At 73.3% G+C, this 113,551-nt stretch carries 99 protein-coding genes and 6 pseudogenes (2 of these 105 running past the window's edge); 47 read left to right on the top strand and 58 right to left on the bottom strand.

Annotated features, from left to right (window positions below; translation table 11 throughout):
- The 4 genes from ASD33_RS22995 to ASD33_RS22980 form a co-directional block, all read right to left on the bottom strand.
- On the bottom strand, positions 1-3,252 hold the 5' portion of the coding sequence (locus tag ASD33_RS22995) for an aminotransferase class I/II-fold pyridoxal phosphate-dependent enzyme (RefSeq protein ID WP_242427230.1). The gene continues 1,374 nt to the left of window position 1, outside the view; 3,252 of the gene's 4,626 nt are visible here — the first part of the coding sequence; it begins with the start codon at positions 3,250-3,252; its stop codon lies off the left edge, out of view.
- A gap of 201 nt (positions 3,253-3,453) precedes the next feature.
- On the bottom strand, positions 3,454-4,488 hold the full coding sequence (locus ASD33_RS22990) for a LacI family DNA-binding transcriptional regulator (RefSeq protein ID WP_056563658.1): 1,035 nt from the start codon (positions 4,486-4,488) through the stop codon (positions 3,454-3,456).
- Between the two features lie 92 nt (positions 4,489-4,580).
- Complete coding sequence (locus ASD33_RS22985; protein ID WP_056563655.1) at positions 4,581-4,910, bottom strand: putative quinol monooxygenase; 330 nt, start codon at positions 4,908-4,910, stop codon at positions 4,581-4,583.
- A gap of 45 nt (positions 4,911-4,955) precedes the next feature.
- Positions 4,956-5,717, bottom strand: coding sequence for an IclR family transcriptional regulator C-terminal domain-containing protein (locus ASD33_RS22980; protein WP_056563653.1), 762 nt, complete (start codon positions 5,715-5,717; stop codon positions 4,956-4,958).
- Between the two features lie 286 nt (positions 5,718-6,003).
- On the opposite strand from ASD33_RS22980, the gene ASD33_RS22975 reads away from it, so the two are divergent.
- The 3 genes from ASD33_RS22975 (at position 6,004) to ASD33_RS22965 (ending at position 9,656) form a co-directional block, all read left to right on the top strand.
- Complete coding sequence (locus tag ASD33_RS22975) at positions 6,004-7,743, top strand: VanW family protein (RefSeq protein WP_079044960.1); 1,740 nt, start codon at positions 6,004-6,006, stop codon at positions 7,741-7,743.
- Positions 7,744-7,893: 150 nt separating this feature from the next.
- On the top strand, positions 7,894-8,925 hold the full coding sequence (locus tag ASD33_RS22970) for a serine hydrolase domain-containing protein (RefSeq protein ID WP_056563651.1): 1,032 nt from the start codon (positions 7,894-7,896) through the stop codon (positions 8,923-8,925).
- 104 nt (positions 8,926-9,029) lie between these two features.
- Positions 9,030-9,656, top strand: coding sequence for a GNAT family protein (locus ASD33_RS22965; protein ID WP_056563648.1), 627 nt, complete (start codon positions 9,030-9,032; stop codon positions 9,654-9,656).
- A 130-nt stretch (positions 9,657-9,786) separates the two neighbouring features.
- Here ASD33_RS22965 and ASD33_RS22960 read toward each other — a convergent pair whose 3' ends face one another.
- Positions 9,787-12,363 (bottom strand): BTAD domain-containing putative transcriptional regulator, encoded by a 2,577-nt coding sequence (locus ASD33_RS22960; protein ID WP_056563645.1) that lies wholly within the window; start codon positions 12,361-12,363, stop codon positions 9,787-9,789.
- A 157-nt stretch (positions 12,364-12,520) separates the two neighbouring features.
- Positions 12,521-12,739 (bottom strand): annotated as a pseudogene (locus ASD33_RS36490) (winged helix-turn-helix domain-containing protein); the annotation flags it as partial.
- 138 nt (positions 12,740-12,877) lie between these two features.
- Here ASD33_RS36490 and ASD33_RS22950 point away from each other — a divergent pair.
- The 5 genes from ASD33_RS22950 to ASD33_RS22930 all read left to right on the top strand — a co-directional run bounded on the left by ASD33_RS22950 (position 12,878) and on the right by ASD33_RS22930 (position 18,570).
- A complete protein-coding gene (locus ASD33_RS22950; protein WP_056563638.1) occupies positions 12,878-14,323 on the top strand; it encodes a glyceraldehyde-3-phosphate dehydrogenase in 1,446 nt (481 codons plus the stop codon).
- A 327-nt stretch (positions 14,324-14,650) separates the two neighbouring features.
- Complete coding sequence (locus ASD33_RS22945; protein WP_030218719.1) at positions 14,651-14,854, top strand: cold-shock protein; 204 nt, start codon at positions 14,651-14,653, stop codon at positions 14,852-14,854.
- 240 nt (positions 14,855-15,094) lie between these two features.
- A complete protein-coding gene (locus tag ASD33_RS22940; RefSeq protein ID WP_056563634.1) occupies positions 15,095-16,495 on the top strand; it encodes a DEAD/DEAH box helicase in 1,401 nt (466 codons plus the stop codon).
- A 171-nt stretch (positions 16,496-16,666) separates the two neighbouring features.
- Entirely contained in the window at positions 16,667-18,133 is a 1,467-nt protein-coding gene (locus ASD33_RS22935; RefSeq protein ID WP_056563631.1) for an APC family permease, read from the top strand.
- Positions 18,130-18,570: a hypothetical protein gene (locus ASD33_RS22930; protein ID WP_056563628.1), complete on the top strand. Its 441-nt coding sequence runs from the start codon at positions 18,130-18,132 to the stop codon at positions 18,568-18,570. The genes ASD33_RS22935 and ASD33_RS22930 overlap by 4 nt, the downstream gene beginning before the upstream one ends.
- A gap of 43 nt (positions 18,571-18,613) precedes the next feature.
- On the opposite strand, the gene ASD33_RS22925 is transcribed toward ASD33_RS22930, so the two are convergent.
- The gene (locus tag ASD33_RS22925) at positions 18,614-18,964 is read right to left on the bottom strand and encodes an ATP-binding protein (protein ID WP_056563625.1); all 351 of its coding nucleotides are present in this window, start codon (positions 18,962-18,964) and stop codon (positions 18,614-18,616) included.
- A 278-nt stretch (positions 18,965-19,242) separates the two neighbouring features.
- Here ASD33_RS22925 and ASD33_RS22920 point away from each other — a divergent pair, with 278 nt between their 5' ends.
- A complete protein-coding gene (locus ASD33_RS22920; RefSeq protein WP_079044959.1) occupies positions 19,243-20,259 on the top strand; it encodes a SigB/SigF/SigG family RNA polymerase sigma factor in 1,017 nt (338 codons plus the stop codon).
- Here the strand turns inward: ASD33_RS22920 and ASD33_RS22915 are convergent.
- Positions 20,203-20,754 carry an ATP-binding protein gene (locus ASD33_RS22915; protein WP_063992016.1) on the bottom strand — a complete coding sequence of 184 codons (552 nt, stop codon included), beginning with the start codon at positions 20,752-20,754 and terminating at the stop codon, positions 20,203-20,205. The genes ASD33_RS22920 and ASD33_RS22915 overlap by 57 nt on opposite strands.
- Before the next feature lie 219 nt (positions 20,755-20,973).
- Between ASD33_RS22915 and ASD33_RS22910 the strand changes: the two genes are divergently transcribed.
- Together ASD33_RS22910 and ASD33_RS22905 are read left to right on the top strand one after the other, a co-directional pair.
- On the top strand, positions 20,974-21,489 hold the full coding sequence (locus tag ASD33_RS22910) for a DUF6328 family protein (protein ID WP_056563622.1): 516 nt from the start codon (positions 20,974-20,976) through the stop codon (positions 21,487-21,489).
- Positions 21,490-21,561: 72 nt separating this feature from the next.
- Entirely contained in the window at positions 21,562-21,891 is a 330-nt protein-coding gene (locus ASD33_RS22905; RefSeq protein ID WP_056563619.1) for a hypothetical protein, read from the top strand.
- Between the two features lie 115 nt (positions 21,892-22,006).
- On the opposite strand, the gene ASD33_RS22900 is transcribed toward ASD33_RS22905, so the two are convergent.
- Positions 22,007-23,425: an amidase gene (locus ASD33_RS22900; RefSeq protein ID WP_056563616.1), complete on the bottom strand. Its 1,419-nt coding sequence runs from the start codon at positions 23,423-23,425 to the stop codon at positions 22,007-22,009.
- Between the two features lie 178 nt (positions 23,426-23,603).
- Between ASD33_RS22900 and ASD33_RS22895 the strand changes: the two genes are divergently transcribed.
- On the top strand, positions 23,604-24,275 hold the full coding sequence (locus ASD33_RS22895) for a DUF2278 family protein (RefSeq protein ID WP_056563613.1): 672 nt from the start codon (positions 23,604-23,606) through the stop codon (positions 24,273-24,275).
- Between the two features lie 27 nt (positions 24,276-24,302).
- Here ASD33_RS22895 and ASD33_RS22890 read toward each other — a convergent pair whose 3' ends face one another.
- Positions 24,303-25,784: a TerD family protein gene (locus ASD33_RS22890; RefSeq protein ID WP_242427229.1), complete on the bottom strand. Its 1,482-nt coding sequence runs from the start codon at positions 25,782-25,784 to the stop codon at positions 24,303-24,305.
- Positions 25,785-26,055: 271 nt separating this feature from the next.
- On the opposite strand from ASD33_RS22890, the gene ASD33_RS22885 reads away from it, so the two are divergent.
- Positions 26,056-27,090 (top strand): hypothetical protein, encoded by a 1,035-nt coding sequence (locus tag ASD33_RS22885; protein ID WP_056563607.1) that lies wholly within the window; start codon positions 26,056-26,058, stop codon positions 27,088-27,090.
- Positions 27,091-27,178: 88 nt separating this feature from the next.
- Here the strand turns inward: ASD33_RS22885 and ASD33_RS22880 are convergent, their stop codons facing one another.
- The 6 genes from ASD33_RS22880 to ASD33_RS22855 form a co-directional block, all read right to left on the bottom strand.
- Positions 27,179-28,621, bottom strand: a complete 1,443-nt coding sequence (locus tag ASD33_RS22880; protein ID WP_056563605.1) for a cytochrome P450 — start codon at positions 28,619-28,621, stop codon at positions 27,179-27,181.
- Positions 28,618-29,244, bottom strand: coding sequence for an ATP/GTP-binding protein (locus ASD33_RS22875; RefSeq protein ID WP_056563603.1), 627 nt, complete (start codon positions 29,242-29,244; stop codon positions 28,618-28,620). The genes ASD33_RS22880 and ASD33_RS22875 overlap by 4 nt, the downstream gene beginning before the upstream one ends.
- Positions 29,225-29,578 carry a DUF742 domain-containing protein gene (locus tag ASD33_RS22870; RefSeq protein ID WP_056563601.1) on the bottom strand — a complete coding sequence of 118 codons (354 nt, stop codon included), beginning with the start codon at positions 29,576-29,578 and terminating at the stop codon, positions 29,225-29,227. The genes ASD33_RS22875 and ASD33_RS22870 overlap by 20 nt, the downstream gene beginning before the upstream one ends.
- On the bottom strand, positions 29,575-29,982 hold the full coding sequence (locus ASD33_RS22865; RefSeq protein ID WP_242427228.1) for a roadblock/LC7 domain-containing protein: 408 nt from the start codon (positions 29,980-29,982) through the stop codon (positions 29,575-29,577). The genes ASD33_RS22870 and ASD33_RS22865 overlap by 4 nt, the downstream gene beginning before the upstream one ends.
- A gap of 1 nt (position 29,983) precedes the next feature.
- Positions 29,984-31,339, bottom strand: a complete 1,356-nt coding sequence (locus ASD33_RS22860) for an ATP-binding protein (protein WP_056563600.1) — start codon at positions 31,337-31,339, stop codon at positions 29,984-29,986.
- Between the two features lie 403 nt (positions 31,340-31,742).
- Positions 31,743-32,945 (bottom strand): Cmx/CmrA family chloramphenicol efflux MFS transporter, encoded by a 1,203-nt coding sequence (locus ASD33_RS22855; RefSeq protein ID WP_056563597.1) that lies wholly within the window; start codon positions 32,943-32,945, stop codon positions 31,743-31,745.
- Positions 32,946-33,433: 488 nt separating this feature from the next.
- On the opposite strand from ASD33_RS22855, the gene ASD33_RS22850 reads away from it, so the two are divergent.
- The 8 genes from ASD33_RS22850 to ASD33_RS22815 all read left to right on the top strand — a co-directional run bounded on the left by ASD33_RS22850 (position 33,434) and on the right by ASD33_RS22815 (position 40,653).
- Complete coding sequence (locus ASD33_RS22850) at positions 33,434-34,624, top strand: cytochrome P450 (protein WP_056563594.1); 1,191 nt, start codon at positions 33,434-33,436, stop codon at positions 34,622-34,624.
- Positions 34,625-34,638: 14 nt separating this feature from the next.
- Positions 34,639-34,875 carry a ferredoxin gene (locus ASD33_RS22845; protein WP_056563591.1) on the top strand — a complete coding sequence of 79 codons (237 nt, stop codon included), beginning with the start codon at positions 34,639-34,641 and terminating at the stop codon, positions 34,873-34,875.
- A 291-nt stretch (positions 34,876-35,166) separates the two neighbouring features.
- On the top strand, positions 35,167-36,828 hold the full coding sequence (locus ASD33_RS22840) for an ATP-binding protein (RefSeq protein WP_063992018.1): 1,662 nt from the start codon (positions 35,167-35,169) through the stop codon (positions 36,826-36,828).
- Positions 36,825-37,226, top strand: a complete 402-nt coding sequence (locus ASD33_RS22835; protein WP_056563589.1) for a roadblock/LC7 domain-containing protein — start codon at positions 36,825-36,827, stop codon at positions 37,224-37,226. The genes ASD33_RS22840 and ASD33_RS22835 overlap by 4 nt, the downstream gene beginning before the upstream one ends.
- A complete protein-coding gene (locus ASD33_RS22830) occupies positions 37,223-37,576 on the top strand; it encodes a DUF742 domain-containing protein (RefSeq protein ID WP_056563586.1) in 354 nt (117 codons plus the stop codon). Before ASD33_RS22835 ends, ASD33_RS22830 begins: the two co-directional genes overlap by 4 nt.
- Positions 37,557-38,186 (top strand): ATP/GTP-binding protein, encoded by a 630-nt coding sequence (locus tag ASD33_RS22825; RefSeq protein WP_056563582.1) that lies wholly within the window; start codon positions 37,557-37,559, stop codon positions 38,184-38,186. The genes ASD33_RS22830 and ASD33_RS22825 overlap by 20 nt, the downstream gene beginning before the upstream one ends.
- Positions 38,183-39,412: a cytochrome P450 gene (locus ASD33_RS22820; protein ID WP_056563579.1), complete on the top strand. Its 1,230-nt coding sequence runs from the start codon at positions 38,183-38,185 to the stop codon at positions 39,410-39,412. Before ASD33_RS22825 ends, ASD33_RS22820 begins: the two co-directional genes overlap by 4 nt.
- Positions 39,409-40,653 carry a cytochrome P450 gene (locus tag ASD33_RS22815; RefSeq protein ID WP_056563574.1) on the top strand — a complete coding sequence of 415 codons (1,245 nt, stop codon included), beginning with the start codon at positions 39,409-39,411 and terminating at the stop codon, positions 40,651-40,653. The genes ASD33_RS22820 and ASD33_RS22815 overlap by 4 nt, the downstream gene beginning before the upstream one ends.
- Positions 40,654-40,723: 70 nt before the next feature.
- On the opposite strand, the gene ASD33_RS22810 is transcribed toward ASD33_RS22815, so the two are convergent.
- Positions 40,724-42,727: an NAD-binding lipoprotein gene (locus ASD33_RS22810; RefSeq protein ID WP_242427227.1), complete on the bottom strand. Its 2,004-nt coding sequence runs from the start codon at positions 42,725-42,727 to the stop codon at positions 40,724-40,726.
- Positions 42,728-42,851: 124 nt separating this feature from the next.
- Here ASD33_RS22810 and ASD33_RS22805 point away from each other — a divergent pair, with 124 nt between their 5' ends.
- Positions 42,852-43,484, top strand: a complete 633-nt coding sequence (locus ASD33_RS22805) for a TetR family transcriptional regulator (protein WP_056563571.1) — start codon at positions 42,852-42,854, stop codon at positions 43,482-43,484.
- 124 nt (positions 43,485-43,608) lie between these two features.
- On the top strand, positions 43,609-45,291 hold the full coding sequence (locus ASD33_RS22800; protein WP_056563568.1) for an acyl-CoA dehydrogenase family protein: 1,683 nt from the start codon (positions 43,609-43,611) through the stop codon (positions 45,289-45,291).
- Between the two features lie 167 nt (positions 45,292-45,458).
- Here the strand turns inward: ASD33_RS22800 and ASD33_RS22795 are convergent, their stop codons facing one another.
- From ASD33_RS22795 to ASD33_RS22785, 3 genes are all read right to left on the bottom strand, one after another.
- On the bottom strand, positions 45,459-46,385 hold the full coding sequence (locus tag ASD33_RS22795) for a M56 family metallopeptidase (protein ID WP_056563565.1): 927 nt from the start codon (positions 46,383-46,385) through the stop codon (positions 45,459-45,461).
- Positions 46,382-46,750 (bottom strand): BlaI/MecI/CopY family transcriptional regulator, encoded by a 369-nt coding sequence (locus ASD33_RS22790; RefSeq protein WP_056563562.1) that lies wholly within the window; start codon positions 46,748-46,750, stop codon positions 46,382-46,384. The genes ASD33_RS22795 and ASD33_RS22790 overlap by 4 nt, the downstream gene beginning before the upstream one ends.
- A gap of 154 nt (positions 46,751-46,904) precedes the next feature.
- A complete protein-coding gene (locus ASD33_RS22785) occupies positions 46,905-47,945 on the bottom strand; it encodes a C40 family peptidase (RefSeq protein ID WP_056563560.1) in 1,041 nt (346 codons plus the stop codon).
- A gap of 313 nt (positions 47,946-48,258) precedes the next feature.
- On the opposite strand from ASD33_RS22785, the gene ASD33_RS22780 reads away from it, so the two are divergent.
- Positions 48,259-48,669 carry a VOC family protein gene (locus ASD33_RS22780; protein ID WP_056563558.1) on the top strand — a complete coding sequence of 137 codons (411 nt, stop codon included), beginning with the start codon at positions 48,259-48,261 and terminating at the stop codon, positions 48,667-48,669.
- 217 nt (positions 48,670-48,886) lie between these two features.
- The gene (locus ASD33_RS22775) at positions 48,887-50,059 is read left to right on the top strand and encodes an ABC transporter substrate-binding protein (RefSeq protein ID WP_056563555.1); all 1,173 of its coding nucleotides are present in this window, start codon (positions 48,887-48,889) and stop codon (positions 50,057-50,059) included.
- A 589-nt stretch (positions 50,060-50,648) separates the two neighbouring features.
- Here the strand turns inward: ASD33_RS22775 and ASD33_RS22770 are convergent.
- The 5 genes and pseudogenes from ASD33_RS22770 to ASD33_RS36485 form a co-directional block, all read right to left on the bottom strand.
- Positions 50,649-50,996: a YciI family protein gene (locus tag ASD33_RS22770; RefSeq protein WP_056563552.1), complete on the bottom strand. Its 348-nt coding sequence runs from the start codon at positions 50,994-50,996 to the stop codon at positions 50,649-50,651.
- Complete coding sequence (locus tag ASD33_RS22765) at positions 50,993-51,943, bottom strand: hypothetical protein (RefSeq protein WP_056563550.1); 951 nt, start codon at positions 51,941-51,943, stop codon at positions 50,993-50,995. The genes ASD33_RS22770 and ASD33_RS22765 overlap by 4 nt, the downstream gene beginning before the upstream one ends.
- Positions 51,940-52,596, bottom strand: coding sequence for a CatB-related O-acetyltransferase (locus ASD33_RS22760; protein ID WP_056563548.1), 657 nt, complete (start codon positions 52,594-52,596; stop codon positions 51,940-51,942). Before ASD33_RS22760 ends, ASD33_RS22765 begins: the two co-directional genes overlap by 4 nt.
- A 251-nt stretch (positions 52,597-52,847) precedes the next feature.
- The gene (locus ASD33_RS22755) at positions 52,848-53,744 is read right to left on the bottom strand and encodes a LysR family transcriptional regulator (protein ID WP_056563545.1); all 897 of its coding nucleotides are present in this window, start codon (positions 53,742-53,744) and stop codon (positions 52,848-52,850) included.
- A 213-nt stretch (positions 53,745-53,957) separates the two neighbouring features.
- Positions 53,958-54,056, bottom strand: a pseudogene (locus ASD33_RS36485) (type II toxin-antitoxin system PemK/MazF family toxin); the annotation flags it as partial.
- Between the two features lie 174 nt (positions 54,057-54,230).
- Between ASD33_RS36485 and ASD33_RS22750 the strand changes: the two are divergent.
- Complete coding sequence (locus ASD33_RS22750) at positions 54,231-54,569, top strand: thioredoxin family protein (RefSeq protein ID WP_056563542.1); 339 nt, start codon at positions 54,231-54,233, stop codon at positions 54,567-54,569.
- 42 nt (positions 54,570-54,611) lie between these two features.
- Here ASD33_RS22750 and ASD33_RS22745 read toward each other — a convergent pair whose 3' ends face one another.
- The 7 genes and pseudogenes from ASD33_RS22745 to ASD33_RS22720 all read right to left on the bottom strand — a co-directional run bounded on the left by ASD33_RS22745 (position 54,612) and on the right by ASD33_RS22720 (position 61,928).
- Positions 54,612-56,717 (bottom strand): SpoIIE family protein phosphatase, encoded by a 2,106-nt coding sequence (locus tag ASD33_RS22745; protein ID WP_063992019.1) that lies wholly within the window; start codon positions 56,715-56,717, stop codon positions 54,612-54,614.
- A 527-nt stretch (positions 56,718-57,244) separates the two neighbouring features.
- Positions 57,245-57,436 carry a hypothetical protein gene (locus ASD33_RS22740; RefSeq protein ID WP_157870071.1) on the bottom strand — a complete coding sequence of 64 codons (192 nt, stop codon included), beginning with the start codon at positions 57,434-57,436 and terminating at the stop codon, positions 57,245-57,247.
- Positions 57,437-57,602: 166 nt separating this feature from the next.
- Positions 57,603-58,826, bottom strand: coding sequence for a hypothetical protein (locus ASD33_RS22735; protein ID WP_056563533.1), 1,224 nt, complete (start codon positions 58,824-58,826; stop codon positions 57,603-57,605).
- Between the two features lie 130 nt (positions 58,827-58,956).
- Entirely contained in the window at positions 58,957-59,382 is a 426-nt protein-coding gene (locus ASD33_RS22730; protein ID WP_242427225.1) for an HIT domain-containing protein, read from the bottom strand.
- A gap of 103 nt (positions 59,383-59,485) precedes the next feature.
- Positions 59,486-59,989, bottom strand: a complete 504-nt coding sequence (locus ASD33_RS22725; RefSeq protein WP_056563527.1) for a hypothetical protein — start codon at positions 59,987-59,989, stop codon at positions 59,486-59,488.
- A 51-nt stretch (positions 59,990-60,040) separates the two neighbouring features.
- Positions 60,041-60,220: pseudogene (locus ASD33_RS34445) on the bottom strand (ATP-binding protein); the annotation flags it as partial.
- 1,093 nt (positions 60,221-61,313) lie between these two features.
- The gene (locus tag ASD33_RS22720; protein ID WP_056563519.1) at positions 61,314-61,928 is read right to left on the bottom strand and encodes a hypothetical protein; all 615 of its coding nucleotides are present in this window, start codon (positions 61,926-61,928) and stop codon (positions 61,314-61,316) included.
- A 681-nt stretch (positions 61,929-62,609) separates the two neighbouring features.
- On the opposite strand from ASD33_RS22720, the gene ASD33_RS22715 reads away from it, so the two are divergent.
- On the top strand, positions 62,610-63,977 hold the full coding sequence (locus tag ASD33_RS22715; RefSeq protein ID WP_056563516.1) for an MFS transporter: 1,368 nt from the start codon (positions 62,610-62,612) through the stop codon (positions 63,975-63,977).
- Positions 63,978-64,047: 70 nt separating this feature from the next.
- Here ASD33_RS22715 and ASD33_RS22710 read toward each other — a convergent pair whose 3' ends face one another.
- From ASD33_RS22710 to ASD33_RS22685, 6 genes are all read right to left on the bottom strand, one after another.
- Positions 64,048-65,949 (bottom strand): GAF domain-containing protein, encoded by a 1,902-nt coding sequence (locus ASD33_RS22710; RefSeq protein ID WP_056563513.1) that lies wholly within the window; start codon positions 65,947-65,949, stop codon positions 64,048-64,050.
- Between the two features lie 117 nt (positions 65,950-66,066).
- On the bottom strand, positions 66,067-66,888 hold the full coding sequence (locus ASD33_RS22705; protein WP_056563510.1) for a 3-hydroxybutyrate dehydrogenase: 822 nt from the start codon (positions 66,886-66,888) through the stop codon (positions 66,067-66,069).
- A 55-nt stretch (positions 66,889-66,943) separates the two neighbouring features.
- Positions 66,944-67,426: an NUDIX domain-containing protein gene (locus ASD33_RS22700; protein ID WP_056563507.1), complete on the bottom strand. Its 483-nt coding sequence runs from the start codon at positions 67,424-67,426 to the stop codon at positions 66,944-66,946.
- Between the two features lie 18 nt (positions 67,427-67,444).
- Complete coding sequence (gene lnt, locus ASD33_RS22695) at positions 67,445-69,043, bottom strand: apolipoprotein N-acyltransferase (RefSeq protein WP_056563504.1); 1,599 nt, start codon at positions 69,041-69,043, stop codon at positions 67,445-67,447.
- Between the two features lie 125 nt (positions 69,044-69,168).
- Complete coding sequence (locus ASD33_RS22690; protein ID WP_056563501.1) at positions 69,169-69,735, bottom strand: hypothetical protein; 567 nt, start codon at positions 69,733-69,735, stop codon at positions 69,169-69,171.
- A 130-nt stretch (positions 69,736-69,865) separates the two neighbouring features.
- On the bottom strand, positions 69,866-70,660 hold the full coding sequence (locus ASD33_RS22685; RefSeq protein ID WP_056563498.1) for an aspartate/glutamate racemase family protein: 795 nt from the start codon (positions 70,658-70,660) through the stop codon (positions 69,866-69,868).
- Between the two features lie 58 nt (positions 70,661-70,718).
- On the opposite strand from ASD33_RS22685, the gene ASD33_RS22680 reads away from it, so the two are divergent.
- The gene (locus ASD33_RS22680; protein WP_242427224.1) at positions 70,719-72,113 is read left to right on the top strand and encodes a glycosyltransferase; all 1,395 of its coding nucleotides are present in this window, start codon (positions 70,719-70,721) and stop codon (positions 72,111-72,113) included.
- 112 nt (positions 72,114-72,225) lie between these two features.
- Here the strand turns inward: ASD33_RS22680 and ASD33_RS22675 are convergent, their stop codons facing one another.
- Complete coding sequence (locus ASD33_RS22675) at positions 72,226-73,755, bottom strand: SDR family oxidoreductase (RefSeq protein WP_056564526.1); 1,530 nt, start codon at positions 73,753-73,755, stop codon at positions 72,226-72,228.
- Positions 73,756-73,922: 167 nt separating this feature from the next.
- Between ASD33_RS22675 and ASD33_RS22670 the strand changes: the two genes are divergently transcribed.
- Positions 73,923-74,900 (top strand): MerR family transcriptional regulator, encoded by a 978-nt coding sequence (locus ASD33_RS22670; protein ID WP_107103822.1) that lies wholly within the window; start codon positions 73,923-73,925, stop codon positions 74,898-74,900.
- Positions 74,901-74,909: 9 nt separating this feature from the next.
- On the opposite strand, the gene ASD33_RS22665 is transcribed toward ASD33_RS22670, so the two are convergent.
- From ASD33_RS22665 to ASD33_RS22640, 6 genes are all read right to left on the bottom strand, one after another.
- Entirely contained in the window at positions 74,910-75,776 is an 867-nt protein-coding gene (locus ASD33_RS22665) for a DUF1295 domain-containing protein (RefSeq protein WP_056563496.1), read from the bottom strand.
- Complete coding sequence (locus ASD33_RS22660) at positions 75,773-77,083, bottom strand: cyclopropane-fatty-acyl-phospholipid synthase family protein (protein ID WP_056563494.1); 1,311 nt, start codon at positions 77,081-77,083, stop codon at positions 75,773-75,775. Before ASD33_RS22660 ends, ASD33_RS22665 begins: the two co-directional genes overlap by 4 nt.
- On the bottom strand, positions 77,080-77,823 hold the full coding sequence (locus tag ASD33_RS22655; RefSeq protein WP_056563491.1) for a DUF1365 domain-containing protein: 744 nt from the start codon (positions 77,821-77,823) through the stop codon (positions 77,080-77,082). Before ASD33_RS22655 ends, ASD33_RS22660 begins: the two co-directional genes overlap by 4 nt.
- On the bottom strand, positions 77,820-79,079 hold the full coding sequence (locus ASD33_RS22650; RefSeq protein WP_056563488.1) for an FAD-dependent oxidoreductase: 1,260 nt from the start codon (positions 79,077-79,079) through the stop codon (positions 77,820-77,822). The genes ASD33_RS22655 and ASD33_RS22650 overlap by 4 nt, the downstream gene beginning before the upstream one ends.
- Positions 79,080-79,176: 97 nt before the next feature.
- Entirely contained in the window at positions 79,177-79,788 is a 612-nt protein-coding gene (locus tag ASD33_RS22645) for a sigma-70 family RNA polymerase sigma factor (RefSeq protein WP_056563485.1), read from the bottom strand.
- Positions 79,789-79,916: 128 nt separating this feature from the next.
- Entirely contained in the window at positions 79,917-81,290 is a 1,374-nt protein-coding gene (locus ASD33_RS22640) for a deoxyribodipyrimidine photo-lyase (RefSeq protein ID WP_056563483.1), read from the bottom strand.
- A 626-nt stretch (positions 81,291-81,916) separates the two neighbouring features.
- Between ASD33_RS22640 and ASD33_RS22635 the strand changes: the two genes are divergently transcribed.
- The 4 genes from ASD33_RS22635 (at position 81,917) to ASD33_RS22620 (ending at position 86,763) form a co-directional block, all read left to right on the top strand.
- Positions 81,917-82,411 (top strand): DUF6643 family protein, encoded by a 495-nt coding sequence (locus ASD33_RS22635; protein WP_056563480.1) that lies wholly within the window; start codon positions 81,917-81,919, stop codon positions 82,409-82,411.
- Positions 82,412-82,465: 54 nt separating this feature from the next.
- Positions 82,466-83,290, top strand: coding sequence for an MOSC N-terminal beta barrel domain-containing protein (locus tag ASD33_RS22630; RefSeq protein ID WP_056563477.1), 825 nt, complete (start codon positions 82,466-82,468; stop codon positions 83,288-83,290).
- Between the two features lie 138 nt (positions 83,291-83,428).
- A complete protein-coding gene (locus ASD33_RS22625) occupies positions 83,429-84,037 on the top strand; it encodes a hypothetical protein (protein ID WP_056563473.1) in 609 nt (202 codons plus the stop codon).
- Positions 84,038-84,348: 311 nt separating this feature from the next.
- Positions 84,349-86,763 carry a right-handed parallel beta-helix repeat-containing protein gene (locus ASD33_RS22620; protein ID WP_056563470.1) on the top strand — a complete coding sequence of 805 codons (2,415 nt, stop codon included), beginning with the start codon at positions 84,349-84,351 and terminating at the stop codon, positions 86,761-86,763.
- Here the strand turns inward: ASD33_RS22620 and ASD33_RS22615 are convergent.
- Complete coding sequence (locus ASD33_RS22615) at positions 86,733-89,252, bottom strand: hypothetical protein (protein WP_056563467.1); 2,520 nt, start codon at positions 89,250-89,252, stop codon at positions 86,733-86,735. The genes ASD33_RS22620 and ASD33_RS22615 overlap by 31 nt on opposite strands.
- A gap of 134 nt (positions 89,253-89,386) precedes the next feature.
- On the opposite strand from ASD33_RS22615, the gene ASD33_RS22610 reads away from it, so the two are divergent.
- The 3 genes from ASD33_RS22610 (at position 89,387) to ASD33_RS22600 (ending at position 91,371) form a co-directional block, all read left to right on the top strand.
- Positions 89,387-90,214: a DeoR/GlpR family DNA-binding transcription regulator gene (locus tag ASD33_RS22610; protein WP_056563463.1), complete on the top strand. Its 828-nt coding sequence runs from the start codon at positions 89,387-89,389 to the stop codon at positions 90,212-90,214.
- The gene (locus ASD33_RS22605; RefSeq protein WP_056563460.1) at positions 90,211-90,651 is read left to right on the top strand and encodes an SRPBCC family protein; all 441 of its coding nucleotides are present in this window, start codon (positions 90,211-90,213) and stop codon (positions 90,649-90,651) included. The genes ASD33_RS22610 and ASD33_RS22605 overlap by 4 nt, the downstream gene beginning before the upstream one ends.
- A 219-nt stretch (positions 90,652-90,870) precedes the next feature.
- The gene (locus tag ASD33_RS22600; protein ID WP_056563457.1) at positions 90,871-91,371 is read left to right on the top strand and encodes an SRPBCC family protein; all 501 of its coding nucleotides are present in this window, start codon (positions 90,871-90,873) and stop codon (positions 91,369-91,371) included.
- Here the strand turns inward: ASD33_RS22600 and ASD33_RS22595 are convergent.
- Entirely contained in the window at positions 91,331-92,473 is a 1,143-nt protein-coding gene (locus ASD33_RS22595) for a PLP-dependent cysteine synthase family protein (protein ID WP_056563453.1), read from the bottom strand. The genes ASD33_RS22600 and ASD33_RS22595 overlap by 41 nt on opposite strands.
- 175 nt (positions 92,474-92,648) lie before the next feature.
- Here ASD33_RS22595 and ASD33_RS22590 point away from each other — a divergent pair, with 175 nt between their 5' ends.
- Positions 92,649-92,981, top strand: a complete 333-nt coding sequence (locus ASD33_RS22590) for a hypothetical protein (RefSeq protein WP_056563449.1) — start codon at positions 92,649-92,651, stop codon at positions 92,979-92,981.
- Positions 92,982-93,226: 245 nt separating this feature from the next.
- Positions 93,227-93,853, top strand: a complete 627-nt coding sequence (locus ASD33_RS22585) for an ATP-binding protein (protein ID WP_056563446.1) — start codon at positions 93,227-93,229, stop codon at positions 93,851-93,853.
- 67 nt (positions 93,854-93,920) lie between these two features.
- On the opposite strand, the gene ASD33_RS22580 is transcribed toward ASD33_RS22585, so the two are convergent.
- Genes ASD33_RS22580 through ASD33_RS22570 form a run of 3 tightly spaced genes read right to left on the bottom strand, consistent with a single transcriptional unit; the run spans position 93,921 to position 97,671 of the window.
- The gene (locus ASD33_RS22580) at positions 93,921-96,479 is read right to left on the bottom strand and encodes an ABC transporter permease (RefSeq protein ID WP_056563443.1); all 2,559 of its coding nucleotides are present in this window, start codon (positions 96,477-96,479) and stop codon (positions 93,921-93,923) included.
- Complete coding sequence (locus ASD33_RS22575; protein ID WP_079044955.1) at positions 96,476-97,354, bottom strand: ABC transporter ATP-binding protein; 879 nt, start codon at positions 97,352-97,354, stop codon at positions 96,476-96,478. Before ASD33_RS22575 ends, ASD33_RS22580 begins: the two co-directional genes overlap by 4 nt.
- A complete protein-coding gene (locus tag ASD33_RS22570) occupies positions 97,351-97,671 on the bottom strand; it encodes an SHOCT domain-containing protein (RefSeq protein ID WP_056563440.1) in 321 nt (106 codons plus the stop codon). The genes ASD33_RS22575 and ASD33_RS22570 overlap by 4 nt, the downstream gene beginning before the upstream one ends.
- A gap of 155 nt (positions 97,672-97,826) precedes the next feature.
- Here ASD33_RS22570 and ASD33_RS22565 point away from each other — a divergent pair, with 155 nt between their 5' ends.
- Together ASD33_RS22565 and ASD33_RS34435 are read left to right on the top strand one after the other, a co-directional pair.
- Positions 97,827-98,441, top strand: coding sequence for a TetR/AcrR family transcriptional regulator (locus tag ASD33_RS22565; RefSeq protein ID WP_056563436.1), 615 nt, complete (start codon positions 97,827-97,829; stop codon positions 98,439-98,441).
- 68 nt (positions 98,442-98,509) lie between these two features.
- On the top strand, positions 98,510-99,094 hold the full coding sequence (locus tag ASD33_RS34435; protein WP_079044954.1) for a DUF4865 family protein: 585 nt from the start codon (positions 98,510-98,512) through the stop codon (positions 99,092-99,094).
- 182 nt (positions 99,095-99,276) lie between these two features.
- Here the strand turns inward: ASD33_RS34435 and ASD33_RS22560 are convergent.
- Positions 99,277-100,026 (bottom strand): annotated as a pseudogene (locus tag ASD33_RS22560) (class I SAM-dependent methyltransferase); the annotation flags it as partial.
- A 101-nt stretch (positions 100,027-100,127) separates the two neighbouring features.
- Between ASD33_RS22560 and ASD33_RS22555 the strand changes: the two are divergent.
- Positions 100,128-100,598 carry an SRPBCC family protein gene (locus ASD33_RS22555; protein WP_056563433.1) on the top strand — a complete coding sequence of 157 codons (471 nt, stop codon included), beginning with the start codon at positions 100,128-100,130 and terminating at the stop codon, positions 100,596-100,598.
- Positions 100,599-100,706: 108 nt separating this feature from the next.
- On the opposite strand, the gene ASD33_RS22550 is transcribed toward ASD33_RS22555, so the two are convergent.
- Positions 100,707-101,933 (bottom strand): ROK family protein, encoded by a 1,227-nt coding sequence (locus tag ASD33_RS22550; protein ID WP_056563430.1) that lies wholly within the window; start codon positions 101,931-101,933, stop codon positions 100,707-100,709.
- Between the two features lie 137 nt (positions 101,934-102,070).
- Between ASD33_RS22550 and ASD33_RS22545 the strand changes: the two genes are divergently transcribed.
- The gene (locus tag ASD33_RS22545; RefSeq protein WP_056563427.1) at positions 102,071-103,312 is read left to right on the top strand and encodes an MFS transporter; all 1,242 of its coding nucleotides are present in this window, start codon (positions 102,071-102,073) and stop codon (positions 103,310-103,312) included.
- 86 nt (positions 103,313-103,398) lie between these two features.
- Positions 103,399-104,163, top strand: a complete 765-nt coding sequence (locus ASD33_RS22540; RefSeq protein ID WP_056564520.1) for a maleylpyruvate isomerase family mycothiol-dependent enzyme — start codon at positions 103,399-103,401, stop codon at positions 104,161-104,163.
- 93 nt (positions 104,164-104,256) lie between these two features.
- Here ASD33_RS22540 and ASD33_RS22535 read toward each other — a convergent pair whose 3' ends face one another.
- From ASD33_RS22535 to ASD33_RS22525, 3 genes are all read right to left on the bottom strand, one after another.
- Positions 104,257-104,922: a response regulator transcription factor gene (locus ASD33_RS22535; protein WP_056563424.1), complete on the bottom strand. Its 666-nt coding sequence runs from the start codon at positions 104,920-104,922 to the stop codon at positions 104,257-104,259.
- On the bottom strand, positions 104,919-106,010 hold the full coding sequence (locus ASD33_RS22530) for a sensor histidine kinase (protein WP_079044991.1): 1,092 nt from the start codon (positions 106,008-106,010) through the stop codon (positions 104,919-104,921). The genes ASD33_RS22535 and ASD33_RS22530 overlap by 4 nt, the downstream gene beginning before the upstream one ends.
- A 378-nt stretch (positions 106,011-106,388) precedes the next feature.
- Positions 106,389-107,237 carry an aldo/keto reductase gene (locus ASD33_RS22525; RefSeq protein WP_056563421.1) on the bottom strand — a complete coding sequence of 283 codons (849 nt, stop codon included), beginning with the start codon at positions 107,235-107,237 and terminating at the stop codon, positions 106,389-106,391.
- 217 nt (positions 107,238-107,454) lie between these two features.
- On the opposite strand from ASD33_RS22525, the pseudogene ASD33_RS22520 reads away from it, so the two are divergent.
- A pseudogene (locus tag ASD33_RS22520) lies at positions 107,455-108,408 on the top strand (helix-turn-helix transcriptional regulator).
- A 28-nt stretch (positions 108,409-108,436) separates the two neighbouring features.
- On the opposite strand, the pseudogene ASD33_RS36480 reads toward ASD33_RS22520, so the two are convergent.
- Both ASD33_RS36480 and ASD33_RS22515 read right to left on the bottom strand, forming a co-directional pair.
- Positions 108,437-108,582 (bottom strand): annotated as a pseudogene (locus ASD33_RS36480) (glyoxalase/bleomycin resistance/dioxygenase family protein); the annotation flags it as partial.
- Positions 108,583-108,593: 11 nt separating this feature from the next.
- Positions 108,594-109,289: a TetR/AcrR family transcriptional regulator gene (locus ASD33_RS22515; RefSeq protein ID WP_056563418.1), complete on the bottom strand. Its 696-nt coding sequence runs from the start codon at positions 109,287-109,289 to the stop codon at positions 108,594-108,596.
- Positions 109,290-109,488: 199 nt separating this feature from the next.
- On the opposite strand from ASD33_RS22515, the gene ASD33_RS22510 reads away from it, so the two are divergent.
- On the top strand, positions 109,489-110,004 hold the full coding sequence (locus ASD33_RS22510) for a nitroreductase family deazaflavin-dependent oxidoreductase (RefSeq protein ID WP_056563415.1): 516 nt from the start codon (positions 109,489-109,491) through the stop codon (positions 110,002-110,004).
- A gap of 52 nt (positions 110,005-110,056) precedes the next feature.
- Here the strand turns inward: ASD33_RS22510 and ASD33_RS22505 are convergent, their stop codons facing one another.
- Entirely contained in the window at positions 110,057-111,778 is a 1,722-nt protein-coding gene (locus tag ASD33_RS22505; protein WP_079044952.1) for a geranylgeranyl reductase family protein, read from the bottom strand.
- 164 nt (positions 111,779-111,942) lie between these two features.
- On the opposite strand from ASD33_RS22505, the gene ASD33_RS22500 reads away from it, so the two are divergent.
- A complete protein-coding gene (locus tag ASD33_RS22500; RefSeq protein WP_056563411.1) occupies positions 111,943-113,307 on the top strand; it encodes a dipeptidase in 1,365 nt (454 codons plus the stop codon).
- A 114-nt stretch (positions 113,308-113,421) separates the two neighbouring features.
- Positions 113,422-113,551: the beginning of an MBL fold metallo-hydrolase gene (locus ASD33_RS22495; RefSeq protein WP_056564515.1), read on the top strand. 575 nt of this gene lie beyond the right edge of the window; 130 of the gene's 705 nt are visible here — the first part of the coding sequence; its start codon is at positions 113,422-113,424; its stop codon lies beyond the right edge, outside the window.

Below are 113,551 nucleotides of genomic sequence, written 5' to 3'. Positions count from 1 at the left end.
GCGCTCGGCACCGGACGGCGCGCGGTGCAGGTACGACTCCGCCTGGTGGGCGGTCATGGGCCGGGCGAAGAGATAGCCCTGCCCGTACCGGCAGCCCATCTCGGCCAGGAGCGCCCGCTGTTCCTCGTGCTCGATGCCCTCGGCGACGACCTGGAGTCCGAGTACGTCCGCGATGCGGACGATGCCCTCGACGAGCGCCACCTGCTGCGGGTCGGTGGTGATGTCGTCGATGAACGACTTGTCGACCTTGAGGACGTCGATGGGGAACTCGCGGAGGTAGCTCAGCGAGGAGAACCCGGTGCCGAAGTCGTCGATGGCGATGGAGACGCCGAGGTCCTTCAGGGCGGCCATGGTGGTCCGGATCTGGGCGTCCCTGCGCATGAGGACGGTCTCGGTGAGCTCCAGGACGAGCGAGCCCGGCGCGAGCCCCGAGGAGCGCAGGGTGCGCCGTACGCCCTCGAGGAAGCCGGGGTCGCGGAACTGGCGGGCGGAGACGTTGACGCTGGCGTACAGGGGGGCCCGGCCGGGGCGGGCGCGCTGCCAGCGGGCGATGTCGAGCGCGGCGTGTTCGAGGACCCAGGCGCCCAGCGGCATGATGTGGCCGCTCTCCTCGGCGAGGGCGATGAACTGGTCGGGCGGCACCAGGCCGCGCCGGGCGTGCGGCCAGCGGATCAGTGCTTCGAGACCGGCCGGGGCCCCGCCGCTGACCTCCACGATCGGCTGGTAGCGCAGGGCGAAGGCGTGGTCCGCGATGGCCGTGTCCATGCCCGCCTGGAGTTCGTGCCGGGCGACCAGCCGCGAGTGGAACTCCGGGTGGAAGAGCCGCCACCGCTTCTTGCCGGCGGCCTTGGCCGCGTACAGGGCGAGGTCGGCGTGGCCGAGGAGTTCCTCGGCGTGGGCGCTGTCGAGCACGGTCGCGATGCCGACGCTGGTCGAGACGGAGACCGCTCCGTCGGTCAGGTGGAACGGCTGGCTGAGGGTGTGCACGATCTCCGCCGCCAGTGCCTCGGCGTCGCGGGGTTCACGGGCGCCCTCGATGAGGACGGCGAACTCGTCGCCGCCGAGCCGGGCCGCGGTGTCGGTGAGCCGCAGCACGGAGGTGAGGCGGCGGGCGACGGCGACGAGGAGTTCGTCGCCGACGGAGTGCCCCATGGTGTCGTTGACGACCTTGAAGTCGTCGAGGTCGACGAAGAGCATGCAGGTCAGGGTGGATTCGCGGCGGCCCCGGAGCAGGGCGCGCTCGACCCGTTCGAGCAGGAGGACGCGGTTGGGGAGCCCGGTGAGGGAGTCGTGGAACGCCCGGTGGGTCAGTTCCCGTTCGAGTTTCCGCTGCTCGGTCACGTCCCGGAGGGTGAGGACGAGGCCGTGGACGGTGCGCTCGTCGCGCAGGTTGCTGCAGCGGACCTCGACCTCCAGATCGGCAGAGCCGCCGTGGAGCAGCTTCCAGTCGTCGCGGGCGTCGACGGCGCCCCGGGAGCGCGCGTCGGCGAGGACGCGGAGCGCGGCGGGTACGTCGGCGGGGGCGACGAGGTCGGTGAGCGGGGTGCCCTGGAGCAGGGAGCGGCCGAACATGCTCTCGGCGGAGGGGCTGGCGTAGCGGACGGTGTCGTCGTCGTCGACGATGAGGATGACGTCCGAGGTGTTGTGCACGAGGGTGCGGAAGTAGGCCTCGCTGGTACGGCGGTTGACCTCCTCGCTGAGCGCGAAGCGTTCGAGGGCCAGGGCCGCCTGGGAGGCGAGGGACTGGGCCGGTCCGGAGATCTCGGCGAGCTTCTTCTCGGGTCCCGCGAGGACCAGGACGCCGAGCAGCGGTTCGGCTCCCGCGGCGGCCTGGAGCCGCAGGGGGCAGAGCAGGGCGTACGGCTCGGGGGCGAGCTCCGCGGCGACGGCGGCGTCGAGCCGGGCCACGGGGACGAGCCGGGTGCCTCCGGCGACGGCCGCGGGCCAGGCGGGGCCGGGGGGCGGGGGCGGCCCGTCCGGCGGATCGAGGGGCGAGTCGCCGGCGGGTGCCCGGGGTGGTTCGGGCGTGGGCCTGGGCGGCTCGTCGGTGCCGTGGTGGGTCAGTTCCCCCGTACGGCAGCTCCAGGGGTGGCTCGCGGTGGCCACGGCGTTGAGGTCGCCCCGCCGGTCGCGGGTGAGGAGGAGGACCCGGTGGCCGGTGCCGGGGCCGAAGAGCGTCGCGGACGCCGTCTCCACGGCTCCGCCGACCTCGCGGGGGCTGAGGGCGGCGACGAGGGACGCGGCGGCGATCCGGAGACTGCGTTCGCGCGACTCGGACTTGCCGTGGTCGTTCATCATCCCCCAGAGCCGGGCGAGGACGAGGAGGAACATCAGCGCGGAGAAGATCGCGATGACGGCGATGTCCTCGTCCCGGTCCTGGTGCAGCGACTGGAGGAGGAGCAGGACGGGGGCGACGAGCGAGGCGCCGGCGAGCAGCGCGAGGCGCCGCTCGGCGACGCGCGGGGCGGGTTCGGGGGCGCGCTCGGTGAGCAGCGTCATCGAGGGGTGGAGGGCGGCCAGGCCCCAGGCGGTGAAGAAGACGACCCAGCCCAGGTCGAGGGGGGTGCCGACCTGCCAGGTGCCCTTGAGCTGGAGGGTGACGTAGATGACGTCCGAGGCGAGGATGCCGCAGGTGCCGAGGGTGAGGAGCTGTACGGACCGGGTTCTGAGGCCGCCGGGGACGAGGAGCCGGGCGAGCATCGCCAGCATCAGCACGTCGCCGAGCGGATAGGCGATGGAGATGGCCTTCTCGGTCCAGCTCATCTCCTCGCTCCGGGCGAGCGGGGTGATGAGGTAGACCCAGGAGAGGAGCGCGAGGCCCGAGGTGAGGATCAGCGCGTCGAGGACGACCCCGAGGTCACGGCCGACGGCCCGGTAGCGGATGAAGCCGAACAGGCCGACGGCGAAGAGGGGGTACGTCGCCAGGTACAGGGCGTCCGCGACGGAGGGGAAGGGCCGCGTCTGGCCGAAGAAGGCCTCCAGGGCGTTGTACGCGGTGTCGCCGCCGACGAAGGTGAGGTTGGCGGCGGCGAGCACGAGCCAGGGCCAGCGCCGGGACGGCTTGTGGAGGCGGATGCCGACGAGGATGGCGATGACGCCGCCGAGTCCGATGAGCGCCCACAGGGCGGTGTGGCGGGAGGGGTACCGCAGATAGGCGATCGTCAGGAGCACGACGGCCAGGACGTACAGCAGGGTCCACCGGCGCAGTGTCCCGGTCGCGGCGAGCGGCCGGTTCGGCTGGCGCAGCGGCATCGTCGACCCCCTTGCCGGGTCGGACGCCGTCGGGAGCGCCCTCGGTCGCGGACAGGGACCCCGTACGGTGTCCATTCTCCGGGGCCCCCGGGGCGGGTGCATCTCGGCGGCGATCTCGGGGACGTGCGCGGGGTGGTCCGGCGGCGGTCCCGTGCGCGGGGGTGGTCCCGTGGAGTCGTTCACCCGTCGGGCGAGGGGTCCTCAGGAGGAGGCGCGGACCACCAGTTCCGTCGGGAGCATCCGGCGGGGCTGCTCATCGGGGTCGCCGGGTGAGGCGATCTCCTGGAGCAGCAGCCGGGCCATGGTGCGGCCCATCTCCTCGATGGGCTGGCGGACGCTTGTCAGGGGCGGGTCCATGTGCCGGGCGACGGCCGAGTCGTCGACGCCGACGAGGGCCACGTCCTCGGGGACCCGGCGGCCCGCCTCGCGCAGCACTCCGCGCGCGCCCGCGGCCATCACGTCGGAGGCGGCGAAGACGGCGTCCAGGTCGGGCCTGCGGTCGAGGAGTTCGCGCATGGCGCGCCGGCCGCCCTCCTCGGTGAAGTCCCCGTCGGCGACGAGCCCGTCGTCGGGGACGAGTCCGGCTCCGGTCAGGCCTTCGCGGTAGCCGTCGAGGCGGCAGCGGGCCACGTACATGTCGAGGGGGCCGGTGATGGTGGCGATGGTGCGTCGGCCGCGCCCGGCGAGGTGGGCGACGGCGGTCCGGCCGGCGCCGGTGTTGTCGGAGTCGACGAAGGCGACGCGTTCGTCCTCGGTACGGCGGCCGTTGAGGACGGCGGGCAGGCCGAGGGCACGGACCTGGTCGGGCAGCGGGTCCTCGCCGTGCACGGAGACGAGGAGGACTCCGTCGACGCGCTGGGCGGCGAGGTACTGCTCGAAGCGCTGGCGCTCCTGCTCGCTGCGGATCAGGGTGAGCAGCAACTGCTTGTCGGCGTCGGCGAGTTCGCTGCTGACGCCACGGATGATGTCGAGGAAGTACGGCTCCGCGAAGAGCCGGGCCTCGGTCTCGGGGATCACCAGGGCGACGGCGTCGGTACGGCTGCCGGCCAGGGCGCGGGCGGCCCGGTTGGGGACGTAGCCGAGTTCGGCGACGGCCCGCTCGACGGCGGCCTTGGCCTGTTCGCTCACCCGGGGGGAGCCGTTGATGACCCGGGACACGGTGCCGCGACCGACTCCCGCCCTGGCCGCGACCTCCTCCAGGGTGGGCCTGCCGGTCTGCCGCCCGCTCGACGCCATGTGCCGCTTCTCCCCTCGGGCCGCCGCCCCGCCTGCGTGTGCGTGCGAACCTATCAGGCGGGACGGCGGGTCCAGGGGCCGTGGACGGTGGCTCAGACGCCGGTCGGGGCCAGCTCCGCCATGGCGCCCCAGCCCTGCTGCGGAACCTCGACGTTGATGATCTCGGGGGTGGTGGCGATGGCTCCGGCCATGGTCTCCAGACCGGCCTTGAAGTGTGCGGAGGCGACGTGGGCGGCGCCCGCCTCGGCGTCGGCGAAGGCCTCCAGGAGGACGAAGACGTTGGGGTCGTCGACGCTGCGGGACCAGTCGAAGAAGAGGTTGCCGGGCTCCTCGCGGGTGGCGCGGGTGAAGTCCCCGACCAGGTCGAGCCAGCGGTCGGCGTGGTCGGGGCGGGCGGTGAATCGGACGGCGATGAAGATCATGGGTCCAGCGTGCGGTTCTTCGGCGGGCGCCGCCAGCCGGTCCCCTCAGGATTCCGGCAGGGCCGGAAAGTCCGGTACGGCGCGGGCGAGGGCCGCCCGGACGGCGCCCTGCCGCCGGCCGAAGTCGGCGGTCGGCAGCGAGACGGAGAGCGCGTGCACGATGCCGTCGCCGCGCTCGGGCAGGGCCACGGCGAGACAGGTGTACGCGAGGTCGGCCTCGCCCACCGACACGGCGAAGCCCTGCCCGCGCACCCGCTCGGCCTCGGCCTCGAAGCGCTCGGCGCTGGTGATGGTGCGCTCGGTGAACCGTGCCATCCCGTGCTCCGCGAGATAGCGGCGGCGCAGCGGGCGCGGCAGGGCGGCGAGCAGGGCCTTGCCGTGGGCGGTGGCGTGCGCGCGGTCCTCGGGGCCGGGTACGAAGGGGTGGGCGGTGTCGGTGACCGGGGCGGTGGTGTCGACGACGGTGATCAGGCCGTCGCGGTACGCGGTGTGGTACGCCTCCGCGCCGGTGGCCCGGCGCAGCCGGCCGAGGAGTTCGCCGGTCCCGGCGCCGAGTCCGTGGTGCCGCTGGTGGGAGCGGTGCAGCGCCGGGACGCGGGGTCCCGGGGCGTACCCCTCGGCGGTGCGGACGAGGTAACCGCGGGCGAGGAGGGGTCCGGTGAGGTGGTACACGGTCGAGAGGGCGCAGCCGAGGTGCCGGGCCAGCGCCTTGGCCCCGACGGGCCGGTCGGCGTCGGCGACGGCGTCGAGGACGGCGAGGGCCCGGTCGACGGACCGGGGCCCGGAGCTCGGGGACGGATCAGGCACCGGTCCAGCTTAAGCGCGCGCCGCCGGGGCACCGGGCGGGAGCCCGCACGCGCGGCCGTCGGGCGCTCGCGGCCCGGCCGTAACGCCCTGAGGCCCGGCGCCCCGCGAGCGCACCCGCACCCCGGCGCATCCGCACACCCGCGCACCCGCACACCGCGTCGCACTCTCCGTGAGCCCGCCCTCCCCCTCCGTATCCCCGCAGGTCAAACCGGCCTTATGTGCATAAGACACTCTTTCGGCGTACCGTCGAGTGGTTCCCCCCATCCTCGACGCCACGGGAGAGCGTGTGCCCCGCTCCAGGACCGACCATGCCCCGACGCCCCGACAGGGGCGCCGTCCGCGTCTCCGGACGGCGGCCATCGCGACGGGTGTGGTCGCCGTCGCCGCGGGTGGCCTGTACGTCGCGGGGCTCTTCGCGACCGGCGACGACATATCCGCCGGCACCCGTGTCGACGGCGTGGACATCGGCGGCATGAGCCGGGCCGAGGCCCGGGCCAAGCTGGCCGCCGAGGCCCCGGCCTCCTGGAACGCCCCCATACCCGTGCGGGTCGGCGACAGCGCCACCAGCGTGGCGCCGGCCGCCGCCGGGCTCACCGTGGACCTGGCGAAGACCGCCGATCTGGCCGCCGATCCGGCCCGCGACCCGTTCACCGTCATCGGGCGGCTCTTCTCGTCCGGCGAGCGCGACATCCGGCCCGTCCTCGCGTACGACGCCGACAAGGCGAACGCCACCGTGTCGGCGCTGGCGAAGAAGAACGACCGGGCGGTACGCGAGGGGTCCGTCGCCTTCCGCGACGGCAAGGCCGTCGCGACGCACCCGGTGACGGGACAGAAGCTGGACACCGGGCAGGCCGTCGAGACGCTGCGCGCCGCCTACCCCGCCGCCGGCGCCGCCGCCGCGGTGAACCTGCCCGTCACGACGACCCAGCCGAAGCTGCCCGCGACCGAGGTGTCCCGCTTCCTCGACACGTACGCGAAGCCCGCCGTGTCCGGCCCGGTGACCCTCACCGCGGGCCAGGAGCGGCTGCGGATCTCCGCCGCGACCCTGAGCGACCACCTCACCGTGAAGACGGAGGACGGCCGGCTCACCCCCGCCCTCGACGCGGAGGCGCTGCTGCGCGACCCGGACGTGGCCCGGCCGCTCGCCTCGCTGACCGGCGCGCCCGTCGAGGCGAGCCTCGGGGTGCGGGACGGCAAGGTCGTGGTGGAGTCGGAGGGCCGGCCCGGGCACGAGGTGACCGCGAAGGCCCTCGGTGACGCCGTACGCCCGCTGCTCACCAAGTCCGGTGCCGCCGCGCGGACCGCGCCGGTGGCGACCACCGTCACCGAGCCCGAGCTGAGCGCGGACTCGCTGGCGCGGCTCGGCATCACCGAGCAGATGTCGACGTTCACGGTGAACTTCCCGAGCGCGCCGTACCGGACGACGAACATCGGCCGGGCGGCCGAGCTGATCAACGGCTCGATCGTGCAGCCGGGCGAGGTGTGGAGCTTCAACAGGACGGTCGGCGAGCGGACCGCGGACAACGGTTTCGTCGACGGCACGATGATCCTGGACGGCCAGTACCGGTCGGCGCCCGGCGGTGGCGTCTCGGCCATGGCCACCACCATGTTCAACGCCATGTTCTTCGCCGGGGTGAAGCCCGTGGAGTACGGCGCCCACTCCTTCTACATCGAGCGCTACCCGGCCGGCCGCGAGGCGACCGTCGCGTGGGGCTCGCTGGACCTGAAGTTCCGCAACGACACCGGCAAGCCCATCTACATCAAGGCGGGCGCGACCGACACCTCGGTCACGGTGAGCTTCCTGGGCACGAAGAAGTACGACTCCGTGGAGGCGGTCGCGGGACCGCGCACCAACCTCACGGAGCCCACGAAGCGCGAGGGCACCGGCGAGGCCTGTGTGCCGCAGCCGCCGCTCGAAGGCTTCGACATCTCGGTGGACCGGGTGTTCAAGAACGACGGCGCCGAGGTCAAGCGGGAGACCTTCAAGACCCACTACACGCCGCGCGACGAAGTGGTCTGCAAGTAACGCGGGCGCGTCCGCCGGGAGTACGGATCACGCCCGGCGGGGTCTTCCCGTGACGGAAGGGTGTCTTCCCGTACGGCCGGGGCATGACTCCGGAGCGCGGCCCGCCAGGCTCCCCGGGGCCCGCCCCCGCAGACCCGCCGGAGGCCCGCCTTGGCAGTGCGCAGCGATCCCTTCGAGCGGCTGCTCGGCGACGCGGCCCGCACGGGCGTGTATCCGGGCGCCGCGTGGGCCGTGGGTGACGCCCGGGGCATCCTGTCGGACGGAGCGGTCGGGCTCCTCGACCCGGCGCGCCCCGGGGAGCCGATGCGCCACGACACCCTGTTCGACGTCGCGAGCCTGACCAAGATCCTCGCCGTGTGGGCCGTGACGGGGACCCTCGTCGACGCCGGGAAGCTCGACCTCGCGGCCCCGCTCGGCTCCTACTGGCCCGAGGCGGCGGGGCGGCCCCTCGCCGGGGCCACGGCCCACCACCTCCTCACCCACACGGCGGGCATGCCGCTCCGCGCCAACCTCCGGCACCTGTACGGCTCGGACCCGCAGGACGTCAGGGACGGCGTCCTCGCGGAGCCGCTCCGGCACCGGCCGGGGGAAGCCGTCGCGTACACCGACCGGGCGGCGCTGGTCCTCGGCTACCTCGCCGAGCACCTCACCCGCACCCCGCTCCCCCGGCTCGCCGGGGAACGGGTCTGGGACCCGCTCACCATGCCGGAGACCCGGTACGGTCCGCTGCCCGCCGCGCTCGGGGAGCGCTGCGCCCCCACCGAGTACGACGAGGGGACCGGCGCGCCGCTCCGGGGCACCGTCCACGACTTCTCGGCCCGGCTCCTCGGCGGGGCCTGCGGGATCGCCGGGGTCTTCACCACCACCGCCGACATCGGCCGGTTCCTCCGCCATCTCCTCGCCCCGGCGCCCGGCACCTTCTCGGCGGACTGGACCGCCGTGTCGCTCCGCGTCCACACCGGCGAACTCGACCCGCCGCGCGGCCTGTTCTGGCATCCGGCGCCGGGCACGGTTCCGGCGGACGGCGTGTGGGCGCACTTCGGCTTCACGGGTACGGGGATGTGGGTGTCGCCGGCGCGCGGGCGCTGGGCGGTCCTGCTGACCAACCGGCTCCGCCTCACCCGGGACCCGGGTCCGCTGGCCCGGGTCAGGGACGCCTTCCGGGCGCTGGCCTTCCCGTGACCGCCGGGCGGAAACGAGGTGCCGTTCCCCGGCGACTCTGAGATTCTGCACACCGTTCGCACGGTCCCCGACCTACCCGACGCGTGATCACGGAGTACGGAAACATGGGCTTTCCCCCGGCAGGACCCGTTCTGGAAGGCGCCTCGGTGCGCCTGGAGCCGCTGGGGCGGCAGCACGCCCGGGGTCTCGCCGAGGCGGCGGAGGAGGACCGGGGGTCGTACCGCTACACCCGGGTCCCCGAGCGGGCGGAGATCGCCGCGTACGTCGACGGGCACCTGGCCCGCGCCGAAGCGGGCCTGCTGACCCCGTACGCCCAGGTGCACGTGCCGAGCGGGCGGGTGGTCGGCCACACCTCGTTCTGCGAGCCCCGGCCGTGGCCCTCCGGCGAGGGGCTGCGCGCGGTCGAGATCGGCTACACCTGGCTCGCCGCCTCCGCGCAGGGCACGGGCGTGAACACTGAGGCCAAGTACCTGCTCCTGCGGCACGCCTTCGACATCTGGGGCGTGGCGCGGGTCGACCTCATGACGGACGCCCGCAACGCCCGTTCGCGGGCGGCCGTGGAGCGGGTCGGCGCGAGCTTCGAGGGCGTCCTGCGGAACTGGGCCCCGTCCTGGGTCCCGGGCGAGGAGGGCCGTCTCCGGGACACCGCCGTCTTCTCGGTCGTCGTCGAGGAGTGGCCGGAGCGCCGTGCGGCACTGGAACGGCGCCTGGCCGCGTCCACCCGGAGCTGACGGCCCGACATCCCCGCTCGCCCACGCACCGACCGGCGCCGGTGCCGTCCCAGCCGTCTCCGGGACGTCCCGCAGATTCCCGCGTGCCGTCCGGGACGGCTGTGAGCGGCCGCCGTACGGGGCCGGGGCGCTACGTTTCCCCCGGCAGGGCCTCCAGTCCTTCGAGGCTCTCCGCGATCCGCTTGGTCAGGTTGTGCTCCCGGGCCAGCCGCAGGCAGTTCTCCCAGGTCTCACGGGCGGCGCCCCACTCCTCGAAGTGGTGGTGGGCGCGGGCCGTGAAGACCAGGCAGTCGGCGGTCCCGCCGACGTCGTTCATCCGGTGCCGGATGCCGAGCGCCTCCGCGAGGGCGGCGAAGGCCTCGTCGCGGCGCCCCAGACCCCGCAGGATGTCGCCGTACTTGGTGAGAGAGGTGGCGAGGAACAGCCAGTGTCCGTCCGTGCGCAGCAGCTCGATCACGCGCAGGAAGTCCGCCGCCGCCCCGTCGAGGTCGCCGAGCAGCTGCCGGGCGTCCGCGATCCTGCTGAGGACGAGGGCCTCGCCCCGGCTGCCGCCCGTCTCGCGGGAGAGGTCGGGCCCGGCCTTCAGATAGAGGTCGCGGGAGAGTTCGGCGTGGCTGAGCGCCCGTTCGGCGTCCTCGATCTGGGCGTAGAGGGAGGACATGTTGCCGAGGATGGAGGCCTGGGCCAGTACGTCCCCGCGCTCGGTGAACAGCTCCAGGGCGATGCGGAGGTGGTCGAGGCAGGCCTCGTTGCGGAAGGCCATGCCGTGGGCGACGGCCATGCGGCGGTGCAGCCAGGCCTGGCCCAGCGTGTCGCCGTGGGCGCGCGCGATGTCCATGGCCTGCCCCAGGCAGATGTCCCACTCGGCCGTCCACCAGTGCGTACCGGCGTAGCCGAAGAGTCCGACGGCGAGCCGCCAGGCCAGGTCGGAGCGGCCCAGTTCCCCGGCGCGGGTCAGGGCGTCCTGGATGGCGGGGAGTTCCTTGGCGGTCCAGCGGATCGCCTCGACGTCGTCGCTGAACTCGGGCAGGGCCGGGCGCGTCCCGGTGCCCCCGTCGAGGGGCGGCGGGGACTGCGTCTCGCGGGTGGCGACCCGCGAGGCCGTGGCGAGGGCGGTGGCGTACCAGGAGAGCAGGCGCAGCACGGCCGTGGTGCGCTCGGCCTCGGTGTCCTCCTCCTCGCCGCGCTGCCACGCGTACTCGCCGAGCAGGTCGTGGAGCACGTAACGGTCGGGGGCGGGGGTGAGGACGAGGTGGGCGTCGGCCAGGACGTCGAGCACGGCGGCGGCGCGGCTCTCGGTGACGTCCAGGAGCGCGGCGGTGGACTGGGGGGTGACCTGGTGGCCGGACCAGTTCCGGCCGAGGAGCCGGAAGGCGCGGGCGCCCTCGCGCTCCAGGGGCTGGTCGCTGTCCCGCATGGCCACGTAGCTCATGGCGAAGGTCCGCTGGACGTCGAAGTCGCCCATGGCGAGGGTCTCCAGCCGGCCCCGGTGCGGGGTGAGGCGCTTCGCGAGGAGGGCGAGGGGCCAGGAGGGGCGGGAGGCGAGCCGGCCGCCGACGATGCGGAGGGCGAGCGGCAGACCGCCGCAGGCGTCCATGATGTCGGCCAGCGCCTCGGGCTCCTGCCCCACGCGGTCGGCGCCCGCGAGCCGGGCGAGCAGCGCGTGCTGGTCCGGGGCGGCCAGCGGGGCGAGCGGGACCGTGACGGAGCCGGGCAGGTCGGCGAGCAGCTGACGGCTGGTGATCAGGGCGGCGCTGGGCCCGCCGGCGGGGAGCAGCGGAGCGACCTGGGCGGCGCTGCGGGCGTTGTCGAGGACGAGCAGGACCCGGCGCTCGGCGAGCGCGGAGCGGAAGAGGAGGGCGCGGTCGTCGGTGTCCTCGGGCAGGGTGCCGTGGCGCACCCCGAGGTCGGAGAGGAAGCGGGCGAGCAGCTCGTGGGCCGTCCGGGCGCCCTCGACGCAGTAGCCGCGCAGGTCGGCGTAGAGGGCGCCGTCGGGGAAGGCGTCACGGACGCGGTGGGCCACGTGGACGGCGAGGGCGGTCTTGCCGATGCCGCCCATGCCGGAGATGACGACGGGCCGGACGCGCGCGGGCCCCTCCCCGTCACCACCGGTCCCGTGCACGCCACCGGTGTCGTACGTGCTCCCGGCGCCGGTCCCGCTGCCGTGTCCCGTCCTGGTCCCGGGCACGTCCCCGGCGCCGAGCAGCGCCCGCACCCGCGCCACCTCGGCCGTACGGCCCGTGAACGCGTCGCCCTCCCAGGGCAGCTGGAAGGGCGGGCGCGGTGCGGCGGTGCCCGACCGGGTGCGCGGGCGGGGGCCGGGGTCCCCCGCGAGCACCTCCTCGTGGGCCCGCTGGACGGCCACGCTCGGTTCGGTGCCGAGTTCGTCGACGAGGCTGCGGCGCAGCCGGTGGTAGACGGAGAAGGCCTCGGCCTGGCGGCCGGACCGGTGCAGGGCGAGCATGAGCCGGCGGTGGAAGCCCTCGCGCAGCGGGTGCTCGGCGGCGAGGGTACTGAGCGGGGCGACGGCCTCGTGGTGCCGCCCCTGGCACAGCTCCGCGTCGAAGCTCCATTCCAGGGCCTGGAGGCGGGCCTCCGCGAGCTGGTGGACGCGGAGCGCGGGCCCCTCGGCCTCGGCGAAGGGAGCCAGGTCGGCGAGGGGCGTGCCGCGCCACAGGTCCATGGCGAGCGCGGCCTCGCGGCGCACGCCCTCCCAGTCCTCCCGCCGGTGCGCGAGCTGTACGGCCCTGACGCGGGGCCTCGAAGACGTCGGCGTCGAGTTCGCCCTCGTGGACGAGCAGCTGGTAGCCGGGGGCCACGGTGCGCAGGCGGTCCTCGGAACCGCGGTCGGCGGCGGCGAGGGTGCGGCGCAGCCGGGTGAGGTGGTTGGCGAGGGCGGCGTCGGCGCTGGCGGGGACGGAGGCCCCCCAGAGGGCCTCCTTGAGGGAGTCCCGGGAGACGGCGCGGTTGGCCTGGAGGAGGAGTGCGGCGAGGAGGACCCGGACCTTGGGGCCCGACACCGGCCGCAGCTCCGTCCCGTCGTGGACGACGAGCGATCCGAGCAGCCCGAACTTCACCACCATGCCCCCGCATCAAGGTAGGCGGGCCCGTCCGCCTACGACGGTTCCCGACGGGTCCCATCGTACGGTTCGGCACCCCTTGATTGATCAGACCGGCCCCGGGTTACCATATGAGCGCCGCCTAGCTCGAAAGATAATCTTGTGACTGTCAATGACGACTCGTTCACCAGTTGGAAGAACCGCGAGGAGATCGCGGAGTCGATGATCCCGATCATCGGGAAGCTGCACCGGGAGCAGGACGTCACCGTCCTGGTCCACAGCCGCTCCCTGGTGAACAAGTCGGTGGTCAGCATCCTCAAGACCCACCGGTTCGCCCGGCAGATCGACGGCGAGGAGCTCTCGGTCACCGAGACGCTCCCGTTCCTCCAGACGCTCACGACCCTCGACCTGGGCCCGTGCCAGATCGACATCGGTGTGCTGGCCGCCGACTACAAGACCGACAGCCGCGGTCTGACGGTGGAGGAGTTCACGGCCGAGGCCGTGGCCGGCGCCACCGGCGAGAACAAGATCGAGCGCCGTGACGGCCGCGACGTCGTCCTCTACGGCTTCGGCCGCATCGGCCGCCTCGTCGCCCGCCTCCTCATCGAGAAGGCCGGTTCGGGCAACGGCCTGCGCCTGCGCGCCATCGTCGTGCGCGGTGGCGGTGAGCAGGACCTGGTGAAGCGTGCCTCGCTGCTGCGCCGCGACTCGATCCACGGCCAGTTCCAGGGCACCATCACCGTCGACGAGGCGACCAGCACGATCGTCGCCAACGGCAACACGATCAAGGTGATCTACGCCAACGACCCCTCCGAGGTCGACTACACGGCGTACGGCATCGAGAACGCCATCCTCATCGACAACACCGGCAAGTGGCGTGACCGCGAGGGCCTGTCGAAGCACCTGCGCCCCGGCATCGACAAGGTCGTCCTGACCGCGCCCGGCAAGGGTGACGTGCCGAACATCGTGCACGGCGTCAACCACGACACGATCAAGCCGGACGAGCAGATCCTGTCCTGCGCCTCCTGCACCACCAACGCGATCGTCCCGCCGCTCAAGGCGATGGACGACGAGTACGGCGTGCTGCGCGGCCACGTGGAGACGGTCCACTCGTTCACGAACGACCAGAACCTCCTGGACAACTACCACAAGGCCGACCGCCGCGGCCGTTCCGCGCCGCTCAACATGGTGATCACCGAGACCGGTGCCGCCTCGGCCGTCGCGAAGGCCCTGCCGGACCTGAAGGCCCCGATCACCGGCAGCTCGATCCGCGTCCCCGTCCCGGACGTCTCGATCGCGATCCTGAGCCTGCGCCTGGGCCGCGAGACCACCCGCGACGAGGTCCTCGAGTACCTCCGCGACGTCTCGCTGCACTCGCCGCTGAAGCGTCAGATCGACTTCACCACCGCCCCCGACGCCGTCTCCATGGACTTCGTGGGCTCGCGTCACGCGTCGATCGTCGACGCCGGCGCGACCAAGGTCGACGGCGACAACGCGATCCTCTACCTGTGGTACGACAACGAGTTCGGCTACTCGTGCCAGGTGATCCGCGTGGTCCAGCACGTCTCCGGCGTGGAGTACCCGACCTTCCCGTCCCCGGCGGTCTGATCTCCACCCGTTCCACGGCACGGCGGCGCGCCGCACTCCTTCCCCGGGGTGCGGCGCGCCGCCGTTCCGCGTTCCGCTCCCCACGGGGCGCGGGCGTGAGAAACGGCGTGAGAAACGCCATTCCGTGCACCCCCGGCGACGACGTGCTACAGTCGACAGCAGTTGCAGTCGTGGTTCCCAAAGAAACTTACAAGTGCCTTTGACGATTCGACATCGTCAGGCACTTTCTGTGTTTTCGGTGCAGTTTTCCGGACGGGGCAATCATCACGGCGACGCCGGGAGTCGCACAGTGCGGCTTCCAGGGCTACGCCCCGAAGGAGATTTGACATGGCTAACGGCACCGTGAAGTGGTTCAACGCTGAAAAGGGCTTCGGCTTCATCGAGCAGGAGGGTGGCGGCCCGGACGTGTTCGCCCACTACTCCAACATCGCCACCTCTGGCTTCCGTGAGCTCCAGGAAGGCCAGAAGGTGACCTTCGACGTCACGCAGGGCCAGAAGGGCCCCCAGGCGGAGAACATCCTCCCCGCCTGACGTTGACACGTCCGACGCAGCCGGTGTCCTCACCCGTGTGGTGAGGGCGCCGGCTCGTCGCATTTCCCAGGCATTTTTCAGCACTTCCAGGCTCATTCACGGGCCGGGCACCCCTTCTTCACCCTCGGTGTGACCCGATCCGCACGCACCTGGCGTTCGGTACGTTCCAGAAATTCATGGGGCCGTCCGCGGCCCGTCGCGAATTCCTCGAAGCGCACCGTTTTCGAGGAAGGTCCCCCCATGAACACCACCCCCCGCACGCCCGGCGCCGCCGAGCCCACCCCCGCCCCGAGCACGCCGGCCGCCGGATTCGCCGCGCTCGGGCTGCCGGCCGAGGTCCTCGCCGAGCTCACCCGGCTCGGAGTCGACGAGCCGTTCCCGATCCAGTCCGCGACCGTCCCCGACGCCCTCGCGGGCCGTGACGTCCTGGGACGCGGCCGGACCGGTTCCGGCAAGACCCTCGCCTTCGGGCTCCCCCTGCTCGTCCGCACCGCCGGACGCCGCGCCGAGGCCCGTAAGCCCCTCGCCGTGATCCTCGTCCCCACCCGCGAACTCGCCCAGCAGGTCACGGACGCGCTCGACCCCTTCGCCCGGGCCCTGAAGGTGCGCCTGGCCACCGTCGTCGGCGGCATGTCGATCGGCCGGCAGGCCACCGCCCTGCGCGACGGCGCCGAGGTCGTGATCGCCACCCCCGGCCGGCTGATGGACCTGGTCGAGCGCAAGGACTGCCGGCTGGAGCGGGTGGCCGTCACCGTCCTCGACGAGGCGGACCAGATGGCCGACATGGGCTTCATGCCCCAGGTCACCGAGATCATGGACCTGACGCCCCCCGGAGGGCAGCGGCTGCTGTTCTCCGCCACCCTCGACCGCAACGTCGACCTGCTCGTCGAGCGGTACCTCACGGACTCGGTCGTCCACTCGGTCGATCCCTCGTCCGCCACCGTCACCACGATGGACCACCACGTCCTCCTCGTGCACGGCGCCGACAAGTTCGCCACCGCCACGGAGATCGCCGCCCGCGACGGGCGGGTCATCATGTTCCTGGCCACGAAGGCCTCGGTCGACCGCTTCACCAAGCACCTCCTCGGCAGCGGGATCCGCGCCGCCGCGCTCCACGGCGGCAAGTCCCAGCCGCTGCGGACCCGCACCCTGGACCGCTTCCGGTCCGGCAAGGTCCCCGTCCTCGTCGCCACCAACGTGGCGGCGCGCGGCATCCACGTCGACGAGCTCGACCTGGTCGTCAACGTCGACCCGCCGGCCGACCACAAGGACTACCTCCACCGCGGCGGTCGCACCGCCCGCGCCGGCGAGTCCGGTGTCGTCGTCACCCTGGTGACCCCCGAGGAGCGGCGCGAGGTGGCCCGCCTGATGGCGGACGCCGGCATCCGCCCCCAGGAGACCCGGGTCCGCTCCGGCGAGGCCGAGCTGAGCCGGATCACCGGCGCCCGGACCCCCTCGGGCGTGCCCGTGGACGGCAGCGCGCCCAGCAAGGAGGGCGCCAAGCGCGGCGGCGCGGCCTTCCGGGGCATCGGCACCGTCCCGGGCCGCCCCGGCCGCGCCAAGAACGAGTCCCGGCGGGCCGCCGAGGCCCGTAAGACCGCCGAGGCCCGGCAGGCCGCGCGGATCCGCCGCGGCGGCTGATCCCCCGGGCGGTCACGCCCCCGGTCCGGAGCCCGCGCGTGCCGTCCCGGGTCCGGACCGTTCTCGTGTCCGGAGGGCCGGGCGTCACCCCGACGGCGCACCCGCCGTGCGGGGTCGTCCGGCGTCGTGGAGGGTGGCGGCATTCCGTCCGTCCCACGCGAGGTGTGTCCGATGAGTTCCATGGACGTTCCGTCAGATCTGCCGAGACCGGAGGCACGCCCGGTGGCGAGGTCGGCGGCCACGCCGACCCTGACCTGGGTGACGCTGGCCCTGATGACCACGGCCTCGGTCGCCAGCCTGCGGGCGGCGCCGACCATGGCCGTCTACGGCCTGGCCTGCGTCTTCCTCTATCTCGTCCCGGCGATCGTGTTCCTGCTGCCGACCGCGCTGGTCTCGGCGGAGCTGGCGTCGGGGTGGTCGGGCGGTGTGTACCGCTGGGTCGCGGAGGGGCTTTCGAAGCCGCTCGGGTTCCTCGCGGTGTGGTGCCAGTTCGCGATGACGATCTTCTACTACCCGAGCCTGCTGGCGTTCGTGGCCAGCACGATCGCGTACGTCATCGATCCCTCGCTCGCCGACAACGGCCTCTACACGGCCATCGTCATCATGGTCCTGTACTGGACGGGCGTCTGGGTCTCGTCGCGCGGCACGAAGGCACTGGCCGGTCTTTCGAGCTGGGGCCTCGTCATCGGTACGCTCGTGCCCGGCACCGTCCTCGTCGTCCTCGGCATGGTCTTCCTCGGCCAGGGCAACCCGTCGGCGGCGCCGATGAACAGCAGCCATCTGCTCCCCCAGTGGACGGGCCTCGCGAGCCTCGTCCTCATCGTCAACAACTTCCTCTCCTACTCCGGGATGGAGATGAACGCCGTTCACGTCTCCTCGCTGAAGGACCCGGCGAAGGAGTACCCGAAGTCGATGTTCCTGGCGATGGGACTCGTCCTGCTGATCTTCATCCTTCCCGCGCTCGCGATCAGCTGGGTCGTCCCGGCGGACCAGCTCAGCCTCACCGCGGGCGTGATGCAGGCGTTCGACGCGTTCTTCTCCTACTTCGACGTCGGCTGGATGACCCCGATCGCCGCCGTCATGCTGATCTCCGCCTCGCTCGGCGGCATGCTGACCTGGCTGGCCGGGCCCTCCAAGGGCCTGCTGGAGATCTCGCGCAGTGAGGGCTATCTGCCGCCGTTCCTGCAGAAGCTCAACAAGTTCGGCATCCAGCAGAACATCCTCGTCACCCAGGGCATCGTCACCTCGGTCATCGCCCTGATGTACGCGCTGATCCCCAATGTGTCCAGCGTCTACTGGATCTTCTCGACCATCACCACGCAGGTGTACCTCATCGTCTACCTGCTGATGTTCGCCGCCGCCGTGCGGCTGCGGAAGAACCAGCCCGACCACCCGCGCGGCTACCGGGCACCCGCCCTGGGGCTGCTGTGCGCCGTCGGTCTGCTCTCCTCGCTCGCGGCGCTCGCCATCGGCTTCGTCCCGCCCTCGCAGTTCGGCAGCGGCAGCGTCTGGTCGTACATCGTCATCGTCGGCGGCGGTCTCGTCGTCCTCGGCCTGCTCATCCCGTGGGCCTTCCTCAGGTTCCGCAAGCCGAGCTGGCGCACCTCCGCCGCCCGGAGCGAGGCAGGCACCTCATGAGCCCCACCCGATTCGCCTCCGAGCACAAGTGGATCTACATCGGCGCGATCGTCATCCTCGTCGGCCTGGTCGTCACCGGTCTCATCCGGTACAGCACCTTCAAACGGACCGACGAGAGCGCCTCCAAGGCGAGCCGGCTCAGCGAGGAGCTGGTGAAGGCCGGCTACCCGGCCCCCGACCAGGAGAACACCCAGCGGCTGCTCGGCACGGACGGCGGCGAGGTCTGCCAGGCCCCCGGCGACGCCCTCAAGAAGGCGCTCTACCGCATCGAGCGGATCTCCAACGGCGCCACCGGCCCGGGCATGCGCCCGGTCATCGCCGACACCAGGGCGGTGCAGGCCGAGCGGATCGTGCTCCAGGTCTACTGCCCCGACAAGCTCGACGAGTTCGACGACGCGGTCGAGGACCTCAAGACGGACGACACGGTACGCCGGTAGGCGGGCGGGCCCGGCCCGCCCGGCAGCGGCCGGCGGCCTGCCGTCAGCGCAGCGGCAGCCGCACCTCGATGGTCTTGCCGCCCGCCGAGGGCAGGCTCAGCCTGACCTCCAGCGCGAGCAGCCTGATCATGGGCCACCCGAAGCCTCCCTCGGGCAGCCCGACGACCCGCTCGGGACCCGAGGGACCCGAGCGGTGCGGCAGCTCGTCGCTCGCGTCCGCGACGGAGATCTTCACCTCCGTCGGGTCGAGCTCCACGTCGAAGCCGGTGAGGCCGCCCCCGTGACGGAGCGCGTTCGTCACCAGTTCGGACGTCACGAGCAGCGCGTCCCCGAGTGCGACGGGCGACGGAACGCCCCCCTGCCCGGACGCCCCCACCGTCAGCGCCTTCGCCACACGGGCGCGCGCCTCGGCAGCGTCACGTGGGACCGGGAGTCCGTTCCCGTCCGTCGTGCGATGCCCTGCGGTCACTGTTCTTCCCACCCGATCTCTTCTCCTTGCCCTGTTCCCTCCAAGGGGCCCCTTCCCCGGCGAACGCTACGCATTCCCGTTCCTCACGATCCGTGCCCCTTCGCCGTACGATCCGTGCCCGCGCCGGATCGTCCGGGCCCGTTCCGCTTCCCCGGCGTGTGAGCGGGTAGGAGCACTGAGGGGCCTCTTCGAGGAGACTTTCCATGCCGAACCGCCGAATCACCGCAGGAACCGTCGACGACCTCACACCCGAGGTGACCGACGGCCTCCCCGAGATCGCGGATCCGCTGTCGGTCAGCACCGACGACGCCCGCGCCCTGTCGGCGACCCTGTTCCGGCGGCTCCGCTCACTGGAGGAGGGCACGGCCGACTACTCGTACGTACGCAACACCCTGGTGGAGCTGAACCTCAGCCTGGTGAAGTACGCGGCGACCCGGTTCCGCCGCTCCGGGGAGTCCTGGGAGGACGTCGTCCAGGTCGGCACCGTCGGCCTGATCAAGGCGATCAACCGGTTCGACCCCGGCCGCGGGTGCGAGTTCATGTCCTTCGCCCTGCCGACCGTGCTCGGCGAGATCAGACGCCACCTGCGGGACACCGGCTGGAGCGTCCACGTGCCCCGTCGCCTCCAGGAACTGCGGCTCGACCTGGCGAAGGCGAACGACGCCCTCGAACAGGAGCTGGGCAGGCCGCCGACGGACGCGCAGCTCAGCGAGCGCCTCCACGTCAGCGAGTCCGAGCTGCGCGAGGGCCGGATCGCCGCGAACGGCTTCTCCAGCCGTTCCCTCGACGTGCCCGTGGACGACGAGGACGGCGGTCCCGGCATGCTCGCCCGCCGGCTGGGCACCGACGACGAGGCCTACGAGAAGATCGAGAACCTGGAGGCGCTCAAGCCGCTCGTCGCCGCGCTCTGCGAACGGGACCGGACGATCCTGGCGCTGCGGTTCGGCGAGGAGCTGACCCAGGCGGAGATAGGCGAGCGCCTGGGACTCTCGCAGATGCACGTCTCCCGTCTCCTGAGCCGCATCATCGGCGAGCTGCGCACCGCGCTCGTCACGGACCGCCCGGACCGGCCGGGCAGGACTCCGAGGACGAGGCCCGCGAAGCCCACGGGACCGCGCGGACGTGCCCCCTCGGGAACGCCCGCCCGGGGCGCGCAGGCCCCGTCACGGCTCCGGGGCTTCCCCGTCGGGGCCGGCCGATTCAGCGGCGAGGAGGCCTGACGCACCGTCCGGCGGTTCCACCGACCCAGCCGGTGCCACGACGTCCATCCAGACGGACTTGCCCCCGTCCCTCGCGGCGACCCCCCAGGCGTGGGCGAGCCGGTCGATCACGATCAGCCCGTTGCCTCCCGGTCGCCCCGGCGCACCCCGCGGCCGCAGCCGAGGGACCCCGCTGCTCCGGTCGCTCACCTCGATCCGCACCCCGACGGCCGCGTCGGGCGTCCCCGGCTCCGCGGGGACCAGCCGGATCACGAGCTCCGTCGGGCCGCCGGCGTGGAGGCAGGCGTTGGTGACGGCCTCCGACACCAGCAGCAGGACGTCCTCGACGGCGATCTGCCGTTCCTCCACCGTGAGCACGGCCGACGGCGGCGCCGCCGGCCAGTCCCAGTCGGTGAGGGCCTCGCGGCAGAAGTCCCGGCAGCGCGCGACCACCGACTCCGCGCCCCGCAGTCCGAGGCGACGGGTCCGGCTGTTCGTCCCGGCTGGTTCGCTCATCGTCGGCTCCGCGCCTCGGTTCGGGGGCCTCTCTCCTTCGGCGGGTTCCCCCGGGGGCCCGTCGTACACGGTGAACCGTTCACGATTCCGGTGGCGGCGTACGCCCCGCGGGCCCGGCCGGGTGCGGTCCGGCCCGGCCGACGGGAGGTTCTCGTGTGATGCTGCCAGGACCGGGCGGAGCGGCCGGCGGGCCGCGGGGCGAGCCGAAAGGTGGGAAGGATGACCGGAGACGAGGGAGGCGGCCAGGCGGACACGGGCGGCCGGGGGCGGGTGGAGACCGCCGAGGAGCGCGCGGACCGGCAGTGGCAGGACCTCATGCAGGAGATCCGGGTGGCCCAGACGGGCGTACAGATCCTCCTCGGCTTCCTGCTGACCGTCGTCTTCACCCCCCGGTACGCGAGCCTGGGCTCGACCGACAAGGGGATCTACGTCCTGACCGTGGTCCTCGGCTCGCTGGCCACCGGCGCGCTCATCGGTCCGGTCTCCTTCCACCGGATCGTCTCCGGACGACGGATCAAACCCGAGGCGGTCGTCTGGGCGTCCCGGCTGATCCTCATCGGCATCGTGCTGCTGCTGGCCACCCTCACCAGCGCGCTCGTCCTCATCCTGCGTGTGGCCACCGACAACGCGATCGTGCCCTGGCTCGTGGGCGGGGTCCTGGCCTGGTACCTGCTGTGCTGGTTCGCGCTCCCGCTGTGGGCCCGGAGCCGGCACACGGCGAAGAAGGTGGAGTGACCGGCGGGACGGCGGGTAGCCGCCGGGGGACGGACGCCGGAAGCCTTCGTGTCACCCCGGAAGGAGCACGCCATGCCTCGCGGATCCAGCCCCAAGCGGGAGCGGCAGTACGAGCACGTCAAGGAGAGCGCGAAGCAGCGCGGCGAGAGCGAGAAGCGCGCCGAGGAGATCGCCGCCCGCACGGTGAACAAGGAACGGGCGCGGCACGGCGAGTCGAAGACCTCCAGCCGGTTGTCGCGGGAGGACATGTCCTCGGGCGAGCGCGGCGGCCGGCGCTCGCACAGCGGGGCCGAGGGGCGTACGTACGACCAGCTCTACGAGGAGGCCAAGCGCCGCAACATCGACGGCCGCTCGAAGATGAACAAGGAACAGCTCCGGCGCGCCCTGGGCGGCGGCAGCTGAGCCGGAGCCGACCGCCGGGGACACGCGGACGGCGACGCGGGAGCCGGGCGGGCGACCGCCCGGCTCCCGCACGTGGTTCCGTGCACGAGCACGAGGAGCGCGGTGCCTTCCCGGGTCAGACGCCCTGGATCCGTCGGAACGGGCGGTCCGCCTCCAGTTCGAAGGCGAGCTCCAGGAGGGTCCGCTCGGCGCCGGGACGGGCGGAGAACATCACGCCGATGGGCAGGCCCTCCTCCGTCGGCCGGACGGCCGGGAGGGAGAGCGACGGGGTGCCGACGACGTTGTTGACCGGGGTGAAGGCGACGTACGCGAGGATCCGGTCGATCAGGGTCCGGTAGGGGACGGTGGGGCTGAGGTGGCCGAGGCGTGGTGTCGTGTGGGCGAGGACCGGCGACAGCACCAGGTCGAGCCCGCGGAACGCGGCCGCGTACGCCTCCCTCGTACGCTTGAGCCGGTGCAGCACGCCCGGGGTGCTCCGCCAGCTCGTGAGGTAGTCCTCGCGCAGCCCTCGGCTGAGGCCGTCCATGCGGTGCCGGTCGAAGTCCGCGCCGAAGCCGCGGCCCGTGATGCCGAGCAGGAACGACAGCATCCCCCAGTACGTGAGGAAGTCCTCGGTGAACCGGGGATCGAGGGTCAGCTCCACCGGTTCCACGGTGTGGCCGAGCCGTTCGAGCGTGGCCACGGTCTCCGTGACGGCCTCGCGGGTGGCGGCGTCGGTGGGCACGCCGTTCGGCGAGTCGAGCAGGAAGCCGACGCGCAGCCGCCGCGCCGAGGGGCCCTCGACGAGGCCGAGGGGCGGCAGCTTCGGGTTGCGCCAGTGCTCCTCGGCCGCCGCGAGGAACGCGGCGGTGTCCCGAACGGACCGGCTCACGATGCCGTCGATGACGATGTCGAGGGGCAGCTGACGGCTCTGGGCGTTCGTCACGACCCGGCCCCGGGTCGGCTTGAGGCCGACGAGTCCGCAGCAGGCGGCGGGGATCCGGATCGAGCCGCCGCCGTCGTTGGCGTGGGCGAAGGGCACCGCACCGGCGGCCACCAGCGCCGCGCTGCCGCCGGACGAACCGCCCGCCGAGTGCCCCGTGTTCCACGGGTTGCGCACGGGCTCGGCGGCCTCGTACTCCGTGCTCGGGCTGAACCCGAACTCGGGCAGCCGTGTCTTGCCGAGCACCGTGGCGCCGGTGCTCAGGAGCTGCCGGGCGAAGGGCGCGTGCCGCCGCGCGGTCCTCGGGGTGAAGGCGGAGCTGCCGTGGCCCGTGGGCAGCCCGAGGTAGTCGGTGTTGTCCTTGACGAAGGTCGGCACCCCGGCCAGTGCCCCGCCGCCGGTCCCGGCGGCCGGCGCGGGGGCGGACACGCGCACCTGCACCGCGTGCAGCCGCCCTTCGACGGCCCGGACGCGCTCGGCCGCGTCCCTGGCGGCCTCGGCGGCGCTCACCTCGCCCCGCCGTATCGCCGCGGCGAGTCCCACGGCGTCGTGCTCCCCCAGGGAGTCGTCCCTGAAGGCGTGCACCGTGGTCAGTTCCTCGAATGTGGACACCGCTGTCTCAGCCCCCGGCCTCGCGATCGATGGACGACCAGCATGCCGTACCCGCGAGTAACTCGCGAGGGTTCGCTCCCGGAACGCTTCCGTGCGCATCCGAGGGCGGAGACGGGGTGACATCACGTACGGACACGTTACGGATGCTCTCCGTAGCCACCGGTGTTTCACTGGAGCCATGCCCTTCACGAGCTACGGCGTGCTCTCGGGAACGCTGCACCGCCACTACCGCGACCAGCCGGACGACCAGGGCCGCTGGTTCCACCTCCATCTGGAGGTGGACGCTCCCGACGGGCGGTACCAGTGCGCCGTGGACGTCGACAGCCACAAGTCCAACGTGGGCGTGCAGTGGAAGACGTTCACCCTGGACGCCGCCGCCGTCGGGCCCGCCGCGGCCCTCGCCCCGGGCTTCCACACCCTCGCCCCCTCGCCGGACTCGGGTGCCCTGGACCTGCTCCGTCACCCGGAGCTGGTGGACCACAGCGGCGTCCTGTTCGAGCGCCGCCCGCCGTCCTGGCTGCGGGACCTCCTCGATCTGCTCGGCTCCCGCCCCTGGCAAGCGGGCTCGAACGCCGACGCCGCCGCCGCGCTGGAGTCCGTCCTCGTGCCCGGCGGACGCGTCCTCGTCTTCGGCGAGCCCTTCGAGCACGACACCGAGGGAGACCTCGGCGTGCACAACATCCACCAGAACCAGGGCGACCCGGCCGACTCCCAGTGGTGGCCCGAGAACGGCATCTGGCAGGACGGCGCGACGCTCAGCCTCCGCCCGGACGGCCGCTACGACGTCTTCCTGAACAAGTTCTCCAGCCAGGCCGGACACACGGACGGCGCCGGGCACCCGACCACCTGAGCACGGTGGGGGCGCCCTGCGCCCGGATCACCCCCGGAGACGCTTCAGCCGGGCGCGCCAGGGACCGTCCGCCATCTCGAACTGCACCACGAGCGGCCCCTCGGGCAGCGGCACGGTCTCGCGCCGCCTGCCGATCTCGTTGAGCACGTTCTCGTCGTCGGGCAGGGCGGTGTGGTCGTGGTGGCCGGCGAGTTCGTAGATGTTGACGATCAGGTTCTCGTCACCGCGGTAGTGCACCGTCAGGTCGGCCGCACCGCCGGTGTGCAGCAGCACGTCGGGACCGCGGTAGTCCACCTCGTCCTCCGTCAGGTGACGGGCCATGGCCAGCGGGGAGACCTCGACCCTCCACGGCCCCTCGGCCTCCAGCTTGAGGCGCAGCGGCCCCTTCTTCGGCACCTGCGCGAGCACGCGCCCCCAGAAGTCGTCCTCCGTGCTGTTGACGAGGTTGTCCGCCTCCTTGTTGCGGCGGTCGAGGACGGTGAGCCCCGTGTAGCCGTCGCCGTCGATGTCCAGCTGGACGACGACCGGCCCCGGCGGGAGACCCTCGACGGTGATCACGTCGTTGTCGCGGCCGGTCCAGGTGAGGGGCTCGAAGACGGGGCCGTACGACCACGGGGCCCCGGGCGTCCGCAGGACGGGCGGAGGCGCCCACGCGGCGGGGGCTGCGGGCACGACCGGCGGGGCCGCCCACGGGGCGGGAGCGGCCGGCGGTGGCAGCGGTGTCGGCGCCGCCGGGGGCGGCGGAAGCGGCACCGGCGCGGGCATCGGCATCGGCATCGGCATCGGTGCATTTGGGGTCTTGAACTCCGGTGCTCCGCCCACCACTTGCCTTGCCACCGGCGCCGGCTGCGCAGGCGCGACCGGGGGAACCACCGACGCCCCGGCCGGTGCCGGCCCGGCCACGTCGACGCCGTGATCCGTCGCCAGGCCCGCGAGGCCGTTCGCGTAACCCTGGCCCACCGCACGGAACTTCCAGCCGCCCGCCCGCCGGTACAGCTCCGCCAGCACCATCGCGGTCTCCCCGGCGGCGTCCGTGACGTCGTACCGCGCCACCGACGTGCCGTCGGGGGCGAAGGCCTCCACGCACAGCCCGGCCACGTCCCGCATCGACCCGTTCTCCGTCGAGGCGACGACGAGCACCCGCTCGATCCGCGCCTCCAGGGTGGCGAGGCCGATCTCCAGCCACGCCGTGCCCGTCCCGCCGCCGGTCAGCCGGACCGCCCCGGAGGGGTGCGCGGGCGCCCCGTGGAAGACGACGTCCCCGTCGCCGCCGACCGTCCCGCCGTCCGTCAACAGCATTGCCATGGCGTCCAGTCCGGCGCCCCGCACCGCGACGTTCAGCGGCACGGTGGGAACGAAGCCGTTCCCGCCCTTGGCCATCGCGCTCATGACGCCCCGCCCGGTCTCCTCGTAGCAGCCGCCCTCATGTCCCGCCCCCCACTCCTCGGACCACAGGTCCGTCGTCGTCGCTCTCCCAGCGATCTTGCAGCGGGCCGGGCTCCCGGACAAGGCCCCTATGATGGGCCGCTGTGCGGGGAGTTGCGGAATGCGCCCCAGTCGGATCGTTCGCAGGACCGTTCCCCTCCGGTTAATTCTCCTTCTGATCACCGGTCCACGTCGGTGGAGGGGTTGCCGGTCGTTCGGGGCGGGCAGGTTTGGAGAGCCGTAGGGCGGGAATCGGCCGTCCTCGGTGCCGTGGTGACGTGAATCGTCCGTTGTTCGTGTGTGTGGGGCCCGTCCGCACACCGGGACGGGCCGAAAGAGGAGGGGGTCGGTCCCCATGACCGTGCACGCCGTCGAGATCCCCGAGTTGTGGATGCCCCACCCCCTGCGGGTGAACCCCTGCCTGCCCGCTCTGCGCCAGGAGAGCGAGACGTGGGCCCGTGCGATGGGCATGCTGGGCGGCGAAGGGAGGCCGTCGGCGCACCGGCCGATCTGGACCCCGGACCGCTTCCACGCGATGACCGTCGACCAGCTCACCGCCTGGACCCTGCCGGACGCGTCACTCGCCGACCTGCGGCTGAACCACCGGTTCAACATCTGGGCGCTGGCCTGGGACGACTACTTCGCCGCCGCCTTCAAGCAGACCGGCGACCTGCCCGCCGCGCGCGCGTTCACCACGCGCCTGCACGCCTTCCTGCGACCGGAGCCCGGAGCCCGGCTGCCGGAGCCGACGAACGCCGTCGAGCGGGGCATCGCCGACCTCCAGGGCCAGCTCTTCCCGCCCCGACTCGCCCACTGGCGCCATGAGTTCAACCGGGCCCTCGTGAGGTACGTGGACGCCGGCGTCGAGGAACTGGCCAACAGCCGGGGCGGCCGTGTCCCCCATCTGATCGAGTACGCGCCGTTCCGCCGGGAGAGCTTCGCCGCGCACACCGCCCCCTACTCCGTGGAGCTGGCCACCGGCGCGCGAATACCCGAGCAGATACGGCGCAGCCGGACCGTCCGCGCCCTCCTCGACGCCTTCATGGACTACATGGGGCTCGCCAACGACATCGCCTCCTACGACCGCGAGGTCAACGAGGAGCACGACGTCAACAACCTCGTCCTGGTCCTCGGCACCTCCCTGGGCATCCCGCTCCACGACGCCGTCCCCGCCGCCCTGAACCTGGTCAACTCCCGGATGCGGGACTTCGAGCACCTCCGGCGGACCGAGCTGCCGCCGGTCGTCGAGCGCGCCGGGCTCGACGAGGCCGAGCGCGCCGAGCTGGAGACCTGGCTCCGGGGCGCGTGCGGCTTCCTTTCGGGGATCCACGCCTGGTACACCGGTGCCCCCCGGTACGCCCCCACGGACGTCCCCGCCTTCCAGGAGTGAGGACACCGCACAGCCGTACGGGAGGGTACGGCCGTGCGGTGCGGTCCTCCGGAGCACGGGATCACCCGCGGAGTCCGGTCGTACGGCGCTACCGCCACCCCAGCATCCTCAGGACGCGCGTCCACCAGCTGCCCCGGGGCGCGGTCCCCCGGGCCGGCTCGGCCTGCGGCCGCGGCGGCGCCGGCGGACCCGTGTCGGTCCGGGCGGGCGGGGGCGGCAGCGGGGCGGGCTGGTCGTGGACCTGCGGCGCCCGGGAGACGAACTGCACCGGCAGAGCCGTGAGGTGCCGTGCCCACGTGGTGGAGCGCCAGGTGAGGCTCTCCTCGGGCACCGAGAGGGCGATGTCGGGGAGCCGGGTGAGGAGGATGTCGATGCCGGTGTCGGCGATGATGCGGCCGATGTCCTGACCGGGGCACTCGTGGTTGCCGGCGCTGAAGGACAGGTGCGCGCGGTTGTGGTGCACCGGGGTCGCGGGGTTCGGCCGGATCGCCTCGTCGACGTTTCCGGCGGCGAGGCCGAGCAGGAGCATGTCCCCCGCCTTGATCTGCTGCCCGCCGAGGGTGGTGTCGCCGTTGGCCCAGCGGCCCGGACACACCATCAGCGGCGGCTCGTCCCAGAGGACCTGCTCCACGGCTTCGGGCAGGGTCATCTGACCGCCCGCCAGGGAGCCCCTGAACCGCGGGTCGGTGACGACCATGCGCAGGACGTTGGACATCAGGTTGGCGGTCGTCTCGTACCCGGCGAGCAGGATCAGGCGCAGGTGGTGCTGCACCTCCTCGTCGGAGAGGCCCGCGGGGTGGGCGAGCAGCGCGGAGGCGATGTCGTGCCCCGGACGGGAGCGCTTGGTGACGACCAGCTTCTCCAGGCTCTCCAGGACGTACGCGTTGCTGGCGAGCGAGGTCTCGGTGGCCTTGAAGAGGTCACGGGCGGCGTGCACGAGCCCGGGTCCGGCCTCGTCCGACATGCCGAGCAGATGCGTGAGCGTGAGCATGGGCAGGTGCTCGGTGAACTGCTCGACGAGCTCCGCCTCGCCGTCCTCGCAGAAGGTGTCGATCAGCTCGTGGGCGAAGCGGGTGATGTGCCGGCGGAGCCCCCGGTGGTCGAACTGGTCGAGTCCCGCGGTGACCGCGCCGCGCAGCCGCTGGTGTTCCTCGCCGTCCGCGCACACGCAGTCGGGGCGCCAGCCGATCATCGGGACCAGCGGCGAGGTCGCCGGGTCGATCTCCCCGCTCGTCCAGCCGTGCCAGACGCGCGGGTCGCGGGAGAACTGGGTGGGGCGGCTGGCCACGTCGCGGTTCTCGAGGTAGCCGAGGACGAGCCAGGCGCGGACGTCGCCGTCGAGCAGGACGGGCGCCACCGGGCCGTGGGCGGCGCGCAGTTCCTCGTACAGGCCCATGGGGTCCGTCACGGCGGCGGGGCCGTAGAGCCGGCTCGCTCCGCCGGGTCCTGTGGTGGCCACGTGGGCCGGGCAGCCCGGGGGCGGGGTCTGTCCGGGCAGCGCGGTGGTGTGTTCGGCGGGTGGGACGGTCATGCGGTCTCCTGGGCGGCTGCGAGGGTGCACAGGTAGACCATCAGCGAGAGCAGGGCGTCACGGCAGGACGCCCGGTCGCGTGCGTCACAGGTGACGATGGGCACGGAATCGCTGAGGGCCAGAGCGGTGCGCAGTTCTTCTACGGGGTACTGCGGGGCTTCCGGGAAGCTGTTGACGGCCACGACGAAGGGGACGCGGCGGTCCTCCAGGCGGGTGACCACCTCGAAACAGACCTCGACGCGCCGGGTGTCGACGAGCACCACGGCGCCGAGGGCGCCTTCGAAGATGCCGTTCCACAGGAACCAGAAGCGTTCCTGTCCCGGGGTCCCGAACAGATAGAGGATCAGCTCCTCGTTGATGCTGATCCGGCCGAAGTCCAGGGCGACGGTCGTGGTGTTCTTGCCCTGGGCGCCGGGGTTGTGGTCGATCCCGACGCCCGCCTGCGTCATGGTCTCCTCGGTGGTCAGGGGCGGGATCTCGCTCACCGTCCCGACCATGGTCGTCTTGCCGACTCCGAAGCCGCCGACGACCACGATCTTGACGCCCCGGGCGCCGTACGGCAGCAGCATGTCGGTGCCGCGCGGTCCGATGACGGCGGGCGCGTCAGAGCTTGCGTAGTCCATGGATCACCGCCTCGAGTAGGCCTCGTTCGGGGAACGCCGCGACGGGGACGGGCGCGATGGCCTCGACCCTTTCCTCGTCGACGAGTTGGGACAGGAGCACGGTGACGACGCTGAACGGCAGGCTGAGGTAGGCCGACAGCTCGGCGACCGACAGCGGGTACGTGCACATGGTGAGGATGGCCGCCTGCTCCGGCTGCATCGCGGGGTCCGGTGTGGACCTCGCCGCGATGAGGGTGACCAGGTTGAAGGTCTCGGCCGAGAAACCCCCGCCGGTGATGACGTAGAGGGGGACGGGGTTGCCTTCCTCCCAGGGGTTCCGGTTCTCTGATGTCACATCGCCTGCCCGACGTCATCCCGGGGCGGGCTGGTCATGTGCTGGCCGATCCTGACCACCAGGGTCCGCATGCGGTCCCCCAGGAGGCCGGCGTCCACCTCCTGGTCGGCGAGGACCGCGAGGTACGCCCCCGGGCCCGCGGCCATCAGGGAGAAGTAGCCGCCGTCGGCCTCGATCCCGACCATCCGGGTCGTGCCGTTCCCTTCCGGGAACATCTGGGCGATGGCCCGCGCCAGGCTCTGGATGCCGGAACAGGCGGCGGCGATGGCGTCGGCGGCGTCGGGCTCCGTGTTCGCCTGCCCGATGCACAGCCCGTCCGACGACAGGACGACCACGTGGCGCACGTACGGGACGCTGCCCACGAGCTCCTTGAGCATCCAGTCCATGTTGGGCAGTGGCTGCATGTTACTCAACCTCATCTGACGGTTCGCTGGGGGAAGTGGAGGGTTCGGCAGCCGCTCGCTTGTCGCCGTTGAAGGCCTCCCACATCAGACCCGGGGGGCGGGTCGTGCCGGAGGAGTCCCCGGCGGGCGGGGGTGTCGGACCGGCCACGACGACGGGGGTCGGGACGGGCGACTCCCTGCGGCGCTGCGGGAGTCCGTTGGGGGTCTTCCTGACCTCGCCGGATTCCGTGGAGGCCTCCACCGGCGGCACCACCCTCGGCAGGACCGGACCGCTGACCGCGCGCTTCCGGACGGGTTCCGGGAAGCGCATGACGGGCTGCGGGACCGTGGTGATCAGATTCCTGGGCACGAGGACGACGGCCCGTACGCCTCCGTAGGCGGAGGTGCGCAGGTCGACCTCGCAGCCGTGCTCGCGGGCGAGCCGGCTGACGACCGGCAGGCCGAGCTGGGTCACTTCGCCCAGGCTCGCCAGCTGGATGCCCGACATCGACTGCTTCATGACGCGTTCGATGCGGTGCCGGACCTCTTCGGTGAGTCCGACGCCGCGGTCCTCGATCTCGATCGCGATGCCGGAGGGCACCTCGCTCGCGGTGACCTCCACCGGGGTGTGGGGCGGCGAGAACGTGGTGGCGTTGTCGAGGAGTTCGGCGAGGAGGTGGATCATCGGCTCGGAGCCGGGTCCGACCACGGCCACCTCGGCCACCGAGGTCAGCTTCACGCGGGGGTAGTCCACGATGCGGGACATGGCGCCGCGGAGCACGTCGTAGAGCGGGATCGCCTTCGACCACTGCCGTCCGGGGCGGGCGTCGCCGAGGACGGCGATGCTGGCCGCGAGCCGCCCGATCAGGGCGTTGCGGTGGTCGACGTCCTGGAGGCCCCGGGAGACCACGAGGTCGTTACCGTGGACGATCTGCATGGTGTGCAGGTCCTTGGCGAGCTGGTGCACGATCGCCTGGACCCGGCGCGCGACGGCGACCAGGGTGCGCTGGGAGGCGTCGCGGGTGTGCTCCTCGGCCTCCACCGCTTCCAGGAGTGCCCCGAGGGCGCCCCGGAGCGCTTCGGCGAAGTCCTCGTCGAGGTGGCTTCCGAAGGCGGCGGACCGCAGGACCTCCGAGGCGGGCGCGCCCCTGCGGAGCCGGGCGACGGCCGCGGGCAGCAGTTCCTCGGCGAGCCACACGGTGGCGGCCTGCTGGTCGGCGAGGCGGCCGAGCAGGGCCGCCTCGCGCTGCGCGTAGTACGCGCGCTCCTCGGCTCCCGCCCGGCTGGTGCGGGCCTCGTCGGCGGTGCGCAGCCGGCGCGCGGTCTCGGCGGAGGCGGCGAGCGCGAGGAGGATCGCGCCGAGCCCGTACCAGGCCACGGCCGTACGTATGTGTGCAGGCGAGAGGAGCAACGCTGCCATCAAGGCGCCGGCCAGCACTCCGGGGGTGAGGAGCCAGACCCGAGGGGGCGCGGGCGGGCGGGCTCTGGACATCGATCCTGCACGAACCATCAAGGGGTCCCTCAGCAGACTGGGAATGAGCGGACTGGGGTGAGGCGATGCGCCGACGGGGCGCTCCGAGAGCGCGTCGATGGTCGCTTCCCGCCGCCGCGTTCCGTCCGCGAGCACACAGCGTTCATGACTCGCTGTGACCGCATCGCAACACAGAGGGGAGCATAGTCAGTTCGGGTTCCCCATGTGCCCGAGCTGGAAGGGCTACCTCCACCGGTCATTCAGGGCGCATTAAATGACCATTCACCGCACCGAACACGCCATGAACCGATCACGAATTGACGTTCGCCCGCCCTGAACCCTGGGCTTCCGAACGCACGGCCGCGCCTTCCCTCCTCAGGGTGCGGCGGGCCGCGCCGGCGACCAGGAGGGCGACGGCCACGAGCGCGGCGCTCACGACCGGCGGCGCGCGGAAGCCGAGTCCCGTGCCGAGGGCGAGACCGCCCAGGACGGGGCCCGCCACCGCGCCGACGTTCAGCGCGGCGGTGGCGAAGCCGCCGGACAGGGTGGGCGCCCCGGAGGCCGCGTAGAGGGCCCGGGCGATCAGGGTGGAGCCGACGCCGAAGGACAGCGTCCCCTGGACGAGGACGAGGAGGAGCGCGGCCACCGGGTGGCCGGCCACGAGGGCGAGCAGCAGCCAGCCCGCCGCCAGTGCCGCGCCGCCGGCCACGAGGACCGGGCCGGGCCGGCGGTCCGCCAGCCGGCCGCCCAGGTTGACGCCGACGAAGGAGCCGATGCCGAAGAGCGCCAGCGTGGCGGGAACCCACCCGGCGCTCAGGCCCGTGACCTCGGTGACGACGGGGGCGAGATACGTGAAGGAGCAGAACGTCGCGCCGTTCACCAGCGCTCCGAGAGCGAGCGTGACGATCAGCCGGGGGGTGCGCAGCGCCCGCAGTTCATGGCGGACGCCGGGCGCCCCGGGGTCGACGGGCGTCGCCGGCACGGACCGCAGGATCGCGAGGACGGCGGGCGCGGAGACGAGGGCGACGCCCCAGAAGGCGGAGCGCCAGCCCCACACCTCGCCCACGACGGCACCGAGCGGAACTCCGGCGACGCACGCCAGGGTCACTCCGCTCAACAGGACCGAGGTCGCCCGGCCCTTGGCCTCCGGTCCCGCCATGGCGGCGGCGGTGGAGAGGCCGACGGCGAGGAAGCCGGCGTTGGCGAGGGCGGCGACCACCCGCGTGACGAAGAGGACGTCGAAGCTGTGGGTGAGGGCGCCGACGACGTGGGCGAGGAGGAAGGTGAGGAGGAAGGCCAGCAGCGCCCGGCGGCGGGGCCACCGCAGGCTGAGCACGGCGACCAGCGGCGCGCCGACGACCATGCCGACGGCGAAGGCGGAGGTGAGCGAGCCGACGGCCGCGAGGGACACCCCGAAGTCGGCGGCCATGTCGTGCACGAGACCGGACAGCATGAATTCCGACGTTCCCTGGGCGAAGACCGCGAGCCCGAGAACGTAGACGGCGAAGGGCATGGAGAAGCTCCGACTACATCGCAGAAACAGGGGGACGCGACGCGCGGACGGAAGGTCCGGGGGTCGCGTGGGAGCCGCCGCGGAGGGGACTCCGGGCGCGATCCCGCGATGCGGTTGATCCATGGCGGATCCGCGACGCACTGCTCGGCGAAGGGCCGAAGGAGGCAGGGTCGTCAGAGGGTTGCGCGATCAGCCACCGATCACCGGTGGCCGGCTTCTCTCCGCCTCAGGACTGGACATGCGGCTCAACATAGCAAGGGGAGAAGGACGGTGTCCCCCTCATTCGCCCCGGTCCCCCATCGGGGCCCTGCCCGGGTGAGCGCCCCCTGCGACACCCTCCGCGGCGCCGACCGGGCGGGTGGCCGAGACCCCGTGGGTCCGATCGGGTGGATTGGCCGAACTACGCGTAGACCAGATAGGTGCCTGAGGCATGTAGTGGAGACGGCACCCACGTCAGAGTCACCGATTCGCACCTAGCGAGGCCTCCCATGACGAAAGCCGTTGCGTTTCCGCAGTCCCGGACCTGCCCCTACCACCCGCCGACCGACTACCCCCGGCCCGCCGAGGAACGCCCGCTGTCACGGGTGACGCTCTGGGACGGGCGGCAGGTGTGGCTGGTCACCGGGCACGGGGCCGCCCGCGCGCTCCTCGCGGACCCGCGCCTGTCCACCGACTCCACCCGGCCCGACTTCCCGATGCCGACCGAGCGCGCGGGAACGCTGCGGCGGCGCCGCCGTGCCGCGCTGCTCGGCTGGGACGACCCCGAGCACAACGCCCAGCGCCGGCTGCTCATCCCGAGCTTCACCCTCAAGCGCACGGAAGGTCTGCGGCCCCGCATCCAGGAGACCGTCGACCGCCTGCTGGACGCCATGGAGGCCCAGGGGCCGCCCGCCGAGCTGGTGAGCGCCTTCGCCCTGCCGGTGCCGTCGATGGTCATCTGCGACCTGCTCGGTGTGCCGTACGAGGACCACGAGTTCTTCGAGGAACAGTCGCGGCGGCTGCTGCGCGGGCCGACCGGCGCGGACACCGAGGACGCCCTGGCCCAACTGGAGGAGTACCTCGGCGACCTGATCGACCGCAAGCGGGCGAAGCCGGGCGAAGGCGTCATCGACGACCTCGTGGCCCAGGGCGCCGGGAACGGCGGCCCGGACCGGCAGGAGCTGGTGCAGCTCGCCACGATCCTGCTGATCGCCGGACACGAGACCACGGCGAACATGATCTCCCTCGGTACGTACACGCTGCTCGACCATCCCGAGCGGATGGCGGAGCTGCGGGCCGATCCCGCGCTCGTCCCCACCGCCGTCGAGGAGTTGCTGCGGTTCCTGTCGATCGCGGACGGACTGCTGCGGGTCGCGCGCGAGGACATCGACGTCTCCGGGACGGTCATCCGCGCGGGCGAGGGCGTGGCGTTCTCGACCTCGGTGATCAACCGGGACGCCGCCGCCTACAGCGATCCGGACAGCCTGGACTGGACCCGATCGGCCCGCCACCACGTGGCGTTCGGCTTCGGCATCCACCAGTGCCTGGGGCAGAACCTGGCCCGCGCCGAGCTGGAGATCGCGCTCGGGACGCTGCTGCGCCGGCTGCCGGGGCTGCGGCTCGACGCACCCGCCGAGGAGATCCCGTTCAAGCCGGGCGACACGATCCAGGGGATGCTCGCCCTCCCCGTCAACTGGTGAGAGGAGTGCCGCGGATGCGCGTCACGATCGACGGAGACCTGTGCATCGGCGCCGGACAGTGCGCCCTGACCTCACCGGGGTTCTTCACCCAGGACGACGACGGATTCGGGATGGTCGTGCCCGGCCGGGAGGACGGCGGTCCCGAGGCCGGCCCCGACGGGGACGACACGCTGCTGGACGAGGCCGCCCGCGCCTGCCCCGTACAGGCGATCACGATCCACGACCCGGCCGAAGCTTCCGGGTCCGCCTGACCCCGGCGCCGGCGCCGGCCTCGAACCCCGTCGACCCCGTCCGACGCACCGGTGCCGGCACCGGTGCGTCGCCCCCGGGGGACGTGGGCCCACAGAGGGTCAGGCCCCCTCCCCCACCCGCCACTTCGGCGCAGAACGAACAACGTCGGACTTTCTTGGGCACATAAGCGATACATGTGCCATGTAAAGAATGACGATCCGGTCGACTGAGTTCCGTATTGATCAACAACAGATCTATAGTGCCGACGTTACGACTCCCTTCCCCGTGTGCCTGTCCCGAGAGTCTGGTTGATGTCGGCGTCACCCACCCCCTTCCGCCCTGCCCTGATCGCCTCGTCGCTGACAGCCGCAGCGGGTGGCGCGGTCGCCGCCGCCGCGGCCACCGCGGCGCCGGACGGCGTCCGCACCGCGCTCGCCTGGTTCGCCGCCTGCGGCGTCCTGCTGCTCTCCGCGGCGGCCTTCGCCGTCACCTGGTACGGCCGCACCTCGCGGACGCTGAGCCGCCGGGTCGAGACCCTCTCCGCCGAGCTCGCCTCGCGGGAGACCTACGCCGCCCAGTCGCGGGCGTCCGCCGCGCGCGAGACCGCCACCCTCAAGGAGCGGTACGAGGCGCGGGCCGCGGCGGCCGAGGCCGCCCACGCGGCGCGTACCGAGGAACTCGTCAGCTCCCACACCGCCCGGACGACGGCGCTCGTCCGTGAACGGGCCGCCGACGTCGAGCGGCTCGAAGCCCGGCTGCGCCGCGCCGAATCCGGCCGCTCCGCCGCCATGGCCGCCTCGGCCAACGCGGCGGGCCGGATGCAGGCCCTCGCCACCAGCATGCTCGCGGACCTGCGCGAGATGGAGCACCGGCACGCGGACGAGGACGTCCTCACCGACCTCCTCCACCTCGACCACCGCACCGCCCAGGCGGGCAGGCTCGCCGACTCCGTCGCCGTGCTCACCGGAGCGCGCTCCGGCCGCCGCTGGGCCCGCCCGATCGGCATGGAGTCGATCCTGCGCGGCGCCATGGGCCGGATCGGCGGCTACCAGCGGGTGCGTCTGCACTCCAGCAGCGACGCGGCCGTCGCCGGCCACGCGGCCGAGGGCGTCATGCACGCCCTCGCCGAACTCATGGACAACGCCGCCAACTTCTCCCCGCCCACCGCCGAGGTCCACATCTACGTGGAAGAGGTCCCGGCCGGCATCATGATCGCCGTCGAGGACAGCGGTCTGGTGATGAGCGACGTGCAGCTGCGGCGCGCCGAGGCCGCCGTGGGCTCGGCCGCGCAGGACCTGGCCGGCCTGTCCGGCACCCGGCTGGGTCTGGCCGTCGTCGGCCGGCTGGCCCGCAAGCACGGCCTGACCGTGTCGTTCCGCCCCTCGGCGCGCGGCGGCACCGGCGCCCTGCTGATGCTGCCCCAGGAACTGATCAGCCGTACCCCCATGGAGCCCCAGGCCGCGCCCACGCCCCCGCCGGCTCCCCCGGCCGGCCGCGGGGTGTCCGTACCCGCGCAGGCCACCGGCGAGGCACCGGACCGGACCACCGCCCCCGCGCCGGCCGTCGCTCCGGCTCCCGAGCCGGAGGCCGTGCACGACAGCGCGGCCGAAGGCACCGGCGAGCACCCGCGGTTCGGCGAGAGCGGTCTCCCGCGCCGCCGCCGCGGCCGGGCCCTGGCGGCGGCCCACCCCGAGGGGCCGGACGCCGCCGCCAAACCCCGTACCGCGAGCCCGCGCACGGGCGCCGCGGCCGGGGCGGCGAGCCGCTTCGGCACCTTCCGCCAGGCCGTCCGCGCCGCCTCCCAGACGGAAGCCCCGCTGCCCGAGCCCGCCCAGCCGGAATCCGCCCCGCTCGATTCCCCCCGGCCGGACTCCGCCCCCCAGGAGACCGCGCGCCCGGCCGTGACCGGGCCGGACGCCTCCGAGCCCCGAAACACCCCGAACTCCCCGTCCCCGGAAGGCACCCCGCAATGACCGGCACCACCACCGACGAGAAGCTCAGCTGGCTCCTTGAGGGCCTCCTGGAACGCACCCCGGGCACCCGTCACGCCCTGGTGCTCTCCCGCGACGGCCTCAAGCTCTGCCGTACCGCCGGGCTCACCGTCGACCAGGCGGACCAGCTCGCCGCCATCGCCGCGGGCATCCAGAGCCTCTCGCACGGTGCCTCCGTGGAGTTCGGTGACGGCACGGGCGGGGTCCGCTCGGCGATGGCCGAGTTCTACGGCGGCATCCTGTTCATCGTCGAGGCCGGCGAGGGCGCCCACCTCGCTCTCGTCGCCGACGAGGACGCCGACGCCGGGCTCGTCGGCCACAACATGTCGGAGCTGGTCGAGCAGTTGGGCGAGCACCTGGTAGCGAGGCCCCGGGGATGAGTCGCGGCAGGCCGGGACGGGACGACTCCCCCGACCGGCTCTACACCCTCACCGGCGGGCGCAGCCGCGCCGGTTCCGACGCCTTCGACCTGGTGACGCTCATCGTCACCGAGAGCGATCCGGTTCCGGGCATGCAGTCCGAGCACGCCGCGATCCTCCGGATGTGCCGTTTCCCCACGGCGGTGGTGGAAGTCGCCGCCGGACTCGGCCTGCCCGTGTCGATCACCCGGATCCTCCTGGCAGACCTGCACGACACGGGCCGGATCCACGTGCGGCATCCCCGCTCGTCGTACCGCCTTCCCGATCACGACATCCTGGAGCAGGTGCTCGTTGGACTCCGTAACCTCTGAACAGCGCCAGACCCTGCAGAGCACCGCCGACAACGGACTGAAGATCGTCGTCGTCGGCGGATTCGGCGTCGGCAAGACCACCCTGGTCCGCTCGGTCAGCGAGATCCGTCCGCTGAACACCGAGGAGACGATGACGCAGGCCGGCGAAGGCGTCGACGACACCGTCGGCGTCAGCTCGAAGACGGCCACCACCGTGGCCTTCGACTTCGGCCGGATCTCGCTGGACGCCCACAACATCCTGTACCTGTTCGGGGCGCCCGGACAGGAACGGTTCTGGTTCCTCTGGGACCGGCTGTTCTCCGGGACGCTGGGCGCCGTCGTGCTCGTCGACACGCGCCGGCTCGCCGATTCCTGGTACGCGATCGACCGCCTGGAACACCACGGCACGCCGTTCGTCGTCGCCTGCAACGACTTCGGCGGACCCTCCCACTCCCCCGCCCAGATCCGCGAGGCCCTCGACCTCGCCGACGAGGTCCCGCTGGTCCTCTGCGACGCCCGTTCGCGGGAGTCCAGCAAGCAGGTCCTCATCTCGCTCGTCGAACACCTGCGCACCGTCGTCGCCTCGGCCCCGCGGCCGACGTCCCAGCCGATCCCGGAGCACACCCCGTGACCCACCCCGAACCCCAGCCCGTCCCCCTGAGCGGGCCCAGGTTCCAGACCGACCCCACGGAGCTGTACCGGCAGATCCGGCGCGAACACGGGGCGGTCGCGCCGGTCGTCCTGGACGGCGGCATCCCGGCGTGGCTGGTCGTCGGCTACCGCGAGCTGCACCAGGTCACCAGCGACCCGGTGCTCTTCTCCCGCGACTCCGACCTGTGGAACCAGTGGGACGCCATCCCGGCGGACTGGCCGCTGCTGCCCATGATCGGCCGCAAGCAGCCGTCCATCCTCTACACCGTGGGCGAGCGGCACCGCGAGCGCGCCGCCGTCGTCTCCGGGGCGCTGGAGGCGATCGACCCGTTCGTGCTGCGGCAGCGGGCCGAGCGCTTCGCCGACGAACTCATCGACGCGCTGTGCGCCAAGGGCTCCTGCGACATCATCGCCGAGTACGCGATGCTCCTGCCGGTACGGGTCCTCGCCAGCGTCTACGGCTTCGCCGACGAGCAGGGCCCGGCCCTCGTCACCGCCATGAACGACATGATCAACGGCCAGGAGGGGGCCCTGGAGGGCCAGCGCCACCTGGGCGAGTCCATGTTCGCGCTGCTCGCCGCCAAGTCGGCTGAGCCCGGCGACGACGTGGCCTCCCGGATGCTCGGCAACACCGCCGGGTTCTCCCTGGAGGAGGTCGCCCAGGACCTCATGGTGATGATGGCCGCGGGCCACCAGCCCACCGCCGACTGGATCGGCAACTCGCTGCGTCTGATGCTCACCGACGACCGCTTCGCGGCCTCGCTCGCGGGCGGCCGGCACAGCGTCGGCGAGGCCATGAACGAGGTCCTGTGGGAGGACACCCCCACCCAGAACGTCGCCGGCCGTTGGGCCTCGCGCGACACCCACCTCGGCGGGCGCGTGATCGGCCAGGGCGATCTGCTGCTGCTCGGGCTGGCCGCCGCCAACTCCGACCCGCACGTGCGCACCGACTCGGGCGCGTTCACCGGCGGCAACAACGCCCACCTGTCCTTCGGGCACGGTGAGCACCGCTGCCCGTTCCCGGCCCAGGAAGTGGCCGAGACCATCGCCCGGACGGGCATCGAGGTGCTGCTCGACCGGCTGCCCGACGTGGACCTCGCCGTGACCGCGGGCGACCTCGCCCGTCGCCCCTCCCCCTGGCTGCGCGGTCTGTCCGCGCTCCCCGTGACCTACACCCCGACACCCGCACTTGGAGCCATCGGATGAGCTGCCCGTACGACCACACCGCCGCGAACGGCGCCGAGGTCATCGCCCTGGACCCGTTCGTCGGCGACCTGGACGGCGAGAGCGCCCGGCTGCGCGCCGCCGGTCCGCTCGCCCGTGTCGTGCTGCCCGGTGGGGTGCCGTGCTGGGCCGTCACGCACCACGCCGAGGCCCGGCGGCTGCTGACCGACTCCCGGCTCGTCAAGGACATCGACGTCTGGGGTGCCTGGCAGCGCGGCGAGATACCGATGGACTGGCCGCTGATCGGCCTGGCCAACCCGGGCAGGTCGATGCTGACGGTGGACGGCGAGGAGCACCGGCGGCTGCGCACCCTGGTCGCGCAGGCGCTGACCGCGCGCCGGGTGGAGCGGCTGCGCGAGGGCATCGAGGCCCTCACCGAGGGCATGCTGGACCGGCTGGCCGAGCGTCCGGCCGGTGAGGTCGTGGACCTGAAGGCCGGGTTCGCGTTCCCGCTGCCGATGAACGTGGTCTGCGAGCTGATGGGTGTCGACGCGGCCGACCAGCCCCGGCTGAAGGCGCTGTTCGACAAGTTCTTCTCGACGCAGACGCCTCCGGAGGAGGTGCCGCAGATGATGGCGGACCTGGGCGCCCTCTTCGCCGGGATCGTGGCGGCGAAGACGGAGCAGCCCGGCGACGACCTCACCAGCGCGCTGATCGAGGCCTCGGAGGGCGGCGACCGGCTCAGCACGGAGGAGATCACCAACACCCTCCAGCTGATGGTGGCGGCCGGGCACGAGACGACGATCAGCCTGATCGTCAACGCTGTCGTCGCCCTGGAGACCCACCCCGAGCAGCGCGCCCGGGTCCTCAAGGGCGAGGTGCCGTGGGAGAACGTCATCGAGGAGACGCTGCGCTGGTCGACGCCGACCTCGCACGTGCTCATCCGCTTCGCCGCCGAGGACATCGAGATCGGCGACCGCGTCCTGCCGAAGGGCGAGGCCCTCATCGTCTCCTTCGGCGCGATCGGCCGGGACGAGGCGCAGTTCGGCCCGACGGCGGGCGACTTCGACGTGACCCGTACGCCGAACCGTCACATCTCCTTCGGTCACGGCCCGCACGTCTGCCCCGGCGCGGCGCTGTCCCGTCTGGAGGCGTCGGTGGCGCTGCCCGCGCTGTACGCGAGGTTCCCTGAGCTGCGGCTCGCGGTGCCGCGCGAGGAGCTGCGCAACAAGCCGGTCGTCACGCAGAACGACCTGTTCGACCTGCCGGTCGTACTGGGCTGACGGTCCGCCGCCGGCCGGCCGGACCGAGCCGGCCGGTTGTGTGCCGTCCGGCTCCGGACGGCGGGCGGGGTCATTCCTCCGGCGCCAGGACCACGATCTCGTCGTCCTGGCGCCAGTGCCGGAGCTGTGACTTCGGCGGGTTGACGCACAGGCCGTGCGCAGGGCCGCGGGCGCGGTAGCCGATGGCGCACGCGCCCTGGCGGGCGGCGGATTCGACGACGGTCGCGAAGGAGACCTCGCGGTCCGTCTCGATGTAGCGGCCCGCCGGGTCGATCCGGAGGCTGCTCCCTCCCTCGGCGAAGAGCTCCTGGAACACCGCGGCCAGCCAAGGGTTCTGGGAGATCTGTGTCATCAGGAGCCCGATCAGCCTGCCGCTGACCACGAAGTCGGCGCCGGGGGCGTGGGGGGCGATCAGCCGGTTGCGGTCGTCGGCCATCTCGGTGACGACGGGAACGCACCGGCCGTCCGCCCGCACCCGCTCGCGGTCACGGGCCCGCAGGTGGAGGAGGGTGACGAGGGTCCGGTCGTCCGGATCCTCCTGGCCGGGCCGGGCGTCGGCGGCGAGGACGATCACGGCGTCGTGCGCGGTGGGGTCCAGCGCGTCCGTCGTCTCGCGCAGGGTCGGGTCACCGGGGTGGTGGCGTACGAACAGACGGTGTCCGACGGCGTCCGTGAGGGCCCGGATGCCGGAGACGGTGGCGGTGCGCGGCTCGGCCACGACGTCGAGCACGGATCCCGGGGGCGTACGCCGGGACAGCGCGACCGCGATCCGGTGGGCCCGCCGGTTCCAGCCCAGCAGGAGGAAGCGTTCGGGGGCCGCGGCCGGGCCGGGCGGTACGGGCCGTCCCGTACGGATCGCCGTCGGGTCGCACGGGTGCGGTGCGGCGGACCAGTGGGTGGCGTCCTCGTGCTCGGCGATCACGATCAGGCCGTCGCCCGACAGGACGGGAGTCCGGCCGGGCGGGTTGAGCGACACGGTGCCGTCCTCGTGGGCGATGCCGACGACGGCCGACACCGGGGAGAAGGCGGCGGCCTCGTGGAAGGTCAGGCCGCACAGACCGGGCTCGCGCACCGTGTAGAACTCGTGCCCCGCGAAGTCCAGCAACTCCTGGTGGACCAGGGAGAGTCCGGGCTGTCGCGCGCACTGGACGAGGAGCCGCGCGGAGAGGTCGTCCGTGTCCAGGACGGTGGCCCGGGGGCCGCCGGCCAGCCGGGCGGCGCCGAGGTAGCGGTCGCCCCGTACGGCCGCGACGACCCGCACCGGGTGTTCCTCGCCCACGGCCGCCGTGAGGGAGAGCAGCGTCTTGACGACCTCGGCGTCGTCGCCGGGGCTGTCCCTGGGCAGGACGAGCACGCACTCCGCCGTCGCCGGGCTCACCCGGGCGAGCGCGACGGGATCGGTGGGCCGGCCGGTGCGGCAGAGGAGCCGAGCGCGGCCGACCGGGCCGACGGTGCCCCGGAACTCCTCCTCCATGTCGGCCTTGCCCCGGTCGGCGAGGACGGTGACGACCCCGCGGCGCCGCTGGGCGTGGGCGGTGACGAGTTCGGCGACGACGGTGGGGATCTGTTCCGACCAGCCGAGCACGACGGTGTGGCCGCTCTCCACGACTCTGGCGTGCCCCCGGTCGAGGGCGAGCAGTTTGTCGGTGATGCCGGTGGTGATGAGGCTGACCAGGGTGGAGACGTAGAAGAGCGCGATGAGGGCGAGGAGGACCGACAGCGCGACGCGCAGCGGCGGGCCGACCTCGCCGCCGAGCCGCAGGGTCTGTCCCGTGCTCCGCCACACGGCGGCGATCCTCGCGCTGAGGGTGGCGGGGGCGCGGTGGTCGGTCCACACGAGCAGGGCGCTCACGGGCACGACGAGGGCGAGGCAGGCGAGGGCGAGCCAGCCGACGAGGGCGGGGGTCCCGCGGCTCAGGGTGGTGTCGAACCAGTAGCGGAGACGGGCCTCGACGGGCCCGCTCGGGTGGGTGGGGAGCCCTGGGGGCACGGGCGGGACCACGGCCCGGTCCGTGAGGGGTCCCGGTGTGGCGTTCCGCTGGGCGGGAACCACCTTGCTGCCTTGTCTGCGCACGTCAGAAGCGTGGCGCCCCGCTCCGTCCGAGGGAGCGCCATCGCGGCACATTCATCCCTTCGGGATCGAACGGCTCGGCTCCGGGGGCTGGAACCAAGAGATGAATGGTGGTTCACTTCTTCGTATGGCCTATCGGAAGACCCCCGCGGAACTCGAACGGCTGGAGGCCGCCCGTGAGCGCCTGGTGGACCAGGCGACCCAGGTGGTGGCCGAGGTCGGCTGGGCGAACGCCTCGGTGACCGCCGTCGCCGCCGCCGCGGGCATCGCGGCCGGCTCCGTCTACCAGCACTTCCCCTCCAAGGCCGCCCTCGCCGTGGAGGTCTTCCGCCGCGCGTCCGGCCGCGAGGCCGAGGTGCTGAGCGAGGTCCTCCACGGGGACGGCGATCCGGTCGAGCGGCTGACCGACGGCGTACGGGTCTTCGCGCGGCGCGCCCTGGAACGCCCCGGCCTGGCCTACGCCCTGCTCGCGGCGCCCGCCGAACCCGCCCTGGGGGCCGAGCGCCTGGAGTTCCGGCGCCGCTACCACGAACTGTTCGCCGAGGTCGTCCGCGAGGGCACGGCCGCCGGGCTGCTGCCCCCGCAGGACGCCCGCGTCACCGCCGCCGCGCTGACCGGCGCGGTCGGGGAGGTGCTCGTGGACCCGCTGGGCACCCCCGCGGGCGGCTCCGACGGCGCCGTCGCCGACCTGCTCGCCGAACTCACCGCGATGACCTTGCGCTGCACCGGCGCGCAGCACCCCACCACCCCAGGTGTCTGAACCGCATTCCCCCGCACTCCCCCGCACAGCACCGAACCACCCACCAGCGTCCGTCTCGCCCGCCCGCACCGCCCACCAGCGTCCGTCTCGCCCGCCCGTCCCGCCGACCAGGAGGAGCCCCGCCATGACCGCGACCGCCGGAGTGCCGCCGCTGCGCAGCAACCCCACCGCGCGCACCCACGACGTCACCAACCAGGTCCCGCCCCTCGTCGGCCACGATGTCGCCGACGACCCCGTCCTGCTGGAGGGCGTACGCCGTGAGGGCGCCGAGTGGTACCTCGGCGACCTGCACCGGATCGGTCTCCGGGCCGGCAGCGAGGAGGTCCAACGGTGGGCGGAGGCGGCCAACCGCCACGAACCCGAACTGCGGACCCACGACCGCTACGGCAACCGCGTCGACGAGGTCGACTTCCACCCGTCGTACCACTCCCTGATGGACGTCGCGATCGGCGAGGGCCTCGGCGGCGCACCCTGGGCCGACGACCGGCCCGGCGCCCATGTGGCCCGCGCCGCCGGGTTCATGGTGTGGAGCACCACGGAGGCGGGCCACGGCTGCCCGGTGTCCATGACGTACGCCGTCGTCCCGGCCCTCCGCTCCGCCCCCGCGCTCGCCAAGGAGTACGAACCCCTGCTCACCAGCCGGGTGTACGACCCGGGGCTGCGCGCCCCGGCCGGCAAGCGGGGCCTGCTCGCGGGCATGGGCATGACGGAGAAGCAGGGCGGCACGGACGTCCGTACCAACACGACCACGGCGGTGGAGGCGGCGGACGGCAGCTGGCGGCTGCGCGGCCACAAGTGGTTCACCAGCGCCCCGATGAACGACCTCTTCCTCGTCCTGGCCCAGGCCCCGGGCGGCCTGTCCTGCTTCCTGGTCCCCCGGGTGCTCCCCGACGGCAGCCGCAACACCTTCCGGATCCAGCGGCTGAAGGACAAGCTCGGCAACCGCAGCAACGCCAGCAGCGAGCCGGAGTTCGACGACACCGTCGCCTGGCTGGTCGGCGCCGAGGGGCAGGGCGTACGGACCATCATCGACATGGTCACCATGACCCGACTCGACTGCGTCCTCGGCTCGGCCTCCGGCACCCGCGCCGCGCTCGCGCAGGCCGCCCACCACATCCGGCACCGTTCGGTGCTCGGAGCGAAGCTCATCGACCAGCCGCTGATGCGCAATGTCATCGCCGACCTGGGCGTCGAGTCGGAGGCCGCGACCACCCTGGCCCTGCGGATCGCCGGCGCGGCGGACCGCGCGCAGCGGGGCGACGCCGGGGAGCGCGCGTTCCTGCGCCTGGCCACCGCCGTGGGCAAGTACTGGGTGTGCAAGCGCCAGCCCGCCGCCGTGGCCGAGGCGCTCGAATGCCTGGGCGGCAACGGGTACGACGAGGCCTCCGGCATGCCCCGCCTCTACCGCGAGGCCCCGCTGAACGGGATCTGGGAGGGCTCCGGAAACGTCAACGCCCTGGACGTCCTGCGGGCGCTGGCCCGCGAACCGGAGTCCCTGGAGGCCTTCCGTGCGGAGGTCGAGGCCGCCGCCGGCGCCGACGCCCGCTTGGACGCCGCCTGGCGCGAACTGCGGGGCGAACTCGTCCTCACCGAGGACGCCCAGCTGCGCGCCCGCCGGCTGGTGGAGCGTCTGGCGCTCGTCCTCCAGGGCTCGCTCCTCGTCCGGCACGCGCCGCACGCGGTGGCCGACGCCTTCTGCGCCTCCCGTCTGGCGGGTGACCGGGGCCTGGCCTTCGGCACGCTTCCGTCCCGTACGGACCTCGGCGGGATCATCGCCCGGCTGCCGGCGGGGACGACGACGGCCTGAACGGGTCGGGGGTGGGCGGGACCGGGGGCGCCGGGCCGCGATCTCACGGGACCTGGGTCTGCCTATGGCCCCGACCCGTCCCCGCGCAGGTCAGCCGAGCAGGTCCTCGTCGGCGTGTACGCGGGCCCCCGCACCCGCGCCGAGTGACGGCTCCGCCGCCGGGGTCGTCAGACGCCCGGCGGGCAGGCGGCCAGCACCGGGAGCAGCGGAACGGCGAGGGTGGCCGCGGCCATCGAGCCCCGCAGCGCGGGGTGCGGGGTACGGCGCGGACCGAGCAGTCGCTTCATCCGGAGGAGCGCCGTCGAGCCGCCCGCGGCGAACGCGCCCGTGGGCGTGCGGCCCGCCGCCATCTCGTACAGCGCGGTCGCGAGCGCCTGCCGCGAGTGGCTCCGCAGCGCGCGGTCGTCGGCGATCATCTCGAGGAGGACCGGCAGCTCCGCGCGCGCGTGCCGGGCGAGCGGCAGCCACGGGAAGACGGTGGAGAACGCCTCCACGGCGGCGATCAGCAGATGGTGGCGGCCGGAGACGTGCGCGCGCTCGTGCTCCAGGACGGCGCCGAGCTGCTCGGTCGTGAGGAGCCGTACCGCCGCGTCGCTGACGACGACCCGGGAGCGGAGCCCCGGCAGGGAGTACGCGACGGGGAGGCGGTGCGCGAACACCGTCGCGCGCAGGCGGGCGGAGCGTACCCCCACCTTGTCGAGGCGGTCCCGGTGGCGGGCGCGGAAGCGTCCGGCGCGGGCGAGGTGGAAGAGGAACGCGCCGGCCCAGGCGGCCAGGACGGCGAGGGGCATCGCGAGGGCGAGCCGCTCGACGGTGGTGGGACTGGGGTCCGGCCCTTGCGTCCCCGTCCCCGCGTCCGCTCCCAGGCCGCAGGAGTGCAGCAGCCGCACGATCCCCGCGTGCAGGTGCTCCGTCGGAGTGGCGAGTTGGGAGGCGGCGAGGGCGGTGGTGAGGGTGAACGACATCATGAGCGCGAGCCACAGGGCGGCGCCGAGCGCGGGTGCCCTGTAGGGGACGGCGCTGCGCGCCATCAGCCGCGGGGCGGCGACGCCCACGAGCGCTGCGCAGCCCAGGAGGGCGGGGGCGGCGTTCATTCCTTCGTCCGACGTCCGACGTCCCGAAGGGCCTTGCGGAGCGCGGCGATCTCGTCCTCGTCGAGGTTCTCGACGAAGTGGACGAGGGCCGCGGGCCGGTCCTCGCTGGCTCCGAGGCCGTCCTCCATGAGAGCGGCCGAGTAGGCCTCGCGGGTCGCGACGGCCTCGTACAACCAGACGCGGCCGTCCCTGGTGCGCGTGAGGTGGCCCTTGTGGAAGAGGATGCTGGTGACCGTGGTGACGGTGGTGTAGGCCGCGTCCCGGTTCCGGTTGAGGTCGTCGACGACCTCGCGCACGGTGGCCGGGCGGTTCCATCTCCAGAAGCGGTCCATGATCTCCGCTTCGAGCTCCCCCAGCCGACGCATGGGCTGCTTCCTCTCCACTGGGCTCGTCCTCGTCCGGCCCTCATGGTAAACGTCCAGCTCACGGAGGCACCGGCCGCTGTGCCCGCGCCGGACCGACCGGCCCAGGGAAGGTCGTCGGAGTCCCGGGAGGGAGTCGGGGGGACGAGGCCGGCGGTCAGCCGATGCGGACGCCCCACATGAAGGGCATGCCGCTGCGCGCGATCGACTCGTAACGCACGTTCGCACCGGGCTTGGGCGCGTGGAGGATCTGTCCGTTGCCGGCGTAGAAGCCGACGTGGCTCAGGTCGGTCCGCATGATGATCAGGTCACCGGGCCGGAGGTCGCCGAGGGAGTTGACGCGCGTGCCGACGTTCGCCTGGGCCTGTGAGGTACGGGGGATGGAGACGTCGGCCTGGCGGAAGGCCCAGGACGTGAGCCCGGAGCAGTCGAAGGAACTCGGGCCGCTCGCTCCCCAGACGTACGGGAGTCCGACCCTGCCCTTGGCGGCGGTGAAGGCCGCGGCGGCGCGCTGCGAGGCGCTCGCCTCGTTCCCGAGGTCCACGCGCTCACCGGCCCGGTTGGCCCGGTCCTCCGCCGCGTCGATCCGCGCCCGTTCCTTCGCGGACAGGGTGTTGAGCAGGCGGCGGGCCTCGCTCAGCTTCCCCTGGATCTCCTTCTTCCGGTCCCCCAGCTCCTTCTGTACGGCGTCGAGGTCGCGCAGCTTGCCCGACGCCTCCTGGCGCTGCTGCTGGAGTGCGCGCTGCCGGGAGAGGAACTGCTGCAGGACGGCCGTCTGCCGCTCGCCGGCCCGGTCGAGGGCGGACGCCTTCTCCAGATAGGTGTCGGGGGCCTCGGAGAGGAACAGCTGGAGGGAGGGGTCGATTCCGCCCGAGCGGTACTGACTGGCCGCCAGGCCGCCGATGCGCTGGCGGAGTTCGTTGAGTTCACCCTGCTTGCGGGCGGCCTCGTCCTGCACGCCCGCGATCTGCTTCCTGAGCTGGTCCGCCTTCTCCTTGGCGCCGTTGTACTTCTCGGTGGCCTGGGTCGCCTGCTCGTACAGGCGGTCCACCTGTGCCTCGACGCCCTTCTTGTTGGGGTCGGGCAGCGGGTCGGCCGAAGCGGCCTGCGTGCCGAACGCCACGGCCGCCGCCGTGGCCATGGTGAGGACGCCCGCGCAGCGCGGACCGGACTGCTTCGGACGGCGGTGGGAAGCCACGGTGGAGCTCCTTCTTCCTCGTCCGCCTCGCCGGGTCCGTACGGTACCCCGGGTGCGCGCGGGGACGGCGCGCACGGCGGTGCCCTCGGCGCCGCCCCGGGCGGGCGAACGGCTGAGCGAAGGCTCCGCGAATACTAATCTGCTTAGAGGATTAGAAACAACGACCCCTCCGGCAGCAAGGGCGCGAGCCGGAACGGGGGTCGGCCCGCCCAGCCGGGTGACCACACCTCCCGGACCAACCGGGTTCGCCCCGGGCCGGAGCGGCCGGACGTACGCTGCCGACTCCGACGATTCCTCATGAAAGGAGCATTCTGTGGCCTCCCGCCTCAACCCGTACATCAGCTTCACCGGTGACGCGAAGCAAGCCCTGGAGTTCTACAAGGACGTCCTCGGCGGCGACCTGACCCTCAACACCTACGGCTCGTTCGGCGCCGAGACACCGCCCGGCTACGCGGACAAGGTCATGCACGGCCTGCTGGAGACCTCGGCCGGGTTCACGCTCATGGGCGCCGACAACCCGCCGGGGATGACGAACACCCCCGGCAACAACTTCGCGGTCAGCCTCAGCGGCGACGACGCCGCCGAACTGCGCGGCTACTGGGAGAAGCTGTCCGCCGGCGGCGCCGTGTCGGTGCCGCTGGAGAAGCAGATGTGGGGCGACGTGTTCGGCATGTGCACGGACAAGTTCGGCATCACGTGGATGGTCAACATCAGCGAGCAGTAGGCGCATCGCGGAACAAGGACGCGCCGGCGCGGAGCGGTACGGCCGGCGCGTCGCCCGTGTCCGGGAGGTCGGTGACGGCCGCCGCTCCCGCCCCTACCGAACGGCGGGACACTCTCTGCCGCCGGCGGCGTGCGCTCGGCTAGCCTCGGCGCCACCCGACGTACGTCCGGCCCTGCGGACGTACGGCCACCCATCCTCGCGCGGGAGACGCCGACTCATGAACACGCCCCCATCGCCGCCCTCGTCGCCGCTTTCCTCTCCGCTTTCCTCTCCGCTTTCGTCTCCGCTTTCGTCTCCGCCCCGGACGGAGCGGACGGACGAATCCGCCGTCCTGATCGGGGCTCTGGCTCCGCTGACCCGGCCCGGCTGGGTCGCGGCGGGCCGGCATCTGCTCGCGGGGCTCGAACTGGCCGTCGCGGACGTCAACGGCTCCGGCGGGATCGGCGGGAGGCCGCTGGAGCTGGTCGTCCGGGACACGGCGGCCGATCCGGAGAAGGCCGTGGCGGCCGTCGACGAGCTGGCCGGCCTCGGGGTGGCCGCCCTTGCAGGTGAGTACCACAGCGTCGTCGCCCGTACCGCCGCCACGAGGGCCGATGCCCTCGGCCTGCCGTACCTCTGCTCGTCGGCGGTGCTCGACGCACTCACCGAACAGCCGACGGAACGGGTCGCGCGCATCGCGCCGGCACAGTCTCACGGCTGGCGGATCTACGCGGACTTCCTGCGCGGTGCGGGCCACTCCCGCATAGCCGTGGCGGCCGACCCGAGCGTCTACTGGGCGTCCGGGACCCACGTCCTGCGGGAGCGTCTCGCACCGCACGGCGGCACCGTCGCCGCACTCGACATGCGCACGCTCACACCGACGACGCTGTGCGACGCGCTCGTCGACAGCGGCGCGACCGCCCTGCTCCTCCTCGTCGGCCACCCGGATCCGGCGGTGCCGATCGTCCGGGCCGTCCGCCACGACCCCCGCCTCGCGGACATCCTGATCGGCGCTCCGGCCGGGCAGCCGGAGCTCGCCGAGTGGGCGACGCTGCTGGGCGGCGACGGCGCCGCGATCCCGTTCCTCCGCTACCTGCCCGAGCGCCTGGGCCCCCTCGGCGCGCGCGTGGAGGCGGCACTGACCGAACGGCTGGCCCAGGCCCCCTCCTTCGTGGCCTTCGAGGGCTACGACACGATCACGGTCCTCGCGGACGTCCTGCGCTCCCACGGCGTGGACCGGACCGCCGTCGCCGAGGCCTGGCCGCAGGTCGCCGTCGAAGGCACCCGAGGCGAGATCCGCTTCTCCCGCCCGCCGGGCATCGACATCCGCCAATGGGCCTGGCCGCCCGTCCAGGTCGTCGACCGTGACCCGTCGGCACCCGAGCGCTTCCGCGTCCTCCACACCGGCTGACCCGACCGACCGCTCCGGGCGCTCTTCGGGGCCCGGGCGGTCGACCCGGTCGTCGGCCGCGTCGAGGAGGACGATCCGCCCGGTGGTCGGTCCCAAACCATGTTGAGGGCTCGTTCGAAGGTGACGTATCCGGCGCGGGCGAAGGACTTCGTCATGGGGACGTTGCCGAGGTCCGTCGAGGCCCGGATCCGGTCGAGGCCGTACTCCGGCGGCCTCGTTCCTCCTGGGAGCACGGCCGCCTTCGCCGTCTCGAACAGCCGCAGGCCTATCTCGTGGCGCTCCGCCCCGGGCAGCGTGTCGTCGACGTCGAAGAAGTCGAACTGCAGCGGGACGTCACCGCCGGGCGTCGTCCTCGGCCAGCTCGCGGTCGAGGACGTAGGAGAGCCCACGGAAGAGGTCGATCTCCTCGGGACCGTTCAGAGGGCGGTAGCAGACCGCTGTCGGGTTCTAGCCAACTCCTGGGAAGGTACGGGGTGTCGGGTGGCCGGGCGCACCGCCTCGACGGCGCGCCCGGCTCCGCCACGACCGCGCGGCCGGTCCGGGGCGCTCCGCCACGACGGAGCCCCCGGTCCGGGGAGGGCTCCGTCGCTCAGGCCGATTCGAGGATCGGCCGGAGTTCGAGCGCCTCCGGGGTGGGGAAGCCGCGGGCCAGTTCGACGGCCTCGGCGTGGTCGGCCACGTCCAGGACGAACCAGCCTCCGAGGGTCTCCTCACCGGCGTGCACCGGCCCCTCGGTCACCGACACGGACCCGTCGGCCGTCCTGCGTACGGTGACGGCTCCCTGCCGTTCGGTCTCCAGGGCGTCGCCGCCCACCAGCTTCCCCGCTGCGGCGAGTTCGCCGATCCAGGTCTCGTACGCCTTGCGGTAGGCGGCCCGGTCGTCCCGGATCCGGGCGCGCGAGGCATCCGTCTCGAAGATCACGAGGGCGTATTTCATGGGGTGTTCCTCTGCTCGGTGCTCGGTGCGGTGGGTGCGGTGGGTGCGGTGGGTGCGGTGGGTGCGGTGGGTGCGACGCGGGCCAGCGCGCCCGTCTCCAGGGCCGTCCACAGGGCGCCGTCCGGGCCGACGGTGATCCCGTGCGGTTCGGACGCCGGCGTGGGCAGGTCGTGGCGGGTGAAGGTTCCTTCGGGGGTCAGGGAGCCGACGCGGTTCCCGCCCCACTCGGTGAACCACGCCGTGCCGGCGGCATCGGTGGTGACGGCGTGCGGGCGGGCGGAACGGTCGGGCAGCGGGTACTCGGTGATCCGGCCGTCCGGTGCCATCCGGCCGATCTGACCGGCCGCGATCTCGGTGAACCAGACGCTTCCGTCCGGGCCGACGGCGATCCCCACCGGCGCGGCAGCCCCGGTGGGCAGCTCATGGACGGTGATGCGGCCGTCCATGCCGATGCGTCCGACGGCGTTGGCCTGGTTCATCGTGAACCACATGGCGTCCCCGGCCGCGGCGATCGCGGAGGGGAACGCGCCGGTACCCGGCAGCGGGTACTCGGTGACCGTTCCGTCGGTGGTGATGCGGCCGACGCGGTCGGCGGCCGTCTCGGTGAACCACAGCGCGCCGTCCGGCCCCGTGGCGATGCCGAAGGGCCCGCACTCCGCGGTCGGCAGCGCGAACTCCGTCACCCGGCCGGCCGTCGTGATCCGCCCGATCCGGTGCGCCTTGTACTCGGTGAACCACAGCGCCCCGTCGGGCCCTTGGGTGATCACCGTCGGGCCGCTGTCCGGGGCGAGCCGGTGCACGACCGGTTCTTCTCCCGGGACCAGTCGGCCGATGCCGCCGCTGTGCACCAGGGTGAACCAGAGCGCGCCGTCGGGTCCGGTGGTGATCGCGTACGGGCCGCTGTCGCGGCCGGACACCACGTACTCCCGCACCGTCGTGGGCGTCATCGTCCCCGCTCCGTTCCTTCGGCGGCGGCGATGCGCTCGATGTCCTGCGGGGAGCCGGCCATGATGGTCCGGGCGTGCGCGGTCACGAGTTCGACGGGCCAGTCCCACCAGGCGGCTCGCAGCAGCCGTTCGACGTCGACGTCGTCGAAGCGCTGCCGGATCGTTCTGGCCGGGTTCCCGCCCACGACGGTGTAGGGCGGTACGTCGGCGGTGACCACGGCTCCGGCCGCGATGACCGCGCCGTCGCCGATGCGCACCCCGGGCATGACGGTGGCTCCGTAGCCGAACCACACGTCGTTGCCGACCACGGTGTCCCCGCGGCTGGGCATGCCGGTGACGACGTCGAGGGTCCGCTCGGTCCACTCCCCGCCGAACATCGTGAAGGGGAAGGTGGACACCCCCATCGAGGGGTGGTCCGCGCCCGCCATCAGGAACCGGGTCCCCGTGGCGATGGCGCAGTACTTGCCGATGACGAGCCGCTCCGGGCCGTAGGCGTACAGCACGTTGCGCCGGGCGAAGTCGGTCGCGCCGTCGGGATCGTCGTAGTAGGTGAAGTCGCCCACCACGATGTTCGTCCCGGCGACCAGGGGCCTGAGGAAGACGACCCGCTCGTGGGCGGGCAGGGGGTGGACGGTGGTGGGATCAGGTGTCACGCGAAGTACTTTCCGTGCGTTCTCCGGCGGTACGGGGGTGGTGGGCGTACGCGGTCCCGCGGTCCGGGCCGCGGGACGGAAGGTGCCGCCGGCCGGCCCCCGGCCCAGCATGCGCGCAGGGCCGAGCCGGATCAACGTCCTTTCCCGCACTGATTGTTAACCCACGGGTTCACGAAGTCGGGGTGCGGGGGCGAGCGGATAGGGGAGCCCGGACTCCGGGGTGGGTCCCAGGAGTCCGGGGACGTCGACGCTCAGCCCGCCGATCCGGGCGCGCCGCTCGGCCTCGCCACCTCGGCGAAGGCGCGTATCAGAGGGGTCTCGCGGTCCGAACACCAGATCAGGGCCCACCGGACGGGCGGGGCGTCGTGGAGGGGTACGTACGCGATGCCGGGGAGCGGGTTGTAGCGCCGCCCCTCGTCGGGCACGGTGCACACCACGTCGCCCGTCGCGACGAGGGCCAGGACCTCGTGGAAGGTACTGACCTCCGCGCCGCGCCGCACGGGCCGCCCCGAGGGCGTACGTACCGGAAGCACCCCGGCCTGCCAGTCGGCGGGGGCCCCGCCTCCCAGCCGCGGTACGACGTGGTCGCCGAGCACCTCGATGCTCACGGAATCCCGTCCCGCGAGCGGATGATGCGCGGACACCATCAGGTGGAGCGGCTCCTCGCGCAGCACGACCCCGACGGTGAGGTCCGGCTCGCGGACGGGCAGCCAGGTGATCGCCGCGTCGACCGTTCCGGCGCGCAGCGCTCCGAACGGATCGCTGAAGAAGATCTCGCGGAAACGGAGCTCTGCGGACGGGTGCCGGGAGCGGAACCGGGCGAGGACCGGGGCGATCTCGTGCATCTGCGCGCCCAGGACACCCAGCGTCAGCGTGCCGGCGGCACGACGGGCGGCCTCGACCACGGCGGCCATGGCGTCCTGGACGCCCTCGTAGGCCGGCTTCATCCGCTGAAGGAGCACCTCCCCCACGGGCGTGAGCCGCACCTGCCGGCTGGTGCGCTCGAACAGTTCGGCACCGATGGCGCGTTCCTGCTTCTTGATCGCCTGGCTGACCCGCGCGGGCGACACATGCAGGCGTTCCGCGCTCCGGCCGAAATGGAGCTCCTCGGCGAGCGTCAAGAAGATCTCGATGTCCCGAAGCTCCACCGCGCCCCCACCTCCCGAGTCCGTGAGCCGCCGACGCTAACAAAGCGGCGGATGCGCTTGCTTCGAGGGTGCGGACGCGCCGACCCTCACGCGGAGTTGCCCGGCGGCCCTTCAGGTCGCAGCGCGGCCCTCAGCTCGTCCGCTGTCGGAGGCCCGGGATCACGGACGGCCCGTGCTCAGGTACGCGTGGTTCTCGCTGATCCTGGCAGCCGTTCATCGGGGTCCGCTCCCTCCTCTCAGGTCGTCCCGGGCCACGGTGGTCAGCCGGGTGCACGAAGTAGGGCCTGGACGCGGGAAGGCGAACCGCAGCACGCGCCTTCGAAGGGCAACGAGATCCGGCGACCGCGCATCGGACCTGAAGATCACGATCTACGGCTGGAGCACGAGGAGACCCGGCCGGCCCCGGCCCGCGCCGTGCGGGTTTCGGGGGCGTTCCCCGCGAGGGATCATGGGACCGGAGCGACGGAACACGAGGTCAGGAGCATCATGGCGAAGCGGGTCCACCAACCCCGTGAGGACGCGGAGTTCGCTTTCATCCTCAGGATGAGCGGAGTGCCGGTCCTGGCGTACTTCACCGGTACATGGCCCAAGGCGATCGAGAACTGCCGGGCGATGGACCTCGTCGTGGGCGGCATCGCCGACGCGTACGCGGACAGCCTGACGGTCGTCCGTGCCGACATCACGCGCTGCCCGGCCGCGACCGAACGGTACGGGGTCACCGGGGCCCCTTCCTACGTCCTGCTGAAGGAGGGAGAGGCGGTGGCGCACGGCGCGGGGGTCATGACGACCGTCGAGGTACGGGCGCTCCTGGACGGCCACCTCTGAGGTCGTACGGGTCCACCGCCGCACCACACAGCACACGCCCCGTCACGCAGCCCCGCCGGGCAGCGTCTGCTGTGACCAGACCGTCTTGCCCCTGGCCGCGTACCGCGTGCCCCAGCGGTCACTCAGACTCATCACCAGGTACAGGCCGCGCCCGCCCTCGTCGGTGTCGCGGGCGCGCCGCATGTGCGGCGAGGTGCTGCTGCCGTCGGTGACCTCGCAGGTCAGGTAACGGTCGCGGATGAGCCGGAGCCGCACCGGCCCCTTCCCGTAGCGGATGGCGTTGGTGACGAGCTCGCTGACGATCAGCTCGGTCTCGAACGCGAGGTCCCGCAGCCCCCAGGCGGCCAGCTGTCGTTCGGTGAGGGCGCGGGCGGTGGAGACCACCGAGGGGTCGGCCGGGAGGTCCCAGTGGGCGACCTGGTCCTCGGTGAGCCCGTGGGTGCGGGCGAGCAGCAGGACGGCGTCGTCCTCGGCCTGCTCGTCGGCCAGGGCGTAGGCCACCGCGTCGACCGTCTCCGGCAGCGCCCGGTCCTGGTGCGCCAGCACCCGTCGGAGCGTGTCGGGGGCGTCGTCACGGCCCGCGAGGAGTCCGTCGGTGTAGAGACAGAGGACCGCGCCGTCGTCGAGGTCGTACAGGGCCGTCTCGTACGTGCCGTGGCCCGTGCCGAGCGGTGGGCCCGCGTCGATCCCCACGGTCGTCACCTCGCCCGCCGGTGAGACGAGGAGCGGCGCGGGGTGCCCGGCGGAGGCGAGGGAGAAACGCAGCGTCACGGGGTCGTAGACCGCGTACGCGCAGGTGGCGACCGCCGTACCGGTACCCGCGTCGCTTCCGGTGCCGGTGCCCGTGCCGTCGTTGCCGTGCCCCTCGCCGTCGGCGCTCTCCCGGGCGAGCCGCGCGGCGATCTCGTCGAGGTGCGTCAGGACTTCGTCCGGCTCCAGGTCGAGATCGGCGAGTGTGCGCAGCGCGGTGCGGAGCCGTCCCATGGTGGCCACGGTCTCGATGCCGTGTCCGATGACGTCCCCGACGACGAGGCCGACCCTGGCCCCGGACAGCTCGATCACGTCGAACCAGTCCCCGCCGGCCGTCATGGGCAGGTAGAGGTGCGCCGTCTCGACGGTGGTCAGCCGGGGTGTGCGGCTCGGGAGCAGATGCCGCTGGAGGGCGGTGGCGGTGTTCCGTTCGCGCACGTAGCTGGAGGCATGGTCGATGCCGAGGGCGGCCCGTGAGGCGACCTGCGCGGCGAGGTCGAGGTCCTGTCGCGTGTACGGCTGCGGCTGCTCGGACCGGTACAGGGTGACGACGCCGAGCACGGTCTCGGGTACGGCGAGGGGGACGGTCATCACCGAGTGGACCCCGGCGGCGACCAGGGCACGGGCGTGCTCGGACACGTCGGGCGGCCAGGTGCCCGAGGAGTCGAGGCGGGCCAGCAGGCGGGGGGTGGCGTCCTCCAGGGTCCGGGTGAACGGGGTGGCGAACGGAAAGGTCTCCAGGACCGCGTCCCGTTCCCCGGCGCGTGCTCCGGGCCCGGTCAGGAAGGCCGTTCTGCGCAACGGCTGCCCGGCGTCCACCGGCCCGGGGCGACCACGCTCGCCGCGCAGGGCCGCGTCCACGATGTGCACGGTCACGGCGTCGGCGAGGGCGGGTACGAGCACCTCGGCCAGTTCACGCGCGGTGACCGACGCGTCCAGGGTCGTGCCGATCCGGCGGTGGGCGTCGTGGAGGAGGTCCAGCCTGGTCCGTGCGGCCTCGCGCTCGGTCACGTCCTCGACGGCCATCAGGACGCCGGGGCGCCCGTCGACGGCTCCTTCCACCCGGAACATCGAGACCGACACCGTCATCTCCCGCTCCGGGCTGCCGACCGGCCTGCCCTTCACGGTGTGGTGGAGCACGGCGTTGCCGATACTCAGGGTCTCCCCCGCGAGGACGGCGAGCCGGGACGTGTCGAAGCCGGTGCCGACCTCGCCGAACGTACGCCCCAGCACCTGGTCCTCCGCGATGCCTCTCAGGCCGTGCGGACCGGCGTTGTAGCGACGTACGCGCAACCGCTCGTCGAAGAGGAAGAGGCCCAGCGGCGACTGCGTGAACAGGGCCTCCAGTACGGCGGAGTCCGACCCCTCCGCACGACCGCCGACGTCGGCTCCGCCCACCGGTGTACCTCCCGTCCAGCGCCCCGCCATGAACCTCAAGCCTGCACCATGAATGCCCCGGGTGGCACGACAAGTCATCCGATCAGGGCCACCACCTGCCGATTCCCTGCAGATGACCACACGAAGCCGGTAGCGGACGGGGACGGGAGCGTCTTGTACCGGACGGGCACGGGAGGGTCTTGTACCGGACGGGCACGGGAGGGTCTTGTACCGGACGGGCACGGGAGGGTCTCGTGCCGGACGGGCACGGGAGGGTCTCGTGCCGGACGGGCACGGGAGGGTCTCGTGCCGGACGGGCAACGAGTTGTTGGTGCGGGAGGTCATTCGGAGTTGGCGGCCGATGGCCCTCCGGCTGAGCCCAGTGGCGCCCAGGTTGCGTCAAAGGTGCCACCCGACCGGCGCGCGCGAGGCCGACCGCGGCCAGCGTCGACCGCAGGTGCTCGGTCCGGCGCCCGCACGAGCGGCCCGGGCAGAGGAACCTGCGGACCCGCAGGCCGAGGACGACTCGTCTGCCTCCGCTGGGCACATCAGCAGGGAAGCGCAGGTAGGAGCTGCGAATCCGCCGTGACCAGTTCCCGCCCCCGGGACAGATGGCCCCCGGCCACCGTACTTCGGGCTTCTATGCGTACCGCTTCGTCTTTCACGTCGACCGAGAACACCGTCACGTCGGCGATCGACGGGAACAGCAACTCATCCAGCCGGAGCACCACTTCTTCCACGGTCCGAACTGTCAGCCACACGACATCCCCTACAGGTCAGTTTCCGGGCAACTTCGCCGGGTTCCGATCGCCTGACACCCGATACTCAGCGTGCATGTTCTACGGAAAGTGAGCCAGACCCCGAGAGCGGGAGGCACCTGGAGGCGGGGGTGCCTGTTCGAACAGGTCAGGTCAGACGTAGATCAGAAGGGGCCACCAGCCGTGCTCGGGCCGCGGCGCGTACCTCGGGCGTCTCCATCGGATCATCGCGCAGCAGGACGATCCGTCCCAGGGTCTCCGGGCCCGCTGGTGCAGAGGCGATTCCCAGCAGGCGCGCCGTTTCCTCGCAGTCCCAGAGTGACTCGGTGTAGACGTAGTCCAGGCCGTCCCTGTTGATGGCGGCGAGTGCCTCCAGGTAGACCGTTCGCTCATAGGAGTGCGGGGTGTGCAGCCAGAAGCGCCGCAGATAGGGCACGGCGTCGGCGGCTTCGGGCCCGAACCGGGCCAGGCGCCGGGCCGTCTGGTCGGGGCCGCACCAGGTCCGTGCCGTCCATTGCTCTGCGAGTTCTTCTACGAGTCCTGGCATTGCCTCGGCCCCGGAGTGTTCGGCCAGGATGTCGGCTCCCAGCTGGGCCAGCCAGGGGCGTTCGTCCTGCGCCCAGCCGTGGGCTGCGGGTACGGCGGCGGTGCCGAGGCGCTCAACGGTCCGCCTGAGCAGGGGCAGAGGTCGGTGGCCGTCCGGGGTGCCAAGCGAGGGGATCAGAGGGATCAGTTCTGCAGAGGCCTCTCTGCTGTTCAGCGCACGCAGTGCATCGACCTTCGTGGCGTTTCCCGTACGGGGGTCGGCGAGCAGGGGGAGGAGGTCTGCGGTCCTGAGCCCGGTCAGTGACGGTCGCGTTGAGGACGGGCGGCTCTGTACTTCGATCCCGAACCTTGTCCACGGTTCGGAGGGCCACGGAAGCTCCGCTTCTCCGCTGATCCGAGCGCGGGCGATGTCGCCGAGGTCTTCCCACCACTCAGCCGGCCAGCCGGCTGATACCGCCTCCAGTACACGGACCCAGTGCTCGCCTGTCCGGACATGATCACGAAGCCCCTCCCGGGCTTCGTCCGATCCGGCAAGAGCCAGCAGCTCCAGTACCTCACAGGCCCGCAAGCAGGACTCCTCGTCCCCCGCCAGCAGGTCCACAACCGGCGCCCGGGACAGCTCCAGGTCCCGGACCAGCCGCGCCAGGTACAAAGTCCGATCGTCGGTCCCGTCCCATCGCCAGTCACGGCGGATCCCGTCGTACACGAGCCCAGCGGCACCCTGCGGGTCCTGGAGCGCGCGTACCGCGCCCAGGCCACGCCCCCGTTGCAGCAGGCCCTCGACGGAATCGGGGTGGGCGTATGTCATCTCGTACTCATCGCTCATCACCCGGAACCCTGCCCGACTCGGTCACCGCCCCGCCAGGCGATATCGATCGGGTCCCATTGGACAGCGTTCTGGCCGGGCACGCCCAGCCCACGACGAGGCGCGGTGCTGTCGGGTCTCGGGCTCTGACTCACGTTGTGTGATGTGCCTCTGCGGCCAGTGCGTCGGCGATTCGCGCGGCTGGATCTCCGACGAACCGATGCTGTGACGGGCCGGCCGGCCAGGTAGAGATGCCATCCTCCGGCCACCGCGGAACGACGTGGAAGTGCAGGTGAGGTACCGACTGCTCCGAGCCTGGACCACTTGCGCTCAGGACGTTCACGCCGGTCGCGTTCAGCCCGGACCGCATTGCCTTGGCAAGACGCTGGACCATCGCCGTCGTCTCGGCCAGTATCTCGGCGGGTGTGTCAAAGAGGTCGGTGAAATGGGACGTCGGTACCACCAGGGTGTGCCCCGCAGCGAGCGGGTTGAGCGGGGCGAACGCGCACACCTGGGGCTCACGGGCCACCCAGTGCGCGCGGTCTTCGCGGATGAGCTGGCAGAAGATGCACGGCATGCAGACGACACTCCCACGTGTCATCGGCACGTCACGCAATGGGGTGCTGCCCGGCGGAATCACGGAAGTTGTGCCAGAACCCGAGTTTTGACGGCGCTTTGAGTCAGCGATCTCGGCCGGCGGTCCGTGCGGAGCAGTCATGTCCGTCGCCGGGCAGGCCCATGACGTTCAGCACGGGTTCCTCGCCCTCGGGGATCTCGAAGGTGAAGTTCGCTCCTGACGCGATCGCCGTGAGCGAGCACTGGTTGCCGAAGGTCAGCGGAGCATGCGGCTCCCAGGAACAGCCGGCCCTGTCCAAGGCGGAAACGACGTCCACGTACTTGAGCCCTGTCGAGAAGGTGCCCGTCCCCCCGACAACCGACGGAGGGAGTTCGACGACATCACGCCAGGTCTGGACGCAGATGAGGGAAACCTTGCGGCAGCGGCAGACACTCAGCTCAAGGTCGCCGTAGGCGAGGAGCCGCGGCCACTTTCTGTTCCGGCTCATTGCTCCGATGTCCCACGGCTCGCCGAGTGCTGCGGTCACATCGTTCCAGTCGGCTCCGCTGAACACCGGGCCCAGCCGACCGGTCCTCGCCATGCTGGTCAGGACATCGAGAATCTCCACGAGGCGGAGCCTGACAGGTGACCTGACCAGCAGTCCAGCGGTATCAGAGGGTCAGCCTGCTGCGGGTTGTTCGGCTCGGGTGCCGGCGAGGCGGTAGGAGTCGGTGCCGGTCTCGATGATGGTTCCGTTGAAGGTGATGCGGTCGACGATGGCCGCGCAGAGACGGGGGTCGGTGAACGTCTTGGTCCGGCCTCCGAACGACTCGTTCGAGGCGGTCGCGACGCTGTGCCTGTGTCAGCCCGCCCTCTCTTGCCGCCGGTCATCACCGCGGTGATCCTTCTCCTCATCCCTCACGATCCTCCGCGGCATCGCCTGGGTTCTCTCCTCCAACGATCAGTGCAGGGGGAGGAACAACGACGCGGACCACAACACGCCGGGCGAAGCGATTGCCTCCCGGCTCGCGCACATCGGTGAGGACATGTTCCGCTGGACCGGGGCAGCAGCGGCCTCGGTCTTCGCCGCCATGTGTCTGTGGGCCTTCATCGCTTTCGCAACCAGCCGCCGTGGCTGAGACTCGTTTCCGAAGGTGTTGACCGCCAACCGGGCTGGGCGGCAAGGAGCCCCATGGTGGCTCCGAACGGTACTGACAGCCCTCATGGGACCGAACGCGAGGACTGTCCCACAACCGAGGGAGCGGACGCTGCGACTGCAGGCGTCCGGGAGTACCGCACGTTTGGAATGGCGCTCCCTGCCAGCTGGTGCGAGCGTCTGGACACCTGCGCGGCGGGAGGCGTACGCCAACGACCAGGGCGCGTCCACACACAAAGCCAACTACAAGAAGATGTGGGGCTGAGCGTGAAGCACAAGAGGACCATCCTGACCGTCCTGGCCGCCGCCGCGGACCTCACCACCACCGGCGCCGCCTGGTACACCACCCTCGACACCCCCGCCGGCGACGGACCACCCGTCACCGCGCACGGCCGAGCGGGCGCTGGTGACCTTCGCCGAGGACCACCCGGGCCACGATGACCGGCAGCAGCATCGCCGATCTGATCGAGGTCGTCACGGGTGTCGACGCCATCCGTCACCGCTTTCTCCAGGTGCAGCAGGCGGCCCGTGGCAGGCCCCGTAGACGAATCCGAAGCGACCGTCGAGGTCCGCCCCCAAGGCCCGACCCGGCTCGACCGCAGAATCCTCACGCTGCTCCTGGCAGGCCTCACGGACCTGACGGCCCCGACCCAGCTCGGTCTGTCACCGCGTACGCTGCACCGCCGCCTGCGCCATCTCATGGACGTGGCCGGGGTCCGGACCCGGATACAGCTGGGCGCTCACACCACACGAACGGCTGGACGGAGCCCCTGTGAAGGCCCGTCCTGGCACTGCTTCAAGCGAGGACGTTGACGGCGCGGGCGACCACCAGGCCGAGAATGAGCAGGGAGTCGAGGGACTGGATGCCCATGGCGATCTTGGCCCACGGTGCCAGGGGCATCACGTCGGTGGGGCTGAACGCGGTGGCGTTGGTCAGCGCGAGGTAGAGGTAGTCGATGTAGCGGGGCCGCCAGTCGGCGCTTGCCAGTTCGGGGTTGAGCTGCTGGGGGAAGGCGAGCGCGGGCGTGCGGGGAATGTGGTGGGCTCGGGCGGCAGCTCCGCCGCTGTCGAGTTCGAAGTACAACAAGGAGAAGGCCAGAACGGTACCGGCCCACACGGTGCCGCCCGACTGCAGCAGGCTCGTGGCGGAGGCGGTCTCCTTGCCGCCGTGGAGGATGTCGTCGATCAGCTGGACGGTGGACCAGACGGCACTGAGCGCGAGAACACCCACCAAGGCGATCGACATGGTGCGCAGTACCGTCGAGCGCCGGTCGATCCGGCCCGGGTCGCCGGCGATGAGCGCGAGCAGAAGCAGTCCCTCGACGGCCGGGAGAACCCAGCGAGGAGCCAGACGGAGGTCGTCGGGAAGCAGGACGGTCAGCACCATCGCGGTGACGACGGCCGTGGCCATCGGCCAGCGTGCCTCACCGAAAGCCTCGTGCTGACTCGGGCTCGCGGTTGGCTCGGGGATGCGTCCGGTCACGGTGGCGGGCCCTTACGGTCGAGTGCGGAGTGGTTGTCGCCGTCCTGCACTTCGGAAGATATAGCGGGCCGGTGGGCGAGCCGCGCATGTCAGGCGTCGGCGCCACACCCCACATGGCGGCGGCGTCTCGGAGGGGTAGGCCTCACGTATCCCAGGCCTCAGACGGCCGTCGTACGACTCGAACCAGTCGCCGCGAACGGCTATCCGACCACGGAGCCGGCAGCGTCACACATCGGGTTCAACCTACGACCGACCTTGGCGCATCCGTCGAAACCGGTCTGTCGCAGATGTCGGAGTTCAACGCTGCGTAGTCAGCACCAAGTCAGCACGGGAGAGGTCGGCAGGGGCGCCGACATGGGATTTCAGTCAGCACGAAACCAGCACGGGAGTCAGCACCGCAACACCAAAACATGCCCGATCAGCACCAACCGGGCAGCCCCTCCCCCTGCCCCTCTCGGGCCTTCGGCCGGCACGCACCAGCAGGCCATGGAGGCCCGGCGCACACAGCGCACCCGAACTATGGTGTCCCACCACATACGCCCCTGACCTGGCCCTTCCTACGGTGTGGCGACACCGAAACGTCCCCGTACCTGCCTGGAAGTGGTGCACATGGCCGCCGCAACTCCCTCCCCCACCCCACCCGGTTCCCTCAAGCGGATCGTCGCCGCCAGTCTCATCGGCACCACCATCGAGTGGTACGACTTCTTCCTGTACGGGTCCGCCGCCGCGCTCGTGTTCAACAAGTTGTTCTTTCCCGACTCCGATCCGCTCGTCGGGACCCTGCTGTCCTTCCTGACGTACGCGGTCGGCTTCGCCGCGCGGCCGCTCGGGGCGCTGGTGTTCGGGCACTACGGGGACCGGCTCGGGCGGAAGAAGCTGCTGGTCCTCAGTCTGCTGATGATGGGTGGGGCGACGTTCGCCATCGGCCTGCTGCCGACGCACGCGACCGTCGGGTCCGCCGCTCCCGTGCTGTTGACCGTGCTCCGGCTGGTGCAGGGCTTCGCGCTCGGCGGTGAGTGGGGCGGGGCCGTACTGCTCGTGTCCGAGCACGGGGACGCCAAGCGGCGTGGCTTCTGGGCCTCGTGGCCGCAGACCGGCGCGCCCGCCGGGCAGCTGCTCGCGACCGGTGTGCTCTCCGCGCTGACCGCGCTGCTCTCGGACGCCGCCTTCGCCTCCTGGGGCTGGCGCGTTCCCTTCCTGCTCTCCGGCGTGCTCGTGATCGTCGGTCTCTGGATCCGGCTCTCCGTCGACGAGTCGCCCGTCTTCAAGGCGGCCCTCGCCGCGGCCGAACAGCGCACGTCCGAACAGGGCACGGCCGAGAAGATGCCGCTGGTCGCCGTCCTCAAGCACCACTGGCGCGACGTGCTGATCGCCATGGGTGCCCGTATGGCCGAGAACATCTCGTACTACGTGATCACCGCGTTCATCCTCGTGTACGCGACCACCCAGGTCGGCCTGTCCAAGCAGACCGCCCTCAACGCCGTCCTCATCGGCTCCGCCGTCCACTTCGCGGTGATCCCGCTCTGGGGCGCGCTGTCCGACCGGATCGGCCGCCGTCCCGTCTATCTGATCGGCGCGGTCGGCGTCGGCGCGTGGATGTTCCCGTTCTTCACCCTCATCGACCGGGGCACCTTCGGCAGTCTGCTGCTCGCCGTGACCGTCGGTCTCGTGCTGCACGGGGCGATGTACGCGCCGCAGGCCGCGTTCTTCTCCGAGATGTTCGCGACCCGGATGCGCTACTCCGGTGCCTCCATCGGCGCCCAGTTCTCCTCGGTGGCCGCCGGGGCTCCCGCGCCGCTGATCGCGACCGCGCTCCTCGCCGACTACGACAGTTCCACCCCGATCGCCCTGTACGTGATCGCCGCCGCGGTGCTCACCGTCGTCGCCCTCGCCTGTGCCCGCGAGACCCGCGACCGCGACCTCGGGGAGATCGAGGACCGGACCCCCTCGGACGCCAGGGTGGGCGCCGACGCCTGATCCCGGCACCCGTGACGTGCTCGGCCCCGTGCCCCGCTCGCCGACGAGCGGGGCACGGGGCCGTTCGGGGTCATCCGCCGGTGACGGCGTCCGAGAGCGCGTGGAGCCGCAGGGCCAGCTGGATCTCCAGGGCGCGGGCCGGGGACTGCCAGTCGGGGCCGAGGAGCCGGCCGACCCGTTCGAGCCGCTGGGCCACCGTGTTGACGTGGACGTGGAGTTCGTCCTTGGTACGGGCGGGGCTCATGCCGCTGGCGAAGTACGCGTCCAGGGTGCGGACCAGGTCGGTGCCCCGGCGCCGGTCGTAGGCGACGACCTGGCCCACGGTGCGGTCGACGAAGCCGTCGATGTCCCGGCTGTCGGCGAGCAGGAGTCCGAGGAAGCCCAGGTCCTCGGCGGCCGCCCCCTGGCCGGAGCGGTGCAGGAGCCGGAGCGCGTCGAGACAGCGGCGGGCCTCCTCGTACGCCCCCGCCACCTCGTCCGGGCGGTCGAGCGGGGACCGCAGCGGGGCCGAGGCGCCGACGGTGACCGGTTCACGCAGGGTGCCACCGAGGCTCCGCGCGGTCTGGCGGGCCAGGTCGGCGGCCTTCTCCCCCGGGCCGAGCGGGAGCAGCAGGACCGTTCCGCCGTCGCGCGCCGAGGCGAGTCCGTGGCGGGTGGCGGCGAGGTGGGTGGCCGCCGACCACAGGCGCTGGCGGTCCGCGCTCTCGCGTCCGCCGGTGTCGGCCGCGTCGGTGTCGGCCGCGCCGCCCGCCCGGTCGATCCGGGCGGCGAGCACGACGTGCGGGGCCGCGCTGTCGGCCCTGAGGCGGGCCGCGCGCTCGCGCAGCAGGCGGCGGTCGCGGTCGGGCGCGTCGAGGAGGTCGTCGAGCAGTTCGCCCCGTACCCGCTGTTCGGCCTCGCCCGCGGAACGGCGGGCGAGCAGCAGCAGCGAGGTGACCAGGGCGGCCCGCTCCAGGGTGCGCTGGTCGACGGGGTCGAGGTCGGGCTGCCCGTGGAGGACGAGGGCGCCCAGGGTCTCGCCGCCCGCGGAGACGGTGGCCACCCAGTCGTCGCCCTCGCGGACCGCGTGGCCGCCGGCCTGCCGTACCGCTCCCGCGCCCTGCTCGGTGAACTCGACGGTGCCGCCGAGGACTTCGGAGACGGCCTCGGCCACGTCGTGGACGCCGCCGCCGTGCAGGACCAGTTCGGAGAGCCGGTCGTGGACCTCGGAGGCCCGCTCGATGACCCCGCTGTGCTCGCGGATGATGTCGTTGGCGCGTTCCAGCTCCGCGAGGGCGGAGCGGGTCTCGGCGAGCAGGTTCGCCGTGTCGATGGCGACGGCGGCGTGCGCGGCGAAGGAGCCGAGCAGCGCGACCTGCTCGCGTTCGAAGACCCTGGCCCTGCGGTCCGCGGCGAACAGGACGCCGATCACCTGGCTGCCGAGGCTGAGGGGGACGCCGAGGATGGCGACGAGGCCCTCGTCCCGTACGGCCGTGTCGATGGTCCGGGTGTGCTGGAAGCGCGCGTCGTCGAAGTAGTCGTCGGTGACGTACGGGCGGGCGGTCTGGGCGACGAGGCCGCCGAGGCCCTCGCCCATGCCGAGCCGGAGCTGCTGGAAACGGGCGGAGACCGAGCCCTCGGTGACCCGCATGTAGGTGTCCCCGGCGGCCGGGTCGTTGAGGCTCAGATAGGCGACCTCGGTGCCGAGGAGCGCGCGGGCGCGCTGGACGATGGCACGCAGCACCGCGTCGAGGTCACGGAGTCCCGCGAGGTCGTGGGCGGTGGCGAAGAGCGCGGACAGCTCCGCCTCGCGCCGTCGCCGCCCCTCCAGCTCGGCCCGGACCCGCAGGGCGAGCTGTTTGGCCTCTTCGAGCCCGGCCAGCGCCTCGGGGCCCGCGCCGCTCGCACGGGCGAGCAGCACGGGCCGGTCGTAGGCCTCCGTCGCCGCTCCCCGTACGAGGAGTTCCAGGTAGGAGACGTGTTCGTGGGACATGGACACAGGGATACCTGCCGAACGTGTGGTCGCACCACCCCTGTGGACAACCTTCCCGGAGGCCGGGACTCCGGGGTGCCGGGACTCCCGGAGGGCGCCCGGGGCCGGGCGCTCCCCTCAGTGGGCGGTCCAGCCCCCGTCGAGGGCGAGGGAGGTGCCGGTGATGAACGAGGCCTGGGAGGTGCAGAGGTAGAGGACCGCCTCGGCGACCTCCTCCGGCTCGATGAGCCGCTTGAGCGCCGAGTCCTTGAGCATGACCTCGGAGAGGACGCGTTCCGGGGCGATGCCGTGCGCCGCCGCCTGGTCGGCGACCTGCCGTTCGACCAGCGGGGTGCGTACGTAGCCGGGGTTGACGCAGTTGGAGGTGACCCCGTGCGGGGCCCCTTCGAGGGCGGCCGTCTTGGAGAGCCCCTCCAGGCCGTGCTTGGCCGCCACGTACGCGGATTTGAAGGCGGAGGCGCGCAGCCCGTGGACGGACGAGAGGTTCACGATCCGGCCCCAGCCCTGTGCGTACATGTGCGGCAGGGCGCCCCGGATGAGCCGGAAGGGCGCTTCCAGCATCACGGTGAGGACGGTGTGGAAGACCTCCGGCGGGAACTCCTCGATGGGCCGGACCAGCTGGAGTCCGGCGTTGTTGACGAGGATGTCGGTGCCCGCCGCGGCGGCCTCCGCGGCGTCCAGGTCGGTGAGGTCGAGCAGGCGGGGTTCGAGGCTTCCCGGGAGCGCGGCGGCCTCCTCGGCCAGGGTCTCCAGTCCCCCGGCCGCCCGGTCGACGGCTCTGACCGTGGCCCCGCAGGAGGCGAGCCGCAGGGCGCAGGCGCGCCCGATGCCGCCGGCGGCGCCGGTGACGAGCGCGGTGCGGCCGGTGAGGTCGAGGACGACGGCACGGGGCAGGGGCTCGGTGGAGACGGAGCCGAGGGCGGTGTCGGGGGCGCTCATGCTCCGCACCCTATGAAGGCACCACTCGCCCACCCATGTGCGTCCCACCCATAGTTCAGTCCGTTGTTGTGGTGCGGAACCATGTGGGTTCGTCGGCCAGTGCCTTCTCGATCCGCAGATACGAGAAGCGCTTCATCTCCGGCAGGTCGTCCACGTCGAACCAGCCGACCTCGGTGGACTCCTCGTCGTTGACCCGGGCCTCGCCGCCCACCGCGCGGCAGCGGAAGGAGACGTCCATGAACTGGCACGTGTCGCCGTTGGGGTAGACGACGGGCTTGCGCAGGGTCTCGACGAGCACGATCCGCTCGACCTCGCAGCGCACCGCGGTCTCCTCGAACACCTCGCGGACCGCGCAGTCGGCGGGCTGTTCGCCGGGCTCGACGATGCCTCCGATGACCGCCCAGCGGCCGTTGTCGGACCGGCGGCCGAGCAGTACCCGGCCCCGGTCGTCGAAGACGACGGCGCTCACGCCCGGCAGGAAGAGGAGCTGCCGGCCGGCCGTCTCGCGCAGGGTCCGGATGAAGTCAGGGGTAGGCATGCACCCGACCCTAGATCATCAGTTCGCCCCGGACCTGCGGGCTCGGACCGAGCGGAGGGCCGACCAGCCGAGTCCGACCGCCGCGAGCGCCACGAGCAGGGCCTCCGGCAGGGTGCCCATGCGGGTCGCCGGGGTCAGCGAGGAGCGCAGCGGCACCTTCTCGACGAGGACGTCCGGGGTGAACATCCTGGTCTGCGCGACGATCTCGCCGTCGGGGCGGATGACCGCGCTGACCCCGCTGGTGACCGGCACGACGACCGAGCGGCTGTGCTCGACCGCCCGCACCCGGGACATGGCGAGCTGCTGGTAGGTCATCTCGCTGCGGCCGAAGGTGGCGTTGTTGCTGGGCACGGAGATGAGCTGGGCGCCGTGGGTGACGGTGTCGCGCACGGCCCAGTCGAAGGCCGCCTCGTAGCAGGTCGCCAGGCCGACCTTCGTACCGGCCAGGTCGAAGACCCCGACCTTCGTACCGGCGCCGAAGTCGCGGCTGACCCGGTCGACGTTGCTGTTGAAGAGACGGACGAAGGAGCGCATCGGGATGTACTCGCCGAAGGGCTGGACGTGCCGCTTGTCGTAGGTGGCGACCGGGCCGCGCCGCGGGTCCCACTCGATGAGGGTGTTGCGGAGCTTGCCGGTCTCCGGCGTCACGACCGCGCCGATCACGGTCGGTACGCCGATGGCGCGGACGGCGCCGTCGATGACGTCGGCCGCGTCGGCGTTCGCGTAGGGGTCGATGTCCGAGGAGTTCTCGGGCCACAGCACGAAGTCGGGCTGCGGGGCGCGGCCCGCCTTGACGTCGGCGGCGAGTTCACGGGTGCGGGCGACGTGGTTGTCCAGGACGGCCCGGCGCTGGGAGTTGAAGTCCAGGCCCAGGCGGGGCACGTTGCCCTGGACCGCGGCGACGGTCGCGGTGCCGTCCTCGGCCGAGTCGTCGACGAGCGGGAGCGCCGCGAGGGCGCCGGTGACCGGGAGGAGCACGGAGAGCGCGGCGACGGCGAGCGGGCCGCGCGGGACGGTGCCGGTGGCGCGGTAGGTCCGGATCCGGCGGTAGGCCTCGTACAGGCCGAAGCCGCAGAGGGCGACGGCGAAGCCGAGCACGGGAGTACCGCCGACGGCCGCGAGCGGCAGGAAGACGCCGTCGGCCTGGCCGAAGGCGATCTTGCCCCAGGGGAAGCCGCCGAAGGGCACGCGCGCGCGTGCCGCCTCCGCGAGGATCCACACCCCGGCGGCGAAGACCGGCCACCACGGGAGACGGGACACGGCGGCGATGCCGAGACCCGCCGCGGCCACGAACAGCGCCTCGACGGCGGCGAGCGCGAGCCAGGGGCCGGCTCCGACCTCCTCACCGGTCCAGACGAGGAGGGGGAGCAGGAAGCCGAGCCCGGCGAGGTAGCCGAGGCCGAACCCGGCGCGGAGCCGACGGCCCCGCAGGGTCCAGCCGAGCAGCGCGAAGGCGGGCAGCGCGAGCCACCACAGGGGGCGCGGCGGGAAGCTCAGGTAGAGCAGGAACCCGGACAGCAGGGCCGTCCCGGGTCGTACGAACCGCAGCAGCCGGGAACCCGGCGTGGGGGCGGTGTCGGCTCCGGACGCGTCGACGGGGGTGATGGTGGCGCTCACCTTGCGGAGTCTACGGGTCGCCCCTGTGGACACGGAGGCCGGTGCGGCCGGGGTACGGGTGCGGGGTGACCTGCCCGGACCTCGGCCCTCCGCGCCCCGGGGCGCGTCCCCCACGGTCCCGGCGCTCACACCCCGGTGGGTGTGGGCGGGCCCGGCGGGACCGGGTGGGCGAGGCGGTCCCGGATGACCCGTACCGCGGACTCGGCGTCGTCGACGGTCACCGTGAACGTACGGCCGTCGCCGAGGCGCAGGACCAGGCCCTCGCCCCTGCGGACGACGACGGCCGTACCCCTCTCGGGGCGCCAGCGGTAGCCCCAGCCGCCCCATTGGCGCGGGGTGACGCTCGGCTCGAAGTCGGCGCCGACGACATGGGAGAGGGGGATGCGGCGGCGCGGCACACCGATGTGGCCGCAGCGGACCTCCATCGCGCGGTCGTCGACCTTCACGGCGACGTGGACGAAGGCGAGTGTGCCGAAGAGGACGAGGAGTCCGGCGGCGACGCAGCCGATCACAGCCATCAGGAGGGGTGCGATGCCGGAGGTCCAGGCCGATTCGACGGCGAGGGTGATGCCGAGGGCCATGCAGGCGGCACCGGCGGCGGCCGCGACCCACTGGAAGCGGTTGGTGGCACGACCGGTCCAGACGGCGGGGGTCCGCTCGTCGGTACGCGGTTTCCGGACATGCTGCCTCATACCGGGAAGAGTACCCAGGATCGCCCGGTACAGCGCGCCGAAGCGAAGCGGTGCGATCACGCTCGGTGAGCAGGGGTGGAGGGGCGTACGGGGAGGGCGGGCGGCCCCGCGTCGCTCGGGTGACGGCCGCTCAGTGCGCGGCCGCGGCCGTCCCCAGGGTGCGGCCTTCGGCGTAGCCGAGGGCGGTGGCGGGGAGCGGCCCCGGACGCCCGCTGAGCAGGACGGACAGGGTCCCGGTGGGGTCCGCGTCGGGGGCGGGTTCGGCGCCGACGCGGCGCAGCGCCTGGGCGGCGACGGCGTCGGCGGAGCCGTGGAAGACGATCGGGGGCAGCCCGGCCCGGCGGCGGGCGTCGAGGGCGGCGACGATGCGGTCCTCGACGAGTTCGTAGTGGGTGCAGCCGAGGACGACGGCCCGCACGTCGCGGGGGGTGCGCGCGGCGGCCGCGGCGACGGCCCGGTCGACGGCGTCCGGGTCGGCGTGCTCGACGGCGTCGGCGAGGCCCGGGCAGGGCACCTCGGTGACCTCGGCGCCGTCGGCGAAGTCGCGGATGAGCCCGCGCTGATAGGCGCTGCCGGTGGTGGCGGGGGTGGCCCAGATGGCGACCTTGCCGCCGGCCGCGGCGGCGGGCTTGATCGCGGGCACGGTGCCGATGACGGGGATGTGCGGTTCGAGGGCGGCGCGCAGGGCGGGCAGCGCGTGCACGGTGGCGGTGTTGCAGGCCACGATCAGCGCCAGCGGGTGGTGCTCGGCGGCGGCGAGCGCGACGGCGAGGGCGCGCCCCGTGAGGTCCTCGGGCGTGCGGGGGCCCCACGGCATGCCGTCGGGGTCGTTGGAGAGGAGCAGATCGGCGTCGGGCCGGAGGCGCCGCACCGCGGCCGCTGCCGGGAGGAGGCCGATTCCGGAGTCCATGAGCGCGATCTTCACCCGGTCACCCTAGCTGATGAGCCTCATATCCCCCGCGATCTGGGGCAGACTGCCGCGAATGAGCACCCTCGCCTGGTTCGCGCTCGGTTCCCTGGCCGTCTGGGCCTGGCTGCTCCTCGGCCAGGGCTTCTTCTGGCGTACGGACCAACGGCTGCCGTCGACCTCATGGGGGCCGGCACGGGGATCGGCCTCGCCGGGACCCACGAAGGGATCAGCCTGGCCGGGACCCGCGAACGGAACGGCCTCGCGGAGGCCGGCGCACGGATCGGCCGAGCGCGGGGACGGGAACGGATCGGCCGAGCGCGGGGCGGTGAACGGATCCGTCACGCACGGGGCGGTGAACGGATCCGTCGCGCACGGAGCGGTGAACGGATCCGTCGCGCACGGGGACGCGGGCCGGTGGCCGCGCGTCGCCGTCGTCGTGCCGGCCAGGGACGAGGCCGGGGTGCTGCCGTTGAGCCTGCCGTCGCTGCTCGCGCAGGACTATCCGGGCGTCGCGGAGGTGGTGCTCGTGGACGACGGGAGTACGGACGGGACGGGGGCGCTCGCGGTCGAGCTGGCCCGCCGGTGCGGTGGGCTGCCGCTGACGGTGGTGTCGCCGGGCGAGCCGGAGCCGGGCTGGACGGGGAAGCTGTGGGCGCTCCGGCACGGCATGGCACGGGCACGCGCGCGTGGGCCGGAGTTCCTGCTGCTCACGGACGCGGACATCGCGCACGAGCCGGACAGTCTGCGGCTGCTCGTGGCGGCGGCGGTGGGGAACGAGCTGGACCTGGTGTCGCAGATGGCCAGGCTCCGGGTCGAGAGCCCGTGGGAGCGGCTGGTGGTCCCCGCGTTCGTCTACTTCTTCGCCCAGCTCTACCCGTTCCGCTGGATCAACCGGAAGCGTCCGCTGGCGACGGCGGCCGCGGGCGGCTGTGTCCTGCTGCGGACGGAGACGGCGGTGGCGGCGGGCCTTCCGGAGGTGATCCGGCAGGCGGTGATCGACGACGTGTCGCTGGCGCGGGCGGTGCGCCGCTCGGGCGGCCGGATCTGGCTGGGCCTCGCGGACCGGGTCGACAGCGTGCGCCCCTACCCGGGCCTCGGCGAGCTGTGGCGGATGGTGGCCCGCAGCGCGTACGCGCAGCTGCGACACAACCCGCTGCTGCTCCTGGGGACGGTGGCGGGCCTGGTGCTGGTCTATCTGGTGCCGCCGGTGGCCCTGGTGGCGGGCCTGGCGGGTGGCGACGGGCCGGCGGCGTGGGCCGGCGGCGCGGCCTGGGCGGTGATGGCGGGGACGTACCTGCCGATGCTCCGCTACTACCGGCAGCCGTGGTGGCTCGCGCCGCTGCTGCCGTTCACCGCGTTCCTCTACCTCCTGATGACGGTGGACTCGGCGGTGCGGCACTACCGGGGTGTCGGTGCGGCGTGGAAGGGGCGGACGTACGCGCGCCCCGAGGCGTCACCGGAGCGATGACCGGGCCTCCGCTCTTGCGTCCGACAGTCAGGAGGGCAGGACGTGGTCGAAGAGGGCGGGGCCTCGGGCGCGTGCGGATCCCGCACCGGCCTCGTCCGTCCCGCACCGGCGATCACCTCCGTCCACGGCGTGTCCCCCCGAGCCCACCCGTCTCCGTCTCGGCGGTCCGGGCGATGTTCCTGGCCATGCCGCCGAAGACCACGGCGTGGAACGGGGCCACGCTCCACCAGTACGCCTGCCCCGCGAGGCCCCTGGGGTGGAAGAGCGCCCTCTGCCGGTACGCCGTCCGGCCCCGCTCGTCCCGGTCGACGGCCATCTCCAGCCACGCGAGGCCCGGCAGCCGCATCTCGGCCCTGAGGCGCAGCAGGCGTCCGTGCTCGATCTCCTCGACGCGCCAGAAGTCGAGCGCGTCACCGACCCGGAGGCGTACCGCGTCGCGGCGTCCCCTGCGCAGGCCCACTCCCCCGGCGAGCCGGTCCGCCCATCCCCGGACGGCCCAGGCGAGCGGGAAGGAGTACCAGCCGTTCTCCCCGCCCACCCCCTCGATGACGCGCCACAGCGACTCCGGACTCGCGTCGACGGTGCGTGACCGCTCATCCGTGTAGAGACTGCCGCCGGCCCAGTCCGGGTCGGTGGGCAACGGGTCGCTCGGCGCCCCGGGCGGCGAGGCGGAGGACCAGCGGGTGGTGACCCGCGCCTCACGCACGCGGCGGAGCGCCAGCCTCAGCGACTCCTCGAAGGGGATGGGCTCCCCGGGGCCGTCCGGGACGTACCGGACGATGTCGTTCTCGGTACGGACCACCTCGTGCCGAAGCGATTCGGTGAGGGGGCGGGCGAGGGACGCCGGGACCGGTGTGACGAGCCCGATCCACTGGCTGGACAGCCGGGGCGTGAGGACCGGCACGGGAACGATCAGGCGCCTGCGGAGACCGGCGACCTCCGCGTACCGCGTCATCATCTCCCGGTACGTGAGCACGTCGGGGCCGCCGATGTCGAAGGTCCTGCTGACGTCGGGAGGCATGCCGGCACTCCCCACCAGATACCGGAGCACGTCGCGGACCGCGATGGGCTGGACCCGGCTGTCGACCCAGCTCGGCGTGACCATGACGGGCAGGCGTTCCGTCAGGTAGCGGAGCATCTCGAACGAGGCCGATCCGGAGCCGATGACGACGGCGGCCCGCAGCACGGTGGTGGGGACGCCCGAATCGAGGAGGATGCGGCCCACTTCGGTACGGGAGCGCAGGTGGGGCGAGAGGTCTTCCTCCGTCGCTCCGGGCGGGACGAGGCCGCCCAGGTAGACGATGCGCCGCACCCCGGCGGATCGCGCCTCGGCGGCGAAGGTACGGGCGGCGAGCCGGTCGGTGCGCTCGAAGTCCGGGGTCGAGCTCATGGAGTGGACGAGGTAGTAGGCGACGTCGATGCCGGCGAGCGCGTCGCGGAGGCTCGCGCCGTCGGTCACGTCCCCGCGTACGGTCTCCGCACGGTCCGCCCAGGGAAAGTCACGGAGCTTGTCCGGGTGCCGTGCGAGGCACCGCACACGATGGCCGGCGTCGAGCAGCTCGGGCACGAGGCGGCCCCCGATGTAGCCGCTCGCGCCCGTGACCAGGCAGCGGGCGCCCTCGGACGGGGTGGAAGTGTCCATGTGCTGATCCGTTTCACCGATGGCGGCGGCGTACACGCCCTGCACCGTTTCTTCGTCATCACGGGGGCACGCGGATGCGGGCCGGACGGTTCGGACCGGAGCCCGTTCTCTGCCGTGCGGGGACGGGCCTCGCCTTCGCATCGTTTCCGCGTCGTATGATGAACGACATGTCCGATTCGGCTCACGGGATCACGACGGGTGCCGTGGCACGTCGTCTGGGCGTCTCCCCCACCACGGTTCGGTCCTGGGACCAGCGGTACGGCATCGGCCCCGCCGTGCGCGCGGACGGACGGCACCGGCGGTGGAGCCCCGAGGACATCGCGATGCTCGACGAGATGTGCCGCCTCACGGCGTCGGGCGTCCCGCCCGCCGAGGCGGCCCGCGCGGTCCGGCGGACACGGCACGTTCCCGGGGCGGCGGCCCCGGTCGCGTCCCCGGGGAACACCGGGCGCGCCGGGCCCGGCAGCGGCCTGCCGCTGGGCGACGTACGGCAGGAGTGCCGAGGGCTCGCCCGCGCCGCCGTACGCCTCGACGGTCCTGCCATGGAGCGGATGCTCCAGGCGGTGCTGGCGGAGCACGGGCTGGTCACCGCCTGGGAGGAGATCATGGCCCCCACGCTGCACGCCGTGGGCCGGAAGTGGGAGTCGTCCGGCGACCGCTACGTCGAGGTGGAGCACCTGCTCTCCTGGCACGTCTCCACCGCGCTGCGGCGGGCCGCCGTCACCGGGCCGGCGGTCGCCTCGTCGGCCGCTCCGGTCGTGCTGGCCTGCGTCCCCGGGGAGCAGCACACGCTGCCTCTGGAGGCGTTCGCCGCGGGACTCGCCGAGCAGGGGCTGCCGACGAGGATGTTCGGCGCGGCCGTGCCCGCGGAGGCCCTCGACGCGGCGGTACGGCGGTCCGGGCCGGCCGCCGTGGCCCTCTGGTCGCAGGCGCGGTCCACCGCGAACCACGCGCTGGCCCGGCACGTCGCGGCCACGGCCTTCGGGGTGCGGGGAGCGCGCACCGCGCCCCTCGTCCTGCTCGCGGGCCCGGGCTGGCTCGGCCGGACGCCCGCTCCCGGGATGGCGCGCCCGACCGGACTGCGCGAGGCGATCGGCATGGTCTCACGGCTCTACGGCCCGCCGGCCGGGCACGCCGAAGCCTGACCCGGGCCCTCACGCGCGAGGAGGGCTCGTCTCCCGTCCCCGGGCCCCGTCGCCGCCGGAGCGTTCCCTCCCCGTCGGCCGACGGGGAGGCCGGGGGACGAAACCGCTCGTACGCGCCCGGTAGGCCGCGTACCCGGGGCGGTCGGCCATGTGGGCCTCCAGGAGCCGTTTGCCGCTGCCCCAGATGAGCAGGGCGCTCATGACGAGGGGCGAGACGAGGGTGAGCACGGCGGTCGGCCAGGTGGCGCACGCCGTCAGGTACAGGCCCCACCAGACGAGGAAGTCCCCGAAGTAGTTCGGGTGGCGGGTCCAGCTCCACAGGCCCCGGTCCATGACACGGCCCCGGTTCGCCGGATCGGCCTTGAACCGGGCGAGCTGCCGGTCCCCCACCGTTTCGAAGGCGAGCCCGGCCGCCCACACGGCGAGGCCCAGGCAGGCCGTCGCGTCCAGGGGTTCGGGAATCAGGACCGCCACCTGGACGGGGAGCGACACGAGCCAGACCAGGGCGCCCTGGAGGAGGTACACCTTCCACAGCGCGTAAAGGGTGGGGTTGCCACGGGCGCGGGCGAGCATCCGGGCGTACCTGGGGTCCTCCCCGTGGCCTCGCCCCCGGCGGGCGATGTGGGTGGCGAGCCGCAGTCCCCAGACGGAGGTGGCGAGCGCGACGACGGTCCGGCGGACGTCGTCACCCTGACCGGCCGAGAGGAACCACGCCCCAACGGCGACCGCCGTGAAGGCGACGCCCCAGGCGACGTCGACGATCCGGTGCAGGCCCTTCGCGGTGCCGATCACGAAGGTCACCAGCATGACCGTCAGGGCGATGGCCGCCGAGGCACCCAGGACGAGGCCCGAGGTACCGCTGTCGACGGCGCTCATCGGGCGGCTCCCGGGTCGTCGGCGGTGAGCCGGAACTGGCGGACGTCGAGCTGGTGGGAGCGGAATCCCGCCTCGGAGTAGGCGAGGTAGAACTCCCACATGCGCCGGAAGACGGAGTCGAAGCCGAGCGCCGCGACCGCGGCCTCCTCGCGCAGGAAGCGGGCGCGCCACTGGCGGAGGGTCTCCGCGTAGTGGTCGCCGTAGCTCGTGTCGTGCGTGACGCGCAGACCGGCCGCGGCGCTCTCGCGGGCGATGGCCTCGGAAGAGGGGATCAGGCCGCCGGGAAAGACGTACTTGCTGATCCAGGTGTGGGTGCGGGCGGTGGCCAGCATCCGTTCGTGCGGCATGGTGATGGCCTGGAGCGCGACGCGACCGCCCGGGGCGAGGAGGCGGCGGAGCGCGCCGAAGTAGTCGGACCAGTACTCGGCGCCGACGGCCTCGATCATCTCGACGCTCACGACGGCGTCGTAACGGCCCCGGACGGCACGGTAGTCGAGCAGTTCGACGGTGACGCGGTCGGTGAGGCCCGCACGCTCGACGCGTCGGCGCGCCAGGGCGAGCTGTTGCTCGGAGAGGGTGACGGTGCGGACGCGGGCACCCCTGGCGGCGGCCCGGATCGCGAGTTCGCCCCAGCCGGTGCCGATCTCCAGGAGTTCGGTGCCGGGACCCGTCCCGGCCAGGTCGAGGAGCCGGTCGATCTTGCGGTGCTGGGCGGCGGTGAGGTCCGCGTCGGAGAGGAGGGACGGCCTCGCCGGAAGGGGGTCGAAGACCGCCGAGGAGTAGCTGAGACCGGGGTCGAGGAAGAGGGCGAAGAGCTCGTTGGAGAGGTCGTAGTGGCGGTGGATGTTCTCACGTGCCCCGTCGGGGGTGTTGCGGTCGGCAGCGGGCCTGCGCCGGACCCAGGCGCCGCGGAGCCGGCGCAGCGGGGCGGGAACGAGGTCGTCGACGTGACGTGCGAGCACGGTGAGCAGACCGACGAGGTCGTCGGCATCCCATTCGCCGGCCATGTACGACTCTCCGAAGCCGATCAGCCCGTCGGCTCCGATCCGTCGGTGGAACGCGTCCGGATCGTGGAGCGTGAGGGTCGGCAGGGAGCGGTCGTCACCGGTCCGCTGGTGCCCGAGGGACGTACCCCGGTCGGTCCGTATCCGCAGCGGCAGCCCGGCGAGGGCGCGCTCCACGAGACGGCGGGCGACGGCGGTGCGCACGGCGGAGGCGCGCGGCGGCCCGGCGATGTCGGGCCAACGGTCCGGGTCCACACGGAGCCGGGCGGCGGACGGCTCTGCCGGAGGGAGCGAGAGGGTCACGGGGTGCCTTCCTGGGGGGCGGGGCGGGGGCGGGGGCGGAGCCCCTTGAGGTAGAGGCGGACGCCGTGGCGTCTGATGCCGAGGGAGACGGCGGCGGTCGGCCAGGGGTGGCGGAGCGCGGCGGCGAGCAGGGTGCTCGGGCGGGCGGGCCGGTGGGTACCCCGGACGGTGGCCGTCAGGGGGCGGGAGCCGTCCGTGCGGCGGAGCTGGACGGTCAGGTCGAGACGGTCACCGGGAAGCGGAAGCCGCATCCGGTAGGTGCCCTCGACATCGAGGAACGGCGACACGTAGAACTCCTTGGCCGTCTCCGCCCGGCCCCGTTCGTCGGGGTGCAGCAGGTAGGTGTGGCGCCCTCCGTAGGTGTTGTGCACCTCGGCGACGACGTGGGCGGGACGGCCGGCGCGGTCGTGGCACCAGTACAGGGTGAGCGGGTTGAAGACGTGCCCGAGGACGCGGGCGTGGGCGAGCATCAGCACCCGTCCGCCCGCGTCCGCCACCCCGTGGGCCGCGAGGCAGGCGTCGAGGCCGGCCCGCAGGGTGGGGGCGTCGCCGTCGAAGTGGTCCGACGGGTCGAAGCGGGCGAGGGGGCGCAGGAGCAGGGGCAGGACGGGCGGGTGGTCGAGGTCGATCAGCCACATGTACGTGCGGTGGCGGAGCGCGTAGCGGAACGGCGTGACGCGGGTGTGGGCGACCTCGGTCTCGTACAGGGCGGGGACGGGTGGAGCGGCGGTGCCGGTCACGGTGACTCCAGCCCCAGGTGGCGGGCGGCCTCGACACCCGACCGGCAGCCGTCCTCGTGGAAGCCCCAGCCGTGGTAGGCGCCGGCGTAGACGGTGACAGGGGTGCGGAGGGTGGGCAGGAGGCGTTGGGCAGCCACGGACTCCGGGGTGTAGACGGGGTGTTCGTACGTCATGCGGGCCAGGACGGTGGACTCGTCGACGCGGTCGCCGGGGTTGAGGGTGACGATGTGGGGCTCGCTGGTGGGGAGGCGTTGCAGCCGGTTCATGTCGTAGCTGACCTGGACGGATTCCGGGCGGGCGGCGCAGGAGGGCAGCCATTGGTTCCAGGAGGCTCTGACGTGTGGGGAGCGCGGCAGGAGGGTGGTGTCGCGGTGCAGGACGGCCGGGTTGCGGGAGTAGGTGAAGGCACCGAGGACACGCCGCTCCTCCGGGGTCGGATCGGCCAGGAGGCGCAGGGCCTGGTCGGGGTGGACGGCGATCACCACGGCGGCGTGTTCGGCCGCCTCGCCGTCGGCGGTGACGACGGTCGCGCGGTCGGCGCCGCGCACGACGGCGCGCACCGGCGTCGCGGTCCGTACGGAGGCGAGGCCCTTCGCGATCCGTTCGACGTAGGCGGCCGACCCGCCGGTGACCGTCTTCCACTGCGGAGATCCCGTCACCGCGAGGAGACCGTGGTGATCAAGGAACCGGAACAGGTAGGCGGCCGGGTAGCGCAGCGCGGTGTCGGGGGCGCACGACCAGACGGCGGAGACGAGGGGGATCGCGAAGTGACTGACGAAACGGGCGGAGAAGCGGTGGGCGCGCAGGAAGTCGCCGAGTGTCCTCGTGGTGTCGTCGCTCGCCAGGAGGCGGCGCGCGGCGCGGTGGAAGCGGGGGACGTCGGCGAGCATCCTCAGATGGCGGCCGCGGCGGGCGCCGTCGCTGCCGAGAAGTCCGCGGATCCCGCGCGCGCCGGCGTATTCGAGGCCGCATCCGTCGCAGCGGACGGACATGCTCATCTCGGAGTCCTGGGTGGTGACGCCCAGCTCGCGGAAGAGGCGCACGAGGTGGGGGTAGGTCCGCTCGTTGTGGACGATGAAGCCGGTGTCGACGTGGAGCGTCTCTCCCCCGGCGGTGGGCAGCTCGTGGGTGTGGGCGTGGCCGCCGAGCCGGTCGTCCGCCTCGTACAGCACCACGCTGTGGCCGCGGGACAGGACATGGGCGGCGGTGAGACCCGCGACCCCCGCCCCCACCACCGCGACGGTTCGTGCGTTCATCGTCTCCACCCTCCTGTGGCGGCCGTCGGCCGGTCGGCGCGGCGGCCTGGGTTCTGCTGTCGGTCGTTCGGAGCCGCCGGGCGGCCGGACTGGTGGTTCAGCAACCGGCGGGCGCCAGGCCCTGGCGCAGGCGCCGGAGGCCGCGCCGGGCGTGACTCTTGACCGTGCCCAGCGGCATGCCGGTGCGGTCCGCGATCTGTGTCTGGGTGAGGTCGGCGAAGTAGGCGAGTTCCAGGACGTCGCGCTGGACGCGGGGCAGCCTGGCCAGTTCTTCGGTGACGACCATCCGGTCGAGGACCCGTTCGGGCCGGTCGTCCGTCCGGGCCTCGTGCTCCAGGGCGGCGCCGAGGGTCGCCGCGAGCTCGGTGCGGCGGGTGCGGGCGGTCAGCGTGTCGGCGATCTTCCGGCGGGTGATGCCGGTGAGCCACGCGGGCAGGGTGCCGCGCTCGGGGCGGAAGGTCGACCGGCCGCGCCACGCGGCGACGAACACCTGCTGGGTGATGTCCTCCGCCTCGCGGGGGTCCCCCAGAGCCCGCGCCGCCAGGGTGTGGACCAGGCGCCCCCAGCGGTGGTAGGCCGCGGCCAGACAGTGTTCGTCGCCGCGGACCAGACCGCGGGCGATCCAGTCGTCGCCGTCCTGGGTCGGCGGGCGGCCGGAGTACGGCTCCGACGTGTCGGCGAGGGAGCCGGTGATCCGGTGTGCGGTCATGACGCCTCCTCCTGAGGGTGGACCTCGTACGCCCTCACGTTCCGGCCGTCGGCCTCGTCCGCACAACTCGCATCGTTTACGCGTCGAAATCGGCGCCGTACCTCCTGGCTCCCCCACGGGGAGACCGGTCAGGACGTGCCGCGGGCCTGCCGGAAGCGCGCCAGGGCGTCGGAGAGCTCGACCACCGGGTCCGGATAGTCGAAGGACGCCCGGTCGAGTCCGGTGAGCCGCCAGGGCTCGTGGACGGCCGGCCCGTCGAGGCCCGCGAGTTCCGGAACCCAGCGGCGGACGTAGCTGCCGTCGGGGTCGTACCGCCCGGCCTGCCGCACCGGGTTGAGGACGCGCTGCGGCCTGGAGTCCGTGCCCGTGCCCGCCACCCACTGCCAGTTGAGCTGGTTGTTCGCGACGTCACCGTCCACCAGCAGGGACAGGAAGTGACGCGCCCCCTCCCTCCAGTCGATGTAGAGCGTCTTCACCAGGAAGGAGGCGGTGATCAGCCTGCCGCGGTTGTGCATCCACCCCTCGTGGATCAGTTGCCGCATGGCGGCGTCGACGACGGGATAGCCGGTCCGGCCCTCCCGCCAGGCGGCGAGGTCCGCCTCGGCGTCGGCTCCCCGCCTCCAACGGTCGTGACGCGGACGGTAGTCGGCGCCCGAGGCCTCGGGCCGCGCGGCCAGGACCTGATGGTGGAAGTCGCGCCAGCACACCTGCCGTACGAAGGCTTCCGCGCCCGCACCGCCCCGCCGTACCGCCCTGAACACCGCCTCGGTCGCGGAGACGGCACCGAAGTGGAGATAGGGCGAGAGCCGGGACGTGACGTCGCCCGCCAGGTCGTCGTGACGGTCCTGGTAGGTGTCGACCCGAGCCGCCAGCCACGAATCGAGCAGCTCGCGCCCCACGCTCTCCCCACCCCTGGCGAGGGCGGGCGACACATCGGCGACATCGCTACGCGAGGGAAGGCGCTCGGACCGCACATCCGAGGGGACGCGCAGCGATCCGGGGGCGGCGAGCGGCGCCCGGAGCGGCTCGGCGGTCCAGCGCTTGTAATAGGGAGTGAACACGGCGTAGTGATCCGATCCGTACGGAAGGACCTCGCCGGGTGGAACGACGGTGACGACGCCGTCGTGCACGTACAGCCGGCAGCCGTCGGCCTCCAGCGCACGGCGCAGTCGCGCCTCCCGTGCCCTGGCGAACGCCGTCACGCCGGCGGCCATGTGCACCTCGTCGGCCCCGGTCCGCCGGACCAGGGTCCGCACCTCGGACACGGTGTCGCCCTCCCGCACCACGAGGCGGCCGCCTCGGTCACGCAGCCCCCGGTCCAGGTCCGCGAGACAGTCGGCGAGGAAGGCCAGCCGGTTGGGGGCCGCGAACCCCGCGCGGTCCACGGCAGGGTCCCGGACGAACAGCGGAAGCACCTCCTGCGCCCCTTCGAGCGCCGCCCTGAGGGGCGGATGGTCGTGGACCCTGAGGTCGGAGGTGTACAGAACGACGGAGAGGGTCATGGCGCCTTCCCTGATCGGCCACCGGTCGCGAGCGCGCCGCGCCGGGAAACTGGTTCTCGCTGTCAGGGGTTCCCCGGGACCTCGCGCCGCGGATGCATGCGGTGTGCCTCCACCGGCCGGGCCCGGGAACAACCGACCGCCCGTCGGCCACCTGTGACCGCCCGGACGACGGCCCCGCCCACCGCCGGTTCCGACAATCCCCCTCACGCGGCCCGGCAAACCGAGAGTCCGCGCCGTCCTGCCGTTGTGGCACGACGTGTATCCCGCTTCGGCCGCGCGCTATTCACGTACGCACCGGCCACATTTGAAGGAGCCGGGCCACTGCCCCGCCCTATCCGAACGCCGTGATGTTGTTCCGGTTGAAGAGGCGGGCCGGATTGCCGGCGATCTTCCATGTCACAGTGCGTTCGGAATCGAAACTGTCGTCCGGGGTGAGAGCCGCACCGCGTCGCCCCTCGTAGTCGAACCGACACTTCTCGTTAATCGACGAGCGCCGCCGGACCTCCCCCCATTAACGCGGCCTTTATCAATGTTTTGGCAGGTCAGGCCTGGAAAACCAGCGTAAAACGGATAACCCCACGATGGGGGCTCCCCAACCAGCACATCGTGGGCTTAACTTATGTGCCATGACCTCCCCCCGCTCCACCTATGGAGGCGGTTACCACACCGCGCCGTCCTTCCCGGACACCCCGATCTACGACTCCCTGGTCGCGGAGCGGGGCACGCCTCAGATCGCCCCGATCCGAGTGCCCGCCGCCTACGACACCGGCAGCAACTTCCCCGTGAGCGGTTCCTACCTGCCGGCGCTCCCCTCGGCGCTGCCCGCCCTCCCGGCGGCACCCAGCCCGCAGCCCTCCTACGGCAACGGCTACGGATACCCGCAGCCCACGCCGCAGATGGCACCCGTGCCCCTGCAGCACGCCCCCGCCCCGTACATCCCGCAGCAGCAGGTGGCCCCGCGCGGCTACCAGGGCGGTCAGTACCCGCAGCAGCCCCGCCCGGCGCCCGCGGGCTACGAGGCCATGCGTCCGGCGGCCCCCCGGCCCGCTCCGGCGCCGGTCCCGGCCCCCGCGCCGTACGACGACCCGTACAACCGCCCCTACCAGGGCGGGGGTTACTGACCCGATTCGGGTCCTGGACCGTGGCCGGTCCGGAGCTGCTGGCAGGATGCCCATATGCCGATTCCTGTGCTCCGCTCCGTCCACGTCCACCCGGTGAAGGCCATGCGCGCGCTGGCCCCCACGGCGGCCGAGGTCCAGCCCTGGGGGCTGGCCGACGACCGCCGCTGGGCGGTCGTCGACGCCGCGGGTGGGATCGTGACCCAACGCCGTCACCCCCGGATGGCGTTGGCCACGGCGGAACCCGTACCGGGCGGCGGGGTCGTCCTGTCCGCACCGGGCCACGCGCCGCTGACCGTCGAGGTGCCGCGGCCCGCCGCCACGGTCACGGTGGAGATCTTCGACGACACGGTGGAGGCGGTCCCCGCCGGTCCCGAAGCCGCCGCCTGGGTCTCGGCGTATCTGGAGGGCGACTTCCGGTTCGTCCACATGGACGCGCCCGAGCACCGGCGGCCCGTCGACCCGGAGTACGCGCTGCCCGGCGAGACGGTGAGCTTCGCGGACGGCTATCCGCTGCTCGCCACCACCACCACCTCGCTCGACGCCCTCAACTCCCTCATCGCCCAGGGCGACCACGCCGACGAGGGCCCCCTGCCGATGAACCGGTTCCGGCCGAACCTGGTGATCGAGGGGACCCCTCCGTGGGCGGAGGACGGCTGGACGCGGCTCACCGTCGGCGAGGTCACCTTCCGGGTCGCCCGACCCTGCGGGCGCTGTGTCGTCACCACGACGAACCAGCTGACCGGCGAGCGCGGCAAGGAGCCGTTGCGGACCCTCGCCCGGCACCGCAAGAACGACGGCCGGGTCATCTTCGGCCAGAACCTGGTCCCCGAGCACACCGGCACGGTCCGGGTCGGGGACGAGGTCAAGATCCTGGACTGACGCGACTGAGGCGGCTGAGGCGACCGAGGCGGTTGAGCGACCGAGGGACCCCCGTCACACTTCACCGTCCGACAGGCGGGGAACCCCTCCCCGGGGCACACTCGTTGGAGGATCGGTGAACAACGAGGGGGTCCCTGCGTGCGCGCTGCCATCGGACTCTGGCGCTGGCGGCACAATCCCCTGCGCCGGACCACGGATCTCGCCGAGGCCTGGGTGGCCTTCGTGGCGGCGGCGCTGCTCTGCGTCCTGGTGCCGCTGACCGGGTGGGCGGCCGGCGCCTCCGCCAACGGTTCGCTCCAGCGTGCCGCCCGTACCCAGCAGGAGCAGCGGGTGCCGACCACCGCCCGGGTCGTCCGGGCCGCCGACCGGCCCGCGACCGGAGGGCGAACCGCCGAGGCGGCCGGGGAGGACCGGCTGCGCCGCTCGGTGGTGGCCCAGTGGACCGCGCCGGACGGCTCGACCCGTACGGGCACGGTGTCGACGGCCCGGCGGCGCTCCGCGCCCGGCACCACGTTCGCGCTCTGGACCGACCGGTCCGGCCGGCCGGTGGCCGCGCCGATGAACGCGGACGCGGCCCGCGCGCACGCGGTCGTCGCCGGTCTGACGGCGGCTCTCCTCGCGGGCCTCCTGGTGGAGACCGTCCGCAGACTCGCCGTACGCCGGCTCGTGCTGACGCGGTACGCGCGCCTGGACCGGGCGTGGGCCGCGACGGGCCCGGACTGGGGCCGTACCGGCACGGGCAGCTGAGCCACCGTCTCCCCCGGCCCGCCCGCCGGACGGGCCCGAGCGCCTGCGGCCGGACACGGCCGAACTGCCAGGGTCGTGCGCGGCCGGAATGCCCGGGTCGTTCGCGGCCTGGGCCCCGCGTCCGGACCGGGCCGCAGCGCGACCGAGCCCGACCGACCTCGACCACCCGCGACCGCCCCCGACCGAGCCCGTCACCTGCCCGGCCGTCCGTACGGGTGCGGGTCCGTGACCCGTCAACCCCGTGGCCCCGCGCGCGCTACGGTGGGGCATCGGATCAGCGGCGAGGCATGAGGCGGGGGCAGGACACACCCATGGCACAGGGCACGGTCCAGGTGACGCACACCGGCACATCGCGGTGGCGGCGCCGCACGGGTGAGTACCCCTCCCTCGCCGCGGCCCTCGAGGCCGCCGGGGACGGGGACGTGCTGACCGTCGCCCCCGGCACGTACCGGGAGAACCTCGTGGTGCGGCGGGCGATCACGCTGCGCGGCCCCGAGGGCGGCATCGGCTCGGTCCGGATCGCACCGCCGGACGGGGTCCCGCTGACACTGCGCGCCTCCGTCACCGTGCGGGACCTGCACATCGAGGGGCAGGACGTCGCCGCGCCCGCGCTGCTCGTCGAGGACGGCACCCCCGAACTGCTCGACCTGCGGATCATGACCCGCTCGGCCGCCGGGATAGAGGTGCGGGGATCGGCCCGCCCGACGGTCCGCCGCTGCACGGTCGACAATCCCGCCGGGGTCGGCATCGCCGTCCTCGACGGCGCGGGCGGGGTGTTCGAGGAGTGCGAGGTGGTGTCCGCCGGACAGGCGGGGATCTCGGTGCGGGGCGGGGCGCATCCGCGGCTCGAACGCTGCCGGGTCCACCACGCGTCCGGCGCCGGGATCGCCGTGACCGGCGAGGGCAGCGGCCTGGAGGGCGTCGGCTGCGAGGTGTACGAGATCAAGGGCGCGGGCCTGCAGATCGCGGCCAGGGCCACCGCCCACCTCACGGACTCCTCGGTGCACCGCACCTCGGCGGACGGCATCACCCTCGACACGGACGCCGTCCTCACGCTGTCCGACTGCGACATCCACGACGTGCCGGAGAACGCGGTCGACCTGCGCTCCCGCTCGGTCCTGACGCTGACCCGCTCGACCGTCCGCCGGTTCGGCCGCAACGGCCTCTCCGTCTGGGACCCGGGGACCCGGGTGGACGCCAACCAGTGCGAGATCCACGACAGTACGGGCGACTACCCGGCGGTCTGGGTCAGCGACGGGGCGACGGCCGTCCTCGACGCCTGCCGGGTGCACGACGTACCGGACGCGCTGTTCGTCCTCGACCGGGGCTCACGGGTCGACGTCGTCGACAGCGACCTCTCACAGGTGCGGAACACGGCGGTGTCCGTGAGCGACGGGGCCACGGCCCAGCTCGACGACTGCCGGATCCGGGAGGCCTCCACGGGCGCCTGGTTCCGGGACCACGGCAGCGGCGGCACCCTCGGCGGCTGCACGATCGACTCCGTGCAGACCGGCGTCATCGTCACCAAGGGCGCCGACCCGACGATCGACCGGTGCACCGTCACCTCCCCCGCCGAAGCCGGGTTCTACGTCTCCGCGGAGGGCCGCGGCTCGTTCACCGGCTGCCGGGTCACCGGCAGCGGCGGGTACGGGTTCCACGTCACGGACGGCTGCCGGACGAGCCTGCGCAAGTGCCGTACGGAGCGCTGCGCGCGCGGCGGCTACGAGTTCCCCGAGGAGGGGGCGAGCGCCGAGGACTGCACGAGCGACGAGAGCGCGGTCCGCTCCTCCGTGCCGGACGGCGGGACGGTCCTCACGGCCACCCAGTCGGCGGGGATGCTCGGGACGGTGCCCGTGCCGCGCACCCCGGCGCCGGCCGTGCCCGCACCGGTCGCCCCGGAGCCCGCGCCGTCGGCCCGCTCCTCGCAGGACGTGCTCGGGGAACTGGACGCCCTGGTGGGCCTGGAGAGCGTGAAGCTGGAGGTGCGCACCCTCACCAACATGATCGAGGTGGGGCGCAGGCGCCAGGAGGCGGGGCTCAAGGCCGCCTCGGTCCGCCGCCATCTGGTCTTCACCGGCAACCCGGGCACCGGCAAGACCACGGTGGCCCGGCTGTACGGCGAGATCCTCGCCTCGCTCGGGGTCCTGGAGCGCGGGCATCTGGTGGAGGTCTCCCGGGTGGACCTGGTCGGCGAGCACATCGGCTCGACGGCCATCCGCACCCAGGAGGCCTTCGACCGGGCGCGCGGCGGGGTGCTGTTCGTCGACGAGGCGTACGCCCTGTCGCCGGAGGACTCGGGCCGGGACTTCGGCCGTGAGGCGATCGACACGCTGGTGAAGCTGATGGAGGACCACCGGGACGCGGTGGTGGTCATCGTCGCGGGTTACACGGCCGAGATGGAGCGCTTCCTCACCGTCAACCCCGGTGTGGCCTCCCGTTTCTCGCGGACCATCACCTTCGGGGACTACGAGCCGGACGAGCTGCTGCGGATCGTGGGCCAGCAAGCCGACGAACACGAGTACCGGCTCGCGGCGGGCACGGACGAGGCGCTGCTCGTGTACTTCGCGAAGCTGCCGAAGGGCCCGGCGTTCGGCAACGGGCGCACCGCCCGGCAGACCTTCGAGTCGATGGTGGAGCGGCACGCGGGCCGGGTCGCCGCGCTCGCCGAGCCGAGCACGGACGACCTGACACTGCTCTACCCGGACGATCTTCCCGAACTCCCCTGATCCGAGGGCTCGTTGCCGCCCCGCTGCCGTGGCAGGGCGGGCGGCAGCCGGTCGAGGAGGGCCGAGCGCCGGTCGGCGAAGGCCGGGTCGGCCTGGTAGTCGGAGTGGCCCAGGATCGGTTCGGGCAGCGGGTGTTCGCGGGTGCGGCCGTAGGCGACCGGGTCGAGCAGGACACCGGCGTCGACCGCCGGCCTGCCCTCCTCGGCAGGGACGCGGACGGGTCCGCCGATGGGGTCGGTGGCCCGGTAGAGGTTGCTCCAGCAGTGGACCGTACGGTTCAGGCCGCGCAGCGCCTCGGGGCCGAAGTAGGCGGGGAACCAGCGCCCGTAGAGGCGTTCCAGGGGCGAGCCGTAGGTGAGGAGCGCGACGCGCCGCCGGGTGTCGGGGCGCAGCTGCCAGACGGCCGCCGCGGCCAGCACGCTCCCCTGGGAGTGGCCGGAGATGACGAGCCGGCCGCCGGTGCTCCGGGTCCAGGAGCTCATCCGCCAGGTGAGGTCGGGCACCGCCCGTTCGGCGTAGCAGGGCGGGGCGAAGGGGTGGGCGGCGCGCGGCCAGAAGGTGCCGACGTCCCAGAGGATGCCGATGGTGCGGCGGGCGGAGGCGTCCTTGTAGGCGCGGCGGCCCCAGGTGACGAAGAGCAGGAAGCCGAAGCCGATCATCCAGGAGCCGAGGGCCTGGGTCGCCGAGGCGAGCGAGGCGAGGGCGGGATGGGCCCCGTCGAAGGCCCGCCCGGGGACGTTGCCGCTGGTCCAGGCGCCCGCGACGGAACCGGCCCCGAGGAGCAGGGTCGCGCCGGAGATCACACCGACGAGGACCGGCGCGGAGTCGGTGAGCGAGGCCCGCGCACGTCCGTCCGCGATCTGTCCGGTACGGACGGGGTCCCGCTCGTCGCCCGGGTAGTCGGCCTCGACCGCGGCCCGCAGCCGCCGGCCGGCCAGCACGGTCCGTACGGCGAGGAGGGCGGCGGGCGCGAGCAGCAGCAGGAGCAGCACCGGGATCACGGACGCCTGCCAGCTGAGCAGCACGGGCGGCGCTATCCGCGGGCCCGCGTCGCCCATGCCGGGGGTGGCGGGACCGTCGAGCCAGTCGGCGACGCGCTGGGCCACTCCCCCGGACATGACCCCGCCGAGGGCGCAGGCGAGCATCGCGACGGCGGGGCCGCCGAGTCCGCGCAGGGCGGTGCGGGGGTCCCGGCGGGGCCGCTGGAGAAGCAGGGCGACGACGCCGAGGGCGACGACCAGGCCGCCCTGGGCGAGGGTGAGGGCACCGAACATCGCGTCGCCGGGGAGGGTGCCGGTGGAGGTCCAGCCGGGCCGTGACCAGCAGGCGTACAGGGCGGTGAGCACCAGGAGGGCGAGCGAGGCGCCGGGAAGCCAGGTGACCAGGGCCCGTTCGACGCGCAGGTCGAGGCGGCGCTCGCTGCGGCCGCGCCGGCACACGACCCGGAGGACCACCGCGGCGAGGACGGCGACGGCGGCCTGGAGTGCCCATCCGAAGAGGGCACCGGGGCCCGGGGCCGTGGCGTCGTGCCGGGCGGTGGCGGTGGCGAGCGCGGCGGCGACGGTGAGGAACCCGGCGGCGGTGTGCGCGGCCCGTAGCCGCGCGACGAGCCGGCGGCCGTACCAGAAGCCGGGGCGGCCGAGGGCGGGACGCGGTTCGCCGGGATCGGAGGGGGGTGGGGTGGAGGGCTGGTCGGCGGAGTCCCGGGTGCCGGGTGAAGGGACGCCGGGAAGCAGGGGTCCGGGAGTCGTGGTCCCCGGAGTCGTGGTCCCGGAAGGCCCGGTGACGGAAGGCTCGGTTCCGGAAGGCTCGGTGGGCGGTGTGGCCCCCGGCCGGTCCGGCAGTGGGGCGTCGTATCCCGTGGGCGGGCGCTGGGCCTCGTACGCGCTCCACGTGCGGTTCGACAGGTACCAGAGCAGGCCGACCAGTGCCGTCGGCACCAGGGCGGCGAGCGCGAGGCGGCGGCCCGGCAGGGACCACCAGCCGCCGCGGTCGGCGGAGAGGAAACCCAGCCAGGAGTGCGCGTCGGCGCAGCCCGTCGTGGCCGCGCACTGCCAGGCCGTCAGATCGAGCGCGACCTCGCAGGCCGCGGCGGTGAGCAGCACGGTGAGGGTCAGGGCGACGAGCCGGACGAGCACCCCGTAGAGCCGGACGAGTCCCGGGCGGCGCCGGGCGGGCGGGCGCATCCAGTGCGCCAGGTTGACCACCATGAAGGGCAGGAGCAGCAGCCACAGGGCGCGGGCGCCGTCGCCCGAGGTGAGGTTGGACCAGCAGTACGCCTCCGGGACCGGGCGGGCCGCGTACCGCTCGGGGTGGTCCTCGGCGTCGAGGTCCTCGGCGCGGCGGTACACGGCGGCGGTCCGGTCGCCGGTGACCCGTACGGTCCTGGGGTCGTCGAGCATGTCCTGGGGGGTGGCTCCGCCGACTCCGTGGACGAGGAGTTCGAGCGCCGCGCCCCCGCTCTCCGGGGCGGGTGTGGCAGGGGACACTGAGGCGACTTCCTCTCAGGGTGGGAAGATGCGTCGTCGGCACCAGGATCGCGGACGGGCGTGCGCCTGCGCACCGTCCCTCACCGAATCCGACAACCATCCCCTTGTCTTCTGCGGAAGGACCGGCCCCGGCGGTGACTGACAACCAGAACCTCCTCGCGGAGCAGCGGCGCGCCCTGATCCTCGACGAGGTCCGGCGGCGCGGCGGCGTCCGGGTCAACGAGCTGACCCGTCGTCTGAGCGTCTCGGACATGACGATCCGCCGCGATCTCGACGCGCTGGCCCGGCAGGGCATGCTCGCGAAGGTGCACGGCGGGGCCGTTCCGGTGGTCGAGGCGAGTACCCACGAGCCGGGCTTCGAAGCCAAGTCGGTGCTCGAACCGAGCGCCAAGGACGACATCGCGAGGGCCGCGGCGGCCCTGGTGGCGCCGGGCACGGCCATCGCCCTCTCCGGCGGCACGACCACCTACGCCCTCGCCCGGCACCTGCTCGACGTGCCGGACCTGACGGTGGTGACCAACTCGGTCCGGGTCGCGGACGTGTTCCACGAGGCCCAACTCACCTCCGGCGGCGGCGAGTCGCGGCGCGGTGCGGCGACGGTGGTGCTGACCGGCGGCATGCGCACGCCGTCCGACGCCCTGGTGGGGCCGGTGGCGGACCGGGCGGTGCGCTCGCTCCACTTCGACCTGCTGTTCCTCGGCGTGCACGGCGTGTCGGTGGAGGCGGGTCTCTCCACGCCGAACCTGGCGGAGGCGGAGACGAACCGGTGCCTGATGCGATCCGCGCGCGAGGTGGTGGTGGTCGCGGACCACACCAAGTGGGGGACGGTGGGGCTGAGTTCCTTCGCCGACCTGACAGAGGTGGACACCTGGGTGACGGACCGGGGCCTGCCCGAGGGAGTGCGCGCGGAGGTCACGGAGCACCTGCCGGGACTGGTGGTGGCGGGCGAGGAGCCGGCGTGAGCCTCTTCCGGGTGGAGCGGACGGTGCCGTCCGCGCCGGAGGAGGTGTGGCGGCGGCTCACGGACTGGCCGGCGCACGGCCGCCAGGTGCCGCTGACCCGGACGCGGGTGCTGACCCCGGGCCCGAACCGGACCGGGACCCGTTTCACCGCCCGTACCGGAATCGGCGGTCTGTCCTTCGACGACCCGATGGAGGTCGTGCGCTGGGAACCTCCCGCGGCGGACGCCCCCGGGGTGTGCAGGCTGGAGAAGTCGGGCCGGGTGGTACGCGGTTGGGCACTGGTCGAGGTCACCGGGATGCCCGGTGGCGGGAGCCGGGTGGTGTGGACGGAGGAGCTGTCCGTGCGCGGCGTGCCGAGGGTCTTCGATCCGGTGCTCGGGCGGGCGGGGCGGTTCCTGTTCGGCCGGGCGGTGGACGGGCTGCTGCGGAACGGGTGAGCGGGGGCGGGTTGGGGCGGTGGGGCGGCTCCGGCAGCTCCAGCAGCTCCAGCAGCTCCAGCAGCTCCAGCAGCCCTAACGGCTCCGGCACCCCCGCAACTCCAGAAGCCCCGGCGGCGGGAATCCGTTCGGCCGGGCTCTCCGTAGCCCCCTCCCCCTGGGCTGTTGACAGCACGTCAGTTAGGGTGCTCTTCCGCTTCGTCCTGGGAGGTTCGGTCCATGGCACGCCGACTCACGCCGGTGGAGCTCGACTTCACCGCATCCGCGCCCGTCCGTCTGGCGTTCACGGCGGCACTCGCCGCACCGCCCCCGGCCGTCTACCGGTCGATCGCCGTGGAGACAGGGAGCCTGCCCTCCTGGTTCACCGCCGTGACCTCCGCCGTCCCGACCGGCGACGGGGCGGGCCGCACCGTCCGGCTCCGCGGCGGGATCGTCTTCGAGGAGACGATCCTGGCCGCCGAGCCCGACGTGCGGTACGCCTACCGCGTGGACTCCGCCAACGCCCCGGGCGTGACGGCCCTGGCCGAGGAGTGGACCCTCTCCCCCGACGGCCGGGGCACCCGGCTGCGGTGGACGATGGCGGCCGACGGCCCGGCGGCGTTCCGGTTCGCGATGCGGCTCGCCGGGCCGGGCGTGGGGATGTCCTTCCGGGACGCCACGCGCCGGCTCGACCGGCGGCTCACTCCGGCCAGGCCCCCGTCGCCAGGAAGCGTTCGATGACGGCGGTGTACGGGGCGATGTCGAGGCCCTGCGCGGCGAGCCAGTCGTCGGAGTAGTACTTGTCGAGGTAGCGCTCGCCGGGGTCGCAGATCAGCGTGACGACACTGCCGGTCCGTTCGTGGGCGACCATCTCCGCCACGATCTTGAAGGCGCTCCACAGTCCCGTGCCGGTGGAGCCGCCCGCCTTGCGGCCGATCGCGGTCTCCAGCGCCCGGACGGAGGCGACGCTCGCCGCGTCGGGCACCTTCATCATGCGGTCGACGGCACCGGGCACGAAGCTGGGCTCCATGCGGGGGCGGCCGATGCCCTCGATGCGCGAGCCGCAGTCGGCGGTGGCGCCCGGGTCGTGGTGCGTCCAGCCGTCGAAGAAACAGGAGTTCTCCGGGTCGGCGACACAGATCCGGGTGTCGTGCTGCATGTAGTGGACGTAGCGGGCGATGGTGGCCGAGGTGCCGCCGGTGCCCGCGGTGGCCACGATCCAGGCGGGTTCCGGGTAGCGCTCCAGCTTCAGCTGCTGGTACATCGATTCGGCGATGTTGTTGTTGCCGCGCCAGTCGGTGGCCCGCTCCGCGTAGGTGAACTGGTCCATGTAGTGGCCGCCGGTCCGCTCGGCGAGCGCGGCGGCCTCGTCGTACATCGTGCGCGAGTCGTCGACGAAGTGGCACCGCCCGCCGTGGAACTCGATCAGCCGGCACTTCTCGGGGCTGGTCGTCCGCGGCATCACGGCGATGAACGGCACACCGATGAGCTTCGCGAAGTACGCCTCGGAGACGGCGGTCGAGCCGCTGGAGGCCTCGATGACGGGCTTGCCCGGCCGGACCCAGCCGTTGCAGAGGCCGTACAGGAAGAGCGAGCGGGCGAGCCGGTGCTTGAGGCTGCCGGTGGGGTGGGTCGACTCGTCCTTGAGGTAGAGGTCGATGCCCCACTTCTCGGGGAGCGGGAAGCGCAACAGGTGGGTGTCGGCCGAGCGGTTGGCGTCCGCCTGGACCTTGCGGACGGCCTCCTTGAGCCAGCTCCGGTACGCCGGATCGCTGCGGTCGACGTCGACGGTCACCGCCGCGGCGGCGGCACCGCTCACCGCACTGTTCTCCGTGGTGCTCATCCGTGCCTCTCCTCGGTCGCTTCCCCTGCTTGCCCCGATGCCGACAATACCCCTCCCACCTGGGCAAACGTTTCCTTTGACTCTCCATAGGGATGGCTTGCGGAAGGGGTACTGGTGCGGGCGCCGAAGGCCCGGCACACTGGGAGCGACAACCGGGTGAAAGGGGCGGATCGGTATGTCGGAACCCGAGTTCACCGCCAGGGGCGTGAGGATCGCCCGCTGGCCGAGGTCACTGACGCGCGCGGGCGAGGTACGCATCGAGGACGGCCGCCTCGCGCTGCTCACGAGTTACGGCAGCGAGATCGACAGCGCGCCGGTGGACGCGGTGCGGGCGGGCCGCCCGTGGTTCGCGAAGCCCGACGAGGCGGTCGCGACCGTCAACGGCACCCGGTACCGGCTGACGCTGCACAAGGAGCGGGGCCGGGGCGCCGAAGAGGCCCGTCAGGACACGTCGGAGGAGTCGGGGCGCTTCCTCGCGGCCCTGAAACGGGCCGCGGGCCGCCGCTGAGGCCCGCAGACTGCCGGAAGCGGACGACGGGCGGCGCCGAGCCCCGTCGGCGGCCCGGGTCGGGCAGCGGGACGACACCGGCCCCCGTCGCCGTGAGTTGCGGGACGGTCACCACTGGTTCAGGCTGGAAGCACCTCACCGAGGGTTGACCGGTGGTGACGTCACGTTCAGGTCGCCACCCTGCTGTACCGCATGTGAGATCCGAATCTTCGTCTTCTTCCGGACTACTTCGGGGAGTCGCAGCCGTGATCAGCGAGCCGAGCAGGTATTACGCGGTGGAGCTTCAGGCCCTGCCGTCGCGGATCGGTCAGGTCCGCAGGATTGTCTCCGCGCATCTGCGCCACTGGCGTCTCGACGCCCTGGTCGACCCCGCCGTCCTGGGCGTCACGGAGCTTCTGACCAATGTCCACCGGCACGCGCGGCCGGACAAGCGGTGCACCGTGGAGATCGAGCTGCTGCTCGACCGTCTCACGGTCTCCGTCCGGGACCACGACCCCCGCATACCGGAGGCCGGCAGCGCGGACCCGCTCGACGCCTTCGACGTCTCCGGCGGTGCCGACGAGCTGGCCACCTCCGGCCGCGGCCTCGCCATCGTCGGTGCGGTCAGCGAGAGTTGGGGCGTTCGGCCCTGCGGGGTCGACGGCAAGGTCGTGTGGTTCACGCTCTCCGCGCCGCCGCCTCCCGTCCCGGTCAGGACGGGTTCCTACGCCGTGCACGGCTCCACCACCGAGGGCCCCTTCCTCGGGTACTCCCCCTTCCCCGGCGTCCCGCTCAGCGTCCCGGCCGACCCGGCGGCGACCCCGGACCCCACCCTCGCGCCGGCGCCCGCCGTCGCCCGGGCCCGCCGGGTGCCGGTGGGCCACGCGGGCTGACCGACGGTCCGCGAGGACCGCCGGGTGCCCGCCGGGTGCCCACCGGGCCCGGCCCCGCCCGCCGCGCTCACTCCGTGGCGATGGCCCGCAGGACCTCCAGCCGGGCCGCCCGGCGCGCCGGACGCCAGGCCGCCGCGGCTCCCGCGAGCAGCCCGACCAGCGCCACGGCCGCCAGCCGCGCCACGGGCAGGGCGAAGGTGAACGCGCTGTCGCCCGAGCCCTCCGAGGCGCGGACGAGCACCCACCCGAGGAATCCGCCGAGCGTCAGCCCGCCGAGCGTGCCGAACGCGGCCACCAGGACCGACTCCCACCGGACCATGGCCCGCAGCTGCGCTTGGGTCTGTCCGACGGCCCGCAACAGGCCGAGTTCCCGGGTGCGTTCGTGGACGGACAGGGTCAGCGTGTTGGCGATGCCGAGCAGCGCGATGAGGACGGCGAGGGCGAGGAGCGCGTAGACGAGGGTGAGCATCATGTCGATGCCGCCCGCGGAGGACGCCGCGTACTCGTCCCTGGTCTGCACCTCGGGCCGGCCGTAGCGGTCGGCGACCTCCGTCACGGCCGCCTTGCCCTGCGCGACGTTGACGCCGTCGGCGAAGGAGACGGCGACCAGCCGGTCGGCGTCCTGCGTGCGGTGCGGTGCCCACGCCTCCCGGGTGACCAGGTAGTCGCCCGCAAGGTCGGAGCGTTCGTAGACGGCCCGCACGGTGAAGGTGCGCCGGGTGCCGTCGGTGAACGTCAGCTCGGCCGTCCGGCCGGGCGCCAGACCGGACGCGGCGGCCTCGTCGGCGGCGACGGCCAGACCGTCCGCGCCCAGGCCGCCGAGGGAGCCCCGTACCGCCCCGAGATCCAGGGTGCGGGCGAGCGCGGCGGGGTCGGTGACGGTCAGGGCCCGGCCCCGGCCGTCGACGTCGGCCGCACCGCGCCCCAGGCCGACGGCCGTGTCCACCTCGGGCAGGGCGGCGACGGCGGGCGCGAGACCCGGGCTGAGCCCGGTGCCGCCGGCCCCGAACGAGGCCCCGCTGATGGCCACGTCGCCCGCGAAGGAACGGTCGATCGTGTCGTCCGTCGTCGCCTTGAGGGAGGCGGCGAAGACGGTGAAGAGGGTGACGACGGCGACGCCGATCATCAGGGCGGTGGCCGTGGCGGCCGTACGCCCGGGGCTGCGCAGCGCGTTGCGGCGGGCGAGCCCCCGGTTGGCCCCGCGCAGCGGGCGGCCGAGGACCCGGAGGGCGACCGAGGCGGCGACCGGCCCGAGGACCACGAAGGCGGCGACGGCGAGCGCGGCGCCGATGGCGGCGAGGAGCAGCGAGGGGGTGCCGAGCACTCCGGCGAGCACCGTGCCGGCCGCGACGGCGAGCAGGGCCCCGCCGGTGAGCCCGCGCGCGCGTGAGGTGCCCGAGGTGTCGACGTGTGTCTCGCGGAGCGCGGCGAGCGGTGCCGTGCGTCCGGCCCGTACGGCGGGGAGCAGCGCCGAACCGGCGCAGACCGCGAGTCCGACGGCGAGCGGCAGCAGCAGGGAGGTGCCGGAGACGACGAGGTCGCCCTCGGGGAAGGGGAATCCGACGGCCGGGAACAGCGCCTGGAGGCCGGCGGCCACGCCGACGCCGGCGAGCAGCCCGCCCAGCGAGGCGAGCAGACCGACGGTCAGCGCCTCGGCGAGGGTGCCGGTGACCACCTGGCGGCGGGCGGCGCCGAGGGCGCGCAGCAGGGCGTTCTCGCGGGTCCGCTGGGCGACGAGGACGGCGAAGGTGTTGTGGATGGTGAAGACCGAGACGAGCACCGCGACCCCGCTGAACACCAGCAGGAAGGTGGTGAACAGGCTGAGGAACCGGCCGGAGACCATCTCCGTGTTCTCCTCGGCGGCCCGCTGCCCGGTGATCGCCTCCACCCCGTCGGGCAGGGCGGGCCCGAGGGCGGCGACCAGCTCGTCCTGGGAGACGCCGGGACCCGCGCGTACGGCGATGCCGGTCGCCTCGCCGGGGCGCGCGGTCAGGTGCTTCTCCGCGTCGGCGCGGGTGAGGCCGGCCCAGGTGACCTGCCCCATGCCGTCCTCGCCGCCGAAGGTGGCGAGTCCGACGACGGTGACCTTCACCGGGTCGGGGGTGCGCAGGATGGTCGTGTCGCCCAGTCCGAGACCGGCCGTCTTCGCGGCGCCCCGGTTGACGACCACCTCACCGGGGGCGCTCGGGGCGCGGCCCTCGGCGAGCTTGTACGGGTTGAGGGCCGGGTCGTCGATCCAGTTCCCGGCGAGGGTGGGCGGGCCCTTTCCGCCGACGGGGGTGCCGTCGGCGGCCAGGAGCTGGCCCGCGCCCTCGATCCGGGGTGCGGCGGCCGCGACCCCGGGCACGCGCGCGAGGCGCTCGGCGAGGGCCGCGTCGACGGGACCCCGGGTGCCCTGGGCCTCGCCGGGTGCGGTCACGGTCACGGCGCTGCGGACGACGGCGTCGGTGCCGCGGGTGGCGCCGGTGAACAGCGAGTCGAAGCTCGCTCGCAGGGTGTCGCCCATGACGAGGGTGCCGGTGAGGAAGGCGACGCCGAGGAGCACCGCGGCGAAGGTGCCGAGGAAGCGGCGCCGGTGGGCACGGAGGGAGGACCGGGCGAGGCGGAGGGCGGCGGGGGTGCTCATGACGCGCCTCCCCCGGTCGTACGGCGCGCGGCGGCTTCGCCGGTGGGGGGAGACGGAGACGTGCCTCCGGGCGTCGCGGACGGGCGGCCGGTCGTGTGTGCCGGTCCGCCGTCGAAGGCCTTCATGCGGTCGAGGACGCGGTCGGCCGTCGGGCCCGTCATGCGCTCGATGAGCCGGCCGTCCGCGAGGAAGATCACCTCGTCGGCGTGGGCGGCGGCGACCGGGTCGTGGGTGACCATGACGACCGTACGGCCGGTCTCCCGTACCGTACGGCCGAGCAGTCGCAGGACCTCCTCGCCGGAGCGCGAGTCGAGGTTGCCGGTGGGTTCGTCGGCGAAGACGACATCGGGGTCGCCCACGAAGGCGCGGGCGACCGCCACCCGTTGCTGCTGTCCGCCGGACAGTTCGCTCGGCCGGTGGTGGAGCCGGTCGCCCAGCCCCACGGTGTCGACGAGCCGGCCGAACCGCTCGCGGTCCACGGGATGTCCCGCGAGGTCGAGCGGGAGGGTGATGTTCTCGGCGACGGTGAGCGTCGGCAGCAGGTTGAAGGCCTGGAAGACGAAGCCGATCCGGTCCCGCCGCAGCAGGGTGAGGCGGCGGTCGTCGAGTGCGGACAGGTCGGTGTCGCCGAGGAGCGCGGCGCCGGAGGTGAGGGTGTCGAGCCCGGCGGCGCAGTGCACGAGGGTGGACTTGCCGGAACCCGAGGGGCCCATGACGGCGGTGAAGCGGCCGACGGGGAAGTCGACGCTCACCCCGTCGAGGGCCCGGACCTCGGTGTCGCCGCGCCCGTAAACCTTGACGGCGTCGACGACGCGTACGGCCGGGGGCGGGGTGACGGACGGCGGGGACGGGGACGGGGTACGGAGCGTGGTCATGTCCGGCGCCCCTTGGAGTCCGTGGTGCGGCCGAACTGCTCCTCCAGGACGGTCAGCCGGCGCCAGTACTCGTCCTCGTCGATCTCGCCGGCCGCGAAGCGGTGGCCGAGCAGGGCGATGGGCGAGTTCTCGTCCGGACCACCGTCACGGCCGTGTTCCGGGTCGTGGCCGAAGCCGCCGTAGGGGCCGTGCCCGCGTCGGCCGCGCCGCCATCCGGCGCGCCGGGCGACGGTGACGATCCCGACGATCGCGACGGCCCAGACGAGGGGGAAGAGCAGGGCCCACGGGCCGGGGCCCGCGTAGGCGAGTGTGTTCATGAGGGTTCAGCTCCTCGGATGCGCTGGGGTGATGTCCTGGTTCGAGCCTCCCGCCGGGAGGGGGTCCGGGGCGTCGTACGGGCAGCGGCTTCGCGCGTACGACGGGGGGAGTACGAGGGCGCCGCAGGAGGGCCTTCACGGTTGTACCTACTGGTATGTACAGTGCGGTCATGGACGGTGCGAGCACGTCGGAGCGACTGATCGAGGCCACCCGCGAGCTGCTGTGGGAGCGCGGTTACGTGGGGACCAGCCCCAGGGCCGTGCAGCAGGCGGCGGGCGCGGGCCAGGGCAGCATGTACCACCACTTCGCGGGCAAGCCGGACCTGGCGCTCGCGGCGATCCGGCGGACCGCCGAGGAGATGGGGGCGGCGGCCGAGGCCGTGCTGGGCGGCGGGGGCTCCGCGTACGCCCGCGTCGAGGCGTATCTGCTGCGCGAGCGGGACGTCCTGCGGGGCTGCCCCGTGGGGCGGCTGACGATGGACCCCGAGGTGATCGCCGACCCCGCGCTGCGCGCGCCGGTCGACGAGGTGCTCGGCCGGCTGCGCGCCCGGCTCACCGAGGTCGTCCAGGAGGGTCTGGACAGCGGCGAGTTGGGCGGGGGCGGTGCCCTCGACGCGGGCGAGCTCGCGGCGACGGTCCTGGCGACCGTGCAGGGCGGGTACGTCCTGGCGCGTGCGACGGGGTCGCCGGCGCCGTTCGACAGCGCGGTACGGGGGCTGCTGACGCTGCTCGCGCCGCGCGGAGGCGCCGGACGGCCGCGGCAGCCGTGAACCGGCGCGCCCGGCCGGCGTTCCGCCCGTAGAACCGAGCCCCCACGAGAGAACCGGAGACCGTTCCCGTGCACGCCATGCAGTACGAGATCACCCTGCCCGCCGACTACGACATGGGGATCATCCGGGAGCGGGTGGCGACCAGGGGCCATCTGCTCGACGACTTCCCGGGTCTCGGCCTCAAGGCGTACCTGACGCGCGAGCGGGAGGCCGGAGCACCGGTGAACCAGTACGCGCCGTTCTACCTCTGGGCGGCTCCCGAGGGCATGAACGCCTTCCTCTGGGGGCCGGGCTTCCAGGGCATCGTGAACGACTTCGGCCGGCCCGTGGTGCAGCACTGGACGGGTCTGGCGTACGGGGAGGGGCCGGCGGCCGCGTCGGCACCGGGTGCCGCGACGCGGCGCAGGACCGGGCTCGGGGAGGGCGTCCCGCCGGGCGAGGCCGTGGCGGAGGCGGTCGCCCGGCACGCCCGCGAGGCGCGGCGGGACGGCGTGGTCGCCTCGGCGCTCGCGATCGATCCGCGCCACTGGGAACTGCTCGTATTCACCCTGTGGGCGGGCACGGAAGCGCCCGCCGGGGACGGCGAGCGCTTCCGGGTGCTGCACCTCTCCGCGCCGGGGCGGGCGGCGCTGGGGGCGGGGAGGCAGTGGTGAGCGGGCGCCGGGGCCGGGGGCCGGGGGCGTGACACCTGACCCGAGCGGGCGCCGGGGCCGGGGGCCGGGGGCGTGACACCTGACCCGAGCGGGCGCCGGGGCCGGGGCCGTGACGCCTGACCCGAGTGAGCGCCGGGTCGGAGGCGGGTGCCGTGCCGCCCGGCCCGAGTGGGCCGCGCCCCGCTGAGGTAGGTGATGCCGAGGACGCCCCGGTAGCCGTTGACCCAGGTCGAGCGCTGCCGGTCGACGCGCTCGCGCGTCTCGGCGGCGAGCGGGTGGTCGGGGTGGGCGGCGAGCCAGACCTCGGTGTCGTACCGGTAGCCGGACTCGAACTCCTCCCACTCGTCCGTGCTCGCCGTCTCGATCCACGCGGGCCGGAAGCCCGACTCGATCGCGAGGTCGACGAGGGCGCCCAGGCTCATGTGGTCGCTGCTGCTCGCGCCGGGCCACATCCTGGCGAGCTCGGCCTCGCTGGGGGTTTGCTCCCAGAAGCCCTCGCCGAGCACGACGCGTCCCCCGGGGCGGACGAGACGGCGCAGTTCGCGCAGGGCGGCCGCGGGGTCGTGCGGCAGATCGGGGTCGCAGAGCGCCTGGCTGGAGCCGAGGCAGAGGATCGCGTCGACGGGGCCGCGTTCGGTGCCGAGCGCGGACTCCTCGACGAACTCGACGCGGTCGGCGAGACCGCGCGCCCCGGCGAGCTTCCGGCCACGGGCCAGGTCCTCGGCGTTGATGTCGATGCCGATGCCCCTGGCGCCGGGCGCGGCGTCCAGGACGCGCAGGAGCAACTCGCCCCAGCCGCAGCCGATGTCGAGCACATCGGCGGGTCCGGTGGCGGCGACGCGCTCGATGAGGCGGGCGGCGCGGGCCTCGGAGAGCGGGCCGTGGAAGGTGAGGGTGCCGAGGCGCGGAGGAAGATCCTTTTCGATGTTCACGGAGCGGAACGGTACGGCGTCCGGGCAGACTCTCCCAGTGGTTTTCGGCCGAAGAGGCCGAAGAAGCGCGGGGCGCGCGGGCTCGCCCTAGCCTGGAAGGCGTGTACAGCACTCGCGTATCCCGACATGTCGACGCCCCACCCTCGGCCGTGTACCGGGCCCTCCTCGATCCGGAGGCCGTCGCGCGCTGGCGGGTGCCGTACGGCATGACCTGCGAGGTGCACGACTTCGACGCACGCGAGGGGGGCACCTTCCGGGTCTCCCTCACGTACGGGGCCGAGGACGGCGGAGCCGGTATGTCGGGGGCCCGCACGGACACGTACCACGGCCGCTTCGTGGAGCTGCTGCCGGACGAACGGGTGGTGGAGGTCACCGAGTTCGAGACCGAGGACCCCGGGCTGCGGGGTGCGATGACCCTCACCACCACGCTGATCCCGATGGAGGGCGGGACCGAGGTGGTCCTGGTGCACGAGGGCGTTCCCGACGCGGTGTCCGCCGCCGACAACGAGACGGGCACCCGTATGGCGCTCGACCGTCTGGCGGCGCTGGTGGAGGGGCGCGCGGAGGTGTAGCGACGGACGAGCCGGCGCGCCGCTCGGACCGGCTCGCGGCCCCGGCCGGACCACCGCCCGGCCCGGCCCGCCGCTCAGCCCGACCCGTGCCTCAGACCGCCTCGCGGGTCAGACCGCCTCGCGGCTCAGCGCGGCCAGCGGGTCGTCCAGGACCGGCTGCCAGGCCAGCTCGGCGGCGCCCACGAGGCTGTTGTGGTCCAGGGTGCAGGGGAGGATCGGTACGCCGCCGCTGCGGCCCCACAGGCTGCGGTCGGCGACGACGGCGCGGAGGCGCTCGGGGTCGGCGTCGAGGAGTTCACGGTGCAGGCCGCCGAGGATGATCCGGTCCGGGTTGAGGATGTTCACCAGACCCGCGAGGCCGAGGCCCAGACGGTCGATCAGCTCCCCGACGGCGACCCGGACGCCCGGGTCGTCGGGGCTGGTGCGCAGCAGGTCGCGGGACTGCTGGAGCAGGGAGACCTCGGGGCCGGGGGTGCGGCCCGCGACCGTGAGGAAGGCGAGCGGGTCGGTCTCGACGTCGAGGCAGCCGCGGCTGCCGCAGTGGCAGGGGCGGCCCTCCGGGTTCACCGTGAGGTGGCCGACCTCCAGGGCGAGGCCCGCGCTGCCGGTGTGCAGGCGCCCGTCGAGGACGAGCGCGCCGCCGACGCCCCGGTGGCCGGTGGCCACGCACAGCAGGTCGCGGGCGCCGCGCCCGGCGCCGTGGCGGTGCTCGGCGAGGGCGGCGAGGTTCACGTCGTTGCCGGTGAAGGCGGGCCCTTCGATGCCGGCGGCCCGTACCCTCTCGGCGAAGATCTGCCGGACCTGCGCGCCGGCGGGCCAGGCGAGGTGCAGCGGGTTGAGGGCGGTGCCCTCGGGTTCGGCGACGGCGGAGGGGGCGGCGAGCCCGGCGCCCACGCACCGGCGGCCGCTCTCGCGGAGCAGCGCGGCACCGGCGTCGACGACGGCGCCGAGGACCTGCGCGGGGTCGGCGGAGACGGTGACGCAGCCGGGGGCGGTGGCCACGATGGTGCCGCCGAGGCCGACGAGGGCGGCGCGGAAGCCGTCGGCGTGGACCTGGGCGGCTAGGGCGACGGGGCCCTTCTCGTCGACGGCGAGGCGGTGCGAGGGCCGCCCCTGGGAGCCCGCGGCGGCGCCGGGGTTGGAGTCGACCCGGATGAGACCGAGGGCCTCCAGTTCGGCGGCGACCGCGCCGGCGGTGGCACGGGTGACGCCGAGTTCGGCGGTGAGGACGGCCCGCGTCGGGGCCCTGCCGGTGTGCACCAGTTCCAGCGCGGGGCCGAGCGCGTTGCGCCCCCTGTCCAGACGTGTCCGGGTCGTCGTCGCCTTGCCGTTCATGGGGGCGAGTCTCCCATGATCGGGCGGTACGGCGGTCCCGTACCCCTGGGCGCTCACGGTCGCGGGACACCTTCCGGCCACGCCCGGTGCGGCCCGCACGGTTGATTCCGGCCGCCGCCGCCCCCTATCCTGAGTTTGTGCCGCTACTAAACAAAGTACGGACGGCCGTAACGGGGGGCCCCGGCGGAGACACCGCCACCGACTCCCTGCCCCGCCTCCGCTCCGCCCTGACCCTCTTCTTCGCCCTCGACGGCTTCCTGTTCGCCGGCTGGGTGGTCCGGATCCCCGCCGTCAAGCAGCAGACCGGCGCCTCGGCCGGTGACCTCGGCCTCGCCCTCCTCGGGGTGTCGGCGGGCGCCGTGATCACCATGACGCTGACGGGCCGGCTGTGCCGACGGTACGGCGCCCACGCCGTCACCGTCGCGACCGCCGTCCTCCTGTCGCTCTCCGTCGCCCTGCCGGCGCTCACCCGCTCCCCGCTCGCCCTCGGCCTCGTGCTGCTCGTCTTCGGCGCCGCGTACGGCGGCATCAACGTCGCCATGAACAGTGCCGCCGTCGACCTGGTGACCGCGCTGCGGCGCCCGGTGATGCCGAGCTTCCACGCCGCCTTCAGCCTCGGCGGCATGCTGGGCGCGGGGCTCGGCGGGCTGCTCGCCGGGAGTCTGTCCCCCACCGCGCACCTGCTGGGCCTCACGGGCGTCGGCCTGGTCCTGACCGCCGCCGCCGGGCCCGTACTCCTGCGGCACCCCTCCCCCGCCCCGCCGCCGGAGTCGCTCACCCCGATGGCCACCCCCGGGGCCGGCGGCGGCGCGCGGCCGTCCAGGGCCGCGCGGCGCACCGTGGTCGTCTTCGGCGTGATCGCGCTCTGCACGGCGTACGGCGAAGGCGCACTCGCCGACTGGGGTGCGCTCCATCTCGAACAGGACCTCGGCGCGCACCCCGGTGTCGCCGCCGCCGGGTACTCCGTCTTCGCCCTGACGATGACCGCCGGGCGTCTCTCCGGCACCGCCCTGCTCGAACGCCTCGGCCAGACCCGCACCCTGGTCGCGGGCGGCGCGACGGCCGCCGCCGGGATGCTGCTCGGCGCGCTCGCGCCCACCGTCTGGGCCACTCTCCTCGGCTTCGCCGTGACCGGTCTCGGCCTCGCCAACATCTTCCCCGTCGCCGTCGCCCGCGCCGGCGCGGTGGCCGGCCCCGGCGGGGTGGCGACGGCGTCCACGTTGGGCTACGGAGGGATGCTGCTCGGCCCGCCCTCCATCGGCTTCCTCGCCGACCTGTTCTCCCTGCCCGTGGCGCTCACGACGGTCGCGGTGCTCGCCGCCGGAGCGGCGGCGATGGGCTACTGGGCACGGAACGCCGGAGAATCCAGGGCGGGTTGAGCCCTCGTCGCACCTGGCCGGAACGCCTTCGTCACGGCCTCCGGGCTGCGAGAATCGGCCTCATGGACGAGAACACCGGCGGAACCATGAAGATCACGGACCACATCGACGCACTGGACCGGGCCGGCCGGGCCCTGGCGGACGCGGCGGAGAAGGCCGGGCCCGAGGCGGCGGTGCCGACCTGCCCGGAGTGGCGGATCAGGGACCTCCTCCGCCACACGACGGCGGTGCACCGCTGGGCCACCACCCTGGTGGTCGAGCGGCACGCCTCGCCCCCGCCGTTCGGCGACGGGCCGGACCTCGACGGCGACGCGCTGCTCGCGTACTACCGCGAGGGCCACACGGCCCTCGTGGCGGCGCTCCGGGCGGCGCCCGAGACGCTGGAGTGCTGGACCTTCCTGCCCTCGCCCTCGCCGCTGGCGTTCTGGGCGCGGCGCCAGGCCCACGAGACCACCGTCCACCGCGCGGACGCCGAGTCGGCGCTCGCGGCGGGTGCCGGTCCGGTGGACCCATCCGTAGCCGCCGACGGCATCGACGAACTGCTGTGCGGGTTCCACGGCCGGGACCGCAGCCGGGTCCGTTCGCCCGAACCCCGGACCCTGCGGATGCGGACCACGGACACCGGCGACACCTGGACCGTACGGCTGTCTGCGGACGAGCCGCCCCGGACGGAGCGCGGCGACGCGGCGGCAGCGACGGGGAACGCTGCGGCGGACACGCCCGACGCCGAACTGAGCGGGCCCGCCGACCGGCTGTACCTGACGCTGTGGAACCGGCTGCCCGCCGACGCGGTGACGCTCACCGGCGACGAGGGGCTGGCCCGGCTGTGGCGGGAGAACTCCGGGATCTGACGGCGGGGCCGCCACGGGCCGACTCGATCCGCTGCCGGGACCGCCCCGCGCCGGCCCGGGCTCACCCCCTGGCCACCCGGGCCGCCTCAGCCCTCAGCCCAGCCAGCCGGGCCGTACGAGCCCCGACTCGTAGGCGAGGACGACGAGTTGGGCGCGGTCCCGGGCGCCGAGCTTCACCATGGCCCGGCTGACATGGGTCTTGGCGGTGAGCGGACTGACGACGAGCCGGCGCGCGATCTCCTCGTTCGACAGGCCGATCCCCACCAGGGCCATCACCTCCCGCTCCCGCTCGGTCAGCGCACCGAGCGCGGCACCCGCCCCCGGGGCCTTGGAGCGGGCCGCGAACTCCTCGATCAGCCTGCGGGTGACGCCCGGCGAGAGCAGGGCGTCACCGTGGACGACCGCGCGGACGGCCCGCAGCAGTTCCTCCGGCTCGGTGTCCTTGACGAGGAAGCCGGAGGCCCCGGCGCGGATCGCCTCGAAGACGTACTCGTCGAGTTCGAAGGTGGTCAGCATGACGACCCGGACCTCGCCCAGCTCCGGGTCCTCCGTGATGCGCCGGGTGGCCTCCAGTCCGTCGAGCCGGGGCATGCGGATGTCCATGAGGACGACGTCGGGGCGCAGGGACCGCACCCCCTCCACCGCCTCCGCGCCGTCGGCGGTCTCGCCCGCCACCTCGATGTCCGGCTGGGCGTCGAGCAGCGCGCGGAACCCCGCCCGTACCAGCGACTGGTCGTCGGCCAGCAGCACTCGGATCACGGGGTCTCCTCGGGGCGGAGCGGAAGTACGGCGTGGACGCGGAAGCCGCCGTCCGGGCGGGCGCCCGCCTCGATGGTGCCACCGAGGGCGGCGGCCCGCTCCCGCATTCCGGCGAGCCCGTTGCCGCTGCCGCCGGCCTCGGTCCCGGTGGCGGGGCCCTCGTCGTCGACCGTCAGATCCAGTCGGCCGGAGCCGTACGCGATGCTCACCCGGGCCGTACGGGAACCGGAGTGGCGCACCACGTTGGTGAGCGCCTCCTGCACGATCCGGAAGGCGGCGAGGTCGGCGCCGGGCGGCAGGGCCGTACGCGGGCCGCTCGTCGTCACGGCGACGGTGAGGCCGGTCGCGGCGGCCTGTTCGACGAGTTCGGGGAGCCGGTCGAGCCCGGGCGCCGGGGCGCGGGGGGCGTCGCCGGGGGTTCGGAGGGTGTCGAGGACCTGGCGCACCTCGCCGAGGGCCTCCTTGCTGGCCGCCTTGATCGTGGTCAGCGCGGCGCGGGCCTGTTCCGGGTCGGAGTCGAGGAGGGCCAGGCCGACGCCCGCCTGCACGTTGATCACGGAGATCGAGTGGGCGAGCACGTCGTGGAGTTCGCGGGCGATGCGGAGCCGCTCCTCGTCGGCGCGGCGCCGCTCGGCGGCGGCACGCTCGGCCCGCAGCTGCGCCCACTGCTCGCGCCGCACCCGTACGGTCTCGGAGGCGGCCAGTACGGCGACGGCGAACGCGGCCGCCGGAAGCTCCTGCCCCCAGGGGGCGGGGCCGTCACCCGCCGGGGGCAGCCACTGATAGAGCCAGTGCGAGAGCAGCAGATGACCGGCCCAGAGGAGGCCGAGGGCCCACGCGGCGGCGGTGCGGTGGCCGCGTACGACGGCCGCGAAGCAGGCGACGGCGATCAGGACGAAGACCGGGCCGTACGGGTATCCGGCGACGAGATAGCCGAGGGTGACGGCCGCGACGCCGAACACGACGGGCACCGGCCACCGGTAACGGAACAGCAGCGGCGCCGCCCCGAGCAGCAGCAGGACGCGCGCGAGCGCGTCGACCGCCTCCCGGTCGGGCTGGTTGCGTGCGGCGAACCCGGTCCCCGCCATGACGAGCACGGCGATGAGGACGGTGGAACGCCAGGGCAGACCATGACGGCCGGAACGGCGGAGCTCACGGCCGTCGGGCCAACGGGCCCGGAAAGGTTCCCGGCCGTCGGAGCGGCGGGGGTGATGGGGCTCCCGGCCGTCGGGGCGGCGGGGCTCACGGCCGTCGGGCCTGGACTCCGCGTCGGCGTGCTCGCGCCACCCGGTCTCCCGCCACCGTCCGCGTCGGCGCCCGCGCGCGAAGGGCCCGTCCTCGTGCCGGTGCCCGCGCCCGCCGGTCCGCTCCTGGTCCATGCCCGCCACGCTAGTCGCGGGGGTGGCCCGAGGACGTCAGCCCGACGGGGTGGTCGCGCGTACTTCCACCGGAGTAGACGGCACGGCTCAGCCGACGCGGCGCTGGGCGAGCCAGTCGACCATGGCGGGGTCGTGATGGTCGAAGAAGAGGGTGCCGCCGGTGTCGAGGGTGGCGATCGAGGCCATCTGCTCGTCGGTCAGTACGAAGTCGAAGACGTCGAAGTTCTCGGCCATGCGCTCGGCGCGGACGGACTTGGGGATGGCGACGACGCCGCGCTGCGTCAGCCAGCGCAGGACGACCTGGGCGACGGACTTGCCGTACTGCTCACTGATCCCGGCCAGGAGGGGGTTGGTGAACAGGTCGTTCTTGCCCTCGGCGAAGCCGCCCCAGGACTGGATCTGGACATCGCGCTCGCGCATGAGGTCCTGGTAGTCGGCGCGCTGGAAGAAGGGGTGGGTCTCGATCTGGTTGACCTGGGGGGTGATCTCGTTGTTGAGGATCAGGTCGATCAGCCGGTCGGGGTAGAAGTTGGCGACGCCGATCGCCCGGGTCAGGCCCTCGCGGTGGAGGGCTTCCATGGCGCGCCACTGGCCGTACACGTCGCCGAAGGGCTGGTGCATCAGGTACAGGTCGAGGTGGTCCAGGCCGAGCCTGGTCAGGAAGGCCTCGAAGGCGCGGCGGGTGGTGTCCTCGGCGGGGGCGTCCTGGACCCAGAGCTTGGTGGTGACGAAGAGCTCCTCGCGCGGGATGCCGCTCTTCCTGATCGCGCGGCCCACGGCCTCCTCATTGCCGTAGGCGGCGGCGGTGTCGAGAAGGCGGTAGCCGACGGCGAGGGCGTCGGTGACGGCCCGCTCGGTCTGCTCCGCCGGGATCTGGTAGACGCCGAATCCGAGGACCGGCATCCGGACGCCGTTGTTCAGGGTGACGTACTGCATCGTTCTTCCGTTCGACGAAGGGCGAGTCGGCTGGACCGGGGCGCCTCCGACACGCTCGCGCGTCGGAACCCGGGACGGCTCCGGAAGCACGGGGCGGCCGGGGCGCTCCTCCACCTTCGCGCCGATCGCCGCCGCGTGGCAGGTCGGATCGTTCGGGGGAGTGACAGGGCCCCCCACCGCGCCGCCGGCCGGGGCGGGGCGGTGTGACACTGAACCCATGGCACACGAGCCCACCACACCGGCAGGCGACGGCGGTGGCACGGAACTGGGCCTCTTCCTGCGGGCCCGCCGCACCGGGACCCGCCCCGAGCAGGTCGGCCTCACCGTCGGCCCCGGCCTGCGCCGTACCCCGGGCCTGCGGCGCGAGGAGCTCGCCACGCTGGCGGGCATCAGCATCGACTACTACGTGCGCTTGGAGCGCGGCAAGGAGACCCGGCCCAGCCCGGCCGTCCTCGACTCACTCGCCCGCGCGCTCCGCCTCGACGACCAGGAGCACCAGCACCTGCGCGAACTCGCCGTCCACGCCGCCCGGTACGCCGAGCCGCCGCCCGCACCCGGCCGCACCGTGCACCCCCACCTGAAGGTGCTCATGGAGACGATGCGCCCGTGCCCCGCGTACGTCGTCAGCCGCAGCATGGACTTCCTCGCGTCCAACCCCGGGGGTCTCGCCCTGTAGGCGGGTCTGGCCGACTGGCCGGTCAAGCAGCGCAACCTCGCGCGCTATCTCTTCCTCCACCCCGCCTCGCGCGAGCTGTTCCCCGACTGGGACCGCCAGGTCCAGGCCTGTGTCGTCCGCCTGCGCGCCACGGCAGGCACCGCGCCCGACGCCCCCGACCTGGTCGGTCTCGTCGGCGAACTCCTCCTCAAGAGCCCCGAGTTCGCCGGGCTCTGGGAGCGTTACGAGGTCACCGGCGCCAAGCCCGCCCGCAAGACCTTCCACCATCCCCAGGTCGGCACCATGAACCTCACCGGCCAGTCCATGTTCCTCGACGGCACCCCCGGCCAACGCCTCGGCGTCTACACCGCCGAACCCGGCACCCCCGACCACGACGCCTTGGTCCTTCTCGACATGACGACGCCCCCGCCTGCTCCGTCCGCCCTGTCCGCCCCGACCGCGCGGGACGGCCGGGAGGCGCCGGACGGGCAGGACGGGCGGCGCCGGAACCCATGACCGGCCGACGGACGCTGCGGCACCCGGTCTACGACCCGGAGCAGCACGCGTCCGGAGCGTCCGTGGCCTTGGCGAGGGTGTCGGCGTCGGCCTTGACGACATACACCTCCCAGGGCTCGTTGCCCGGGGGACGTGCACCCAGACCTTGTCCTGGAGGGCGTTACAGCAGGTGGTTCCGGTGTCCGTCAGCCGCGGGGCAGGAGGCCCACGTCCTGGCCGAGGCGGCGGGCGGCCGTGGCGAAGAAGGTGTCGCGGTCCTCGACGACCCGGTGGAACTGGCCGAAGACCTCGAAGGAGATCAGGCCGAAGAGCTGCGACCAGGCCGCCACCAGGCCGACGGCGAGCGCCGGGGGCAGGTCGGGGGCGATGTCGGCGGCGAGCCGGGCGGCCTCGGGGCGGAGGGTCTCCGGGAGCGCGGGAAGGGCGACGCCCTCGCCGGTGTGGGCGCGGCGGGCGATGTCGATGAGGACGAGACCGACGCGGGCGGCGGGGGCGATGGTGTCCTGGGGGGCCGTGTAGCCGGGGACGGGGGAACCGTAGATCAGGGCGTACTCGTGCGGGTGGGCGACGGCCCAGGCGCGGACGGCCCGGCAGACGGCGGTCCAGGACTCCAGGGGGCGCTGGTCGGCGGTCTCGGCGGCGGCCCGTTCGGCGGCGGCGCCGACGGCGTCGTAGGCGTCGACGATGAGGGCGGTGAGCAGGTCGTCGCGGCTCGGGAAGTAGCGGTAGAGCGCCGAGGACACCATGCCGAGCTCGCGGGCGACGGCACGCAGGGAGAGCTTCGCGGCGCCCTCGGCGGCGAGCTGGGTGCGGGCCTCGTCCTTGATGGCGGCGGTGATCTCGATGCGGGCGCGGGCGCGGGCTCCTCGAACGGTCGTCATGGAGAGCAGTGTGCCACTTTCGGAGCACCGATACGAAATGAGAGCGGCGCTCTTGATTGTGAGCGGCGATGCGTGCACACTGATCTCAAGCGAGAGCAGTGCTCACACTTTGCTTCCGCCGCCACCCCGGCGCCCCGCCACCCCGCCACCCCGGCGCCCCGGCGCCCCGGCGCCGCACCACTTCCACAGGAGGAAGACCATGTCCGCTCGCCCCGCCGACTCCACCCCCTCCGGCTCCGACTCGACGCCCGCCGCGCACGTCATGAAGCCCGGCTGGTTCACGGTGAACGTGTTCAACCGCGCGGTCGCCTGGGCGACCCGGCGCGGCTTCAGCGTCTGGGGGTCCCGCGTCCTCGCCGTCCGGGGCCGCAAGAGCGGCGAATGGCGCCGTACCCCGGTCAACCTCCTCACGGTGGACGGCGTCCGCTACCTCGTGGCGCCCCGCGGGCACGTCCAGTGGACCCACAACATGCGGGCCGCGGGCGGCGGGCAGCTGATCCTCGGCAAGCACGTGCAGGACTTCACCGCCGTCGAGGTGTCCGACGACGACAAGCCCGCGCTGCTCCGCGCCTACCTCAAGCGCTGGAAGGCCGAGGTCGGCGCCTTCTTCGGCGGCGTCGGCGCCGACTCCTCCGACGCGGAGCTGCGGGCCATAGCCCCCAAGCACCCCGTCTTCCGCGTCACGCCGACGGGCCCCGCCACTCCGGCGGCATGAGCCGACCGGAGCGGCGGAGCCCGTCCGCCGTATTCAACGCGTCCCCGGAACCTCAGACGGCCTCGGGAGCCTCCGGAGCCTCACGGCCCTCCTGGCCACCCCGGGGCTCCTTCGCGGCCGTGCCCGCGCCGGCAGAAGTGCCCGTGCCGACGCCGGCGCTCGCGTCCACGCCGTCGCCCTCTCCCCCGCTCTCGCCGACTCCCGCGCTCGCGCCCTCCGGCGCCGACCGCTCCCGCCGGCCGACTCCCCGGCCCACCGGGCCGACTCCGGTCGAGGTGTCCATGCGCTTGTCGAGGAGCTCCAGGGCACGGCGGGCCATGCCGTTCGAGCGGACCATGCCGCCGAGGGTCGCCGAGCCGCGGGTGATGTCCGCGAAGGCGTTCCAGGCCGGCCGCAGTCCCGTTATCGTCGCGTGCAGCAGCCCCGGGCGCCGTTCGAAGACGGTGAGCATCCGTCGGCCGACCGCCATCTCGACGCCGAGCCCGGCCTTGATGGCGAAGGCGTAGTTCAGGGCCTGGCGCCGGGCGTCGACCGCGTCGTTGGCCTCGGCGACGCGTACCGCCCACTCGCCGGCGAGCCGGCCCGAGCGGAGCGCGTACGAGATGCCCTCACGCGTCCACGGCTCCAGGAGACCGGCCGCGTCGCCGCAGACGAGGACCCGGCCGCGGGAGAGCGGCGAGTCGTCGGTGCGGCAGCGCGTCAGATGCCCGGAGGAGACGGTGGGCTCGAAGCCGGACAGGCCGAGCCGGGCGACGAAGTCCTCCATGTACCGCTTGGTAGCGGCGCCTTCGCCGCGCGCCGAGATGACGCCGACGGTGAGCGTGTCGCCCTTCGGGAAGACCCAGCCGTAGCTGCCGGGCATCGGGCCCCAGTCGATGAGGACGCGGCCCTTCCAGTCCTCGGCCACGGACGGCGGGACGGGAATCTCCGCTTCGAGGCCCAGGTCGACCTGACCGAGCTTCACCCCCACGTGAGCGCCTATCCGGCTGGCACTGCCGTCGGCACCGACGACCGCGCGCGCGAGCACGGTCTCGCCGTCGGCGAGGACCACGGCGACGGTGCGCCGGTCCGGCACCGCCGGGCCGTGCTGTTCCACCCGGCTCACCGTGGCGCCGGTGCGCAGCTCGGCACCGGCCTTCTGCGCGTGCTCGACGAGCTGGGCGTCGAACTCGGGCCGGTTGATGAGCCCGAAGAGCATCTTGCGCGAGCGCCGGGTGCGGGCGAAGCGGCCGTCCAGGGAGAAGGTGACGGCGTGCACCCGGTCCTGGAGCGGCAGTTCGAAACCGGGCGGCAGGGAGTCGCGGGAGGGGCCGATGATGCCGCCGCCGCAGGTCTTGTACCGGGGCAGCTCCGACTTCTCCAGGATCAGCACCCGACGCCCGGCCACGGCCGCCGCGTAGGCCGCGGAGGCACCGGCGGGCCCGGCACCGACGACCACGACGTCCCAGACCTCGGCCGGCTCGGCCGGGTCGGTCACATCGGTGGCATCGGTCACGTCCGTCACGTCCGTCACGTCGGAAGCGTCGGCCACGTCGGACGCGTCGGCCGCCACGCGGGGCTCGGACGCCGCGCTCGCCCCGGACCTCGCGCCCGGCTCCTCCGACACATCGTCACCCGGGCCGTGCTTCCCGCCCCCGGCCTTCTCCGTGACCCCGTCCGGCATCCCGTCCTTCGCCGGTTCCGTCGCCGCTGCCTCCACACCGATGCCCTCAGGAGTCGCGCCTTCGGGCGCGGTGTTCTCCGGACCGGCGTTCTCTGCGTGCTCGCTGCTCACGATGTGCTTCTGCTCCTGATCCGACCGGTGGTCTGCTCCTGACGCATCCTACGGCGCGGTAGCCGGGCACCCGCGCCGTAGGATCGGCGGTGCGTTCGCCGTACCACGACATACGCCGATCGCCGTCCTTACGTCGTAACGTCGCACCCACCAGGAGCGTGCCCATGACCTCGAATCCGATCGCCGAGACCGTCCGGTCCCTGATGCCCCGGGCCAAGGCCGAGCTCACGGAGCTGGTGGCCTTCGAGTCGGTGGCGGACGAGGCCGTGGCGCCCCGCAGCGAGTGCGAGGGCGCCGCGAACTGGGTCGCGGACGCCCTGCGCGCCGAGGACTTCCAGGACGTGGCGCTGCTCGACACCCCTGACGGGTCGCAGGCGGTCTACGGCATCCTGCCCGGCCCGGCCGGCGCGCCGACGGTCCTCCTCTACGCGCACTACGACGTGCAGCCGAAGCTGGACGAGTCCGCCTGGCACACCCCGCCGTTCGAGCTGACCGAGCGCAACGGACGCTGGTACGGGCGTGGCGCCGCCGACTGCAAGGGCGGTGTCGTCATGCACCTGCTCGCGCTGCGCGCCCTGAAGGCGAACGGCGGCGTCCCGGTGACGGTCAAGGTGATCGTCGAGGGTTCCGAGGAGCAGGGCACCGGCGGTCTGGAGCGGTACGCCGAGCAGCACCCCGAACTCCTCGTCTCGGACGCCATCGTGATCGGCGACGCGGGCAACTTCCGGGTGGGGCTGCCGACGGTGACCGCGACCCTGCGCGGCATGACGATGATCCGGGTGGGCATCGAGACGCTGGAGGGCAATCTGCACTCGGGTCAGTTCGGCGGCGCCGCGCCGGACGCGCTGGCCGCGCTGATCCGCGTACTGGACTCGCTGCGCGGCCCCGACGGTTCCACCGTCATCGACGGGCTGCCCGGCGACAAGGCGTGGGAGGGCCTGCAGTACCCGGAGGAGGACTTCCGCCAGGACGCGAAGGTGCTCGCGGGCGTCGACCTGCCGGGCTCCGGCACGGTCGCGGACCGGATCTGGGCCCGCCCCGCCGTCACCGTGATCGGCATCGACTGCCACCCGGTGGCCGGCGCGACCCCGTCGATCCCCTCCTCGGCGCGCGCCCAGATCAGCCTGCGGGTGCCGCCCGGCCAGGACGCCGCCGAGGCGACGAAGCTGCTGTTCGCGCACATCGAGAAGCACACGCCGTGGAACGCGCGCGTGTCGCTGGAGCAGGTCGGCCAGGGGCAGGCGTTCCAGGCGGACACGTCGAGCCCCGCGTACGCGTCGATGGCGGACGCGATGCGGATCGCGTACCCCGGCCAGGAGATGCAGACGGCGGGCATGGGCGGCTCGATCCCGCTGTGCAACACGCTGGCGTCGCTGTACCCGGAGTCGGAGATCCTGCTGATCGGCCTGAGCGAGCCGGAGGCGCAGATCCACGCCCCGAACGAGTCGGTCTCGCCGGAGGAGCTGGAGCGGCTCTCGGTCGCCGAGGCGCACTTCCTCGTCAACTACGCCCGCTCGAAGCAGGGCTGACGGCCGACGGTTCGCCGCGGGACCCGGTCGGGTTCCGCGTTCGGCGAAGCTCGCCGAGAGCGTAGAAGCATACGGCGGACCTGCGCGGATGCGTAGGTTCGCCGTATGGCATCCATCGAACTGACGCGGATCACCCCTCGGTTGCACCTCCTCGACTACTCCATCGGCCAGGCGTACGTGTGGCAGGACGGGGAGGAACTGACGCTGATCGACGCCGGGTGGGCCGGCATGGCGGACGAGACGG

The organism is Streptomyces sp. Root1304, assembly GCF_001426405.1.
In the GTDB taxonomy this organism is placed as follows: domain Bacteria; phylum Actinomycetota; class Actinomycetes; order Streptomycetales; family Streptomycetaceae; genus Streptomyces.
The sequence above is the reverse complement of the archived record's forward strand: the minus strand, read 5'-3'. Positions and strand labels throughout refer to the sequence as shown.

Excerpts from the sequence above, each read along its gene's own strand:
- ASD33_RS22935 (WP_056563631.1), top strand. The coding sequence starts at position 16,667 with ATGAGTTCCATGGACGTTCCGTCAGATCTGCCGAGACCGGAGGCACGC.
- ASD33_RS22570 (WP_056563440.1), bottom strand. The coding sequence starts at position 97,671 with ATGAACACACTCGCCTACGCGGGCCCCGGCCCGTGGGCCCTGCTCTTC.
- ASD33_RS22790 (WP_056563562.1), bottom strand. The coding sequence starts at position 46,750 with ATGCGTCGGCTGGGGGAGCTCGAAGCGGAGATCATGGACCGCTTCTGG.
- ASD33_RS22595 (WP_056563453.1), bottom strand. The coding sequence starts at position 92,473 with ATGAGCACCACGGAGAACAGTGCGGTGAGCGGTGCCGCCGCCGCGGCG.
- ASD33_RS22965 (WP_056563648.1), top strand. The coding sequence starts at position 9,030 with ATGGGCTTTCCCCCGGCAGGACCCGTTCTGGAAGGCGCCTCGGTGCGC.
- ASD33_RS22990 (WP_056563658.1), bottom strand. The coding sequence starts at position 4,488 with ATGGCGTCGAGCGGGCGGCAGACCGGCAGGCCCACCCTGGAGGAGGTC.
- ASD33_RS22720 (WP_056563519.1), bottom strand. The coding sequence starts at position 61,928 with ATGGCCACGGCCGTCGTCACCGCGATGGTGCTGACCGTCCTGCTTCCC.
- ASD33_RS22750 (WP_056563542.1), top strand. The coding sequence starts at position 54,231 with ATGGCGAAGCGGGTCCACCAACCCCGTGAGGACGCGGAGTTCGCTTTC.
- ASD33_RS22895 (WP_056563613.1), top strand. The coding sequence starts at position 23,604 with ATGCCCTTCACGAGCTACGGCGTGCTCTCGGGAACGCTGCACCGCCAC.
- ASD33_RS22770 (WP_056563552.1), bottom strand. The coding sequence starts at position 50,996 with ATGAAATACGCCCTCGTGATCTTCGAGACGGATGCCTCGCGCGCCCGG.
- ASD33_RS22875 (WP_056563603.1), bottom strand. The coding sequence starts at position 29,244 with ATGGACTACGCAAGCTCTGACGCGCCCGCCGTCATCGGACCGCGCGGC.
- ASD33_RS22640 (WP_056563483.1), bottom strand. The coding sequence starts at position 81,290 with ATGACCCTCTCCGTCGTTCTGTACACCTCCGACCTCAGGGTCCACGAC.
- ASD33_RS22600 (WP_056563457.1), top strand. The coding sequence starts at position 90,871 with ATGGCACGCCGACTCACGCCGGTGGAGCTCGACTTCACCGCATCCGCG.
- ASD33_RS22550 (WP_056563430.1), bottom strand. The coding sequence starts at position 101,933 with ATGAACGGCAAGGCGACGACGACCCGGACACGTCTGGACAGGGGGCGC.
- ASD33_RS22805 (WP_056563571.1), top strand. The coding sequence starts at position 42,852 with ATGGCCTATCGGAAGACCCCCGCGGAACTCGAACGGCTGGAGGCCGCC.
- ASD33_RS22580 (WP_056563443.1), bottom strand. The coding sequence starts at position 96,479 with ATGAGCACCCCCGCCGCCCTCCGCCTCGCCCGGTCCTCCCTCCGTGCC.
- ASD33_RS22690 (WP_056563501.1), bottom strand. The coding sequence starts at position 69,735 with ATGAGGCAGCATGTCCGGAAACCGCGTACCGACGAGCGGACCCCCGCC.
- ASD33_RS22835 (WP_056563589.1), top strand. The coding sequence starts at position 36,825 with ATGACCGGCACCACCACCGACGAGAAGCTCAGCTGGCTCCTTGAGGGC.
- ASD33_RS22540 (WP_056564520.1), top strand. The coding sequence starts at position 103,399 with ATGAAGATCACGGACCACATCGACGCACTGGACCGGGCCGGCCGGGCC.
- ASD33_RS22700 (WP_056563507.1), bottom strand. The coding sequence starts at position 67,426 with ATGCCTACCCCTGACTTCATCCGGACCCTGCGCGAGACGGCCGGCCGG.
- ASD33_RS22945 (WP_030218719.1), top strand. The coding sequence starts at position 14,651 with ATGGCTAACGGCACCGTGAAGTGGTTCAACGCTGAAAAGGGCTTCGGC.
- ASD33_RS22715 (WP_056563516.1), top strand. The coding sequence starts at position 62,610 with ATGGCCGCCGCAACTCCCTCCCCCACCCCACCCGGTTCCCTCAAGCGG.
- ASD33_RS22910 (WP_056563622.1), top strand. The coding sequence starts at position 20,974 with ATGACCGGAGACGAGGGAGGCGGCCAGGCGGACACGGGCGGCCGGGGG.
- ASD33_RS22665 (WP_056563496.1), bottom strand. The coding sequence starts at position 75,776 with ATGAGCGCCGTCGACAGCGGTACCTCGGGCCTCGTCCTGGGTGCCTCG.
- ASD33_RS22885 (WP_056563607.1), top strand. The coding sequence starts at position 26,056 with ATGACCGTGCACGCCGTCGAGATCCCCGAGTTGTGGATGCCCCACCCC.
- ASD33_RS22920 (WP_079044959.1), top strand. The coding sequence starts at position 19,243 with ATGCCGAACCGCCGAATCACCGCAGGAACCGTCGACGACCTCACACCC.
- ASD33_RS22675 (WP_056564526.1), bottom strand. The coding sequence starts at position 73,755 with ATGGACACTTCCACCCCGTCCGAGGGCGCCCGCTGCCTGGTCACGGGC.
- ASD33_RS22865 (WP_242427228.1), bottom strand. The coding sequence starts at position 29,982 with ATGCAGCCACTGCCCAACATGGACTGGATGCTCAAGGAGCTCGTGGGC.
- ASD33_RS22880 (WP_056563605.1), bottom strand. The coding sequence starts at position 28,621 with ATGACCGTCCCACCCGCCGAACACACCACCGCGCTGCCCGGACAGACC.
- ASD33_RS22590 (WP_056563449.1), top strand. The coding sequence starts at position 92,649 with ATGTCGGAACCCGAGTTCACCGCCAGGGGCGTGAGGATCGCCCGCTGG.
- ASD33_RS22525 (WP_056563421.1), bottom strand. The coding sequence starts at position 107,237 with ATGCAGTACGTCACCCTGAACAACGGCGTCCGGATGCCGGTCCTCGGA.
- ASD33_RS22670 (WP_107103822.1), top strand. The coding sequence starts at position 73,923 with ATGTCCGATTCGGCTCACGGGATCACGACGGGTGCCGTGGCACGTCGT.
- ASD33_RS22620 (WP_056563470.1), top strand. The coding sequence starts at position 84,349 with ATGGCACAGGGCACGGTCCAGGTGACGCACACCGGCACATCGCGGTGG.
- ASD33_RS22515 (WP_056563418.1), bottom strand. The coding sequence starts at position 109,289 with ATGACGACCGTTCGAGGAGCCCGCGCCCGCGCCCGCATCGAGATCACC.
- ASD33_RS22765 (WP_056563550.1), bottom strand. The coding sequence starts at position 51,943 with ATGACGCCCACGACGGTGCGGGAGTACGTGGTGTCCGGCCGCGACAGC.
- ASD33_RS22775 (WP_056563555.1), top strand. The coding sequence starts at position 48,887 with ATGAACACGCCCCCATCGCCGCCCTCGTCGCCGCTTTCCTCTCCGCTT.
- ASD33_RS22710 (WP_056563513.1), bottom strand. The coding sequence starts at position 65,949 with ATGTCCCACGAACACGTCTCCTACCTGGAACTCCTCGTACGGGGAGCG.
- ASD33_RS22850 (WP_056563594.1), top strand. The coding sequence starts at position 33,434 with ATGACGAAAGCCGTTGCGTTTCCGCAGTCCCGGACCTGCCCCTACCAC.
- ASD33_RS22680 (WP_242427224.1), top strand. The coding sequence starts at position 70,719 with ATGAGCACCCTCGCCTGGTTCGCGCTCGGTTCCCTGGCCGTCTGGGCC.
- ASD33_RS22565 (WP_056563436.1), top strand. The coding sequence starts at position 97,827 with ATGTACAGTGCGGTCATGGACGGTGCGAGCACGTCGGAGCGACTGATC.
- ASD33_RS22635 (WP_056563480.1), top strand. The coding sequence starts at position 81,917 with ATGACCTCCCCCCGCTCCACCTATGGAGGCGGTTACCACACCGCGCCG.
- ASD33_RS22985 (WP_056563655.1), bottom strand. The coding sequence starts at position 4,910 with ATGATCTTCATCGCCGTCCGATTCACCGCCCGCCCCGACCACGCCGAC.
- ASD33_RS22575 (WP_079044955.1), bottom strand. The coding sequence starts at position 97,354 with ATGACCACGCTCCGTACCCCGTCCCCGTCCCCGCCGTCCGTCACCCCG.
- ASD33_RS22940 (WP_056563634.1), top strand. The coding sequence starts at position 15,095 with ATGAACACCACCCCCCGCACGCCCGGCGCCGCCGAGCCCACCCCCGCC.
- ASD33_RS22830 (WP_056563586.1), top strand. The coding sequence starts at position 37,223 with ATGAGTCGCGGCAGGCCGGGACGGGACGACTCCCCCGACCGGCTCTAC.
- ASD33_RS22500 (WP_056563411.1), top strand. The coding sequence starts at position 111,943 with ATGACCTCGAATCCGATCGCCGAGACCGTCCGGTCCCTGATGCCCCGG.
- ASD33_RS22730 (WP_242427225.1), bottom strand. The coding sequence starts at position 59,382 with ATGCCGTGCATCTTCTGCCAGCTCATCCGCGAAGACCGCGCGCACTGG.
- ASD33_RS22930 (WP_056563628.1), top strand. The coding sequence starts at position 18,130 with ATGAGCCCCACCCGATTCGCCTCCGAGCACAAGTGGATCTACATCGGC.
- ASD33_RS22905 (WP_056563619.1), top strand. The coding sequence starts at position 21,562 with ATGCCTCGCGGATCCAGCCCCAAGCGGGAGCGGCAGTACGAGCACGTC.
- ASD33_RS22840 (WP_063992018.1), top strand. The coding sequence starts at position 35,167 with ATGTCGGCGTCACCCACCCCCTTCCGCCCTGCCCTGATCGCCTCGTCG.
- ASD33_RS22800 (WP_056563568.1), top strand. The coding sequence starts at position 43,609 with ATGACCGCGACCGCCGGAGTGCCGCCGCTGCGCAGCAACCCCACCGCG.
- ASD33_RS22815 (WP_056563574.1), top strand. The coding sequence starts at position 39,409 with ATGAGCTGCCCGTACGACCACACCGCCGCGAACGGCGCCGAGGTCATC.
- ASD33_RS22510 (WP_056563415.1), top strand. The coding sequence starts at position 109,489 with ATGTCCGCTCGCCCCGCCGACTCCACCCCCTCCGGCTCCGACTCGACG.
- ASD33_RS22650 (WP_056563488.1), bottom strand. The coding sequence starts at position 79,079 with ATGAACGCACGAACCGTCGCGGTGGTGGGGGCGGGGGTCGCGGGTCTC.
- ASD33_RS22735 (WP_056563533.1), bottom strand. The coding sequence starts at position 58,826 with ATGAGCGATGAGTACGAGATGACATACGCCCACCCCGATTCCGTCGAG.
- ASD33_RS22855 (WP_056563597.1), bottom strand. The coding sequence starts at position 32,945 with ATGCCCTTCGCCGTCTACGTTCTCGGGCTCGCGGTCTTCGCCCAGGGA.
- ASD33_RS22705 (WP_056563510.1), bottom strand. The coding sequence starts at position 66,888 with ATGAGCGCCCCCGACACCGCCCTCGGCTCCGTCTCCACCGAGCCCCTG.
- ASD33_RS22530 (WP_079044991.1), bottom strand. The coding sequence starts at position 106,010 with ATGGCGGGGACCGGGTTCGCCGCACGCAACCAGCCCGACCGGGAGGCG.
- ASD33_RS22915 (WP_063992016.1), bottom strand. The coding sequence starts at position 20,754 with ATGAGCGAACCAGCCGGGACGAACAGCCGGACCCGTCGCCTCGGACTG.
- ASD33_RS22645 (WP_056563485.1), bottom strand. The coding sequence starts at position 79,788 with ATGACCGCACACCGGATCACCGGCTCCCTCGCCGACACGTCGGAGCCG.
- ASD33_RS22795 (WP_056563565.1), bottom strand. The coding sequence starts at position 46,385 with ATGAACGCCGCCCCCGCCCTCCTGGGCTGCGCAGCGCTCGTGGGCGTC.
- ASD33_RS22845 (WP_056563591.1), top strand. The coding sequence starts at position 34,639 with ATGCGCGTCACGATCGACGGAGACCTGTGCATCGGCGCCGGACAGTGC.
- ASD33_RS22630 (WP_056563477.1), top strand. The coding sequence starts at position 82,466 with ATGCCGATTCCTGTGCTCCGCTCCGTCCACGTCCACCCGGTGAAGGCC.